We start from the raw sequence: 112,947 nt of genomic DNA on the forward strand, positions 1-112,947 counted from the left end.
GCGGCGTCCCCGGGAGGCCGCCCGCACAGGGTGAAGGAGACCTCGAACGAGCACGTTCGAGGAGACCCCTGTGCCCGGTTCCGTGGCATCCCCCGCGCTGTGGTTCGTCAGCATCGCCGTGCTGGTCGCACTGCTGGTGCTCGACTTCGTGATCACCCGCCGCCCGCACGAGGTGTCGCTGCGCGAGGCCGCCGGCTGGTCGGTGTTCTACCTGGCGCTGCCCCTGCTGTTCGGCCTGTGGCTGTGGTGGGAGTTCGGCGGCGGCCAGTCGCTGGAGTTCATCACCGGTTTCGTCGTCGAGAAGTCCCTCTCGGTCGACAACCTGTTCGTCTTCATGCTGCTGCTCGCCGCGTTCAGCGTGCCGCCCGCCGTGCAGCAGCGCGTGCTGCTCTACGGCATCGTCGGCGCCCTGGTGCTGCGCGGCGTCTTCATCGCGGCCGGGGCCGCCCTGCTGTCGGCCGGCACGTGGGCGTTCCTCGTCTTCGGCCTGGTCCTGTTCGCCTCGGCGGTCAAGATCCTGCACGAGGCGCTGAAGGGCGAACCCGCCGCGAAGGACACGTCGCAGATGCGGTCGGTCCGGCTGATGCGCAGGCTCATGCCCGTCACCGACGACTACCGCGGCACCCGGATGATCGTCCGCGAACAGGGCCGCCGCGCCCTGACCCCGCTCGCGATCGTCGTGGTGGCCATCTTCGCGACCGACGTCGTCTTCGCCATCGACTCGGTGCCCGCCGTCTACGGCATCACCGAGGACCCGTACCTGGTGTTCACCACCAACGCGTTCGCCCTGCTCGGCCTGCGCGCGCTGTACTTCGTGCTGCACTCGGCGCTCGCCAAGCTCGTGCACCTCAACCACGGCCTCGCCATCATCCTCGCGTTCATCGGCACGAAGCTGGTGCTGCACTGGGCGCACGGGATCTGGCCGGCGGTGCCGGAGATCCCCACCCCGCTGTCGCTGGCGGTCATCGTGGTCACGCTGGGCGTCGTGACGCTGACCAGCTTGCGGGCGAACCGGACGGCAGGGATTCGCTCCGAACGCTGAGCGGACAACTGTCCGTTATCGTGGGCGCATGTCTGCTCGCCCTGACACAGGACCCGACTTCATCGAGGCGCTCGCCCGCGGCCTCGACGTGATCCGCTCGTTCCGGCCGTTGCGCCCGGTGATGCCGTTGAGCGAGGTCGCGGCGGTGACGGGCCTTGCCAGGCCGACGGCGCGGCGCATCCTGCTCACGCTGGTGGAGCTGGGGTACGCGCGGCAGGACGAGGCCGGGTTCGCGCTGACGCCGAAGGTGCTGGAGCTGGGCGTCGCGTACGTGCGGTCGATGGGGCTGTGGGACGTGGCCCGGCCGCACATGGAGCGGCTGGGCGCGCGGACGAACGAGTCGTGCTCGATCGCGCAGCTCGACGGGTCGGACATCGTCTACGTGGCACGGGTGGCGGTGCCGAAGATCGTCACGCTGTCCGTGCAGATCGGGACGCGGTTCCCGGCGCTGCCCACCTCGCTGGGGAAGGTGCAGCTCGCGGCCTTGCCGCCGGCGGAGCTGGAGGCGGTGCTCGCGCAGCCGAGCCGGTCGGGGCTCACGCCGAGGTGGCAGCCGGACGCGGCCGAGCGCGACGCGGTGCTGCGGGAGGTACGGGCGCGCGGGTGGGCGTTGACCGACGAGCAGCTGGCGCCGGGGATCCGGTCGGTCGCGGCGCCGCTGCGGGACGGGGACGGGCGGGTCGTGGCCGCGTTGAACGTCAACTGCCACGCGGCGGAGACGTCTTTGGAGCGGATGGTCGACCACCACCTGCCGTTGTTGTTGCAGGCAGCGGGTGACATCAGTGCCGACTTCGCCCGGCTGGGCTCGGTGCCGCACGTGGACGTCCGGCCGGGAGTTGCTTGACGGGACGCCCCGGAAAGGTTGAGGATTCAACGGACAGTTGTCCGCATGCCGGTCGAGGAGGCCCGTCATGGTGGGTGAAAGACGTCCTGTTGTCCTTCGGAACGGCACGGTGCTGACGATGGACGGTCAGCACTCGGTGCTGACCGGCCACGACGTCCTGGTCGTCGGCGACAAGATCGCGGCGATCGGGGTGGGCCTCGAGGTGCCGGAGGGGACCGAGGAGGTCGACGCCGCGAACGGGATCGTCATGCCCGGCATGATCGACACCCACCGGCACATGTGGCAGACCGCGATGCGCGGCTACGGCGCCGACTGGACGCTCACGCAGTACTTCGTCTGGTACTACCTGGAGTGGGGCAAGGTCTTCCGCCCCGAGGACATCCACGCGGGCAACCTGCTCGCGGCGGCCGAGGCCATCGACGCGGGCGTCACGACGACCGTCGACTGGTCGCACGGGCTGCAGACGACCGACCACGCCGACGCCGCCGTGGACGCGTTGCGGGCGGTGCCCGGCCGGTTCGTCCTCGCCTACGGCAACATCCAGGACGCCCCCGCGTCGTGGACGGCCAAGCCCGAGCTGCGCGACTTCGTGAACCGGCGGTTCAGCGGCGACGACGACATGCTCGGCCTTCAGCTCGCCTTCGACGTCACCGGCGACCCGGAGTTCCCGGAGAAGCCCGCGTTCGAGGTCGCCCGTGAGCTCGGCGTCCCCGTCACCACCCACGCGGGCGTGTGGGGCGCGACGAACGACGACGGCATCCGGCTGATGCACGAGCACGGGTTCATGACGCCGCAGTCGATCTACGTGCACGCGGCGACGCTCTCCGCCGACTCGTACCACCGCATCGCGGCCACCGGCGGGTCGATCTCGGTGTCGACCGAGAGCGAGCAGAGCGCGGGCCAGGGTTACCCGCCCACCTGGGCGATCCGCGAGCACGGCATCCCGGTGTCGCTGTCCATGGACACGTCGGTGTGGTGGAGCGGCGACCTGTTCTCCGCGATGCGCACGACGCTCGGCGCTGACCGGGCGCGTGAGCACATGGCGGCGCACGCGAAGAACGACACCGTCACGCACTCGTCGTTGCGGGCGGAGCACGTCGTGGACTGGGCGACGATGGGCGGGGCGCGGGCGTTGGGCCGTGACTCGGACCTCGGCAGCATCGAGGTCGGCAAGAAGGCCGACATCGTGTTGCTGCGCAACGAGGACTCCCCCGTGTCGTTCCCGATCCTCAACCCGTACGGGCACGTGGCGTTCCAGGCGCAACGGTCCGATGTGGACACCGTGGTCGTGGACGGGCGGATCGTGAAGCGGGACCACAGGCTCGTGGGCGTGGACCTGAAGGCGATCCGGTCCGAGGTCGAGCGGACGATCGACCACCTGAAGGGCCAGCTCGGCGAGGAGGCGTGGCAGAAGGGCATGAACCCCGACATCCCGGAGTCCAAGGTGCTCGACAACCCCTACACGTACACGGACTATCGCGGCGACACGAGGACGTCCGTCTGATGGGCGCACTGGACGGACTGCTCGTCGCCGACTTCTCCCGCGTGCTCGCCGGCCCGTACGCCACGATGCTGCTCGCCGACATGGGCGCCACCGTGGTCAAGGTCGAGGGCCCGCAGGGAGACGAGACCCGCACGTGGATGCCGCCCGTGCGGGACGACGTCTCGACCTACTACCTGGGGATCAACCGCGGCAAGCGGTCGATCGCGCTGGACCTGCGCAACCCGGAGGACGCCGCGCTCGGCCGGGAGCTGGCGGCACGGGCGGACGTGCTGATCGAGAACTTCAAGCCCGGCGGCCTCGCCAAGTACGGGCTGGACCACGAGAGCGTCAGCGCGGTCAACCCCGAGGTGGTCTACGCGTCCATCACCGGCTTCGGCTCGGGCGCGGGCAGTCACGTGCCCGGCTACGACCTGATGGTGCAGGCGATCTCCGGCCTGATGAGCCTCACCGGCGACCCGGACGGACCCCCGTACCGCGCGGGCATCTCGGTGTTCGACGTGATGGCCGGAAACCACGCCGTGATCGGCATCCTCGCCGCGCTGCGGCACCGCGACGCCACCGGGCAGGGCCAGCTCGTCGAGGTCAACCTGCTGTCGTCGGCGCTCACGGGCCTGGTGAACCACAGCTCCGCGTACGTCGCCGGGGACACCGTGCCGTTCCGGATGGGCAACGCGCACCCCAGCGTGTTCCCGTACGAGCCGCTGCCGACCGCCGACAACGACCTGATCGTGGCGGCGGCCAACGACGGCCAGTTCCGCAAGCTGTGCGACGTGCTCGGGCTGCCCGAGATCCCCGACGACCCGCGGTTCGCGCGCAACGCCGACCGCACCCGCAACCGCGAGGAGCTGCGGCCGGTCCTGGAGGAACGGCTGCGCACGCGCGGCGCGAACGAGTGGTTCGACCTGCTCGTGGCGGCCGGGGTGCCGTGCGGGCCGATCAACACCATCGACGGCGGGTTCGCGATGGCGGAACGGTTCGGGCTCGACCCCGTCGTCGAGGTCGGGGGCGTGCCGACGACGCGGCACCCCATCCGGTTCTCGCAGACGCCCGCGAGCTACGAGCTGCCGCCGCCGGGGCTGGACGAACACGGCGCCGAGCTGCGCGCCTGGCTGAAGGAGGACCGTGACCAGCTATGAGACGGCGCTCGGCGCGTCGACCACGGACACGATCACGTTGCTGGGGCACGACCTCGCCGGCGACGTGATGGGCACCGTCGGGTTCGGCGAGCTGGCCTTCTGGCTCGCCACCCAGCGCAGGCCGAGCCCCGGCCAGACGCGGCTGTTCGAGGCGGTGCTCGCCGCGCTCGCCGACCACGGGTTCACCCCGACGGCGATCGTCAGCCGCCTGACGTTCCTGTCCGCGCCGGACTCCGTGCAGGGCGCGCTCGCCGCCGGGCTGCTCGGCGGCGGGTCGCGGTTCCTCGGCGTCACCGAGGACGCGGGCCGGTTCCTCAACGCCGTGGTGAAGGCGTCCGAGACGCCGTCCGACGACGTGGGCTGGGACGAGCTCGCGTTGGAAACCCTGCGGAAGCAAGGAAAAACGCGCATCCCCGGCCTCGGCCACCACGTGCACAAGAACGGTGACCCGCGCACACCGCGGCTCTACGAGATCGCCGAGGAGGAAAAACTCGTCGGCCCGCACCTCTCGCTGTTCGCCGCGATCGGGCGCGTGCACCCGCAGGTGCTCGGAAAGACGTTGCCGCTCAACGGCGCCGGGACGTGCGGAGCGGTGCTCGCCGACCTCGGCCTGCCGCTGGAGCTGTTGCGCGGCTTCGCGTTGCTGGCCCGCACGGCCGGCCTGATCGGGCAGCTCGCCGAGGAGCTGCGCAACCCGGTCGCCAACGACATCTTCCTGTCCGTGGACTCGAACACGCGGCCGGTCGCGCCCGCAGAGGAGTGAGCAATGCAGCTCGTCACCGAGGACAACATCACCGAGCTCGCGCAACGGCGCTGGGCCACGGCGAAGGACCCGCGGACCGCGGAGCTGATGACCGCGCTCGTGCGGCACCTGCACGACTTCGCCCGCGAGGTGCGGCTCACCGAGGCCGAGTGGATGACCGCGGTCCAGTGGCTCACCGCGACCGGGCAGATCAGCGACGAGAAGCGCGAGGAGTTCATCCTGGCCTCGGACGTGCTCGGGCTGAGCATGCTGGTCGTGCAGATGAACCACCGGTTCGACCCGGCCGCGACCCCCGCCACGGTGCTCGGCCCGTTCCACATCGACGGCTCCCCCGAGCTGGAGTTCGGCGGTGACATGTCCGACGACGTCGAGGGAACCCCGCTCTACATCACCGGGAACGTGCGTTCGCTCGACGGGACGCCGGTGGCCGGTGCGGTGCTGGACGTCTGGCAGGCCGACGCCGAGGGCGCCTACGAGGCGCAGCTCGACGTCGACGAGGCGCGGCTGCGGGCGAAGTACCGCGCGCGGGAGGACGGCGCGTACTGCGTGCGGACGATCACGCCGAAGGGCTACTCGATCCCGATGGACGGACCGGTCGGCACCTTGATCGAGCAGACCGAGATCAGCCACTTCCGGCCTGCGCACGTGCACTTCCTGCTCACCGCGGAGGGCTTCGAGCCGCTGATCACGCACCTGTTCGAGGAGGGCGCCGAGTACCTCGACAGCGATGTCGTGTTCGGCACCAAGCAGGAGCTGGTGGTGCGGTTCGAGCAGCGCGAGCCGGGCACCGCGCCGGACGGCACGACGTGCGACGTGCCGTGGGTGGAGGCCCGCTACGACTTCGTGTTGCAGCCGTGCGCGCCGCGGTGATCACTCGTCCCGGTCAGCCCGCGTCCCTCGCTGACCGGGACGAGCCCTCCCCCGCTCCGGACGAGGTGGTCGTGGACGTGACGGCGGCGCCGATCACGCCCCTCGACCTGTTGTGCGCCACGGGGACGTCGTACTTCGGCGTTCCCGCGACGCCGTACGTGCCCGGCGTGCAGGGCGTCGGCACGGTCGGCGGGAGCGCGGTCTGGTTCCCGACGACGGCGGGCATGGGCGCCGGTGACGGGAGCATGGCCGCGCGGGCGGCCGTCCGGCGGGAGGACCTCGTCTTCCTGCCGGACGGCGCCGACCCCGTGGCACTGGCCGCGCTCGGGCTCTCCGCCGTCGCGGCGCACCGGGCGCTGACGTGGCGCGGTGAGCTGGCGCCCGGCGAGACCGTGATCGTGCTCGGCTGCGGTGCGGTCGGGCAGGCCGCGATCCAGCTCGCCCGGCTCGCCGGTGCCGGCCGGGTCGTGGCCGCGGCGCGGTCGGCGGCGAGCAGGGAACGGGCGCGGCGCGCCGGTGCGGACGCGGTGGTCGGGCTCGACGCCGACTTCACCGAGGTCGCGGCGGACGCGGATCTCCTGCTCGACCCGTTGTTCGGCGAGCCCGCCGCCGCGGCGGCACTGGCGCTGCGGCCGGGCGGGCGCTGGGTCAACCTCGGCGCGTCGGCCGGTGAGCACTGCCCGATCACGTCGTCGGTCCTGCGCAGCCGGTCGTTGCGGCTGTCCGGTTACACGAACAACGAGCTGACCCGGCAGCAACGCGCCGACTCGATCGCCACGATCGCCCGGCACGCGGTGCGGGGCGAGCTCGTGGTGGACCACGAGACGGTGCCGCTCGCCGATGTCACGGACGCGTGGACCCGGCAGGCCGGGGGCACGGCGAACGGCAGGATCGTGCTGGTCCCGTAGCTTCCGGGCGCGCGGGTGATCAAGTCGTGCCAGGATCGGCCGGGTGGATCGACGTGGGTTCCTGAAAGCCGCCGGACTGACCGGTGCCGGTGCCGTGCTCGCCGCCTGCACCGCCACCCCGCCACCGGGTTCCGCGCCACCGAGCACTCCGCCACCGTTTAGTTCGTCCGTTCCGAGTGGACCGCCGGACTGGGCGGCGCTGAGGGCGCGGCTGACCGGCGGGCTCGCGCTGCCCGACGGCGACGACTTCGCCTACCAGGGCTTCAACCCGGTGTGGAACAGCCGAAAGCCCGCCGCCGTCGCCCGTGTCGCCTCGGCCGCCGACGTGCAGGCGTGCGTCGAGGCCGTCCGGCTGCGCGCACCGATCGCGGCACGCAGCGGCGGACACAGCTACGCCGGGTACTCCACGCCGGAGAACGGCCTGCAGGTCGACCTGCGCGACCTCGCCGACGTCGAGGTGCTGCCCGGTGACCGGGTGCGCATCGGCGCGGGCGCCGCGCTCGGCGACGTGTCGCGCGTGCTCGCCGCGTCGGGCCGCTGCCTGCCCACCGGCACGTGCCCGTCCGTCGGCGTCGCGGGCCTCACGCTCGGCGGCGGCATCGGCGTCCTCACCCGCAAGTACGGCCTGACGTGCGACCACCTGGTCTCGGCGACCGTCGTCACGGCGGACGGCCGCCTCGTGACGGCGTCCGGGGAGCAGGAGCCCGACCTGTTCTGGGCGTTGCGCGGCGGAGGTGGCGGGAACTTCGGGATCGTCACCGAGTTCGTGTTCACCACGGTCCCGGCGCCGGAGGTCGCGGTCTTCACGCTGGAGTACCCCGCCGGCGCCGCGGCGGACGTCCTCGGCGCGTGGCAGTCGTGGCTGGCGGATGTGCCGGACGAGCTGTGGTCCAACCTCAACGTGCGCGGCGGCACCCCGCCGGCCTGCCGCGTCGTCGGGTGCTTCACCGGTTCGGCGGCCGCGCTGAACGGCCTGCTGTCCGGCCTGCCCGCGCCCTCCGGCCGGTTCGTCGAGCCGCGCGGGTGGACCGGTGCCGTGCAGTACTTCGCGGGCACCGGGATCGAGCACGAGTCGTTCGTGGCGTCGTCCCGGGTCGTGCGCGACCCGATCGCCGACCCCGCACGCGCCGTGGAGCTGATGGAGGGTCAGGCGAGCGAGTCGTACCTGATCTTCGACGGGCTGCGCGGCGCGGTGGCGCGCGTGGCACCGGACGCCACCGCGTTCCCGCACCGCGCGGCGCTCGCGTCCGCGCAGATCTACTTCAAGACACCGCCCTCGGGCGCGACGGAGACCGCCCGCGCCGTGGGGCAGGTGCGGGACGGCCTCGGCGCGCTCGTCGGCGACACCGGGTACGTCAACTACATCGACCCGAAGATGCCGAAGTGGGCGGAGGCGTACTACGGCGGCAACCTCGCGCGGCTGCGGGAAGTCGCGGCGAAGTACGACCCGGACGGGGTGTTCGAGTTCGCCCAAGCCGTGCGGTAGGTGTCCACTTCGGACTGGCTACGGGATGCGCGCGCCCACGGCGGCCAGCGCCTTCGTCACGGGCTGGAAGAACGTCACACCGCCGGTGCGGCAGTTGCCGCTGCCTCCCGAGGTGAGGCCGATGGCGTCGCCGTTGCGGGTGAACAGCGGACCGCCGCTGTCGCCGCCCTCCGCGCACACCGTCGTCTGGATCAGGCCGGTCACCCTGCCCTCGGGGTAGTTGACCGTGGCGTTGAGGCCGGTGACGCGACCGGACCTCAGGCCGGTCGTGCTGCCCATCCGCTCCACCTGCCTGCCGACCCGCGCCTCGGCGGCACGCCGGATCTGGACGGTCTGGCCGCGGCCGATGTCGACGACGCTGGGCGCGTTGACGTTGCGGTTGTTGTAGGTCAGCAGCGCGAAGTCGCCGTTGCCCGGGAAGGTGGACCGCACGACGGTGGCGGCCGGCTGACCGCCCGCGGCCAGCGAGAACTGCCGTCCGGCGCCGGTGCAGTGACCGGCGGTCAGCATCGCGCGGCGGTTGTCGTTCGTGACGACGTTGAAGCCCAGCGAGCAGCGGCTGCCCCCGGCGAAGATCGCGTCTCCCCCCTCGGCGAACAGCCGGAACTCGCCCGCCGCGCGCTCCAGCCGCACGCCGCGCCCCATCTTGTCCACAGTGGACTTCAGGGTGTCCCACCTCGCCCCGGTGACGGTGCTGTCGGCGGTGACCAGGACCTCGTTGGTGTCCGGGTCGACGGCCCACGCCGTGCCGGTCACGGAAGCCTTCTCCCGCAACGTCTCCGTGGCCTGGGTGGCCTTCTCCGGCGTCATCCGGTCGGCCGTCGCGGCGTAGCTCGCGGTGAACGTCGCCGCGGTGATCGCGACGGCGACGGCGCCGACGCTCGCCGCGATCACCTTGATCCGGCGTTTGTCGTCGTGGTGCCTGCCCATGTGTGCCCTTTCGTGAGTCCCGAAGGTCCACTCACCAAAGAGGTACGTACCGGGGGCCGTCCCGGTTGAGGTGATCACGTCCTGGCTGGCAGGACCTGTCTCAACAGCGGCCGCGGTCGGTGGCGCAGCCCAGGAGCAACGCCGTGGTCGCGGCCGCGAGCACGAAGTCTCCGCTGAGCGCGCACAGGCACGCCAGCGTCAACCACAGCAGCAGCCTCATGCACCGAGGTTAGGGACCGTACGACCGGGCCGCACCCGATTTGGGCAAGACTTGAGCAACCGGATGGATCCAGGACCGAACCGATCGGGCCTCCGCTCCGAACACCTCGTGTACAGCGCTCGAGGAGAGGGAGCCAGATGGCGAAGCGCGAGCGGACGTTGCAGAGCATCCCGCCCGGCGCGGGTGCTCCGGCCGGGCCGGAGGCCGACGACCTGCTGGCCCTCGTGGCGCGGGGCGACGAGGCCGCGTTCGAACGGCTCTACGACGTCGTGTCGGCGCCGGTGTTCGGGCTGGTCAGACGAGTCGTGCGGGACCAGGCGCAGTCGGAGGAGGTGTTCCAGGAGGTGATGCTCGAGGTGTGGCGGACGGCGACCAGGTTCGACCCCGGCAGGGGCAGGGCGATGACCTGGATCCTCACGCTGACGCACCGCCGTGCCGTGGACAGGGTCCGGTCGGCCCAGGCGGCGAGCACCCGTGAGGAGCACGCGGCACGGCTCGACCCGCACCGCCCGTTCGACGAGGTGAGCGAGCAGGTCTCCGGCCGGCTGGAGCAACGTCAGGTGCGCCGCTGCCTGAGCTTCCTGACCGGGTTGCAGCGCGAGTCGGTCGTGCTGGCCTACTACCAGGGCTACTCGTACCCGGAGGTGGCGAGCCTGCTCGGCCTGCCGCTCGGCACGGTGAAGACGCGCATGCGCGACGGCCTGATCCGGCTCCGCGACTGCATGGGGGTGACCGGATGAGGAGCACGTCAGCCGACCTGCACACGCTCACCGGCGCCTACGCCCTGAACGCGCTGTCCGGTCCCGAGCGCACGGCGTTCGAGACGCACCTGGCCCGGTGCGAGAGCTGTGCCACCGAGGTCGCGGAGCTCACGGCCACGGCCGCTCGTCTGGGCGCGGCGGTCGAGTTCGCACCGCCCGCGCACCTGAAGGACCGGGTGCTGGCCGCCGCCGCGGAGACCCGCCAGCTGTCCCCGCACACCCCGCGGCTTCCCCGCCCCCGCGGTCTCGGCAGGGCGGGAGGGGCGCTGCTCGCGGCGGCCTGCCTGGTCGCCGTCGCGTTCGTGGCGGTCGAGGTGTCCGGGTCCGGCCGGGACGACCAGCTCGCGCAGCTGTCCAGCCAGTACGGGCGGTTCTCCGACCTGCTGACCACCCCGGACGCGCGGATCTTCACCGGCACCGGGACGAACGGCGCCACCGGCACGGCGGTCATGTCGCCGAGCCGCAACGAGATGCTGTTCCTCGGCAAGGACCTGCCGTCGCCCTCCGGCGACCGGGTCTACCAGCTGTGGATGGTCAACGGCGAAGGCCCGCACTCGGCCGGCGTGCTGTCGTCCCCCACGGCGCCGATCGTGGCGAACGGGATTCCGGGCGCGGAGCGGGTCGCGCTCACGCTGGAACCGCGCGGAGGCTCACCGGTCCCGACCGGCGATCCCGTCGTCGAGATCAAGCTCGCGTGAGGACGGTGGGCTCCCGGCCGTGCGCCGGGAGCCCACCGCGGCTCACGGCGTGAGGTTCACGCCCCACGTGTCGATCCTGCCGGTGTCGAACGCCGCGTGGTCGCGGACGCGGAGCTTCCACGTGCCGTTCGGCGCCTCACCGGACAGGTTGACCGAGTAGGTGCGGTCGATGTTGTCCGTGCTGCCGCCGCTGCGGTCGTGCAGCGGGTACACCGAGCCGTCCGGGGCGACCAGGGACACCGTCAGGTCACCGATGTAGGTGTGGACGATCCGCACGGTCACCACGGAGGCCGCCGACGGGGTCGCGGAGCACCCGGAGATCACGACGTCGCTGTCGACCGCGGAGCCCGCGTCCGGGATGGTGACGTCGTTCGGGTTGGTGCCGGAGCAGGTGCCGCCACCGCCGCCCGTGACGGTCAGGGTGTAGGTCGCGGTGCGCGTTCCGGTGCCCGTCGCGGTGACCGTGACCGGGTAGGTGCCCGCCGCGACCGACGCCGTCGTGCTGATCGTCAGCGTCGAGGAGCCGCCGGTCGTGACGGACGCCGGGCTGAACGAGGCCGTCGCGCCGGAGGGCAGTCCGGACGCCGCCAGCTGCACGGTCTGCGGGTCACCGCTCACGGTCTGGGTGCCGACGCTCGCCGACACCGCCGACCCCGCCGCCACCGAACCGGACGACGGCGTCACCGACACCGAGAACTCGGCACCGGGTGTGCCTTCGGCGACCGCCGACTTCCACAGCGTGTACGCGATGCCGTCGGCCGCGCGGTTGATGTGGGTGTCACTGATGTTCGCGGTCGTGTCGCACGACGAGTGGTAGCAGGGGTCGAACGCGCCGCCGGACGTGCCGCCCCACTTGGCCGCCTGCGCCGCGGTCTTGCGGGCGCTCGCGCCCATCGCGTAGCCGGACGCCGGGATGCCCGCGTTGGTGAAGGACGCGTCGTCGGACCGGTTGCGGCCCTCGGTGTTCTCCTCCGGCTGCAGGCCGAGCGAGTCCCAGTACGCCTTCATGTGCGCGGACTGCGCGCTGGAGATGTTGTTGATGAAGTAGCCGCCGTTGACCGAGCCGACCATGTCGAAGTTGAAGTAGGTCTTGATCTTCGCGCGTTCGGTGGACGGGAGCTGCGAGACGTAGAAGCGCGAGCCGTTGAGGCCCTGCTCCTCGTCGGTCCACCAGGCGAACCGGACCTTGTTGAGCATCGACGGGTTGAGCCGCGACAGCACGAGCGCGGTCTCCAGCAGCGCCGACGAGCCCGACGCGTTGTCGTTGATGCCGTTGCCCGCGGACACGCCGTCGAGGTGGGCGCCGAACATGTAGACGTTGTTCGCGTTGCCGCCGGGCCACTCCGCGATCACGTTCGGGCCCGCGCCGCTCGAACAGCCGGACGTGCAGGGCTGCTCGGTCACCGTGTACCCGGCCGCGGTGAGCTTGTCCTTCACGTAGGCGACCGACGCGCGGTAGCCCGCCGTCGTCGAGCGCCGGTTGCCGCCGTTCTGCGAGGCGATCGTGCCGAACTGGGCGAGGTGCTGCTTGACCGCCGCGATGTCGATGTCGGGGATCTGCGGACCGGTGCCGCCGGTGACGGTGAGCGTGTAGGTCGCGGTCCGCGTGGCGATGCCCGCGGCGCGCACGGTGATCGGGTACGTGCCCGACGAGATCGTGGTGGCGGTGCTGACCGAGAGCGTCGAGGAGCCGCCGGTCGTGACGGAGGCCGGGCTGAACGACGCGGTGGCACCGGCGGGCAGGCCGGTGGCGGTCAGCTGCACGGTCTGCGCCTGGCCGGACGTGACCTGCGTCTGGACCGTCGCGGTCGCGGCCGAGCCCGCCACCACGGAGCCGGTGGCCGGCGTGACGCCGACGGAGAAGTCGTCGGCGGGCGTGGCACCGCCGAGGTTGAGCGTCCAGGAGTCGATGCGGCCGGTGTCGCTGGCCGCGTTGTCGTTGACCCTCAGCTTCCAGGTGCCGTTCGCGGTCTCGCTCGACAGGTCGACGGTGTAGGTCTGGTCGATGTTGTCGGCGGACCCGCCCGTCCGGTTGTGCAGGACGTAGGCGGAGCCGTCCGGAGCGACCAGGCTGACCTGGAGGTCGCCGATGTAGGTGTGGATGATCCGCACGGGGACCGTGGCGGTGGCCGAGGGCGTGGCCGCGCAGTCGGAGATGGTGACCGGGGACTCGACGGTGGCGTTGTCGACGATCGCCACGGTGCCGGTGCTGGTGCCGGAGCAGCCCGCGAGGGAGGCGGGAGCGGCGGAGGCGGGGACGGCCAGCGCCGCGACGACGGTCGCGACCAGGGCTGTGGCGAGCAGGGATCTTCTTCTTCGCACGATCGGGCTCCTTCACGGGGATCGCGGAGAACGCAGGGTGAGGTGACCGTAGCCGCGGCGGGGACGGCCGACATCCGGTCGTTCGGATGGTTGCGGCCGTTGACGTTGACCGCGGCGGCCCGGGGCGACCACCGCGTGCGCGCGTGCTGGTCGTCGACCATCTCAAGACGCGTGACCGGGGAATTCTCTAGGGCCAGCGGGTGTGGTGGTCGTCGATGCGGAACTCGTGCGCGTGGGACCACCCGCCGCCGACCGGCACCGCGTCGCGCAGGTGCTCGTGGTGCGGGTCCAGGTCGCGGTGGTCGTGCTCGACGACCTCCGGGTCGTGCTCCGGCCAGACGCGCAGCGCCGTCACCACACCGGCGGCCGCGACCGAGGCCAGTGCCAGGAACGCCGCCGCCGTGCCCGCGACCGTCGCCACCCACCCGGCCAGCGGGTAGCAGAGCAGCCAGCAGGCGTGCGACAGGGCGAAGTCCGCGGCGAACAGCGCGGGCCGGTCCGCCGGACCCGCCGAGCGGCGCAGCAGGCGGGCGCCGGGCGTCAACGCGAGCGAGCAGCAGGCGCCGATCACCGCCCACAGCACCAGCAGCACCTGCCAGCTCCAGACGACCGAACCCACCAGCAGCACGGCGACCAGCGCCACGGCCGCCCGCGTCACGATCACGCGGTCCGGCCAGCGGTCCAGCAGGCTCGGCAGGACGAGTGCCGCCGCGAGGGAACCGGCGCCGTTCACCGCCAGGGCGACCGCGACGTCCGAGGCGTCACGGCCGAGGCCGTCCCGTACGGCCGAGACGGTGTTCACGAAGACCATCGACCCGGCGGCGGCCGCGGTCAGGTGCACGGCGAGCAGACCGCGCAGCCGTGGCGTGGCGAGGTAGGCGCGGATGCCGTGCGCGTCGTACCGCTTGCGAGGCAACGACTTCGGCACGACGGCGGAGATCACGAGCAGGGCCGACGCGGCGAAACCGAGCGCGGTGCCGAGGAACAGCTGGTGGAAGCTCACCAGCGTCAGCGCGGCGGCGGCCAGTGCGGGGCTGAGCAGCCCCTCCAGGTCGTAAGCCGTGCGGGACAGCGTGACGGCGCGGGTGTAGTCGCGTTCGTCGGGCAGCAGGTCGGGAATGGTCGCCTGGAACAACGGCGTGAACGCCGCCGAGGCCGACTGCAGCACGAAGATCAGGACGTAGACGTGCCAGATCTCCCCCGCCCACGGCAGTGCCGCCGCCACCGCGACCCGCACCAGGTCGAGCGCGACCAGCACCGCTCTGCGCGGCAACGAGCAGAGCAGGGCCGTCGCGACGGGCGCCACGCCGACGTAGGCGACCATCTTGATCGCGAGCGCCGTGCCGAGGACGGCTCCCGCTCCCGGCCCGGCGAGGTCGTGGGCCAGCAGACCCAGCGCGACGGTGGCGAGGCCGGTCCCGGTGAGTGCGACGACCTGAGCGCCGAACAAATGCCGGTAGGCCGAATTGCGCAGCACGGAAATCACCGCGGAACTATAAGTTCGGAAACAGGTTTGCGTCGACGCTGCAACAGCAATTCCGTGGCAACAGCACAATACGATTAATTGCACATTCCCCTCACCGCGAACCGCTGACCGGCGATGTGACACCATCAGCGCCGTACGACCGCTCTTCCCGGGAAACGAGCCTGATGATCGACGTGTTGCCGACGGTGCTGACCGTCCTCGCCCTGGCCGGCGCCGCCTGGTCGGTGGTGCTGATCGTGCGGAACCAGCCGCTGCTGCCGTTCACGACCGCCAAGCGCGGCCTGCTCGCACTGCTGGCGGTGCTCGAGGCCGGACTGTTCGTCCAGGCCGTCATCGGGCTCGGGCAGATCATGTCCAGGGAGATCGACCGGCTGTCGTTCGCCGGCTACCTGATCGGCGCCGCGGTGGTCGTCCCGGTCGCCGTCGTGTGGGCGGCGGGCGAACGCACCCGCTGGAGCGGCGGTGTCCTCGCGGTCGGGTGCCTCGCCATCCCGGTCATGGTCCTGCGCCTCGGCCAGATCTGGGCGGGACATGCCTGAGGCGACCACCCGCCAGGGACCGGGGCGGATGCTGATCACGGTCTACGGCATCTTCGCGCTCGCCGCGACGGCGCGCTCCGCCGTCCAGCTGATCTCGCGCTTCGACGAGGCGCCGGTCGCGTACCTGCTGTCCGCGTTCGCGGCGGTCGTGTACGTGGTGGCGACGATCACCCTGGCACGCGACTCGCGCCGGGTGGCGTTCGTCGCGTGCGCCATCGAGCTGACCGGCGTGATCACGGTCGGGCTGGTGAGCCTGGTCGTGCCGGAGGCGTTCCCGGACGCCACGGTGTGGTCGTTCTTCGGCATCGGGTACGGGTTCATCCCGCTGGTGCTGCCGGTGCTGGGGCTGTGGTGGCTGCGCAAGACGGCGTGACCTACGACGAGGCTTTCTGGGACGCGCAGGCGGCGGCGTTCGACGACGAGCCCGACCACGGGCTGCGTGACGCGCGGATCCGGGACGCCTGGGCGGCGTTGCTGCTCCCGCTGATGCCGGGGCCGGGCTCCTCGGTCGCCGACCTGGGCTGCGGAACGGGCAGCCTCTCGGTCCTGCTCGCCGCGGCCGGGCACCGGGTGAGCGGCCTGGACTTCTCGGCGCGGATGGTCGGCGCGGCACGGGCCAAGGCCGCCGCAGCCGGGGTCACCGCGGACTTCACCACGGGCGACGCCGCCGAGCCGCCGTACGAGGACGCGTCGTTCGACGTCGTGCTGGTGCGGCACGTGCTGTGGACGCTCCCCGACCCGGCGGCGGCCGTGCGCGAGTGGACGCGGCTGCTGCGGCCGGACGGCGTGCTGGTGCTCGTCGAGGGCCACTGGTCGACCGGTTCGGGCCTGCCGTCGGACCGCACGCGCGACCTGGTCCTCGCCGTGCGCGAGGAGGCCGTCCTCACCCGTCTCGACGACCCGGCGTTGTGGGGCGGGGAGATCGCGGACGAGCGCTACCTCGTCGTCAGCGCGCGCTGACCAGGCGCGGGACCAGCCGCACGTACACGACCATGCCGACGACCTCGACCAGCGTCTGCGTCACCACGACCACGGCCGCGAGGTCACCGGGCACGGCGAGCGCGAGCGGCAGCACGACCAGCGAGTTGCGGGTGGCGCCGGTGAACACGACCGCCCGGCTCTCGGGCACGCCGAGGCGGAACAGCCGCGCGACGCCGAGCCCGAGGAACGCCATCACCACCAGGAACACCACGTAGAACGGCACGACCCCGGCCACCACCGCCAGGTCGCCGAGCTTCGGCACCTGCGAGGCCACCACGGTGAACAGCGTCACGGCCATCAGCGGCACCATCGTCGTGCTCATCACGTCCACGACCCGGCTCGACCGCTGGGTGAGCCACGCGAGTGCCAGCGGAATCGCGATCAGCACCACGAACGCCTCGATGAACGGACCCGGTTCGACGACGTCCAAACCGGACCCGAGGAACAGCATCAGAAAAACGGGCAACAACAGCATTTGCGCGATCAGCAACAACGGCGTGGCGGCGAGCAGACGGCGGTTGTCGCCACCCGCCAGTCCGCTGAAGACGATGACGTAGTCGACGCACGGCGCCAGCAGCACCAGCAGGACGCCCAGCCGCACGGCCTGGTCGGCGGGCAGGAACGCGAGCATCGCGGCCACGACCAGCGGCACCACGGCGAAGTTCACCACCAGTGCGGCGGCGAGGAAACGGCCCGACCGCAGCGAACGGCCCAGTTCGGCCACCGGTACCTGGAGGAACGTGACGTAGAGCAGGACGGCGAGCACCGGGTTGATGGCGTGCTCCAGCCACGGACCGGCGTCCGGCATCGCCAAACCAGCCACTGCACCTGCCACCAAGGCGCCCAGGTACACAGCGACCTGATGGCGTTCCGCACTCGCGACGAACGACACGACACCTCCTGATCGACCGACCAGGACGATACGCACCGGCCACGCGGGTTCCGGCCTGCGGTTCGCCGACGCCGCCGAAGCACGCTCCCAGAAACGCTGTCCGTAACCCCTCTGCCCCGCTCGCAACTCTCTTTCGTGTTTCCCTTACCGCACGCGGGGCCCCTTCGTTCGCGTGGTTAGTACGCGGGGCCCCCGCGTACTAAAGCCACGTCACGCGGAGGAGGTGGGGATCGCTGACGGGTGACACTCGGGAGGGTGTGTGGCGGGCAGAGGTAGGAGAGAGTCTCTGGGGCGCAGCGTCAGAGGTACTCGGTGGCCGCGTCGCAGAGCCAGGCCGCCAGGTAGCCCGCGAACGACGACCGCACCAGCAGCGTGACGCGGTCACCGTCCCTCACCTGCAGGATGACTCCCGTCCTGGCGAGCAGCGTCTGCACGCAAGTGCCGGCGGGAGCCGCAGCCGGGTGCAGGTCCACGGCACATCCGTGAGCCAGCACGTCCCGGACGTGCGGCCCCTCCAGGTCCACCGCCGTGCGTTGAGCCGAAGTGTCCACAACGGACCCTCGCGAAGAGCCGAGCGCGCCACGCACCACCTCCTCGTTCACCCCCTCCGGGGCCACGACCAGGAACTCGTCCGGTCCGAGCCAGAGCACCTCGGCACCGGCGCCGGACGTGAACGTGCACGGGACGGCCGGGAAGCCGACGCCCAGCGTCTCCCCCAGTGCCGACGGGTCCGCGGTCCGCACGGTCAGCTGGGTGCGGAACGGCCGTTCGGCCGCGGTCAGCGCGGGGGCGAGCGCCGCCAGCCGGTCGGTCCAGGCGGCCAGCAGGCTGGTCAGGTCAGCCGTCACGGCGGGCCCCTTCCCGGTCGTACAGCACGGACTCGGTGACGGTGACCGGGACGAGGTCGTCGCCCACCGGCACGTAGAGGGTGTCGCCGACGCGGTCGCGGCCGGACCGCACGAGCGCCAGCGCGAAGGTGCGACCCAGGGCGGCGCTCGGGTAGCTGGACGTGACGTGGCCCAGCATCGGGACGGGCGGGGGCGGCAGCTCACGAGTCCCGACGATCTGCGAGCCCTCCGGCAGCAGCACCTCCGGGTCGACGGGCAGCAGGCCGACGAGTTGTTTGCGGTCCGGCCGGAGGTTTTCCGGACGTGCGAACGACCGCTTGCCGATGAAGTCCGGCTTCTTCTTGGACACGACCCACGACATGCCGAGGTCTTGCGGCGTCACGGTGGCGTCGGTCTCCTGGCCGATGATCGGGTAGCCCTTCTCGGCGCGGAGCACGTGCATGGTCTCCGTGCCGTACGGCGTGATCCCGTACGGCTCCCCCGCCGCGATCAGCGCTTCCCAGACGGCGAGGCCGTGCCAGGCGGTCACGTTGATCTCGTAGGCCAGCTCGCCGGAGAAGCTGATCCGGCACACCCGAGCGGGCACCCCGGCGATGGTCGTGTCACGCCACGTCATGAACTCGAACGCCGCGGCACTGACGTCCAGTTCCGGTGCGACCGCGGCCAGGACGTCCCGGGATCGCGGGCCCACCAGCGGGATCGTGGCCCAGTGGTCGGTGACGGACGTGCAGTGCACGTCGAGGTGCGGCCACTCCGTCTGCAGCCACTCCTCCATCCAGTCGAGGACCTTGGCGGCGTTGCCGGTGGTCGTGGTGACGAGCCAGCGCTCCTCGCCGATCCGGATCACCGTGCCGTCGTCGATCACCATGCCGTCCACGCCGCACATCACGCCGTAGCGGATGCGGCCGACCTTCAGGGTGCTCATCATGTTGGTGTAGAGCAGGTCCAGGAACTTCCCGGCGTCGCTGCCCTGCACGTCGATCTTGCCGAGCGTGGAGCCGTCCATCAGGGCGACACCCTCGCGCGCGGCCCGGCATTCGCGCAGCACGGCCGCGTGCCGGTCCTCACCGGGTTTCGGGTAGTACCAGGGGCGTTTCCACTGGCCGACGTCCTCGAACAACGCGCCGTGCGCGACGTGCCACGGGTGGATCGGCGTGACGCGGACCGGGTCGTGCAGCTCGCCGCGGTCGCGTCCGGCCAGTGCGGCGAACGACACCGGGGTGTACGGCGGGCGGAACGTCGTGGGCCGCTGGTCGGCGAGATCCACGCCCAGCGCCTCGGCCACGATGCCCGCGGCGATCATCCCGGACGTCTTGCCCTGGTCGTGGGCGGTGCCGATGGTGGTGTACCGCTTGATGTGCTCCAACGACCGCAGACCCGCACCGGTCGCGCGCAGCACGTCCGTGACGGTCGCATCCCGTTGCAGGTCGACGAAACTGGCGTTGTCGTCACCGGGAACGCGCCACAGCACCAACCCCGGTTCCTCGGTGCGCCATGCGTCGGATGCGGGAACCGCCACCTCGTTCGCGGAACCGACGGACTCCTGTCCCTGGCGCACGCAGGCCGCCAGGTCGAACTCGCCGGTGGCGGCCCCGGCGACCCGGACGGTCGGCAGCTCCTCCCCCGGTACGAACGCGCCCAGCCCGCCGTCGTAGCGCAGCGTCCCGCGGGCCTGGCTGAACAGGCTCACCACGGGGTTCCAGCCGCCGGAGACCAGCAGCGTGTCGCACGGCACCAGCTCGTCGCCGACGCGTGCCGCGGTGACGCGCCGATCGCCTTCGGTCCCGGTCACCTGCCCCACTCGCACCTCGATGCCCCTGGCCGCGCACTCGGCGGCGAGTCCGGCGGGAGGTTCCGGCCGTGCGTCGAGCAGCAGGGGAACGTCCACACCGGACTGTGCGAGGTCCAGCGCGGCGAGGTAGGCGCTGTCGTTCGTGGCGAACACGACGGCCCGCGATCCGGGTAGGACTCCGTAGCGGTGCAAGAAAGTTCTGGCCGCCGACGCCAGCATGACGCCGGGCCGGTCGTTGTCCGGGAAGACGACCGGGCGTTCGTGGGCACCGGTCGCCAGCACGGTCCGCTTGGTCCTGATCCGCCAGACTCGTTGGCGTGCACGGGAAGCGGGCGCGGCGAAGCCGAGGTGGTCGGTGCGCTTCTGCAACGCCAGCACGAACCCGTCCTGGTACAGGCCGAACGCGGTGGTCCGCTGCAACACCAGCACGTCCGACGTGTTCTCCAGCTCGGCGACGACCTCGGCGACCCACCGGGCCGTGCTCGGGTCGTCCACGCCCAGCACCGCGCCACCGGCCTGGTTCTGCTCGTCCACCAGCACGACACGGGCACCGCTGCGCGCGGCCGTCAGCGCGGCGGCGAGACCGGCCGGTCCGGCACCGACCACGAGCACGTCGCAGTGCACGTGCTTGGCGTCGTAGCGCGCCGGGTCCGGTTCGGCGGCCAGCTTCCCCTGTCCCGCGAGGCCACGCGCCACCAGACCGTCGAACAGCTCGACGGTCGTCGCGAGCAGCATCGGTTCCGGGAACGGCGTCTCGACCTGTACCAACGAGGTCGGGTCCTCCGAACCCGCCGCGACGATCCCGCGCGGGCGGCCGAGCTTCACGCTGCCGCCGATCTCGTGCACGCCGTGGGCGAGCAAGGCGGACGCGAGCGTGTCGCCGGGGTGCCCGGTCAGCTCCTGACCGTTGAAGGTGAAGCGCAGCACGGTGTCCCGGTCGACCGCGCCGCCGGTGGGCCTGCGGAACGTCATGCGGTGACCTCCGGCGCCGGTTCCCCCGCGCGGTAGACGGCGAGCAGCTCGTGGGTGCGGGTGTCGCGGACGGCGTTGAACCACCGGCGGCACCCGGCGCTGTGGCTCCAGCGCTCGGCGAACGGGCCGCTCGGGTTCTCGCGGAAGAACACGTACCGTGCCCACTCCTCGTCCGACAGCGCCGACGGGTCCTCCGGGTAGGCGACGTGGGCTTGGCCGCCGTAGCGGAACTCGGCTTCCTCGCGCGGCCCGCACCAGGGACACGGGATGAGCTGCATGCTGAACTCCTCAGTGCGCCACGGCGGCCGCGCCGTGCTCGTCGACGAGTGCGCCGGTCGTGAAGCGTTCCAGCGTGAACGGCGCGTTGTACGGGTGCGGCTCGTCGTGGGCGATCGTGTGCGCGAAGCAGTCGCCGACGCCTGGCGTGGCCTTGAACCCGCCGGTTCCCCAGCCGCAGTTGAGGTACAGCCCGCCGACCGGCGTGAGGCCGACGATCGGGGACGCGTCCGGGCTGACGTCGACGATGCCCGCCCACGTCCGCAGCAGGTGCGCGCGGGCGAAGACCGGGAACAGCTCCAGCGCGGCGGACATCTGCTGTTCGATGATGTGGAACGAACCCCGTTGCCCATAACCGTTGTAGCTGTCGATGCCCGCGCCCATCACCAGCTCTCCCTTGTGCGCCTGGGAGACGTAGACGTGCACGGCGTTGGACATCACCACCGTCGGGTGCACGGGTTCGAGCAGCTCGGAAACCAGTGCCTGCAAGGGATGCGAGGCGAGCGGGAGCCTGATCCCGGCCATCTTCGCGAGCACGGAGCTGTGCCCCGCGGCGCACAGGGCGACCTTGCCGGCGACGATGCGACCGCGTGACGTCCGCACGGCGGCGATCCGGCCGTGCTCCACCTCCAACCCGGTGACCTCGCAGTTCTGGATCAGGTGCACGCCCATCGCGTGCGCGGCCCGCGCATAGCCCCAGGCCACGTAGTCGTGCTTGGCGATGCCCGCGCGCGGCTGGTAGGTGGCCCCCAGCACCGGGTAGCGCACGTCCGGGGAGACGTTGACGATCGGGCAGATCTCCTTGACCCCGGCAGGATCCACCCACTCCGCGTCGATGCCGTTCAACCGGTTCGCGTTGACCCGGCGGACGCTGTCGCGGACGTCCTGGAGGCTGTGGGCGAGGTTCAGCACGCCGCGCTGGTCGAACAGGATCGGGTAGCCGAGGTCGTCCTCCAGGCCCTCCCACAGCTTGAGCGAGTGCTCGTAGATGCCCGAGCTCTCGTCCCAGAGGTAGTTGGACCGGATGATCGTGGTGTTGCGGGCCATGTTGCCGCCCGCGAGCCAGCCCTTCTCCAGCACGGCCACGTTCGTGATGCCGTGGACCTTCGCGAGGTAGTACGCCGTCGCGAGGCCGTGCCCGCCGCCGCCCACCACGACGACGTCGTAGGAGGACGCCGGTTCGCGGTCGTCCCACAGGAAGTCCGGGTGTTCGGGGAGGTGCGCTCCTGGCGGGCTGGTCATGTGCGGCGCCTCCCGCGTCCAGACTGGTCGACTACTGGTATATCAGTCTGTGCCGTACGGTAGGTCACATGAACGCACGGGTCAACGACGAGCCCGCCGCCGCCACCTCGCTCACCGAGCGGGCCTACTCGGTCCTGCGGGACCGCCTGGTGATGCTGGAGATCAAGCCCGGCGAGCCCATCAACGAGGAGCCGCTGCGCGCCGAGCTGGGCGTTGGCCGCACCCCGATCCGCGAGGCCCTCAAGCGCCTGGAGCAGGAACGGCTCGTCGTCGCCCACCCCCGGCGCGGCACGTTCGCGACCGACGTGCACATCTCCGACCTGTCGCACATCTCCGAGGTCCGCAGGACGCTCGAACCCCTCGCCGCGTCCGCCGCCGCCGAGCGGGCCACGGCCACCGACCGTGCCGCCCTCACCGGGCTGAGGTCACACCTGGAGACCTCGGCCCGGCCGGGCGACAACGTCGCGTTGCTGCGCGACGACGTGGGTGTGCACCGCGCCATCTACCGGTGCGTGCACAACCCGTTCCTGGAGGACACCCTCGTGTCCTACGACAACCTCGCGACCCGGATCTGGTGCGTGTTCCTGCCGCGGCTGTCCGGGATGGCGGGCCACGTCGACGAGCACGTCCCGCTGCTCACCGCGATCGTCGACGGCGACGCGGAGAAGGCCGCCGAACTGGCCGCCCAGCACGTCATCGGCTTCGAACGGGCCATCCGCGCGCTGATCTGAGACCGGCTCGGAGACCAGCCAGGAGACAGGCTCAGAGACAGGAGAGCAGGGCCGCCGCCCTCGCCTCCAGCTGCGGCCGGAGGTCGTACCCGCTGGTGTAGACGTACTGCTTGCCCGCCTCGATCGCCGCCAGCACCTCCTCGCCGACCTGGTCGACGCTCGGCCCGTTCCTGAGGAACTCCGCCACGGCGGGCGCGTGCTCGTCCGGGATCCCGACCGACGAGTCGAGCGACCGGGTGCGGTCGAGGATGCCGGTGTCGACGGGGCCGGGGCACAGCACGCTGACGTCGACGCCGTGGGCGGCGGCGGACAGGCGCAGCGAGTCCGAGAGGCCGACGACGGCGAACTTCGCGGTGACGTAGAGCGGGTTCGCGTCCGGGACGAGCCCGGCGCCCGACGACGTGTTGACGATGTGCCCCGACTTGCGGCCGATCATCCGCGGCAGGAACGTCTGCACGCCGTTGACCACGCCGTTGAGGTTGACGTCCAGCGCGAGGTCCCACTTGTCGTAGGTGAGGTCGGCGACGGACGAGACCGGGACGATCCCGGCGTTGTTGAACAGCAGGTCCACCGGTCCCAGCTCGCGCTCGGCCTCGTCGGCGGCCTCGGCGAACCCGGCGCGGTCCCGCACGTCCAACCGGTAGGTGCGCACCTTCGTGAGCCGGGTCAGCTCCCCGGCCGCGTCCTCCAGCGCCGCCGCGTCGAGGTCGGCCAGCGCGAGGAGCACACCCCGCCTAGCCAGCGCCCGTGCGATCCCCAGCCCGATCCCGTTGGCGCCGCCGGTGATGAAAGCGACAGCTCCAGCCCATTTCCGCATGTCAGAGCCTTTCTATGTTGGCTTGTCGACTCTATGTTTGTCAGCATAGTAGCCTCGTCGCCATGACAACGACCACGGGCAAAGCGCTCGCGACCGGAGGCGGCGCCACCATCGGCGTGCTGATGGGCCTCCAGGTGCTCGACAGCGTCGACGGCGTGATGCTGATCGTCTTCGCACCCGAGATCAGCAAGTCGCTCGGCATCGACACGGCGGCGATGGGCCTCCTCGGCGCGATCGGCGGGGTGATGGTCGCCCTGGCCGCGCTGCCGCTGGGCGTGCTCGGCGACAGGTACCGGCGCACCCGGATCGCCGGCGTCGCGACCCTCGCCTGGGCCGCCGCGGCGGGCGTCCTCGGCGTGGTGCAGGGCTACTGGCAGGCGATGGTGGCCCGCGTGGTCTCCGGCGCGGGCAAGGCCAACGAGGGCTCGATCCAGGCGTCGCTGCTGGTCGACGCCTACCACCCCGGTGTGCGCGGGCGCGTGCTCGGCCTGCACCGCGCGGGCCAGCCGCTGGGCATCGTGGTGGGGCCGCTCATAGCGGCGGCGTTCGCGGCGCTGATCCCCGAGGAGAACGAACCCTGGCGGTGGGCGTTCGCCTTCCTCGCGGTACCGGCGCTGGTCCTCGGCATCGCGGCGTTGCGCCTGCCGGAGCCGCCGCGCGAGACCCTGACAGCCGCGCCGCGCGGCGCGTTCGCGCAGCTGCGGCAGATCCGCTCGTTCATGCTGATCGCGCTCGCGCTCGGCGCGTTCGGCCTGGCCGTCACGACCGTGCCGATCTACCTGAACACCCTGCTGGAGGAGCAGCTCGGGCAGGACGCCGCGGCACGGGGCGTGATCACCTCGATCAGCGCGGTGGGCGGCCTCACGGGGGCGGCGCTCAGCGGCTGGCTCAGCGACCGGCTCTTCCGCCGCAGCCCCAAGGCGTGCCTGCACCTCGCGGCCGCGGCGTTCGCCGTGCTGGGGATCGGCTTCGCCCTGCAGGCGCACGCGCCGGACGTGACCAGCTACGTCGTCATCGGCGTGCTGACCCAGGGCATGACCTTCGCGGGCATCGTCCCGCTGAGCCTCGTCGTGGCCGGGGTGACGCCGCAGGCCATCCGCTCCAGGGCGTTCGCGTTGATGAACGTCTGCGCTGCCGTGATCGGGGGCATCGGCGGAGCGCTGGTGACCGGCGCCGCCGAGGTGGCGTGGGGTGAGCAGATGGCCGTCACCGTGGTGGCACCGGCCGGGACGGTCCTGGCGGGGCTCGTGCTGCTGGCGAGCACCCGGCACGTCCTCGGCGACATGGCCCGGCTCGTACGATGACCGCGTGAGCTCAACGGGACAGCGCCGCATCGACGAGATCGGCGACGAAAGCCGCCGCCGCATCCTGGACGCCGCGGAGGAGCTGTTCGCCGAACGAGGGTTCGAGCGCACGTCCTTTGTGGACATCGCGAAGCGGTCCGGCATCAGCCGCGGCTCGATCCCCTGGCACTTCAAGAACAAGGACGGCCTCGTCATGGCCGTCGTCGAACGCGCGGTGGAGCGGTTGTGGCCGAGTTCGCGCTACGACTACATCCCGTCGCTCACCGAGGTGTTCGCCGAGACGGCCCAGCTGATGCACGACGGCAACGCGTCGCTCGTGTTCATGATGCTCGTCGAGGCGCTGAACGACCGGGGCGTCGTCCACGAGCAGTACCAGGAGTTCCTGAGCCGCCGCCGGGAGGGCATCGAGACCCTCCTGCGCCTGCGCCGCCCGGCCGATGCCGACCCGGACACGGCGGTGGTCCGCGAACGCACGGCGGCCGTGGCGCTCAACGGCGCGCTGCTGGGCATCCACCTGCAAGCGCTCGTCGACCCCGACGACGTGGACATGGACGCGGCGCTGGTGTCGCTCGCCACGATGTTCGACCGGAACATCGCGGACGTCTGGCGCGACGACGAGGCCGCCCCGGAAGGCGAGTAGCCGTCAGCGGCGGAAGATCGTGATCGAGTGGCCGACGACGTCGATGGGCGCGCTGGTGTCGAGCAGCGCCTGAAGGCGTTCGTCGGCCTTCGCGATGGCGGTGTCGGACACGACGAGCACACCCCGCACCAGGTCTGCGGGCACCTTCCCGGGGTCCTCGGCGTGGATGCCGTAGTGCTCGGGCACCCCGGCGCCCTTGTAGACGAGCCACAGGCGCTCGCCGGAGTGGCGTTCCAGCCGTTCGGCGAGCCTGCCCAGGTCCTGTCCCCAGTCGACGTTCGAGTCGTGCAGGTGCAGGTGCGTCTTGGACGGGCCGCCGAACAGCTCGTTGGAGTACGGCAGGTAGTACGGGAACGCCCACAGCGAGCTCGCCGCGACGACCGCGACGGCGGGTGCGGCGAAGCGCCGGTCCGCCACGAACGCCGCCGCCACGGCGAGGAACATGGGCACGAAGATCGCGTACCGCACGCCGAGGTCGCGGTTGCCGGTCATCGCCGCGGCGAGCAGCACCGCCGCGGGCAGCAGCACGTACAGCGCCTGCGGGCGCCGGACGACCGCCGCGGTTCCGGCCGCCCACAGCAGCAGGGCGCCGAGCGGCGTCTTCACCAGCAACGCGGCCGGCAGGTAGTACCAGTGCGAGCCCTCGTAGTGCGTGCCGAACAGGTAGCCGCCCCACACCCGGTCCTCGAACCCGAACTGCAGGCCCAGCCCTTCCAGGTACGGCAGCGGGAACACCTGCGACGGGTCCACGACCGCGTACGACGCCCAGACCACGGCCACCGCCACGAGCGCCACGACGGCCACCGGCCTGACCTGGCCGCGGGACCGCCAGGCGAGGAACAGCACGACCGGCACGACCGCGAGGGTGTTCATCTTGGTCGCGAGCGCCGCGCCCAGCGCGAGTCCCGCGAGCGGCAGGTGCACCGCGTTCTCCCGTGCCCGCCAGAGCAGCCAGACCGCGGTGAGCACGAACCCGGCCGACGGCACGTCGAGCGTGGCCAGTGAGCCGTGCGCGATGAGGTCCGGCGAGAACGCGTACAGCCCCAACGCCACGAGACCGCCCGCGTTGCCGGTGAGGTCGCGGGCGAACAGCAGCACGACGACGCCGAACAGCAGCGTGAGCACGATGACCGGCAGCCGGGCCAGCAGGAGCAGGTGCTGCGGGTCGTTGCCCGACTCGTAGAGGACGTGCCTGCCGAACTCGGTCTGGTCACCGGTGAAGCCCCGCTCGAACGCGATGCCGGTGAACGCCAGGCCGGTCGCCATGACGAGCTTGCCGAGCGGCGGGTGCTCCTGGTTGTAGCGCAGGCTGCCCTCTTCGACGTAGGTCACCGCCGCGCCGATGTAGACCGGCTCGTCGATCGTCGGGGTCTGCTGGACGGCCGTGGTGACCATCGCGATCGCCATCTGGGCCAGCAGCAGGAACGCCACCAGCGCGAACAGCCGTCCGCGCCGCGGTGTGGCCGGCGCGGGGACGGCCTTCCGCGGCGGCGTGGTCGTGGCGAGCGCCAACGGATCGATCCTTTCCCCTGTGTGCACCTCCCCCGGTACTCCGGAAACGGGATGCCCGCTCGTTCGGTTGTCACGCCAGAGCGGAAAACTCGGTCGAGCCGCCGGGCGGGTGGCGCTAACCTGCGCCGATGGGGTGGGAGGACGTCGAACGGATCGCCGAGGAGACCGGCTTCTCCGGTGTGGTCAGGGTCGACCGCGGGGACGAGACCGTGTTCGAACGCGCGTACGGGTTCGCGGACCGGGCGCACGGCGTGCCGAACACCGCCGGCACCCGCTTCGGCATCGCCAGCGGGGGCAAGGGCTTCACCGCCCTCACTGTGCTCTCGCTCGTCCGGGACGGCACCTTGGGCCTGGGCACGACCGCGCGGGAGCTGCTCGGCGACGACCTCCCGCTCATCTCCGGCGACGTCACGGTCGAGCACCTGCTGGCCCACACGTCCGGCATCGGCGACTACCTCGACGAGGAGGCCGGCTGGGACGTCGAGGACTACCTGGTGGGCGCCGCGCACCTGCTCACGACCACCGAGGCGTTCCTGCCGCTGCTCGACGGGCACGCCGCGAAGTTCCGCGCGGGCGAGCGGTTCGGCTACTGCAACAGCGGCTACGTCGTCCTCGCGCTGCTCGCGGAACGGGCGAGCGGACGCGGTTTCCACGCGCTCGTCCACGAGCGGGTGCTGGAACCGTTCGGGCTGACGGGAACCGGGTTCCCGCGCTCGGACGAGCTGCCGGGCGACGCCGCCGTGGGCTACCTCGAAGGGCAGGACCGGACCAACGTCTTCCACCTGCCCGTGCTGGGCAACGGCGACGGCGGCATCTACACGACGGCGGCGGACATGACGCGGTTCTGGCGCGCGCTGTTCGACAGCGACCTCGCGGCGGAGGCGACCCGGCCGCGCAACCACGTCCCCGAGGAGTCGCTGCGGTACGGGCTCGGCTTCTGGCTGCACGAGACGACGGACACGGTGATCCTCGCGGGCTACGACCCCGGTGTGTCGTTCAAGTCCTGGTACGACCCGCACACCGGCACGGTGGCCACGGCCCTGGCGAACACCTCGTCGGGCGCGTGGCCGGTCGCGCGGGCACTTCCGTCCTGACCGATGACTTTCCCGCCCCGTGCCGGTCTGCACGCGGGAGACCGGACCAGGGGAGGCTGACCGCATGCGGAAACTGATCTACGGGATGAACGTGAGCCTGGACGGCTACACCGCCGCGCCGGGCGGCGACCTCGGCTGGAGCGTGCCGAGCGACGAGCTGTTCCAGTACTGGTCGGACCGGGTGGCGGCGACGGAGCTGGCGCTCTACGGCCGCAAGCTGTGGGACGCGATGAGCCCGCACTGGCCCTTCGTCGCGCAGCGGCCGGACACCACCCCGGCGGAGGCGGAGTTCGGCCGCCGCTGGGTGGACATGCCGAAGGTCGTGTTCTCGTCCACCCTCACCGAGGTCGGCTGGAACTCCCGCCTGGTCACCGGCGACCCGGTCGCGGAGATCACCCGGCTCAAGGCGGAGGACGGCGGCCCGATGGACATCGGTGGCGCCACCCTCGCCGCGACGGCGATGCGGGCGGGGCTCGTCGACGAGTACGTGCTGGCCACCGCGCCGGTCGTGCTGGGTGGCGGCACGCCGTTCTTCACCGCGCTCGACAGCTGGGTGGACCTCACCCTGGTCGAGACCAGGACGTTCCCCGAAGGGGTGGTCCTCACCCGGTACGAGAAGAGGCGTTAGTGCCGGACGGGTGACGGCGAGCCGGCCGTCGTGGTGCCGGCCGCGGCCCCGGGATCTCCGTGCCGCCGCCGCCCGACCGGCCCCGCCGTACACCTGATGGACCCTTGTAGACTGAAACGTGTTCTAGTTAGTCTACCCGCATGATCGCCACAGTGGTGTGGGGCACCGGGAACGTCGGCCGTTCGGCGATTCGTGCCGTCGAGGCCCATCCCGGACTGAAGCTGACGGCCGTGGTCGTGCACGACCCCGGGAAGGCCGGTCGCGACGCGGGCGACCTCGCCGGGCTGGACCACGAGCTCGGGATCGCGGCCACCACGGACGTCGACGCGGTGCTGGCGGCCAGTCCGCGCGCCGTCGTCTACGCGGCGTCCGGGGACGTCCGGCCCGGCGACGCGCTCACCGACATCACCAGGGCGATCAGGGCCGGCGCCGTCGTGGTCACGCCGTCGCTGTACGCGCTGTACGACCACCGCAGCGCTCCCCCGGAACTTCGAGAACCTGTTCTAGCGGCTGTCGCGGAGGGCGGCGGGTCGCTCTTCGTCTCCGGTGTCGACCCCGGCTGGGGCAACGACGTGCTGCCGCTGATGGTCAGCGGGCTGGGCCACACCATCGACTCCGTGCGCTGCCAGGAGATCTTCGACTACTCCACCTACGACCAGCCGGACGCGGTGCGGTGGCTGATCGGGTTCGGGCAGCCGCTCGACTACCAGGCACCGATGCTCCTGCCGTCCGTGCCGACGATGGTGTGGGGCGGGCAGATCCGGCTGATGGCACGGGCGCTGGGCGTCGAGCTCGACGAGATCCGCGAGACCGTCGACCGGCGCGCGCTCGACGAGACCGTCACGACCAGGACGATGGGCGAGTTCGAGGCGGGCACGCAGGGCGCGATCCGGTTCGAGGTGCAGGGCGTCGTCGGCGGCGAACCGCTCATCGTCATCGAGCACGTCACGCGCATCCACGCCTCCTGCGCCACCGACTGGCCGATGCCGCCGTCGGGCGACGGCGCGCACAGGGTGATCATCGAGGGCCGGCCGCGCATCGAGGTCTCGGTCGAGGCGGTGGACGAGGGCGAGAACCGGTCCGCGGGCGGCAACGCGACCGCGGTCGGCCGCATCGTCAACGCCATCGACTGGCTCGCCGACGCCGAACCCGGTCTGTACGACGCGCTCGACGTCCCGTTGCGCCCCGTCGCGGGCAAGCTCGGAAGGAGCAAGGGATGAACATCGACATCCCCGAGGGCAAGGACCCGATCGGGTACGTGTGGAGCGAGATGGTGCCGGGCATCGGTGTCGCCGCCGCGGGGTTCTCGCTCGCCGTGTACCAGCACTCCACGCTCGGGCTGCGCGAGTTCGAGGCGGCGCGGCTGCGGATCGCCCAGATCAACGGCTGCCTGTTCTGCCTCGACTGGCGGACCGAACGCGACGGCGAGAAGGTCGAGGAGGGCTTCGCCGACGCGGTGACCCAGTGGCGCACCACAGGCGCCTTCGACGACCGCACGCGGCTGGCCGCGGAGTACGCCGAGCGGTACGCACTGGACCACCACGGCCTGGACGAGGAGTTCTGGTCCCGGATGGCGGAGCACTACAGCCAGCGGGAGACCGTGGAGCTGACGATGAGCATCGGGTCGTGGCTCGCGTTCGGGCGGCTGAACCGGGTGTTCGGCCTCGACGCGATGTGCGTGCTGCCGAAGCTCTGACGCCGTCTCCTCAGAAGTCGGTGGCGATGATCCTCGCGATGTTCCGCTCGGCCAGCGCCGTGATCGTGACGAACGGGTTCACGACCGTGGTTCCGGGGATCAGCGCGCCGTCGACGACGTAGAGACCGGGGTGGCCGTGCAGGCGGCCGTGGTTGTCGGTGGCCCTGCCGAGGATCGCGCCGCCGAGCGGGTGGTACGTGAGGTGGTCGCCCCAGATCTTGTAGACGCCGAAGAGGTCGGTCCGGTAGATCGTCCCCTCCTTCGAGTTGATCTTGTCGAAGATGGTCTTGGCCGCCGCGATCGAGACCTGCTTCCACTCCGTCTGCCAGCTCAGGTCGACCTTGTTCGTGGCGGGGTTCCAGGTGAACCGCGCCCGGTTGGGCGTCCTGGTGATCGACAGGTAGAACGACGCGAAGGTCTCGAAGCCGGTCGGCAGCGGCGCCACCTCGGCGAACGCGCCGCCCGCCGCCCAGTTGTCGATGCCGAGCGTCGGGATCGCCGACTGGAGGCTCCCGGTCGGGTCCCACAGGTGGTTGGCCCGGCCGCACATCACGTTGCCGTTGTCGCCCCAGCCCGCGCCGACCTCGCCGTTCAGGTTCGGCAGCGCGCCCGTGGCCTTCAGCTTCACCAGGAGCTTGCTGGTGCCGACGCTGCCCGCCGCGAAGAACACCTTGGCGGCGGTCACCTGCTTGGTGGCGACGACACCTCCCGTGGTGTCGAGCTGCTCGATCGTGACGAGGTAGCCGCCGGACGCCGGCACGACCGAGACGACCCGGTGCAGCGCCGAGATCGTGACGCGGCCGGTCGCCCTGATCTTGGGCAGGTAGGTCTTCTGCAACGACTTCTTGCCGTGGTTGTTGCCGTAGAGGATCTCCCCTGCCAGTGCCGACTCCGGGACGGTGCCCGCCTCCTCCTGCTCCATGTAGTCCCAGTCGTACACGGTCGGGACGAACACGTACGGGAAGTTCGAGCGCTGCGCGTGCTTCCGGCCGACGCGCGCGTACTGGTAGGCGGCGGTGCTCTCGAACCACTCCGGCCGGACCAGGGCGGCACCGAGCTCGGCGTTGGCGCGCGGGTAGTAGGTGCCGTACATCTCGGCGGGGTCGACCGACGGCAGGATCTCGCCGAACGTCTCGCGCTTCGGCGTGACGGCCATGCCGCCGTTGACGAGCGACCCTCCCCCGACGCCGCGACCCTGGTAGACGGTGATGCCGGCGAACTCCTCGGCGTCGAGGACGCCGGTGTACCGCGGGATCGACTTGTCGATGGGGAAGCCCAGGAAGTTGCTCAGCGGCTGTTTGGTCTTGGTGCGCAGCCAGAACGACCGCTGGTCCGGCGTGGTGGTGTTGGCGAAGATCTTGCCGTCGGAGCCGGGGGTGTCCCAGGCCATGCCCATCTCGACCATGTGGACGTCCACGCCCGCCTCGGCCAGGCGCAGCGCCGTGACGCACCCGCCGTACCCCGTCCCGATGACCAGCGCGGGGACGACGGCCGCGTCGGCGATCGCCGCGGAGGCTCGCGCGGCCGGGACGACCGCGAGGGCCGCAGCCCCCAAAATGGAACCTGTTCCAGCCAGAAACGCGCGACGGGATGAACCAGGAAAAGGGTTGTCACACGACGTTGTGTGGTTCAAAGTGATCTTCCTCACTATTGACGTATGAGAACTTGTTATACCGGTGATTTCGAGATCAAGTCACTACCCGGCGCTTCCGGTTCCCTCGCGCAGCGCAACTCCGGACGGCGAGTGCGGGCGGCCAGGTGCACTCGATCCGGGAATGTCCCGGCAGACGCGGCGGCACCACAATCAAGTGATGCCAGTGGAATCCGAAGGTGTGGCCGGTGCTGCGAGCGTCCTGGTCGTGGGCGCGGGTATCGCGGGCCTGTCCGCCGCACGCGCGTTGCGCGACCGCGGCCATCCCGTCGTGGTCCTGGAAGCGCGGGACCGGGTCGGCGGGAGGATCTGGACCGACGAGCACGGCGTGGACCTGGGCGCGCACTGGATCCACGGCACGGACGGCAACCCGATCACCGAGCTGGTGGAGGAGCTGGGCATCCCGTTCAGCTACGTGGGCGGCGACAGCGCGTACACCGGCGGGTTCGACAGCCTCGACCTGTTCGGCGCCGACCTGCGCGCGATGAGCCACCGCCGCAAGACCAGGACCCTCGAACTGGCCGACGACGTCCTGCACGAGCTGGAACAACGCGCCGCCGCCACCCGCCACGACGACCTCCCGGACGTGTCGCTGGGCGACGCGGTGCGCCAGATCCTCGCGGCGCGCGAACTGTCCCGGGAGGACGAGCAGGCCGTGCGCTACCACCTCAACGTGCTCCTGCGCGAGGACGCGGCGGAAGACCTGGACAAGCTGTCGCTCAAGCACTGGGAGGACGGCTACCTCGTCTACGGCTACGGCGACAGCACCCTGCACGAGGGCTACCAGTCCGTTGTGGACGCTCTCGCCGAGGACCTCGACATCCGGCTGGGCCACGTCGTCACCCGGGTCGAACCGGGTCGTGTCGTGACGTCGCGAGGTGTGTTCGAGGCGGACAAGGTGCTCGTGACGCTGCCGCTCGGCGTCCTCAAGACGTCAGCGGTGGAGTTCGAGCCGCCGCTGCCCGCGGCGAAGCGGTCGGCGATCACCCGGCTCGGCTTCGGCACGCTGAACAAGATCGCCCTGCACTACGCGGAGCCGTTCTGGCCGCGCGAGCAGTACGTCTTCGGCTACCTGTGCCGCGACACCGACCAGTACCCGACCGTCGTGATCAGCATGTGGAGGTCGCACGGCAAGCCGGTCCTGGTGATGCTGCTCGGCGCGTCGCTCGGCCGGGAGATGGAGACGTGGCCGGAGGAGGAGGTCACCGCCTACGCCGAGTGCGTCGTGCGGGACATCTTCGGCGAGGAAGTCCCGCCGGCCGAGTCCGTCTCGCGGACGGGCTGGTCCGCCGACCCGTACGCGCTGGGCTCCTACACGTGCATCGGCGTCGGCTCGTCCTCGAAGGACATCGCCATCCTCGCCGAACCCGTCGGCGACACCCTGTTCTTCGCCGGCGAGGGCACGAACCCATACCACTGGGGCTGCGTGCACAGCGCCTACGAGTCCGGCCTGCGCGAGGCCGCCAGGATCAGCGGCGACCAGTCCCTCTACACCCCGCCGAGCGCGGGCAAGTCCCGCCGCCAGTCGCGCAACACCGACCGGATGCTGCGGTTCGTGCGCATGAGGATGAACCACCTGGTGGACCACGAGCTGGCCGAACGGGTGGCGTGCCTGCGCGAGAGCGTCGACCCGCACGGCGTGCGGCTCCTGCACTCGTTGCAGGACTCGGAGCTGGAGACGCTCGCGTCGATGTTCGACGAGATCCCCTACTCGGCGGGAGACGTGCTGTTCCGCGAGGACGACGCGGCGCACGGCGTGTTCCTGGTCGCCCGCGGCCGGGTCGAGATCGACTTCGGCGGCATCTACGAACGCGCGGTGCTGGGACGCGGCGCGCTGCTCGGCCACTACGACATGTTCTTCAACGCCCGCACCACGTCCGTCACGGCGCTGGACGACGACGTCCTGGTGTACTACCTCGACCACTACCGCTACCAGAGCTTCCTGTTCGCGTTCCCCGAGGTGATGATGCTGATGCTCGGTGATCTGGTGACGCGGTGGGAGCAGCTGGAGACGGTGCTCGGGGCGGCGACGCTGCCCGAGGTCCGGCGGGAGATGGCCTGAGCGGCCACCCGTCAGAGGTCGGGCAGTGGCGTTCCCGGCGTGCGGGCGACGATCGCGGCCGTCGCGACGAGGTCCCAGCCGGGGGCGTACTGGTTGCCGGTGGTCAGGTGGGGCGCGTGCTGCTCGTAGCGGTCGAGCAGCTCCCGCACCGACTCGAACACCGCCCGGTGCGGATGACCGGACCGCACGCGGCAGCAGTGCCGGGCGAGGTTGAGGAGCTGTCCCAGCGGCTCTCCGCGCTTCGTGGGTTCGACGGCGGCCGCGAGGTAGACGTAGAGCCGTTCCAGCAGCGGGTCGAGCGGCGGCACGGCTCCCGGTGCGGGGCCGAGGTCGAGCGGGTCGGCGCGGTCGACCAGGCGGCGTGACTGTCCTCCCAGGACACTCGCGAGCCGTTCGTCGTCGAGCCCGGCGTACATCGCGCACCGGGCCGTGGCGTGCGCGCCCCAGGTCGGTGTCGAGTAAGGGATGTCGCTGCCGAACAGCACCCGTCCGGGTGGCACGGCGCCGAGGAGCGTCACCAGATCGGTGGGGCTCCACCACGACGTGTCGAAGAAGAGGGTGGCGGGCAGCGGGTGGCCGGCCAGCCAGGCCAGGTCGGTCAGGCCGTCGTGCGCGAGCACGAACCGGGCGCCGGAGTACCGGTCCAGCAGCGCGAGCAGGGTGTCGCCGAGCGCGTCGTTCTCCGGTCCCGCGTGCACCACGATCGGCAGCCGCAGCTCGTGCGCCAGGCCGAAGACGCCGGTGAGCTCCTGGTCGTCCAGCTCGAACCCGTCGCTGGCCGGGTGCAGCTTGATCCCCGCGGCACCGGCCTCCACGCAGCGGCGCGCCTCGCCGGCCGGGTCGTCCCCCGGCGCGACCCGGCAGAACGGGACCAGCGGGGCCTCCTTCAGCACCGCGTCGTTCGCGTCGCGGTAACCGTCCGGTTCGGTCAGCGGGAACACCGCGGCCCCGGCGTCCAGCCGGGACAGTGCCGCGCGGACGTCGTCCGCCGTGGCGGAGAAACCGCTGGGATCGTTGACCCCCACGTGCGTGTGGATGTCGAACAGCGGGCAGTCGACGCGCAACGCCTCCCACCACGGCCACACGAGGTCGTCGGCGTACATCGGCTCTCCTCCGGCCGTCACGGCGGGAGTGCCCGCCGGACCGCCGTGCAAACGCACCGCCGTTCGTCCGCCGCTCCCCTGCTCCGACTGGTGTCTTGATCGCTCAACCGGGTCAGGCCAAGGTGAGGGACGTCCGGTCAGCCGGACACCTCGGAAGCCGACGGCGTCAGACGAGGAGAACGATGCGGAAACGCTCGACAGTCATCCCCCTGCTGGCCCTGGTGGCCCTGGGACTCCCCACCCCCGCGACCGCCCGGCCGGACGACACGGTGGTCTCCGGGCAGGCCCGGTTCCAGGTCCTGTCCCCCACACTCGTCCGGACGGAGTACGCGGGCGACGGGCGTTTTGAGAACGCCTCGACTTACAACGTTGTAAACCGCAGCTTCCCCACTCCGGCCTACACGTCGCGGGTCACGGACGGCTGGCTGGTCATCACCACCTCGGCGCTGACGCTGCGCTACCGGGTGGGGTCCGGCCCGTTCCGCGCCGACAACCTGGAGCTCAAGGCGGCCGGCACGACCGCGTCCCCGTGGCGGCGGGTGGTCTGTGCGACGGGACAGCTCTGCGAGGCCGAGGACCAGGCGCGCGAGGGGATGCTCGTCGCGGCGGACCACCCCGGGCACACCGGGCCCGGGTTCGTCGCCGGGTTCTCCTACACCAACAACGACGTCACGGCGACGGTGCGCGCGACCAGCGCGGGCAGGCACCGGGTCGTCGTGCGGTACGCGAACGGCAACGGCGGTGACGGGCGGCACGAGGACCGCACGCTCAGCCTGAGCGTCGACGGGAAGGCGCCGCGGCAGATCACGCTGCCGCGCACCGCGGACTGGCGCGACTGGCGCACGGCGGAGGCAGAGGTCGACCTCCCCGCGGGCGAGCACCGCGTCACGCTCCGCAAGACGGCGGCGGACTCGGGCAACGTCAACGTCGACAGCCTGGCCCTGCTCACCGCCGGCCAGCCCTACCCCGGCACGAGGGCGACGGACGACTGCCGGTTCGGCACCAGCTGCGAGGCGGAGACCGCGCAGGTCGGCGGCGCCGCCAAGATCGCGGACGAGCACGTGGGGTACGCGGGCACCGGGTTCGTCTCCGAGCTCGTCGGCGGCACGCGGGTCAGCCACCGGGTGACGAGCGTCCCGGCCGCGGGCACCTACCCGGTCGTGCTGCGCTACGCCAACGGCAGGGGCGGCGACGGCAAGCACGAACCACGCACCGTCCTGGTCAACGGGCAGCCGCACACGGTGCCGACGACCGCGGACTGGGCGACGTGGGCCACCACGACGGTCCAGGTGCCGCTGCCCGCCGGAACGTCCGACCTCACGATCACCTGCCCGGACGCCGGCTGCCACGTCAACCTCGACACCATCGGCGTCAACACGTCGACGCAGCACCTGGCGCTCGGCGGCTACCGCCGTTCGCTGGACGGCTACACCGGCAACAACGGCGCGCCGCGCACCTTCCCCGGCCTCCTCTACCGCGACGGCTGGTTCATGCTCGACGACACCCCGTCCGCACTGCGCACCGGCAACCCGCGCGCCGACCGGGGCGCACAGCCGTACCAGGACGGCTACGTGTTCGGCTACGGCCAGAACTACAAGACCGCCCTCGGTGACCTCGCGGCACTGACCGGCGGACCGAAGCTCCTGCCGAGCTGGGCCTACGGCGTCTGGTACTCCGAGTACATCGACAGGACCGCCGCGGACTTCCGCGACAAGATCGTCCCCGACTTCCGCAAGCACGGCGTCCCGCTCGACGTCCTCGTCGTCGACACCGACTTCAAGGGCCACAACCTGTGGAACGGCTGGCAGATGGACCAGGCCAAGTTCCCCGACCCGCAGGGCTTTTTGGAGTGGGCGCACGACCAGGGCCTGCACAGCACGCTCAACATCCACCCGAGCATCCGCGGCGACGACCCGGACTTCGCCCGAGCGCAGGCCACGGCCAAGGGCAAGCTCACGAAGAGCGGCGACAACTACCTGTTCGACTGGGGCGACCCCGACCAGCTGCGCGCGTACGTGGAGCTGCACCGCAAGATGCCGACCGACTTCTGGTGGCTCGACTGGTGCTGCGACGGCTCAGGCTCCTCACGCCGCGGCGTCACGCCCGACACGTGGATCAACGAGCAGTACTCGAAGATGGGCTCCTTCGCGTTCTCCCGCGGCTTCGGCTCGTTGCAGGCAGGCGGCTACAGCGGCGGCGGACCGCTTCAGACCGGCCCGTGGGCGGAAAAGCGCACGACCCTGCACTTCACCGGCGACACGTCGTCGACGTGGGGCACGCTCAAGGCCACCATCGGCTACACCTCGGCCGAAGGCGTCGCGACCGGCATGTCGAACATCAGCCACGACATCGGCGGGCACAACGACACCACCGGCCTGCCAGGATCAGAGCAGTACCTCGACAACGGCCAGCTCCGCTACACCACCAAGTTGCCCGACGACATGTACGCACGCTGGGTGCAGCTCGGCGCGTTCCAGCCGATCACCCGCCTGCACAGCAACCACGGCGACCGCCTGCCGTGGCAGTACGGCCCAGCCGCGCAGGCATCGGCGACGAAGTTCCTGAACCTGCGCGAACGCCTGGTCCCCTACCTGCACTCGCTGGCAGAGCAGGCGAACCGGACCGGCGTGCCGATGGTGCGCCCGCCCTACCTCGAACACCCCGGCAGCGCCGAGGCGTACGCGACCGCGGACAGCCAGTTCCTGCTCGGCCCCGACCTCCTGGTCGCACCGGTGACGACGCCGGGCGAGACCGCCGAGACGCGGGTGTGGTTCCCTCCGGGCCAGTGGACCGACTACTTCACCGGCCAGGTCCACCAGGGCAACTCCTGGGCGACCGTCACCTCGGGCCTCGACACCATGCCGGTGTTCCTGCGCTCGGGCGGCCTCCTCGTGGAACGCACGAACAACGTCACCAACGACGCGCAGAACCCGTCCGACGAACTGACCGTGCACGTCACGGCCGGCGCCAAGGGCGAGTTCACGCTCTACGAGGACGACGACCGCAAACTGTCCTCCCGCACCAGGATCGTGCAGAACGGCGACAAGGTCACCGTGCACCCGGCCAAGGGCTGGTTCCCCGGCAAGGTGTCCAAACGGGACTGGACCGTCGTGGTGCACGAGGCCGATGGAACCACCCGCACCGTGCGCGCGATGGCGAAGTCCGCGCACCAGAAGGTGGTGATTCACATCTGACCGCGCGGAAGGGGCTGCTGCGCATCGCGCGCAGCAGCCCCTCCGGAGACTCACACCGCCAAGATCACACGGCAGCCGCCTCCACCGCTTCAAGAAGACGAACGGAGTAGTTGGCCATGCCGTTCAATTCCTTCGTGTCGAACCACTGAGTGTGGGTGACCGTCAGAGTGGCCTTCTTCCCTTGTGCGCTGAGTGCCTGCAAGACGGTGCCCGGCGGGATAGGACTCGTAGTGGGCGAGTGATCCTCCGTCACGCCTTGGAGTTCCATGAGCACGCCGGCCGCGAGCTCCGCGGTCGTGAGCTCCGAGTTGGTGACGCTCACGTCGACCAGGAGCTGGTAGTCGGGAGTCTTGGTCATGTAGTGCGTGGCGTGCGTTTCCGCGCCCGTGCCGAACAGCAGGTACGTGGGCTTGGGCGGGTAGGCGTCGCTGTCCTGGAACGGCCGGTCGTAGAGCACCGACGTGATGTCGACCGGCGTGCCCCGGACGATCGCCACGGCGTTCTGGAGGTCGTTGTCCACCACCTTCAGGATGGTGCCCGCGAACTTCTTGTCGGCCAGCATCTTCGGGAGCAACAGCTTCTCGTCGTTGACGACGACGAACGTCGCCGACGGCGCGGCCTTCCTGGCTTCGGTGTAGGTCTTCTGAGCGTCGGCGGTGAACCCGAACGTCGCGACCACCTGGTAGCGGTGGGCGGCCATCGTGAACATCGCCAGGTGACCGCCGTGGACGACCTGCTCACCCATCAGCACGAAGCCGTGGATGTCCGGTTCCTCGTCGTGGTTCATGAGCCGCTCCTTCCTAGAACGCGTTGCCGGACAGGTGCACCAGGGCGAGGCGGGCGATGTCGCCGGTCTCGGCCGAGCCGTCGACGTAGGTCGTCAGGTCGACGCCACCGCGCTGCTTCGGCATGGTGTACGGGGTGGACTTGGCGAGATCGGCCGCCAGCTCGTCGATCATCTCCTTCGTGACGTGGGGCATCACGTACAGGTGCGCGTAGTGGACGACGTCGTCCCCCACCTTGAGCGGGACCGTGGCCAGCGAGTACTTGTGGACGAGGTCCGGGGACGGCTGCTTGAACCGCACCGTGAGCGCCAGCGGCGTCCGCGCGGCCTCCCAGGTGCTGCCCAGCGCCTTGAGCTTCTCCTCCGCGTGGTCGGTGACCTCCAGGGCGTTGCGGATCATCGCCATCTGGTCGTTCTGGGAGTGCTTGGCCAGGAAGTGCCACATGATCAGCGGCGAGAACGCGTTGCGCGACCCGCCGAACGTGGTGTCCGGCGACCCGATCACGGCGGGCTGCTCCGGCGGCTGCATCTGGAGGTTCGCCTTGGTCATGAACACGCCGCACGGCCAGGGCGCGCCGGGGTACTTGTGGCCGCTGGTGACGATGGAGGCGACCTCGGGGACGCGGAAGTCGAACGTCGGCGGCGGGGTGGACGCCTTGGTGCCGCCGGCCTTGACGAGCTTCTCGATGAACGGCGCGTAGGTCGCGGCGAGTGCTCCGTCGACGTGGATCCAGTGGCCGGTGCGCTCGTCGACCAGCTCGTTGCCGTTCTCGTCGCGGCCGTAGCGGACCTTGCGCTTGTCCAGCCCGTACTTGGCGAAGATCGGCCGCAAGCGCTCGCAGACGGCGGCCACGTCGTCGTAGGCGCCCTTGAACGTGCTGCCGTAGTTGAGGTTGACGATCACCGGGTGGCCCATTCTCGCGAAGAACTCCACCAGCGTCGCCAGCTTGTCGATGTCGATGCTGCCCGGTCCGCTGTCGCCGCCTTCGGACGGGACCTCGTGGTCCCACGGCCCGTCGTTCAACGGGTTGGCGTACGGGTAGAGCTTGGTGCCGACCTCGTAGAAGTTCGGGATGTTCAGCACCCGCAGCGCTTTGGCCACCGAGTAGTGCGTGTCGTGCGAGTAGAAGGCCACCGGCGAGTAGGCGTTCTGGTTGTGGGCGGGCGCGGTGTCCTGCACCCAGACGTACTGCGCGCCGCCCCCTTCCGCCGGTTCGCGCATGAGGGTCTTGCCGGACAGGTAGTCGCGGGCGTTCCAGAGGGCGTAGTTGTTGCCTTCGGAGGAACCCATCGTCAGCACGTAGCCCCAGTAGGCGTCCTTGGGCACCTCTCCGTTCACCTTGGTGCGGGGCTTGGCGTTCCACAGCTTGGCGTAGTAGTCCAGGACCGCGCGCTCGGCCCACCGCGTGTGCAGGGTGAAGTGCGAGTCCTCGAACGGGTCGCCGACGTTGTTGAAGTGGTAGTCGAGGAAGCGGGCCATCGGCTCGCGCAGCTTGAGGTCCTCGTTGGTCTGGTAGCCGAGGAACCTGCCCTGGAGGTCCGTGAAGTAGTTCTCCAGCTTGTCCAGCACCGCCTTGCGCTGCGGCTCCGGTACCCCCTCGTCGGGAATCTTGAAGTCTTCGTCGGTCGGACTCGGCACGGCGTCGGCGTTCTCGGTTCGCGCGAAGTCCTGTACCTGGTCAGCGATGGTCATGGTCACCCTCTCGTGTGGACCGTCCCGGTCGGGAGGTGGTCAGCGGGCGGGAGCGGCGAGCGCGTCCAGCAGCAGCGCCTCGGCGAGGGTCATGTGCTCCAGCTCGGAGCGGCTGACGCTCTCGTCGTTCCCGTGGATGTTGGCCAGTGGTTCCTCGCAGCCCCACAGCACGATGTCCGAGCTCGGGTTGGCGGCGTGGAGCGCGGAGACCAGCGGGATGGAACCGCCCTGACCGGACTGCGCCACGGCGTCGGTCTTGTAGGCGGTCTTGAGCGCGGTCTCGACGGCGGCGTGGTGCGGGCCCTGGTAGGCGGCGAAACCCTGGCCGAGGCTCACCGGAACCACCTGGCGGACCACGGCCTCCGGAGCGTGGGTCTCGATGTGCTCCCGCAGCGCCTTGAGCGCCGCGTCCGGGTCCTGGTTGGGCGCGAGCCGCACGCTGATCCGGGCCGTCACCTCCGGTGTCAGCACGTTGGCCGGCCGGTCCATGCTCGGCGCGCCCCGCAGGCCCACGACGTTGACGGACGGGCGGCCGAACAGGCGCTGCGCGATCGTGCCGGTGCCGACGAGGCCGACCCCCGGCTCCACCCCGGCGTCCTTGCGGTACTGCTCCTCCCGCACGGGCGCCCAGTCGTGCTCGAAGCGGGTCAGACCGGCGACGGCGACGTCCCCGTTGGCGTCGTGCAGGGTCGACAGGAGCCGCACGAGCGTCATGAACGCGTCGGGTGCCGGTCCGCCGTACATGCCGCTGTGGACCTCTGCGGCGAGCGTCTTCACGGTGACGTCCACCGCGACGATGCCGCGCAGGGTGGAGGTGAGCGCGGGCTGGCCGACCGCCAGGTTCCCGGTGTCGGCGACGATGATCAGGTCGGCCTGGAAGCGGGGGTCCTCCGGGTGGGCGTCGACGTAGGAGTCGAGCACGCTGCTGCTCTCCTCCTCGCCCTCGACGACGAGCTTGACGTTGATCGGGAGCTTCGACCACGTGTCCCGCAAGGCTTTCAGCGCGCCCAGGTGCAGGACGACCCCGGATTTGTCGTCTGCGGCACCACGTCCGTACAGGCGGGTGTCACCGTTCGCCGTGACTTCCTTCGGCACGAACGGTTTGGTGACCGTCCACTTCGTCTCGTCGGCGGGTTGCACGTCGTAGTGCGCATACAGCAGGACCGTCGGCGCGCCCTTGGTGTCCGAGCGCTGGTCCGCGTACACCAGGGGCGCGGAGGTCTTGCCCTCGTGGCTGATGGTGATGACGTCGGCGCTGCTCAGGCCGACCGAGCGGAACAGCCCGGCGATCACCTCCGCGGTGGCGTGCAGGGGCGGGTCCGGCTCGTCGGCCGTGGACCTGTACTTCACCAGGTCGATCAGCGTCTGCCAGAACTCGAGGGCCTGCACGTGGTCCCGCAGGCCCTTTCCGGCGGTGACAGCGGTCATGGGGGTCCTTCCCGTGAGTGTGCGGGCAGCGTCGGACGACGCGTCCACTCCGGATTCACGCCACGCGGGACCGGTCGCGGCCGTGACGGGGGCGGTCAGCGGCTCCGGTGCGCGTTCGCGGTGGGTAACAGGCGAGGAACGGACGCCCCTCGCACACGGAAGAGGGAGCTCTCGGCAGCGCGGCACGACGCCTGCGCGGGTGTTCCGCGGCCACCGCGCATCGCGCGTGACCGGTTCGGCGTCGACGCCGAACCGAACCCCGTTGCTGAACCTCCCATGCGACCCACCATCCCACCGTCACCGCCCCTCCGAAATGACGAGACCCGATCGGGGGCGAAGACACCTCCACGGGGCGGAGCAGCCCGGTCGGCAGGTGGCACACGGTGAACCCACGCGGCTCTCGGTTCCCGCGTCAGGGCTGCACTTCCGGCGAAGTTCCGAGTTCGTTTGCATTCGAGTGACCAACGCGGCGGCCCCGGCGCGGCAGACCGCTCCGCAGTGGAGCGAACGGTCTGCCGGCCGGGGCCGTTGTGCCGTCTACGTCGCGAGACGCATCACTAGTTCATGCAGTCGACCCAGTCCTCCGTGGTGACGACGATGTCGGCCGGGGTCGTCTGGGTCACGGTCCCGTCCGTCACCCAGATGTGCGCGGAGTAGGTTCCCAGCGGCACCGAGGCAGGGCCTTCCGCGGGCATGATCCCGAAGTACTTGGTCGAACCGTCGGGACGGACGAAGTGGTCGCTGGACCCGATCTCGTACTCCACGGAGGACCAGCCGGGTGGAAGATCACTCATCCCGGCCCTCAGGGACTTCCAGGTCCCGGTCACCTGGTATATGAAGTAGGAGCCGTGTTCCCGCTGGCCGGCCTGGACGCACATGCGGAGCGTCTTCTGCCACTGCGTCAGGTTCCACGCCGGGGTCTCCGAGGACGTCTGCGCCGAGGCGGTGACCGGCGAGCCGGCCAGTGTCAGCAGGAACACCGCGGCCAGGCTGAGCATCGATGTCGCGAGCCGGTACGTGATTCTCATGGAATCCTCCTGGTCTGGCTTGTCGAAGGCCCGGTCGAAGCTACTGACCCGAACTCAGAGCTCTATGAGAACCCGTCCCGATACGCGGAGCCGTAGCGGCCGGCGAGCGCGCGGCCCATCGCCGCCAGGTGGGCGCGCACGGACGGCGGACCGGTCACGTCGACCCAGTCGACCAGTCCCGCCAGCTCACCGGCGAGCGCGTACGCGTTGTAGCCCCTGACCACGACCTGCACGCGGCCGTCGGGTGCGGCCCCTCCCACCTCCAGGCGGTCGCCGATGATCATCCTGAGCCGGGACAGCTCGTGGGGCACGCACAGCGCCCTGGCCTCGAGGGGTGTCCGCCTGCGTTCGACCTCGCCGGCCAGCTCGCGCCAGCTCTCGGCGAGGTCGAAGCCGCTCGGGCGGCGCACCGGGTCGGTGGTCGGCTCGACGGACCTCACGCGGTCGATCCGGAAGGTCCGCCGGCCGGAGCCGGTGTCCGTGACGAGGTACCACCACGGTCCCTTGGCGACGATGCCCAGCGGGTGCACCGTTCGCTCCGTGCCCGCACCGGTGCCGTCGACGTAGCCGATCCGCGCCTGGACGCCGCGAATCACCGCGTCCTGCAGCTCGTCGAGCAACGGCGGCGTCCGCCGCTCCACCCTGCTGCCACCCCACGGTCGCGGGTCCACGACCAGTGCCGACGCCGCGGCTTCCGCCTGCACCCGGAAGGGTTCCGGCAGGGCCAGGACGAGCTTGCGCAGCGCGGCTTTCACGGCGGGGGTGGCGGCGGAGGCGGGACCGGCGACCAGGAACAGGGCGCGGGCCTCGCTCGCGGTCAGGCCGGACAGGTCGGTGCGGGCACCGCCGACCAGACGCCAGCCCCCTCCCCTGCCCTGCGTCGAGTACAGGGGCACACCGGCCCTGGCGAGGGCGTCGAGGTCGCGACGGGCGGTGCGCTCGGAGACCTCCAGCTCCCGCGCGACCTCCGCGGCCGTCACGTGCTCGCGCCGCTGCAACAGGAGGAGGACGGCCACCAGCCGGTCGGTTCCCACCCTGGGAACACTGGCACACAAACCGGTCACGGGTTGACCGGTTTAGCTCGCAGGATGGCCCCATGACGTTCCCCGAACCCACCACCGTCGCCGTCAACGGCGTGGAGCTCGAAGTCTTCGAGGCTGGACGGCACAATGCGGGCAACCCCGTCGTGCTCTGCCACGGCTGGCCCGAGCACGCCTTCGCCTGGCGGCACCAGATGCCCGCGCTCGCGGCGGCGGGCTACCACGTGATCGTCCCCAACCAGCGGGGTTTCGGGCGCTCGTCCCGTCCGGCCGGGGTCACGGAGTACGACATCGAGCACCTGACGGGTGATCTCGTCGCGCTCCTCGACCACTACGGCTACGACGACGCCACCTTCATCGGCCACGACTGGGGCGCGTTCGTCGTCTGGAGCCTCGCCGTGCTGCACCCGAAGCGCGTGTCCAGGCTGGTCAACCTGAGCCTGCCCTACCTCGAACGCGGGGAGAGGCCCTGGATCGAGGTCCTGGAGGACGTGGCCGGCACCGACTCGCACCTCGTCCACTTCAACCGCCACCCCGGTGTCGCCGACGCTGTGTTCGAGGAGAACACCTCCCGGTTCCTGCGCAACCTCTTCCGCAAGAACGAGCCACCACAGCCACCGCGGCCGGGTATGCCGCTGCTCGCACTCGCCCAAGCGGAAACGCCACTCGGCGACCCTTTGATGAGCGAGAGCGACCTGGGCGTCTTCGTCTCCGCCTTCGAGTCGTCGGGGTTCACGGCCGGCCTGAACTGGTACCGCAACCTCGACCGCGACTGGCACCTGCTGTCGGGCGCCGATCCCGTCGTCCACCAGCCGTCGCTGATGGTCTACGGCGACCGGGACACGATCCCGAGGTCCACGACCCTGCACCGGTTCGTGCCCGCCGTGGACGTGGTCAGCCTGGACTGCGGGCACTGGATCCAGCAGGAGAGGCCGGACGAGCTGAACCGGGTGGTCCTGACGTGGCTGGAACGCCAGGCCGTCCCCGCGGCGGTCAGTCTTCCGGCACCCAGCTGAGCAGCCGCACCTTCGCGACGGTGCGCACGTGCCTGCGCATCGCCGCGGCGGCCTTCTTGCCGTCGCCCGCGGCGATGGCCTCGTAGATCGCCGTGTGCTGCGCGAGCGACCGGGACGGACGGCCCGGCTGGCGCAGCGACTCGGTGCGGCTCTCGGTGATCTGGGCGGCGATGGTCTTCATGAAGTCCGCGAGCAGCGAACTGTGGGCGGCGGCGGTGACGGCGGCGTGGAAGCGGCGATCGCCTTCCACGCCGTTGTCGCCGTTCTCGACCTCCTCGCGCATGAAGGCGAGGGCCTGCCGGATGTCCTCCAGCTCGGCCTCGGTGCGGCGTTCGGCGGCGAGCTCGGCGAGCTTGGTCTCCAGGGCCTCGCGGGCCTCCAGCACCTCCGGGAGCCGCTCGCGGCGCTCCACCAGCCGTTCGACCGGCTCCACGTCGAGGGTGTCGCGGACGAGGTAGGTGCCGCCGCCGTGCCGGGCCTCGACCAGGCCCTGCACCTCCAGCACCACGATCGCCTGCTTGACCGACGCGCGGCTCACGCCGAGGCTCGCCGCCAGGTCGCGTTCGGCGGGCAGCCTGTCCCCCGCCTTCAGCCCCGTCTCGGTGACGTGGGCGCGCAGCCGTTCGAGCACCTGCTCGTACAGGCGGGACTTGACCACGGGCCGCAGTGCCTCGGACATCCGCCCAGGATATCGGGCCAAGTGGCTCAGCCACTAGGCCACCTCTTGACAGCGGGTCGAGCGAGGGCGGAAAGTGGCTGAGCCACTTGGCCACTGTGAGCCCGGCCACCCGCCCCCCCTGCGCGAGGCCCTGACGACGGGAGCCCTGCATGTCAGCCGAACTGGTCTCGATACTCGTGCTGGTCGTGGTGTTCGTGATCGCCACGACGCGGTCGATCAACATGGGGGCGCTGGCGTTCGCCGCGGCCTTCGGGGTCGGCACGCTGGTCGCGGACATGGAGACCGACGACATCTTCAAGGGCTTCCCCGGCTCGTTGTTCGTGGTGCTGGTCGGGGTGACGTTCCTGTTCGCCATCGCGCGGGCCAACGGGACCACGGACTGGCTGGTGCACCGGGCGATCCGGCTGGTCGGCGGCCGGATCGCGCTGATGCCGTGGGTGATGTTCGCGATCACCGGCGTGCTGACGGCGATCGGCGCGGTCAGCCCGGCGGCGGTCGCGATCGTCGCGCCGATCGCCATGGGGTTCGCGGCCAAGTACCGGATCAACCCGCTGCTGATGGGTGTGATGGTGGTGCACGGCGCGCAGGCCGGCGGTTTCTCCCCCATCAGCATCTACGGCACGATCGTCAACGAGATCGTGGCCAAGGAAGGGCTGCCGGGCGGCGAGGTCGTGCTGTTCCTGGCGAGTCTCGTGGTGAACCTGCTGATCGCCGCCGTGGTGTTCGTGGCGCTCGGCGGCATGAAGCTGGCGCGGCGCGCCGTCGACACGCCCGCACTCGTCCGCACCGGGAGCGGGGCCGGTGACGACGCCGACGATGTGGAGGAAGAACGCGTCACGCTGACCGCGCCGCGCATCGCCACCCTCGTCGGCCTGGTCGCGCTGGTCATCGCGGCGCTGGGCTTCGACCTCGACGTCGGCCTCGCCGCCATCACCGTCGCCGTGCTGCTCAGCGTGGTGTGGCCGGAGACGTCCAAGCAGGCCATCACCCAGATCACCTGGCCGACCGTGCTGCTGATCTGCGGCATCCTCACCTACGTCGCCGTGCTCCAGACGATGGGCACGATCAAGTGGGCGGGCGACTCCGTCGCCGGGGTCGGCGCTCCCCTGCTCGCGGCGCTGCTGATCTGCTACATCGGCGCGGTCGTGTCGGCGTTCGCCTCGTCGGTCGGCATCATGGGCGCGCTGATCCCGCTGGCCGTGCCGTTCCTGCTGCAGGGCGAGGTCAGCTCGGTCGGGCTGATCGCGGCCCTCGCCGTGTCCGCGACGGTCGTCGACGTCAGCCCGTTCTCCACCAACGGCGCCCTTGTCCTCGCGGGCGCTCAGGATGTCGATCGCGACACGTTCTTCAAGCAGCTCATGGTCTACGGCGGGATCATGGCGGCGGCGGCGCCCCCACTGGTCTGGCTCGCCCTCGTCGTCCCGGGAACCTGGTGAGGTCATGTTCGACTTGCAGTCCGGCCGCGTCGCCCTCCGCTTCGGCGACCGCTCCCTGACCCACGCCGAGCTGGCGTCCTGCGCCGGAGCGCTGGCCCGGCGGCTCGCCGGGTCGCCTCGGGTGGCCGTGTGGGCCACCCCGGCCATCGAGACGTGCGTGGCGGTCGTCGCGGCCCTGCTCGCCGGGGTGCCCGCCGTGCCGCTCAACCCGAAGGTCGGCGAGCGCGAGCTGGCGCACATCCTCGGCGACAGCGCGCCCGCGAGCGTGCTGGCGGCTCCCGGCGTGGAGCTCCCGGCGGGGCTCGCGGACCTGCCGCGCCTGGACGTCACGCTGGAGGGCGGGGACGGCGAGCTGCCCGCCGAACCCGGTGCCGAGGCACCTGCGCTGATCGTCTACACCTCGGGCACCACCGGCTCGCCGAAGGGCGTCGTGCTGCCGCGACGGGCGATCGTGTCGACGTTGGACGCCATCGCCGAGGCGTGGGAGTGGACCGAAGACGACGTGCTGGTGCACGCGTTGCCGTTGTTCCACGTGCACGGGCTGATCCTCGGTGTGCTGGGGCCGTTGCGCCGCGGCGGCACCCTGAACCACCTCGGGAAGTTCTCGACCGAGGCGGTCACGCGGGCGTTGCAGGACGACGGCACGATGATGTTCGGCGTCCCGACGATGTACCACCGCATCGCCGAGGAGGTCGGTGCCGACGGGGAGCTGGCGGCGGCGTTGAAACGGGCCCGGCTGCTGGTCTCGGGATCGGCCGCGCTGCCGGTGCGCGACCACGAGCGGATCGCGGCGGCGACCGGGCAGCGGGTGGTCGAGCGGTACGGCATGACCGAGACGCTGATGAACACCAGCGTGCGCGCGGACGGCGACCGCAGGCCCGGCGCGGTCGGCCTGCCGCTGCCCGGCGTCGAGGTGCGGCTGGCCGGTGACGACGGCGCGGTGCTGGACGAGCCCGGCGCGATCGGCGAGATCCAGGTGCGCGGGCAGAACCTGTTCACCGAGTACCTGAACCGGCCCGACGCGACCGCGGAGGCGTTCGCGGACGGCTGGTTCCGCACCGGCGACGTCGGCACGCGCGACCCCGACGGCTACTACCGGATCGTCGGCCGCAAGGCGACGGACATCATCAAGAGCGGCGGCTACAAGATCGGCGCGGGCGAGATCGAGAACGCGCTGCTGGAGCACCCCGCGGTGAAGGAGGTCGCGGTCACCGGCGAACCGGACGACGACCTCGGCGAACGGATCGTCGCCTGGGTCGTGCCCTCCGGCGACGCACCGGCGGCCGACGAGCTGTCCGACCACGTCGCCCGCCTGCTCACCCCGCACAAGCGGCCCCGCCGGGTGCGGTTCGTGGAGTCGTTGCCGCGCAACGACATGGGCAAGGTGATGAAACGTGCCCTCGGAACGTGAGCCTGCCCGCGCGCTGGCCGGGCGGCTGACGGAGGTCTTCACGGAGTTCGCCGGCGAAGAGTTCCCCGGCGAACCGGGTCACTGGTCCGCCGACGGCCCGCTGGGCTGGCCCGGCTACGGCGACGCGCTGGTCACGGCCTCGGCCCAGACCGGCGAACGCGAGTCCGTCGTGTGCGGGGTCGCCGAGATCGGCGGTGTGCGGGCCGTCCTGGTGGCGTTCGAGTTCGGCTTCCTCGGCGGCTCCCTCGGCACCCGCACCGGGGCCCGCATCGAGCACGCCTTCACGCGGGCCCGTGAGCTGCGCGTGCCGGTCGTGTCGCTGGTCGCGACCGGGGGCAGCCGGATGCAGGAGGGCACGCTCGCGCTGATGCAGCTGCCGCGGATCGCCCGGCAGCTCACGCTGCACCGCGAGGCGGGGCTCGCCCACGTCGCCGTGCTGCGCGACCCGACGACCGGCGGCGGCTGGGCCACGCTCGGGGCGGGCGCGGACGTCGTGCTCGGGCTGCGCGGCGCCCAGGTCGGGTTCGCCGGGTCGCGGGTGCGGCCACCGGGGTACTCGGTGTCGCAGCAGTTCTCGGCGGGACTGGTCGACCAGCTGATGCCGGTCGAGGAGCTGCCGGCCCGGCTGCGGCGATGGCTGCGGCTGCTCACCACGCCCGCCGCGGAGGCCGCGCCCGTTCCGGCGGCGCTGGGTGCCACGACGTTGCCGGAGACCGGCTGGGAGGCGGTGCACCGGGCGCGGGCGCCGCTCCGCCCGCACGCCGAGGACTACCTGGCCGCCTACTTCGCCTGGCACGAACCCGTCAGCGGCGACCGGGCCGGCGGCGTCGACCCCGGCGTGCTGTGCGGGTTCGGGCAGCGCGGCGGCGTGACGTACGCGTACGCGGCGCAGTGCGGCACGGCCACCCGTCCCGCCGGGTTCCGCACGGCCGCGCGTCTCGTCCGGCTCGCCGACCGGCTGGGCGTCCCGGTGCTGACGCTCGTCGACACCCCCGGCGCCGCGAACGACGCGGCGGCGGAGAAGGCGGGCGCGGGGGCGGCGATCGCGGACCTGTTCACGGCGGTCGCCGCGGCCCGCGTGCCCGTCACGACCTTGTTGATCGGGGAAGGCGGGTCCGGGGGCGCGCTGGCGTTCGCCTCGCCGGAGCGGATGTGGGTGACGCCGGACGCCTACCTCGCGGTGATCTCCCCCGAGCTGGCGGCGGCGATCCTGAAGCGCGACCCGTCACGGGTGCGCGAGACCGCGGACCAGCTGCGGCTGCGGCCGCAGGACCTGGTCGAGCTGGGCATCGCGCGTGGCCTCGCCCAGCTCGACCGGCCGGCGGGTCAGGCGAGCGTCAGGTAGAGCACCGCGAACAACGAGCTGGGCACGCACAGCGTGACCAGGCCGACGACGCCGTAGAACGGTTCCTTCTTGGCCACCATCCACGCGAGCGCGCCGATTCCGAACAGGACGGACGCGGCGAGCAGCACCGCGGCAACGATCGACATCTCGACAGTTTCCTCAGGTCAGAGGTACGGGGAGCAGAGGCACCACCACAGCTGTGGTGGTGCCCGGCTCGACCACGGACCCGAGGTCGTTCCCTCGGCACTCTCCGCGCTCGCCAGGACGGCGAGCGCGGGTGACGACGGCGGCTGTGAGCCACCGCAGGCGCAGGGCACCGCCCAGCAGGCGTCTCCTGATGACGTCGTGTGCACGTGCACGGCCGAGACCGGGGCGTTCAGCCCCGTTCCCGGCTGGTCCGCTTCCGCGTGACGCGTGCTCGTGCCGACGAACGCCAGCAGCAGGGCCAGCAGGAGTGCCGGCCACCTCACGTCGTCGCAGCCCGCTTCCGGCGTGCGAAGAACTCGCCGATCGGCTCGACGAAGCGCGCCGCGATGGGACCGATGATCGCCATCAGCAGCACGTACGCGGTGGCGAGCGCCGCGAGCTGGTCGTTCACGTGCCCGGACGCCACGGCGAGGCCCGCGATGACGATCGAGAACTCCCCTCTGGCGACGAGCGCGGCACCCGTGCGTGCCCGGCCCATCGGCCCGATGCCCTGCCTGCGCGCGGCCCACCAGCCCGTCGCGACCTTCGTCAGCGTCGTCACGATCGCGAGCAGCACGGCCATCAGCAGCACCGGCGGGATCGTGCTCGGGTCGGTGTTCAGGCCGAACACCACGAAGAACATCGCGGCGAACAGGTCGCGCAGCGGCTCCAGCAGGCGCGTCGCGTTCTCGGCGGTGGAGCCGGAGATCGCGATGCCGAGCAGGAACGCGCCAACTGCGGCGGACACCTGCAGCTCGGAGGCGATGCCCGCGACGAGCAGCGCGGAACCGAGGAGCTTGAGCAGGAACACCTCGTGGTCGGGGCTGTCGACGACGGCGGAGATGATCCGGCCGTACTTCAGCGCCACCACGAGCACGACGGTGATGGCGAGCAGCGAGATGCCGACCGAGGTGAGGCCGCCGAGGAAGCTGACGCCCGCCAGCACCGCGGTGAGCACCGGCAGGTAGACCGCCATCGCGAGGTCCTCGAAGACCAGCACCGACAGGATCACCGGGGTCTCGCGGTTGCCGAGCCGGCCGAGGTCGCCGAGGACCTTCGCGATGATGCCGGACGACGAGATGTAGGTGACGCCCGCCATCGCGAGCGCGCCGACAGGTCCCCAGCCGAGCATCAGCGCCACGATGGCGCCGGGAGCGGCGTTGAGGACGATGTCGAGAAGACCCGCCATCCAGGACTTCTTCAGACCGGTGGTGAGCTCGGACGCCGAGTACTCGAGTCCCAGCAGCAACAGCAGCAGCACCACGCCGATCTCACTGGCGAGGTGCGTGAACTCCTCGATGCCGTGCAGCGGGATGAGTCCGCCGGAGCCGAACGCCAGACCACCGACGAGGTACAGCGGGATGGGCGAGATCCCGAATCTCCACGCGACCCTGCCGAGCAGGCCCAGACCGAAGAAGACCGCACCCAGCTGGATCAGCGCGATCGTTGTGTCGTGCACGTGCCTCAGCCGCCCGTCAAGATGTCCGCGGCGGCATCGAGGCCCTCCGCGGTGCCGACGACGACCACGAGGTCGCCGCTCTGGAACTGGAACTCGGGACCCGGTGACGGGTGCGCGTTGCCCGACCGCACCACCGCGACGATGGACGCGCCCGTCCGGGTGCGCAGCGAGGTGTCGCCGAGGGTGCGGCCCGCGAACGCGGCGACCGGCAGCTGACGGGTCGTGATGCCCGCGATGTCGCGGTGCTCGCGGTCGAGCTGGGACACGAGCTTCGGCGCCCCGAGCAGCCCTGCCAGCGTCCCGGCCTCCTCCGGCGCGAGCGGGATCGACGCCGCGGTCGCGTCCGGGTCGTCCTGCTTGGACAGGATGAGCTCGAACTTGCCGTCGCGGTAGCTGATCACGCCGACCCGGCGGCCGGAACGGATGGAGAAGTCCTGCCTGACCCCTATGCCGGGCAGGGGCGTCACTTCGACGTTCACTCGTGTTTCCTAGGGTTCGATGAGCCCGGCGCGGATCGCGTACCGGGTGAGTTCGAGACGGTCCTTGAGCCCGAGTTTCTGCAGCAGGTTGGCCCGGTGCCGCTCGACGGTCTTGACGCTGATCACGAGCATGTCGGCGATCTCCCTGGAGGAGTGCCCCTCCGCGACCAGCTTGAGGATCTCCTCCTCCCGGTCGGTGATCGTCCGCGGTGGCAGCCCCTCCTTCGCCCGTTCCAGGTAGTTGCGGATCAACGAGTTGACCGCGCCGGGGTACAGGAACGGTTCACCGCGCATCGCCGACCGGCACGCCTCCACGAGGTCTCGGTCGGCGACGGACTTGAGCACGTACCCCGACGCGCCCGCCTTGAGCGCCTCGAAGAAGTACTGCTCGTTGTCGTACATCGTCAGGATGAGGATACGAAGATCGGGCAGCAGCCGTGACAGCTCCCGCGCGGCTTGCAGCCCCGTGAGCCGCGGCATGGCGATGTCGAGGATCGCGAGGTCCGGCAGCTCGTTCTTCGCGAGGCTGATCGCCTCCGCGCCGTCACCGGCCTCGCCGACCACCTCGAGGTCCGGCTCGTTGTCGAGGATCATCCGGACGCCGCGCCGGACGAGCGCGTGGTCGTCCGCCAGCAGGATGCGCACCGTCATTCACTCGCCGCCTTCACCACGAGCCGAACCTCGGTGCCCCGCGCCCCGGCGGGGCCGACCCCGAGCTCGGCGCCCACCAGGAGAGCCCGTTCCCGCATTCCCCGGATGCCGGCGCCCTCCGGACTGGAACCGATCCCCCTGCCGTTGTCGGTGAGCCTCAGCTCGACGTGCGACGGCCGCCGCTTGAGGCAGAGCTCGATCTCGGTGGCGGCGGCGTGGCGGACGGTGTTCGTGAGGCCCTCCTGGGCGACCCGGTAGACCACCAGCTCGGTCTCGGCGTCGAGCGGGGGCAGGTTCTTGTCGAAGGACCGCCGCACGGTGATGTCGGTCTGGGCGGAGATCTCGGTCGTCAGCGACTTGAGCGCGCTCACGAGGCCCAGCTCCTCCAGCACACCGGGACGCAGCCTGCGCGCGATGCGGCGGATCTCGTCGAGCGTGCTACGCGTCGTCTCCTGCGCCTGCACCAGCTCCTCGCGCACCTCCGGCGGCGACTGGTCGGACACCCGCTTGAGACTGAGCAGCACGGCCGTCAGCGACTGCCCGACCTCGTCGTGCAGCTCCTGGGCGATCCGCCGCCGCTCCGACTCCTGCGCCGACAACGCCATCGCCGCGCTGTGCCCGCGCTCGGCCTCCAGCCGGTCGATCATGCTGTTGAACGTGGTGATCAGCTCCGCGATCTCCCCGTGTCCCTTGGCGACCAGCCGCGGCCCCGGCTTCAGCAGGTCGATGGTCGTCATGGCGCGGGTGAGCCGCCCCAGCGGCGCGAGCCCGATCCTGATCAGGACCGCGTTGGCGATCAGCATCACCCCGAGGCCCGCCGTGAGCACGAGCACCTCGCGCAGCAGGGCCGGGGTGGAGACCGTGGCGGGCCCGAACACCAGCACGTTGGCGGCCGCGACCAGGACGAGGGCGTTCAGCAGGAAGATCCGCCCGAACAACGACACACGCGCCGCCTCTCCGTGATCACTTCCCGCCACGCCTGCGAGGCTGACGTGCGGGAAGCCACCTGTCCATCCGTGGTGACACCCATGTTCTCCTCTGGCGGGAAGGGGCGCTGGTCGATCGGGCCCGAGGTGGGGATGATCACGGTCTACCTGGGCGTTTGCGGTGGTGGAGGTCACGGGGCGGGAGGTGGCGCCCCGGCGGGCGGTGGGGGTGCGGCGCCCGGCGGCGTGGTGGGTGCTGCGGAGTGCGCCGGCGCCTGGGCTGTGAGATGGAGCGGCGGTGCGGCCCAACTCGTTGCAACGGCACGGCGTCGCGATGCGTCACAGGGACAGGACGACCCGGTGTGACGGACGCGGCACCGCCGCGCCGCACCGCGAGCGCCCCACCCGGCCCCCGCCGCGCCGCGCGTAGTCGCTGGCCAGCGGCCCGCCTCTGGTGGCCAACCCCCACGCGGGCGCGGTCGCGCCACCCATCCCCGCCTGCTCCTGGGTGTCCCGCTCCGCTCGCGTGGGTGCCGCGACGGATCGATAAAAAAGGACAAATTGCCCATGGTGGAGCCAAGACGCCCTCAACCAGCCCTGGGAGGCGCCATGACCCCCACCTCCACCCGCACCCCGACCCGCCGGCCGCTGCGCGCCTGGCCGTTCTACCTCGTCGCGCTCGCCCTGGTGATCGCCGGCGTGCTGCTCCCGCACGCGCTGATGATCGCGGCGGGACTGATCATCGCGGGGTCGGCAGGTCTCGCTCACAAGCCTGCGGATAGGTGAAGACGCGCAGGAACGTGTCGAACAGCTCGCGGGGGCCGTCGAGATCGACGCGCCCCTCGCGGGCCGCTTTCACGAAGGACCGGTAGGCGGGCGGCTCGCCCTCCTCGAAGCGCGCGGTGATCACCAGGTCGGCCCCGTCCTCGACGGGCCCGAGACCGGACGTCAGCGCGCCGTCGGCCAGCCGGGCGTGGATCACGGTGTCACCCAGGCGCAGTTCCCACGACGCGGTGAGCCCGGCCGCCTCGGACGGCTGGAAGGCTCCGCGCAGGTTCAGCACGGCGCCGTCGGGTGAGGCCACGTAGCCCGGCTGCGGTTCCCCCAGCTGCGACGAGCCCCAGCGGCCCAGTGCGATCAGGGCCGGTTCCAGCGCCCTGCCCACCTCGGTCAGCGTGTAGACGACGCCCCGCCGCGGGGCGGGGGCCACCCGGCGTTCGACGATGCCCGCCTGTTCCAGCTCCTTGAGCCGGGTCGAGAGCACGTTCGTCGGGATGCCGCGCAGGCCCTCCTGGAGGTCGGTGTAGCGGCGCGGGCGGACTGTGAGGTCGCGCACGACCAGCAGCGCCCACCGCTCGCCCACCAGCTCCAGCGCGCGGGCGATTCCGCAGTACTGGGCGTAGTCACGGCGTTTCACGCCTCTCACCATAGCTCGCTTGTCCAGCGATACAAGACTTTTTAAAGAAAAGTTTACTTGCAATAACGAAGTGGCGTCCCTAGCGTCGGTGGCCTCAGCCCTCCCACCGAAGGAAGCCGCCATGACCGCCGTCCTCGACCGACCCGTCACCGCCGCACCACGGACGCTGCCGCGCGGCGTCGCCTTCGCGGGCATCTCGGCGGCGATGGTCGCGATCCTCGTCGCGGCCGGGGCGCCCACGCCGTTGCTGCCGATCTACCAGGCCCAGTGGGGTTTCCCGCCGTGGGTGCTGACGCTCGCGTTCGGCGCCTACGCGTTCGCCCTGCTCGTGACGATCCCCGTCGTCGGGTCGCTGTCGGACCACGTGGGGCGGCGGCCGTTGATGATCGGCGCGCTGGCGCTCGACCTCGTGGCGATGGTCGTGTTCCTGCTGTCTCCGTCGGTCGGCTGGCTGATCACGGCCAGGGTCGTGCAGGGCGTCGCGACCGCGGCGGCGTCGACGGCGGTCAGCGCGGCCGTCGTCGAACTGGCGCCGGAGCGGTACAAGAAGCTCGGTGCCCAGATGACGAGCCTGGCGCCGCTCGCGGGCCTGGGCATCGGCGCGCTCTACTCCGGACTGCTCGCGCAGTTCGCGTCGGACGCGGCGTTCGCGGTGTGGATGGTGCTGGTCGTGGTGATGTCGCTCGTGACACTGGTCGCCGTGTTCACGCCGGAGACCGCCACGCGCAAGCCCGGTGCGCTGGCGTCGCTGGTCCCGAGGATCTCCCTGCCCGCACAGGTGCGGCGGCTGTACGCGACGACGGTGCCGGGGATCGTCAGCGCGTTCATGATGATGACCCTCTACATGGGACTGGTCCCGGTCGTGCTGGTGGCGTTCTTCCACGTGCACAACCCCGTCGTCGGGGCGCTCGTCGCGTTCGTCGTGTTCGCGGTGGGCGCGGCCGTCTCCGCCTTCAGCGGCACGGTCCGCCCGCACCTCCTGCGGGTCGCCGGGGCAGGCGGGATCACGGCGGGCGCCGTCGTGTTCGTCGGGAGCATCGGCGCGCACTCGCTGGCGCTGGTCTGGGTGGCGGCGGTGCTGACGGGCGCGGGCATCGGCGCGGCGTTCGCCGGCACCACCCGCGGGCTCGTGCCTGAGGTGGCGCCGCACGAGCGGGCGGGGCTGTTCACCGCGGTCTACGTCGTCGGCTACGCCGGGATGGGCGTCTCCGCGATCGCCGCGGGCCTGGTGGCCGGGCTCGTCGGGCCCGCGGTCATGGCGTCCTGGTTCGGCGTCGTCACGGCCGTGGTGGCGCTGACCGGCGTCATCGCCACCACCCGCCTCAGCCGGGCGTGACGGGGCGGTGCGGCTCCTGCACGTGCGCCCGCACGCCCTGAGGGTCGAACAGCACGACCAGCTCCACCGCGCCGCCGTCCGCGCTGCCCAGCCAGTGTGGTGACGAGGTGTCGAACTCGGCGGCCTCCCCCGGCGGCAACGTCAGGTCGAGGTCGTCGAGCACGAGCCGCAACCGTCCGTTGAGGACGTAGAGCCACTCGAACCCGTCGTGCGTCTTCGGTTCCGGTTCGAGCGGCTCCGGCGTCGCCGGGATGAGCATCTTGAACGCCTGCACCCCGCCTGGCCGCCGGGACAACGGCACGAACGTCATCCCGAACTTGCGGATCGGCCGCAGGTGGATGCGCGGGTCACCGGTGCGCGGTGCGCCGACGAGCTCGTCGAGCGGCACGTCGTAGATGCGGGCCAGCGGCAGCAGCAGCTCCAGCGTGGCGCGGCGCTGCCCGCTCTCCAGCCGCGACAGCGTGCTCTCCGAGATGCCGGTGGTCGTGGCGACGTCGGCGAGGGTGATGCCGCGGTGGCGCCGCAACGCGCGAAGCCTCGGTCCAACGGCGTCGAGCACCTCTTCGGTTTCACGATCCACGCCGATCATCTTGCCGGAACGGCAAGATCGCGTGCCAAGCGGCGGTCGCGACGGCGAACCTGGGCCCCATGAAACGCCTCGTCCTCGCCTTGCTGCTCGCGATCACGGCCTGCGCCCCGTCCGAACCCGAAGCACCCGCCCACACCACCGTCACGCGCGACGACCCCGCGTTCCAGAACGGCTTCCGGCACGAGTTCGCGGACGTCGACGGCGTCCGGATGCACTACGTGACCGGCGGCAGCGGCACGCCGGTCGTGCTGCTGCACGGCTGGCCGCAGACCTGGTACGGCTGGTGGCCGATCATGCCCGAACTGGCGGAGCACCACACCGTCTACGCCCTCGACCTGCCCGGCCTCGGCGACAGCACCGGCGCCGCGACGAGCTACGACAAGGCCACGCTCGCGCGGTACGTCCACGGGCTCACCGAGAAGCTCGGGCTCCGGCAGCCGTCCGTCGTCGGTCACGACCTCGGCGCGGCCGTCGCGTTCCAGTACGCGAGCCAGTTCCCCGCCGACACCGCCCGCCTCGGCTACCTCGACCTGCCGTTGCCGGGGCCCGCGATCGACGCCCGCACGTACCGGAGGCTCAGCTGGCACATCGCCTTCCACTCGCAGCCCGAGGTCCCGGAGACGCTCGTGGACGACGACGTGCGCGACTACCTGCGGCTGTTCTACCCGCAGGTCTCCTACGGCGGCACGGCGTTCGGAGGCACGTCGGCCGCGTCCCCGTTCACCGACGCCGAGATCGACGAGTACGCCCGGACCTACCGCACCTCGCTGAAGAACGGGTTCGAGCTGTACCGGGCACTCGACCAGGACGTGCGCGACACCGAGGCCGCCGCACCCGTGCAGGCTCCCACCCTGGTCATGGCGGCGGAGGGCCAGGCGGAGGCGATCCGCGGCACGGTCGCCCCGCGGGTGACGAACGTCGTGCGGGCGGTCGGCGTGCCGCGTGCCGGGCACTGGCTCGTCGAGGAGAACCCGGAGTTCGTCACCGCGGAGCTGCTGCGCTTCCTCAGCTCATGACCGGGAAGCGGTCCACCCACGGCAGCGCCTCCTCCAGCTGCGCCGCCAGCTTGATCAGCAGCGACTCGCCCGCGAGCGGCGCGACGAACTGGACGCCGAGCGGCAGGCCGGCCGCGGTCCAGTGCAGCGGCAGCGAGATCGCGGGACGGCCGGTGAGGTTCGCGAGCTGCGTGTACGGCACCCAGCCCAGGTTGTCCCTGATCATGTCGTCGACGATCTTCGTGTGCCGCAGGAACCGCGCGGTGCGGGTCCGCAGCAGCACGTCGGTCGCCCGCCGCAACGACTCCGGCAGCTCGAACTGGCCGACCCGAGGCGGCGGGGTCGCGAGCGTCGGCGTCAGCAGCAGGTCGTAGGACTCGAAGAAGACGCTCAACCGGCGGGTGTGCTCGTGCCTGCGCTGCACGGCGTCCACGTAGTCGACGCTGCTCGTGGCGCGTCCCAGTGCCGCCATGAGCAGCGTGTCGCGTTCGAACGCGACGTCCGGCGCCCCGGTCAGACGCTTGGCGTCGGCGACCTTCCAGGCGAGGTTCACGAACCACGTCAGCAGGAAGTCCTTGGCGAGCGCGGCGTCGTCGAACGGCGCCCGCGGCAGCTCCTCGACATGGTGGCCGAGGTCGGTGAGCACGCGGACCGCCGTCTCGACGGCCTTGACCGCCTCGGGGTCGGGGTGCGGGTTGATCGCCGACGGCACCCGCACGCCGATCCGCAGCCGGCCGGGGTCCTGGCCGACGCACGACAGGAACGACCGCTCGGGCACGGCCACCGAGTACGGCCCTGACGGTTCGCCGCCGGAGATCACGTCAAACATCGCGGCCGTGTCGCGCACGGTCCGCGAGACGACGCCCTGCACCGCCGCGCCGTGCATCGGCTCGGCGGCCTCCGGCCCGGACGGGGTGAGCCCGCGTCCCGGCTTCAGCCCGACGAGCCCGCAGCACGCGGCCGGGATGCGGGTCGAGCCACCACCGTCGTTCGCCCCGGCGCACGGCACGATCCCGGCGGCCACCGCGGCCGCCGACCCGCCGGAGGACCCGCCGGGCGTGCGGTCGAGGTCCCACGGGTTGCGCGCGGGACCCCACGCGACGGACTCGCTGATGGCCTTGGCGCCGAACTCGGGCAGGTTGGTCTTGCCGAAGATCACCAGCCCGGCGTCCAGCCACCGCCTGACCACGGTCGAGTGCTCGGCGACCGGGTGCCGGGCGAGCGAGCGCGAGCCGTTGGAGGTGGGCAGGCCCGCGTAGTCCTGGCCGAGGTCCTTGATCAGGAACGGCACCCCGGCGAAGGGGCCGGTGAGGTCGTCCGACGGCGCGGCCGGCACGTCGCGGACGATCGCGTTCAGCTTCGGGTTCACCTCGGCGGCGCGGTCGCGCGCCGTCTGGAGGAGTTCGGCCGCGGACACCTGCTTGTCCGCGACGAGCCGGGCCAGGCCGGTCGCGTCGTACTTCCGGTACTCGTCGAAATCCACCCGATCAAGGTAACTGCCGGGCGACCTCGAAAACGGTGTCGCTCACGACGGCGGGTCCTGATCGCCACGTCGGCAGCCGGGCGTCATCGGGTCTCGTGTGCGCGGTCGAGCACGGACGCCAGCGCTTCGCGTGCGGCGGCCACACCGGTGTCGAACGCCGCCCGCAGCACGGCCGGGCCCCGTTCAGTGCGGCCGATCTGCGCGCTTCCCAGCGGTGGCCGGATCTGCAGGCACGCCGGGTGCGACTGGAGCGCGGCCTCCTCCTCCACCCACGACTCCACGCGGCGCAGCCACGGCTCGGCCGCTCCCGGCGCGTACCGGGCGAACCAGCGCGTCAGCAGCAGCCGTTCGGCGCGGGCCGGGGGCATCGCCACCTCGTCGCTGCGCCGGGTGCGCAGGGCGACGACGTGCGTGGCGCCCTGGGCGAGCGCGGTCCGCACCGGGACCATCTCCGTCAGTCCCGCGTCGACGTACGGGCGGCCGTCGATCACGACCGGTTCGCCCGCGAGCAGCGGCATCGCGGTCGAGGCGCGCAGCGCGGTCTGCACGCTCAGCGTGTCGTGGACGGTCTTGTGCAGGTCGGTGGACTCGCCGCTGAGGCCGTCCGTCGCCATCGGGTGGAACTCGACCGGGTTGTCCAGGATCTCCTGGAAGCCCATCGGCACGAGCTGCGTGTAGATGGTGTGGACGAGGTGCCGGGTGTCGACGACCGGGCGGCGGGTGAAGGCGCGGCGCGGGTTGATCGTCGTGCGCATGACCGCCGGGTCCCACCAGGCGTGCTTGCTCTGCTCGACACGCCCGCACAGCAGCCAGGCCGCGTTCAGGGTGCCCGCCGAGCTGCCGTAGACGGCGTCGAACAGCGGCAGCAGGCCGCCCTGTTCGATCGGGACGGTCATGCCGCTCGAGTAGGCGCCGCGCGAGCTGCCGCCCTCGACGAGCAGCACGAGGCGGGCGCCGTCGTCGCGCCTGCCCGGCACGCTGCGCCGCCGCTGCCGTTCGCGCAGCAGGCCGAGTACCGCTCCAGGTCCGTCACCGGTCACGACATCGAGTGAATCATGGTCCGGAAAACCGGTGGCGGCGGCTGCTACGGTGGTGGGGAGATCACCATTTCCGCCGAGGAGCTCGACGTGCTGACGGGTGAAGACGACAACGCAGGGTGAGCCCGCGTTGTGACAGGCCATCGACCGCGATGGCCGGTTTCGTCGTCCCCTCTTCCACTCGCGCGGAAGGCTGTGCCCCGCGCGCGGCACCTTGTCGAGGTCTCACCCCATGTCAGACGCTTTCGTCGTCGTCTCCGGCCTGTCCTTCTCCTGGCCTGACGACACCCCTGTCTTCGACGGCCTGTCCGTCTCCTTCCCCGGCGGCCGCACGGGTCTCGTCGCACCGAACGGCGCCGGCAAGTCGACGCTGCTCAAGCTCGTCGCGGGCGCGTTGACGCCGTCGGACGGCAGCGTGACCGTCGACGGCGTGCTCGGCTACCTGCCGCAGGACCTGCCGCTCACGGCCGGGCTGACCGTGGCCGAGGTGCTCGGCGTCGCGGACGTCCTGCGCGCCATCGAGGCCGTCGAGTCCGGTGACGCCGCCGAGGAGCACTTCACCACCATCGGCAGCGACTGGGACCTGGAGGAACGCACCCGCGCCCAGCTCGACCGCCTCGGGCTCGGCGACCTCGCGTTCGACCGGGCGCTCGGCACGCTGAGCGGTGGCCAGGTGATCTCGCTCGGCCTCGCGGCGCAGCTGCTGAAGCAGCCGGACGTGCTGCTGCTCGACGAACCGACGAACAACCTCGACCTGGAGGCCCGGCACCGGCTGCACGACGTGCTGGACGACTGGCGCGGCTGCCTGGTCGTCGTGAGCCACGACCGCGTGCTGCTCGACCGGATGGACCGGATCGCGGAGCTCGACGGCGGCGAGGTCCGCTTCTTCGGCGGGAACTTCACCGAGTACGAGGAGGCGGTGGCGGCCGAGCGCGAGGTGGCGGAGAAGAACGTCCGCAGCGCCGAGCAGGAGGTCAAGCGCGAGAAGCGGGAGATGCAGCAGGCACGCGAGCGCGCCGCCCGCCGTGCGTCCAACGCGCAGCGGAACCTGGCCAGTGCGGGACTGCCGAAGATCTTCGCGGGCACCATGAAGCGCAACGCCGAGGTGTCCGCCGCGAAGGCCGACGGCACGCACGCGGCCCGGCTCGGCGCCGCCAAGTCACGGCTGGACCAGGCCGAACGCGCGCTGAAGGACGAGCAGCGGATCAACCTGGAGCTGCCGCGCACGGCTGTCCCGTCCGGCCGGACCCTGTTCCACGGCACCGGAATCCGGGTGCGCGACCTGTTCGACGGCGTCGACCTCTCCATCCGCGGCCCGGAACGCATCGCGCTCGCCGCCCCGAACGGCGCGGGCAAGTCGACGCTGCTGCGGGTGGTCCACGGGTCCCTCACGCCGGACAGCGGCGAGGTGAAGCACGCCGACGGACGTGTCGCGTACCTGTCGCAGCGCCTCGACCTGCTCGACGACGCGCGGACGGTGGCGGAGAACCTGGCCGCGGCCGCCCCGCAGCGGCCCCCGGCCGAGCGGATGAACCTGTTGGCGCGCTTCCTCTTCCGCGGCCAGCGGGCGCATCTGCCGGTGGGCGTGCTGTCCGGCGGCGAGCGGCTGCGCGCGACGCTCGCGTGCGTGCTGTTCGCCGAACCCGCGCCGCAGCTGTTGCTGCTCGACGAGCCGACGAACAACCTCGACCTGGTGAGCGTCGGCCAGCTGGAGAGCGCGCTGAACGCCTATCAGGGAGCGTTCGTCGTCGTGAGCCACGACGAGCGGTTCCTGAACGAGGTGAGGATCGACCGCCGGCTGCGCCTCGACGGCGGCAAGCTGCTGGAGCTGGGCCGTGGCTGAGGCGGCGCTCGTCGCGCACGAGCTGGTGCGCGGTTTCGGCGGCAGGCGGGTGCTGGACGGGGTGTCGCTCACCGCGGCACCCGGCCGCCGCCTCGGCCTGATCGGCGAGAACGGCGCGGGCAAGTCGACGCTGCTGCGCCTCCTCGCGGGCACCGACCAGCCCGACGGCGGCACCGTCACGCGCCCGCCGGACCTCGGTTTCCTGCACCAGGAGATGACGTTCCCGGACGCGGCAACGGTCGGCGACGTCGTGGACGACGCGCTGGCGGAGGCACGCGCCGTCCTCGCCGACCTCGACCGCCTCGCGGGCGACCTGACCGACGAGGCCAGGCTGGCGGAGTACGCGGAACGGCTGGAGCTGGCCCAGCGGCTGGACGCCTGGGACGCCGGCCGCCGCGCCGGTCTGGTCCTCGACGGGCTCGGACTCGGTGGCGTCACGCGGGACCGTGCGCTCGGCACGCTCTCCGGGGGCCAGCGCCGCCGCCTGGCGCTGGCCGCGCTCGTGGTGCGCAGGCCGTCGGCGCTGCTGCTCGACGAACCGACCAACCACCTCGACGACGACGCGGCGACGTTCCTGGAGGAGCAGCTGCGCGGCCAGCCCGGCGCCGTGGTGGTGGCGAGCCACGACCGGGCGTTCCTCGACGCGGTGTGCACGGACCTGCTCGACCTCGACCCGGCCGTGGACGGCCCGGTGCGGTTCGGCGGCACGTACAGCGAGTACCTGCGGCAGAAACGCGCCGACCGGGCCAGGTGGGAGCGCCGGTACGCCGAGGAGCAGGAAGAGCTGGCCGGGCTGCGCGACTCGCTCGGCCTGCTCGAGGACCGCGTCACCCCGAAACGGGAGATGCGCGACAACAACAAGATGGCCTACGGAATGCGCGGCGACCGTGTCGAGGGCCAGATCTCCCGGCGCATCCGCAACGCCACCCGCCGCCTGGAGGAGCTGGACCGCCGCAGCGTGCCCGCTCCCCCGCGCCCGTTGAGCTTCACCCCGCCGGCGCTGACGTCACCGGCGGACGAGCTCGTGTCGCTGCGGCAGGTCCACGTGCCCGACCGGCTCACGCTCGACTCGTTCGACGTGCGCGACGGCGACCGGGTGCTCGTGACCGGCCTGAACGGTTCGGGCAAGTCGACGTTGCTGCTGGTGCTGGCCGGGCGGCTGGAGGTGCCCGGTGTGCGGCGGCAGCCCGGCCTGCGCGTCGGCCTGCTGGACCAGGACACGTCGTTCGCGAACCCGCGCCGGACCGCACGTGCCACCTACGGCCGCGCCCTCGGCGCCGACCGCGTCGCGGAGGTTCCGCTGGAGTCGCTGGGCCTGCTGCACCGCTGGGACCTCGGCAAGCCGGTCGGCGCGCTGTCCGTCGGGCAACGCCGCCGCCTCGCGCTCGCGCTGCTGGTCGCGGACCCGCCGCAGTTGCTGCTGCTCGACGAGCCGACGAACCACCTGTCGCCGGCGTTGTGCGACGAGCTGGAGGACGCGCTGGGACCGGGCCCCGGCGCCGTCGTGCTGGCGAGCCACGACCGGTGGCTGCGCGGGCGGTGGACAGCCGCGGAGGTCGCGCTGTCGAAATCAGGAGGACAGGTTCGACGCACGGGTGACACCTGATCTCACGGAGGACTGACATGACCGGACAGCCGCCCATCGTCGACCTGGACACCTGGCAGAAGGCCCGCGACGAGCTCCTGGTCCGCGAGAAGGCCCACACCCGCGAGGGCGACGCGCTCGCCGCGGCCCGCCGCCGGTTGCCGATGGTGGAGTTCGACGGGACGGTCGAGGTCGTCGGGGCGGACGGCCCGGTGCCGTTCCTCGACCTGTTCCAGGGCCGCGACGAGCTCGTCGTCTACAAGCACATGTGGTGGGACGGCGCCCCGCACCAGGGCCAGTGCGAGGGCTGCACCCAGGTGCCGTGGCACTTCGACAACCCCGCCTACCTCAACGCGCGCGGCGTGTCCTGGGCCGTGCTGACCACCGGGCCGTGGGACGAGGTCGCGCCGTTCGTCGAGTTCATGGGCTACTCGTCGCCCTGGTACTCGGTGCGCGGCATCGACGGCCCCGCGGGCGGCGAGATGGGCTACGTGACGAGCTACCTGCGCGACGGTGACCGCACGTTCCTGACCTACTCGACCACCGGCCGCGGCTGCGAACGTCTCAACGGGTCGCTCGCGTTGCTCGACAACACCGTGCGCGGCCGCGGCGAGCAGTGGGAGGACCACCCGGAGGGATGGCCGCAGCGGCGGCCGCCGGGCTGGTTCTGGCGCACCGACGCCGACGGCAACCCCAGCTGGGGCGAGGACAGCCGTCCGGCGGCGCAGTGGACCCGGCCGGGGGCGACGCCCGTGACGACGCTGGGCCGGCACGGTCACTGCCACTGACGCCTTGGGCACGCACGCGGGGCCTGTCGTGGACCTGCGTGCACTGTCAGGTGGTGGGTGCCGTGGCGGTCGCGAGGACGCGGCGTCGTTTGCCGAAGCGAGGCAGGACGAGCCGCGCCTCGCGCCGCAGCGACTCCAGTGCGGGATCACCGGAGGCGTCGGCGGCGAGCACCTCCTCCCACACCCGCTTCTCCAGGTCCAGCCACTGAGGCCGGTCCCGCACCACCGCGTCGGCGAAGCCCGCCTCCGGCAGCTGCCGGGCGAGGTCGAGGTCCCACATCAGCCGCGACGCGCTCTTGTCGCCGGGCACGCGCGGCTGCCAGCACGTGACGACCAGCCGCCCGCCCGGCACGAGAACCCGCAGGCACTCCCGCAGCGCGGCGACCTTCGGGTCGGCGAACTGCAGCGAGTCGGCGACGAGCACCGCGTCCACCGAGGCGCCGGGCAGGCCCGTCGCGGTCAGCGTGCCCACCTCGAACCTCGCCTCCGGTGCCCGTTCACGGGCCTGCGCGATGGCGACGGCCGAGAAGTCGACACCGATGAGGCCGCACCCGGTGCGGCGCGCGATCTCCAGGCCGTAGCCGCCGCGGCCGCACGCGAGGTCCAGCAGCACCTGCCCCGGCCGCAGGGCGAGCAGGCCGACGACCTCGTCCAGACCGTCTCCGCCGAGCATGCCGGTGGAGTCGACACCCTCGGGAAGCCGCAGGACGCGGCGCATCATCCGGTCGGCCGACGACGACGCTTCCCGGTCCGCGTACCAGCGGTCGAAGTGCTCCGCGCTCAACACAGGGCCGACCATGCCAGGAACCGGCGCCGTTGTCCGGAAGTCCTGACTCTCCGCTGCGGACCGAACGCCCTCCGCAGCCCTGAGATCCCCTGATCGACAACTGGACCAAAGTATGACGGCGAGTTAGGCCCGGGTATGACGACGCGCTCTGTGCAACGCCGTTATTGTCCGGTCCTGCGGTGGTCGACGTGGGCCACCGCACCACTCCTTTCCGCCGAAGGGACACGGAGTCATGAGGGACGTTCTGCAGCAGAAGACAGACGTCCGGTCCCGAGTGACCGGGTGGATGGGCCGGAGGTTCCTCGCGCACCTCACGAAGACCGGGTTCGACCTCGGGTCGTCCTGGCTCGTGCCCTCCCGCGTGCTGGCGCCGCTGCGCCGCAACGGGTTGAACCCGGTGCCGGAGCTGGCGCGCATGCAGGCGCAGGGACCGGTCACGCGGCTGCCACTGCCGGTCACGGTGTGGCTGGTGACCGGCTACGACGCGGCGAAGCAGGTGCTGGTGGACGCCGAGGCGTTCAGCAACGACTTCGGCCACCTGCGGAACCTGGGGCTCTTCGCGGACGAGGCACCGGGCGGTCTCGGGTTCAGCGACCCGCCGGAGCACACGCGGCTGCGCAAGGTGCTGACGCCGGAGTTCACCATGCGGCGGCTGGCCAGGCTCGTCCCGCGGATCGAGGCCATCGTGGCCGACCAGCTCGACCTGATGTCCATGGAGGACGGTCCGGTCGACCTCGTCGAGAAGTTCGCGATGACCGTGCCCGCGCTCACCATCTGCGAGCTGCTCGGCGTGCCCGCGAGCCAGCGGGAGGAGTTCCAGCGGCGCAGCGTCTCGCGGTTCGACCTGGACGGCGCCGCCACGGCGTCGCTGTCGGCCGTGTCCGAGTCGATCGTCTACTTCCGCGAGCTGGTCCGCGCCCAGCGCGAGGCCCCCGGCGACGGGCTGCTCGGCGAGCTGATCCGCAAGCACGGCGACGACCTGGACGACGACGAGCTGGCCGGCCTCGCCGACGGGCTGCTCACCGGCGGGTTCGAGACGACGGCCAGCATGATCTCGCTCGGCACGCTCGCGATGCTGCGCTCCCCGGAGCTGGCCCAGCGCGTCCTCGAAGGCGAGGAGGCCGTCAACGGCGTCGTCGACGAGCTGCTGCGGCACCAGAGCGTCGTGCAGGTGGCGTTCCTGCGCATCGCCCGCCACGACACCACCATCGCCGGGACGAAGATCAAGGCGGGCGACATCGTCGCCTGCTCCCTGTCGCAGGCCAACCGCGACCCGAGCGTCTACCCCGACCCCGACGCCATCCTGCCGGACCGCCCGGCCGGCCAGCACCTCGCGTTCGGTCACGGCGCGCACCGCTGCATCGGCGCCGAGCTGGCCAAGATGGAGCTGCGGGCCGCCTACCCCGCGCTGATGCGCCGGTTCCCGGAGATGCGCCTCGCGGTCGACCCCGGCGAGCTGTCGTTCCGCAAGCTGTCGATCGTGTACGGGCTGCACTCGCTGCCGATCCACCTGGGCAGCCACACCAGCCCGATCCAGCCGGCCCCGTAACCGGGTCCGGCGGCCGGGTTCGGCAGCCAGGACCGATGCCCAGGAGCGCTGGCCAGGTCCGGCAGTCAGGTTCAGCGGGCGCGTCCAGCACCCGTGTGCGGAACCGGTCGGTGGCCGGGTTCGGCGGCCAAGTTCGCCGTTGCGTCCGGCCGCTCGGGGACGCCCGCGTACGGCCGAACGGCTTCCTGTGGCGAGAGGTGGAGCGCGAGTAGCGTCGCTGGGCATGAGACGACTGCTCGGTGTCGCGTTGTCGTTGCTCCTCGTCCTCACTGCCGCCCCGGCTGCCACCGCCGGTGAGCGGGGCGGCGACCGGCCGTTGCCCGGTTACACGATCGTCAACCCGCCGCTCGCCCCGGCTACTGTCGGCGGCAAGCCGACGAAGGTGTTGCAGGGCGTCCACAGTCACTCGGCTTACATCATCGAGGTGCCGCCGCGCTGGAACGGGCGGCTTACGTTGTGGGCGCACGGCTACCGCGGTGACGGCGATGTCCTCACCGTTGACACGCCGCCGTACGGGTTGCGGCAGCGGTGGCTCGACGAGGGCTATGCGTGGGCCGCGTCTTCCTACTACCGCAACGACTACGACGTGCGCGCCGGCGTTACGACGACTCGTGAGCTCGCGTCGTTGTTCGCGAGGAAGGTTCAGCGGCCGGAGAAGGTCTTTCTCGCGGGGGTGTCGATGGGCGGGCACGTCATCGCGCGGTCGTTGGAGCAGTACCCCGGTTTCTACGCGGGCGCGCTGCCCATGTGCGGGGTGCTGGGCGACCACGAGTTGTTCGACTACTTCCTGAGCTACCACCTCGTCGCGCAAGCGTTGACGGGCATCCGCGCCTACCCGTTGCCGCCGGACTACTCCACGGACGTGGTGCCGCGCATCCGGCAGGCGCTCGCGGGGCATGAGGACCAGTTCCGTGCCATCGCCATCAACTTGTCCGGCGGTGACCGGCCCGGCTCCGAGGCGGCCTACGCCTACTGGGAGGACTTCCTGTTCGGGCTTGTCACGAGCTCGGACGCGCCGAGCCTCGCCGAGAACCCGTTGCAGATCGCCACGAACCTCAAGACGCACTACCGGCCGAACGGGCCCGTGAACGTCGACAGGACCGTGCACCGGGCCCGGCCCGCGAACCCCGTCGCGCGGGCGACCCCGGGGCTCACGCAGATTCCCGCCGTGCGGGGCCTGCCGAGCGCTCCCGTCGTGTCGTTGCACGGGATCGGCGACATGTTCGTGCCGTTCTCGATGGAGCAGGACTACCGCGACGACGTGGCCCGCTCCGGCCGGACTCACCTGGTGGTGCAGCGGGCGATCCGCACGGTCGACCACTGCGAGTTCTCCCCCGCCGAGGTCGGCGCCGCCTGGAGCGACCTGACCGCGTGGGTGGACCGCGGCACGCGGCCGTCCGGTGACGACGTCCGCCGGACCGGGGACCCGCGGTTCGGCTGCCGGTTCTCCGACCGGCTGGCGACCGGCGGCACGAGGGCCCTCTTCCCCGCCTGCTGACCGGCGGGCTCGCGGTTGACGCGCGTGGAAGTGGTGTGGCGCACCGGGTTGCGGCCCGGTGCCGCCGTCGGTCCCGCGCAACCGGAGCGGCCGAACGGGCGAACCGCCGGACCCGGCGAACGGTTAGGTTGATCTTCGTCCGTCCGCCCGCCGTGCCAGGAGCTCCTCGTTGGTCCCCAGTCCTCGGCTGCGCGTCCTGGTGGACGCCCCGTGGTTCACCAAAATGATCACCGCCGTGATCCTCGTCAACGCGGTCACCCTGGGCGCCGAGACGTCCCCGGAGCTGCTCGCCTCCTACGGCGACGTGCTGCACCTCGTCGACCGCACCGCGCTCGTGATCTTCGTGGTCGAGCTGACGCTCCGCTTCTGCGCGTATGGGAGGGACTTCTTCCGCGACCCGTGGAACTGGTTCGACACCCTGGTGGTGGCGGTGACGCTGCTGCCGGCGTCCGGGATGTTCTCGGTCCTGCGCGCTCTTCGGGTGTTGCGCGTGCTGCGGCTGGTGTCGGTCGTGCCGAGCATGCGCCGGGTGGTGGCCGCACTGCTGACCGCGCTGCCGGGAATGGCGTCGATCACCGCGTTGCTCGCGCTGGTGCTGTACGTGTCGGCGGTGATCGCGACGAAGCTGTTCAGCCCCGTCGCGCCGGAGTACTTCGGCGGGCTGGGCGAGTCGCTGTTCACGCTGTTCCACGTCATGACGGGCGAGGCGTGGTCGGAGGTCGCCCGCGAGGTGATGGCCGAGAAGCCGCTGGCGTGGGTGTTCTTCGTCGGCTACCTCGTCGTCACGTCGTTCACCGTGCTCAACCTGTTCATCGCCGTCGCCGTCAGCGCCATGCAGACCCCGATGGTCGAGGAGCACGCCGAGCACGACCGAGAGGAGATGGCGGCGACGCTGGAGATCCTCGCCGAAGTCCGCAAGCTGCGTGCGGACCTGGACGCGTTGCGGAGCGCGGCTCCTGCGGCACTGGCGACAGCGTCCACATCGATCCCGCACGTCAACGTCGACCCTCGACGTCGACATCGATCCACCCGTCGACGTCGACAGTGATGTTGACATCGCCAGTGACGTTGACAGTGACGTCGACGTTGATGCCGACGTTGACGTAGGTGTCGATGTTGATTCGGGTGTCGACGCCGATGTTGATCAGTCCATCTTGAGGTTGATCAGTCCATGTTGACTGTCCATGTCGACTGAGCGTCGTCAATGTTGATCGTGTCCAGTCGACGTTGATTCGAGCGGGACGATCAACGTTGACAGGCCCGATCAACCTGGTGGTTGACCGGGCCTGTCCTGTCACTCCCTGATGCCGATGGTGTCGATCGGCTTGCCGCGCAACGACAGCCGGGTCGAGATGGCGATCGACGCGAGGCCGAGGACGGCCGCGGCGGTGAGTGCGCCAGGGTAGACCCAGATCGGGCCGGTCGGCAGGAGGCTGCCGGTCGTGCTGAGCGACAGCGTGACGAGCGGGACCGCGGCCACCGCTGTGCCCAGCACTGCCGCGAGCGCGACGGTCAGCAGGGCCTCGGCCCGCATCATGCCGGTCACCTGGCGGCGTCCGGTGCCGACGAGGCGGAGCAGGGCGAACTCGCGGCGGCGGGCGGCCGTGGACATGACGAGCGTGTTGGACACCGAGATCGCGACGTAGCCGAGGATCACGCCGATGGCGATGAGGTTGAGCAGGAACTGCGTCCGCCCTTCGCCGCCGTCCTGTGCGGTCACGCCGTCCGTCACGGCCAGGCCGGGATAGCGGCTGGTGAGGTCGCGCAGCGCTGCCTCGTCGCCCGACTTCACCAGCACCGCGGTGTCGAGGCCGGACGTGAGGTGGGCGCGGGCGTCGGCGGCGGGGAGCACGTAGTCGCCGAACGCCAGGTCGTGCCGGTAGATCGCGACGACCTCGGCCTGTGCCTGCCTGCCGTCGGCGTGCCAGAGGTCGACGGTGTCGCCGACCTGCTTGTCCTCCCACTTCGCGTGGTCGACGCCGAGCGCGACGGTGCCGGGGACGAGGTCGGCGAGGTCGCCCGCGACGATGCCGAGGTCCACGGCGTCACCGGCCGCGGCGTCGAGGCCGGTGGCCCCGTGGCTCTGCACCTCGACGCTGTCGGCCAGCACGCCGGCGGTGATCACCTGCGTGCGGACCAGGGACGTCGCGGTGGCTCCCTGCAGGCGCGCCTCCTCGGCGACCTCCGGTGACACGCCCGTCACGCCGGTGATGACGTGGTCGGCGGTGATCGACCGGGTGATCTGCTGCTGCACGGCGGCGCCGAACGTCGTCTGGCTGTAGAAGTGCACGACGAAGAACCCGATGGCGAGCATCAGCGGTGTCACCGCCGCGGCGAGCCTGCGGGAGTTCTTGACGGCGTTCGCCGCCGCCAGGTAGCCGCTGAGCCCCGCCCGGCCGAGCACCGGCGCGATGAGGCGGACGGCGCCGCCGATCACCCGCGGGCCGACCAGGGCGAGCCCGACGACCAGCACCAGCGCCGCGAGCACCGGCATCGCCGCGCCGAGCTCGCCGCGCAGGAAGAACGGCACCGCCGTCGTGCCGAGGCCCAGCGCCACCAGCGCCCAGCCGGTCACCAGGCGGCCGGTGCCGGCGTCGCGCTTCTGCACGGCCGCCTCCCCCAGCGCCTCGACCGGGTTGATCGACGAGGGCCGCCGTGCCGCGCTCCACGCCGCCAGCCTGGCCGCGCCGACCCCGATGCCCAGGGCTGCCACCAGCGGGATCGGGCCGGTCGACAGCGCGAAGTCCGCGGGCAGCACGCCGATGGCGGCGAACGCGTCGCGCAGACCCCTGCTCACCGCGATGCCCAGGAGGCTGCCGAGCACGCCCGCGACCAGCGACACCACTGTCGTCTCGACGCCGATCAGCCTGCGGACCTGCTTCGGCGTGGCGCCGACGGCCCGCAGCAGCGCGAACTCGCGGCGGCGTTGCTCGACGGCCAGCGCGAGGGTGCTCGCCACGACGAAGATCGAGATCATGACGGCGTAGCCGCCGAACGACCCGGCCAGGATCGCGAGCATCGACTTGGTCCTGCCGACGTCCTCGAACTCGGCCGCGCTGCGGTCGGCGCCCTGTGCCACGGTGACGTGGTCGTCCCGCAACGCCTCCGCGACCCGTGCGGCGAGGTCCTGCGCGCCGGGTTCGGCCAGCACGCCGACCGCGCTCAGCTGGTCCGTGCGGCCTGCCAGGTTCGCGGCTTCGGCGGAGGTGAAGAACAGCGCCGCCTGCCGGTCACCGCCGGCTTCGGCGATCCCGGCGACGCGGTACGTGGCGGGCACCGTCCGGGTCATGACCCGGACCTCGTCGCCCACCCGCGCCCCTGCGCGTGCCGCGAGTCCCGCGTCGAGCACCACCTCGTCGTCGGCTCGGGGTTCCGCGCCCTCCTTCACCGCGTAAGGCGCGAGGACGGCCGACTCCCAGTTGTGGCCGAAGGTGGGCTTGTCCGCGAGCGGCTGCCCGTCCGGCCCGACCACCAGTGCCGGGAACGTCTGCTCGGGCACGGCCTCGCGCACCCCTGGCACGGCGGCGATCTTCCCGGCCAGCGACGCCGGCACGGGCACCTGTTCGGAGGCGTTCTCGAAGGTCAGCTCGTCGGCGCCGGGCGGGCGCACCAGCCGGTCACCGGTGACGACCAGGTCGGTGGCCGCGTAGCGCTGGGTCGGCACGCCGCCGCGGAAGCCGGACTCCATGAGGATGCCGCACGCGGCGACGAGCGCGGTCCCGCACAGGATCGCGACGAACGCGCCCACGAACCCGCTGGTGCGGGCCTTGACGGTCTGCCAGGCGAGGGTCAGCACGGCTCACCACTCCCCGAGGCGGGTCATGCGGTCGGCCACCTTCTCCGGGGTCGGCGAGATCAGCTCGCCCGCCAGCCTGCCGTCCGCCAGGAACAGCACGCTGTGCGCGGCGGAGGCGGCGACCGGGTCGTGCGTCACCATCAGCACGGTCTGGCCCATCTCGTCCACGATGGACCGCAGCAGCTCCAGCACCTGCTGGGCGGTCCGGGAGTCCAGGGCGCCGGTCGGTTCGTCGGCCAGCACGACCTCGGGCCTGGCCACCAGGGCGCGGGCGATCGCCACCCGCTGCTGCTGACCGCCCGACAGCTCGGAGGGGTGCCGCGACAGCCGTCCGTCGAGGCCCACCCGTGCGACGACCTGGCTCAGCCAGGCGGCGTCGGCGCGGCGGCCCGCGAGGCGCAGCGGCAGCGTGATGTTCTGCTCGACGGTCAGCGACGGCAGCAGGTTGTACGCCTGGAAGACGAAGCCGATCCGGTCGCGGCGCACCTCGGTGAGCGCCGCCTCCTTCAGGGACCCGAGATCGGTGTCCCCGAGCAGGACCTGGCCGGACGTCGGCCTGTCCATGCCGGAGGCGCAGTGCAGGAAGGTGCTCTTGCCCGAGCCGGACGGGCCCATCACGGCGGTGAAGGTCCCCCGCCGGACGGTGAGCGTGACGTCGTCCAGCGCCGTCACCGCGCCCGATCCCGAGCCGTACACCTTCCGCACCGCCCGCAGCGACAGCGCGACTGTCCTCATCACGTTTCTCCTTGCGTAGCAACGGCTTGCGAGGAAGAACGTAGTTTCGGGGGCCCACCGGGGGCGATCACGCAGGCTGCCGGGACCGTGGTGGAGCCTGCTCCACCCGTGTGACGGGTTCGTCGGCGCGCACAGATCCGGACGGTCAGATTCGTTGAGACGCACGAGGTGTGAGCGGGGCCACGCCCCTACGTTGGCGGGTGACCTGGGAGTGACGCTACGTGGATGAGGCGCACGGATGACCAAGCTCAACGAGATCAGCGACTGGCTGCGGGAGAACCTGCCGAGACTGGTGGCCGAGCACGACGTGCCCGGCGCGAGCGCGGCCGTCACAGCGGGCGACGAGGTCGTCGAGGTGGCGGCGGGTGTGCTGAACAAGAACACCGGGGTCGAGGCGACCACCGACTCGGTGTTCCAGATCGGGTCGATCACCAAGGTGTGGACTGCGACGCTGGTGCTGCAGCTCGCCGACGACGGCCTGCTCGACATCGACGCGACCGTGCGCACGTACCTGCCCGAGTTCCGCATCGCCGACGAGGACGCGGCAGCGCGGATCACGGTGCGCCAGCTGCTCAACCACACGGCGGGCTTCGAGGGTGACCTCTTCACCGACACCGGCCGCGGCGACGACTGCGTGGAGAAGTACGTCGCCACACTGCACGACACTCCGCAGCTCTTCCCGCCCGGCGAGATGTTCAGCTACAACAACGCCGGCTACTGCGTGCTCGGCCGGATCGTGGAAGTGTTGCGCGGCAAGCAGTACGACCAGTGCCTGCGCGACCACCTCTTCGCGCCGCTCGGCCTCACCCACGCCGCGACCTGCGCCGACGAGGCGATCCTGTTCCGCGCCGCCGTCGGGCACGTCACCCAGGACGAGGACGCGGGCCCGCAGGTGGCCCCGCTGTGGTCGCTGGTGCGGTCCAACGCTCCCGCCGGGTCGATGCTCGCCATGACGGCGGGCGACCTGCTGAAGTTCGCGCGGATGCACATGAGCGGCGGCGCGGGCGTGCTGGCGGAGGAGACCGTCCGCGCCATGCAGCGGGTCGAGACGCGGGTGCCCGAGCTCGCGATCATGGGCGACTCCTGGGGCCTGGGCTGGGAGATGTTCAGCAGTCCACAGGGGACGATCGTCGGTCACGACGGCGGCACGATCGGGCAGAACGCCTTCCTGCGCATGGTTCCCGAGCAGGGTGTCGCGGTCGCGCTGCTGACCAACGGCGGCCGTCCGCACGACCTGTACCAGGCGGTCTTCCGGCACGTGCTGCGCGAGCTGGCCGGTGTGGAGCTGCCGGGGATGCCCGAACCCGCCGCGCGGCCGGAGAAGATCGACGCGGAGCGGTTCACCGGCGTCTACACCTCGTCGGTCGCCGAACGCGTGATCACCCAGGACGCGGACGGCCGGATCTGGATGGAGCTCGTGCCCAGGGGGATCATGGCCGAGCTCAGCCCGGAGTCCGCGATGAAGACCGAGCTGGTCCCGTGGCGCGCCGACACCCTCGTCGCCGCCGAGCCCGTGCAGGGCATCCACCTGCCGCTCGCGTTCGTGGGCGACGACGGGCACGGGCACGCGCTGTACCTGCACACGGGCCGCGCCGACCGCCGGGTGGCCCGGTGATCACCGACGCCCTCCGCGCGGCCTTCGCGGACGTGGACGCGCAGGGGTTCGTCCACGTCCGTGAGGTCGGCGTCGAGAACGGCCCGGAAGTGGGCCTCGGCGCGGACGACCCGGTGGTGCTGGCGTCGGTGTTCAAGATCCCCGTCGCCGTGGCGTACGCCGAGGAGGTGGCGGCCGGGCGGCTCGACGAGACCGGACGGACGCGCGTCACGTCCCGCTACCGGATCGGCGGGATCGGCACCGCGGGGTGTGCCGATGACGTCGAGATGAGCTGGCGCGACCTCGCGCTGTTCATGATGACGATGAGCGACAACGCCGCGACGGACGCCGTCTTCCACCGCGTCGGGCAGGCCGCGGTGGACGCCGTGCTGGCGCGCACCGGGCTCGTCCGCACCCGGATCATGGGCTGCTGCGAGGACCTGTTCGCCGCGCTGACCGCCGACGTCGGCATCGACGACGTCGAGGCCGCCTTCGCCAGCCTGACGCCCGGCCAGCTGGACAAGCTGTCCATTTTGGACCCCGAGCGCACGACCTCCTCCACTCCCAGGGAGATCACCACTCTGCTGGACGCCGTCTGGACCGGCCGCGCCGCCTCACCGCGGGCGTGCGAGACGGTCCGGTCGATCATGTCCCGGCAGGTCTGGCCGCACCGCCTGGCCTCCGGCTTCGGCTCGGACGTCCAGGTCGCCGGCAAGACCGGCACGTTGCCGACCCTGCGCAACGAGGCCGGGGTGCTCACCTACCCCGACGGACGCGGCTACGCCGTGGCCGTGTTCACCAGGGCCTCCTCGCCCGACCTCCGGCAACCCGCCGTCGACGCGGTGATCGGCCGCGCCGCCCGACTCGCCGTCGACCACCTTCGGAGCACATCATGAAGCGTGCGGTAGCACTGTTGAGCGCCGTCGTCCTCACCACGTCCTGCGGAACCCAGGGAAGCTCCGGGTCCGGGAACCAGGCGCTGGCCGACGGCAGGACGTTCACCCTGTCCATCGGCCAGGACCCCGGCAGCCTGGACCCCGCCCTCACCGTCCTGTCGGCGGCGCGGTCGGTCGGCCGGTTCCTCTACGCGTCGCTGATCGAGCGCACCACCAGCGGCGAGATCGTCTCCGGTCTCGCCGAGAAGTGGGAGTCCACGACCACCACGGCGACGTTCACGCTGCGCGAGGGCGTCACGTGCTCGGACGGGGCGCCGCTGACGGCCACCGACGTCGCCGCGAACATCTCGTTCATCGGCGACCCGGCCAACAAGTCGCCGATGGCGGGCATCCAGGTCGCGCCGGGCACGACGGCGACAGCGGACGACACCGCCCGCACGGTGACGGTCACGAGCGGGGCGCCGGACGCGTTCCTGCTGATCAACCTCGGCACGCTGCCGATCGTGTGCGCGAAGGGCATGGCCGACCGCTCGCTGCTCGCGAAGGGTGAGCAGGGCACCGGCATGTTCAAGATCACCGAGGTCGTGGCGAACGACCGGTACACGATGGAACGGCGCGAGGACTTCGCCTGGGGGCCCGGCGACTGGCAGAAGGACCAGCCCGGCCTGCCGGACAAGGTCGTGTTCAGGGTGATCCAGAACGAGACCACCGCCGTGAACCTGCTGCTGCAGGGCCAGCTCACCGCCGCCCAGATCGTCGGGCCCGACCAGGACCGCCTGCTGTCGCAGCGGTTCGAGCACGTCGACGGCGCCACGCCGCTCGGCACGCTCGCGTTCAACCAGGCGGAGGGCCGTCCCGGCCAGGACCCGGCGGTGCGGCGCGCGCTCGTGCAGGCGCTCGACCTCGACCAGCTCGGCAAGGTCATCACGAACGGCAAGGGCAGGCCGTCGCAGAGCTTCGTGACCGTCCAGCCCCGGCCGTGCACCGGGGACAACATCGGCCCGAACCTGCCGAAGCTCGACAAGGCCGCGGCGGAGTCGGCGCTCGACGGGGCGGGCTGGCGCGCCGGTGCCGGTGGCACGCGGGCCAAGGACGGCAAGCCGCTGACGGTGAAGCTGCTCCAGCCGACCACCGCCGGGCCGTCGGTCACCGCGGCGGCCGAACTGATCCAGCAGGCGTGGCAGGGCATCGGCGTCCAGGTCGAGATCGCTCCCGTCGACTCGGCGGGCATCAACCAGACGTTGCTGCAGACCGGCGCGTGGGACGCGTCGATGGCGCCGCTGACGCTGTCGCTGCCGAGCGAGCTGGTGCCGTTCGCGTCCGGGCCGGTGCCGCCGGACGGCGTGAACTTCGGCCACATCCGCAACGCCGAGTACGAGGCGGAGACGGCGAAGGCCGCCGCACTGGCCGGTGCCGAGGGCTGCGAGCACTGGAACAAGGCGGAGGCGGCCCTGGTCAAGGACCTGAGCTTCGTGCCCTACTACGACTCGGTGGTGCCGACGTTCGTCAAGGGCGCCAGGTTCACCGTCAGCGGCAGCCCCGACCCGGCGTCGATCCGGATGCTCGCGTCATGATCAAGGCGCAGCGGGCGGAGGGCGGCACGTGGCTGCCCTTCGCCCGGCGGCGGGCGGTGCGGTTCCTCACCTCGCTGTGGGTGCTCGTGACGGCATCCTTCCTGATGATCCACCTGATTCCCGGCGACCCGGTCCGCGAGTCGCTCGGCCTCGGCGCGCCGCCGGACGTGGTCGAGGCCCGGCGGGCGGCGCTCGGTCTCGACGAACCGCTGCCCGTGCAGTACTGGAACTACCTCACCGGGCTCTTCCGCGGCGACCTCGGCACGTCGCTCGTCAGCGGCACCCCGATCGGTGACCTGATCGGCGACCGGCTGCCCGCGACCGTGCGGCTCGCGTTCCTCGCGTTCCTGTTCGTGGTCGTCGTGGCGGTGCCGGTGGGGGTCGGGATGGCGATCCTGACCAAGGGCGGCCGAAGGCGCGGCGGTGAGCTCGCGTTCACCTCCACCAGCGTGGTGCTCGCGGCGATCCCGGAGTTCCTGCTCGCGGTGGGGCTCGTGAGCGTCCTCGCGGTGCAGCTGAACCTGTTCCCGGTGGCGGGCGACGACGCGCCCGGCTCGTGGGTGCTCCCGGTGCTGGCGCTGGCGACCGGACCGGGAGCGGTGCTCGCCAGGATCGTGCGGGTGGAGCTGCTCTCCGTGCTGGGCAACGACTTCGTGCGGACGGCACGGGCGAAGCGGCTGCCCGCCAGGCTCGTGTACCTGCGGCACGCGCTGCCCAACGCCGTCACCGCCACGCTCACCCTCGGCGGCATGATGCTGGCGACGCTGGTCGCCGGGACCGTGCTGGTGGAGAACGTGTTCGCGTGGCCGGGACTCGGCTCGACGATCGTCGGCTCCATCCAGCAGAAGGACTACCCGGCCGTGCAGGGCATCGTGCTCGTCTACGGCGCGGGTGTGCTGCTGGTCAACCTCGTCGTGGACGTCGCCCTGGCATTGCTCGACCCCCGTTCGACGATCAGGGAGGCATGATGCGCGCCGCACTCCGCTCCCCGGTGGGCCTCGCGTCGGCCGTGCTGCTCGCCCTGCTCGTCCTGCTGGCGGTGTTCGCCCCGATGCTGTGGGGCGACCGGGCCGCCGCGATCGACACCGACGCCCTGCAACAGGGAGCGTCCGCGGAGCACCCGCTCGGCACCGACCAGCTCGGCCGCGACATCCTGTTCCGCGTCCTCGTCGCGACCAGGCTGACGATCGGTCTCGCGCTGCTCGCCACGGTGATCGGCGTGGGCACCGGCCTGCTGCTGGGGTCCCTCCCCGCGGTGCTGCCGCGGTGGGCCGCCAGGATCGTCACCTCGGCGGTGAACATCGCGGTCGCGTTCCCCGGCCTGCTGCTCGCGCTGTTCTTCGCCGTCATCTTCGGCACCGGCACGGTCGGCGCGGTGCTGGCCATCGCGTTCGCCATCGCGCCGTCGTTCGCCCGGCTCACCCAGACGCTGACCGCGGGGATCAGCGGACGTGACTTCATCAAGGCGGCACGGGTGTGCGGCGTCGGCCGGTTCCGCCTGCTGGTGCGGCACGTGCTGCCGAACATCGCCGAGCCGCTCGTGATCAACGCGACGCTGGCGGCGGGGGCCGCGCTGACCTCGTTCGCGGGCCTGTCGTTCCTCGGCATCGGCGTGCAGGCCCCGTCCTACGACTGGGGGCGGCTGCTCGGCGAGGGCCTGCTGCGGATCTACCTCTCCCCCGCGTCCGCCCTGGGTCCCGCTCTTGCCGTCGTGCTCGCCGGGCTGGCGTTCAACCTGTTCGGCGAGGCGGCCGCCGCGGCGGCGGGCGGGCGGCGGCGGTGGCGCGGCAAGCCCGTCCCGCACCACGAGTCCACTGTGGACGATCCGGGCGACGGCCTGCTGACCGTGCGGAACCTGCACGTGACGTTCCCCGGCGGCATCACGCCGGTGCGCGGCGTGTCGTTCACCGTCCACGACGGGGAGATGATCGGCGTGGTCGGCGAGTCGGGCTCCGGCAAGAGCCTCACCGCGCTGGCCGTGTCCCGCCTGGTCGAGCACCCCGGCTCGGTGACGGCCGACCGGCTCGACTTCGACGGCAGGCCGTTGCGCTCTATCCCGGACCGCGACCTCGGCACCAGGCTCGCCATGGTGTTCCAGGACCCGATGACGTCGTTCAACCCGGCGCTGCGCATCGGCCGCCAGATCGCCGAGGTGTCCGAGGTGCACCAAGGGCTTTCGCGCGGGGACGCGCTCCGCAAGGCCACCGACCGGCTGCGGGCCGTCCGCATCCCCGACCCCGGGCGCCGCGCGGGCCAGTACCCGCACGAGTTCTCCGGCGGCATGCGGCAGCGCGCGATGATCGCGATGGGTCTGATGGGCGAACCGAAGCTGGTGATCGCCGACGAGCCCACCACCGCGCTCGACGTCACCGTGCAGCGCGAGGTGCTCAAGCTGCTCGCCCGGATCAGGACCGAACGCTCCGCGGCCGTGCTGCTGATCAGCCACGACATCACCGTGGTCGCGCAGACCTGCGACCGCGTGCTGGTGATGTACGCGGGCAGGATCGTCGAGGAGCTGCCGACCGACGAGCTGTTCACGGCCGCCCGCCACCCGTACACGACGGCGCTGCTGGCCGCCGTGCCCGATCTCGACACGGACCGGGACGCGCCGCTCGCGGTGATCCCCGGCCGTCCGCCGGAGCCGGGCGAGATCACCGCCGGGTGCCCGTTCGCCCCGCGCTGCCCGCTCGCCGAGGAGCGGTGCCGGACGGAGGAACCGGAGCTGTCCGCGTTGTCGGACGGGCACCGGGTGGCGTGCTGGAAGTCCGAGAAGGAGCTGGCACTGGCCGCGACGGGAGGAACCCGGTGAGTGAGCTCTTCTTCGACCGCGTCAGCGTCCGCTACGGCCACCACCTGGCCGTCGACGACGTCTCGCTGGTCGTCCCGCACGGCCAGGTCGTCGGCCTCGTCGGCGAGTCGGGTTCCGGCAAGTCCACGCTCGCCGCCACCGCCGTGGGTCTCGTGCCCGTCACCAGCGGCCAGGTCTTGGTGGACGGCGAGCGCGACCGCCGCCGCAGGGTTCAGATGGTGTTCCAGGACCCGTACTCGTCGCTGGACCCGCGGATGAGCATCGGCGGGTCGATCGCCGAGGGGATGCCCCGGGGCGTGGACAAGAAGGCCGAGGTCGCCCGGCTGCTGGAGCTGGTGAACCTCGACCCCGGCCGGGCCTCGTCGCTGCCGGCCAGGCTGTCCGGCGGGCAGCGGCAACGGGTCGCGCTCGCCAGGGCGCTGGCCGGCCGGCCGGAGGTCGTGATCGCCGACGAGATCACGTCCGCGCTCGACGTGTCCGTGCAGGGCGCCGTGCTGAACCTGGTGCGGGACCTGCAACGGCGGCTGGGGTTGTCGATGCTGTTCATCTCGCACAACCTCGCGGTCGTGCGGTACGTGAGCGACCGGATCGCGGTCATGAAGGACGGCCGGATCGTCGAGGAGGGGCCCGCGGCGCGGGTGCTCGCCGAGCCCGGTCACGAGTACACGCGCGAGCTGCTGGCGGCGGCGCCGCGGCGGCATGCCAGGCTGGAGGTCTCATGACCGGCGACCTGCACGCGCGCAGCGTCGTCGCGGACACCCACAACGACCTGCTCACCGCGATCGCGCACCGGCCGGTGGACCAGTGGGTGCCGCACTTCCGCGACCGCTGGCTGCCGCAGCTGCGGGCGGGCGGGGTGAACCTCCAGGTGCTGCCGGTGTTCGTGGACGACGTGTTCCGGCCGGAAGGCGCGCTGCGGCAGACGTTGCGCGAGATCGAGGCGGCCCACCGCATCGCGGAGGCCCACCCCGGCGACGTGCGGCTCTGCGTGAACGGCGCGGAGATCGACGCGGCACTGGACAGCGGCCGGATCGCGCTGGTGCTCGCGCTCGAAAGCGCTCCCGGTGTCGGCGAGGACGTCGAGCTGCTCGAAACGCTGAGCCGGCTGGGTGTGCGGATCGCGTCGCTCGCCCACTTCGGCCGCACGGCGCTCGCCGACGGCAGCGGCGAGGACGCCACCGGCAGCAGGCTCACCAGGGCGGGCGTCGCGGCGCTGGGCCTGATGGAACGGCTCGGCATGATCTTCGACGTCAGCCACCTCGGCGCGGCGGGCGTGGACCACGTGCTGGAGCTCGCCACCCGTCCGGTCATGGCCACGCACTCGTCGGCACGGGCACTGCGGGACCACCACCGCAACCTCACCGACGACCAGCTCAGGGGCATCGCGGCCACCGGCGGCGTGGTGTGCGTGAACTTCTTCGCACCGTTCCTGCACGAAAGCGACTTCACCATCGACCGCCTGGTCGACCACTTCGAGCACATCGCGGACGTCGCGGGCCTCCCGCACGTCGGTCTCGGCCCGGACTTCGTGAAGGAGGTCCTGGAGGACACCACGCCGCCGTGCTGCGAGACGCCGTTCATCGAGGGCGTCCCGACCACGCGGTTCATCCCCGGCCTCGAAGGACCGCAGGGGCTGCCGCTCGTCACCGAGGCGCTGCTGAAGCGCGGCTGGGCCGACGACGACATCGCCCTGGTGCTGGGCCGCAACGTGCTCGACCTGTTCCGCGCCGAGCTCGGCGCCACCCGTTGACGAGGGGGACCCCATGACCACCATCGAGGACCTGTACGGCTTCGCGCTGCCCGAGCAACCCGCGCTCGCGCCGGACGGCACGGACGTCGTCTACGTGCTGCGGACCACCGACCGGGAGGCCGACCAGGACGAACGGTCGCTGTGGCGGCTGTCCGGCGGCACGGCCAAGCGGCTCACCAGGGGCAAGGCCGACGTGGCTCCCGCCTGGTCGCCGCAGGGCGGCGTCATCGCGTTCCTGCGCGCCCAGGACGGACCGGCGCAGCTGTGGCTGCTGCCCGCCGACGGCGGTGAACCGGAGCAGTTGACGACGCTGCCACTCGGCGCGGGGGCGCCGGTGTGGAACGCGGACGGCACCAAGCTCGCGTTCGCCGCGCCCGTCGACATCGCGGACGCGCAGGCGCCGATCGTCACCGAACGGCTCGACCACAAGGCCGACGGGTCGGGCTACCTGCGCAGCCTCCGTTCCCACCTGCACGTGCTGGACCTGGCGAGCCGCGAGGTGCGCCAGCTGACCAGCGGCGACTACCACGCTGCCTCCCCCGCCTGGTCGCCGGACGGGACGCGACTCGCGTTCACGGCAGGCCGTGACGCCGACGCCGACCTGACGTTCCGCACCGCCGTGCACGTCGTCCCGGTCGAGGGCCGGGCGGAACCGCGGCTCGTCGGGCTCGCCGAGGGTCAGGCCGCGACCGTCACGTGGACCGCGAGCGGTCTGGTCGTCACCGGGCGGACCACCTCCGACACCGGGCACCTCGACCTGCTGCACCTGTCGCTCGACGGCAAGGCCCGTTCGCTGACCGGAGCGCTGGACCGCAACGTGATGCCCGGTATGGCCGGCTACCCCGGCGGGCTTCCGGCGGTGGACGGGAACACGGTGCTGTTCTGCGCCCGCGACCGCGGCTGCACGCAGCTCTACGTCGTGGACCTGGACGGCGGTGAGCCGCGGCTCGTCCTCGGCGGCGATTCCCGTGCCGTGTCAGGGCTTTCCGTCTCCGGCGGCACCGCGGCCGTCGTGCTGGGCACGGCCACGTCGTACGGGGAGATCGCCACGGTCGACCTCGCCACCGGCGCCGTCACCGTCCACACCGGACACAACAGCGACGACGTGCCGGTGCGCGAGGAGCGCGAGTTCACGATCTCCGACGGCACGGTCGTGCACGGCTGGCTGCTGCGCGACCCCGAGCGCACCGGCCCGGCGCCGTTGCTGCTCGACGTCCACGGCGGCCCGCACAACGCGTGGAACGGCACCGCCGACCCGGTCCACCTGTACCACCAGGTGCTCGCCGAGCAGGGCTGGGCGGTGCTCACGCTCAACCCGCGCGGCAGTGACGGCTACGGCGAGGACTTCTTCCGCGCCGCGCTGGGCGCGTGGGGCAAGGCCGACGCGAAGGACCTCCTGGAACCGCTGGACCAGCTCGTCGCCGAGGGAGTCGCGGACCCGGCGAGGCTCGCCGTCACCGGCTACAGCTACGGCGGCTACATGACCTGCTACCTCACCAGCCGCGACTCCCGGTTCGCCGCGGCCGTCGCCGGGGGCGTGGTCGCCGACCTGCGCAGCATGGCGGGCACGTCCGACGCCGGTCACTACCTCACCGAGATCGAGCTGGGCGGGCAGGGCGAGCACCTCGCGGAGCTGTCGCCGTTGACGCGGGTGGCCGATGTCCGCACGCCGACGCTGGTCTACCAGGGCGCCGCCGACGACCGCTGCCCGGCGGGCCAGGCCGAGCAGTGGTTCACCGCGCTGCGCGAGAACTCGGTGCCGGCCAGGCTCGTGCTGTACCCGGAGGCGTCGCACCTGTTCATCCTCAACGGCAAGCCGTCGCACCGCGCGGACTTCAACCGCCGCGTGGTCGACTGGGTGCGCGAGCACGCCGAGAACCACAAGCCGCTCGACGCGGAGCACTGGCAGCGCAGGCTGTCCGCCATCGCGGCGAAGCACGGCCTTCCCGGCGCGGTGCTCGGCATCCTGTACAAGGGCGAGGTCGCGCAGGCGCACCACGGCGTGCTCAACACGAGGACCGGGGTCGAGGCCACCGACGACTCGGTCTTCCAGATCGGCTCGATCGGCAAGGTCTGGACGGCCACCGTCGTCCTGCGGCTCGTCGACGAGGGCCTGCTCGACCTCGACGCGCCGATCGCCGACGTGCTGCCGGAGCTGAAGCTGAAGGACCCGGTGGTCACGCAGAAGGTGACCATGCGCCACCTGCTGACCCACACCAGCGGCATCGACGGCGACCTGTTCACCGACACCGGCCGCGGAGACGACTGCCTGGAGCGCTACACCGGGCTGCTCGCCGACTCCCCGCAGAACCACCCGCTCGGCGCGACGTTCTCCTACTGCAACGCGGGGTTCGTCCTGGCGGGCCGGGTGATCGAGAAGCTCACCGGCACCACGTGGGACGCCGCGATGCGGGAGAAGCTCTTCGAACCGCTCGGCCTCACCCGGACCGGCACGCTGCCGGAGGAGGCGCTGATGCACCGCGCCGCCGTCGGGCACGTCGACCAGGACGGCGAGCAGGTGCCCGCACCCGTGTGGCAGCTGCCGCGCTCGCTCGGCCCGGCCGGGACGATCTTCTCCACCACCGAGGACGTGCTGAAGTTCGCACGCCTGCACCTCGACGGCGGCCTCGCGCAGGACGGCACGCGGGTGCTGTCGGAGGAGTCGGCGGCGGCGATGACCGAGAAGCAGGCCGACGTGCCCGACCCGAACGCGCTGGGCGACTCGTGGGGCCTCGGCTGGATCCGGTTCGACTGGGACGGGCACCGGCTGATCGGCCATGACGGCAACACGATCGGACAGTCCGCGTTCCTGCGGCTGCTGCCGGAGCAGGACCTCGCCGTCACGCTGCTGACCAACGGCGACCACGCCCGCGAGGTCTACCTGGAGCTGTACCGGGAGATCTTCGCCGAGCTGGCCGGGGTGGCCGTGCCGCACCCGATGGAGCCGCCGGCCGAACCACCCGCCGTCGACCTCGCGCGGTACGCGGGCCGGTACGAGAGGGAGTCCACCCGGATGGACATCACCTTGGGCGAGAACGGGTTGCGGCTCAAGACGACGGTCACCGGGCCGCTCGCGGGCCTCGTCCCCGACCCGCCGGAGATCGGCCTCGTGCCGGTCGACGACTCCACGTTCGTGTGCCGGGAGTCGGAGAGCGACAGCTGGACGTCCGTGGTGTTCTACTCGTTGCCCACGGGCGAGGAGTACGTCCACCTGGGTGTCCGCGCCACGCCGAAGGTGTCCTGACATGACTTTGCTCGACGACATCGAGCGGCTCGTGACCTGCGAGTCGCCGTCCACCGACCTGGCGGCGGTCGCCCGCAGCGCGGACGTCACCGCCGAGGTGGGCACGGCGCTGCTGGGCGTGGAGCCGGAGCGGATCGTGGTCGACGGCCGCACGCACCTGCGGTGGCGGCTGGGGTCCGGGCGGCGCAAGGTGCTGCTGCTCGGCCACCACGACACGGTGTGGCCCATCGGCACGCTCGCGCGCATCCCGTTCGAGGTGCGCGACGGCGTGCTGCGCGGCCCCGGCTGCTTCGACATGAAGACCGGCGTGGCGATGATGTTCCACGCCGTCGCGTCGCTCGGTTCCGCCGACGGCGTCACGATCCTGGTCACCGGCGACGAGGAGATCGGCTCGCCGTCGTCGCGTGAGCTGATCGAGACGGAGGCCGTGCAGCACGAAGCCGTCTTCGTCACCGAGGGGTCGGCGGACGGTGGCGCGCTCAAGACCGAGCGCAAGGGCACGTCCATGTACGAGGTGACGTTGCACGGCCGGGCGTCCCACGCCGGTCTCGAACCCGAACGCGGCGTCAACGCCACGGTCGAGGCCGCGCACCAGATCCTCGCCGTGGCACGGCTCGCGGACCCCGCCGCCGGCACGACCGTCGTGCCGACCGTGCTCTCCGCGGGCACGACCACGAACACCGTTCCCGCGCTGGGCAGGTTCACGGTCGACGTCCGCGTGCGCGACCTCGACGAGCAGCTGCGCGTGGACGAGGCGATGCGGCGGCTCGAACCGGTGCTCGACGGGTCGAGGATCGAGGTGACGGGCGGCCCGAACCGGCCGCCGCTGGAGCTGTCGTCGTCCGCGCGGCTGTTCGGGCTCGCGTCCGGGCTGGCCGGGTTCGAGCTGACGCAGGCGGCGGTGGGCGGGGCGTCCGACGGCAACTTCACCGCGGGTCTTGGTGTTCCGACGCTCGACGGCCTCGGCGCGGTCGGCGGTGGCGCGCACGCCGAGAACGAGCACGTCCTGGTGTCGGAGCTGGCTCCGCGCACCGCCCTCCTCGCGGCTCTCGTGAAGGAGCTGTCATGACGCTGGTCGTGCGGAACGTGGTGGTGCGTCAGCTCACCGAGCACTCGGAGCTGCTTGCCACGCAACGGTTGTACGAGTCGATCTGGCGTCCGTCCGCGGACGGCGGCGCTCCCCCGGTCACGGCGGAGCTGTTGCGGGCGCTGAGCAAGGCGGGCAGCTACGTCGCGGGCGCGTTCGACGGCGACGAGCTGGTCGGCGCGTGCGTCGGCTTCTGCTCGCCTCCCGCCGCCGGTGCGCTGCACAGCCACATCGCCGGGGTCGCGGCGGGCGTGAGGGGCCGCAACGTCGGCTACGCGATGAAGCTCGACCAGCGGACGTGGGCGCTCGAACGCGGGCTCACCGAGGTCAGCTGGACGTTCGACCCGCTGGTGCGCCGCAACGCCCACTTCAACCTGGCCAAGCTCGCCGCGGACGCCACCGAGTACCTGCCGGACTTCTACGGCCACATGGACGACCTCATCAACGGCGGCGGTGAGACGGACCGGCTGCTGGTCCGGTGGCGCATCGCCGACCCCGCGGTGGCCGCCGCCTGCGAGGGCCGTCCGCGGATCGTGCGCGCCACGGGCGTGATCGGTCTCGGCATCTCCGACGACGGGCTTCCGATGCGCGGAACCGCGTCGGCGAGCACCGTGCTCGTCGCCGTGCCACCGGACATCGAGGCGCTGCGGGTCACGGACCCGGCCGCGGCGCGGGAGTGGCGGCACGCCGTGCGGGACGTCCTGGGCGGGCTGCTCGCCGAAGGTGCCCGCATCACCGGGTTCGACAAGGCCGGTTGGTACGTCGTCGAGAGGAGTGACGCGTCGTGAGGTTGTCCGGGGTGGAGATCCGCTGGGTCGAGATGCCGTTGAAGTCCCCGTTCCGCACGTCGTTCGGCACGCAGACCACGCGCCAGCTGCTGCTGCTCCGCGCCGTGTCCGACGAGGCCGAGGGCTGGGGCGAGTGCGTCGCGATGGCCGACCCGGTGTACTCGTCGGAGTACCTGGAGGGCTGCGCGGACGTGCTGCGGCGGTTCCTCGTGCCGTCGCTGGGCGGCGAGGTCGACGGCGTCGCGGTCGCCGGGCGGCTCGCGAAGTGGCGCGGGCACCGCATGGCCAAGGGCGCGCTGGAGATGGCAGTGCTCGACGCCGAGCTGCGGGCGCGGGGCGTGTCGTTCGGCCGGGAGCTGGGCGCGACGCGTGACCGCGTGCCGTGCGGGGTGTCGGTCGGGATCATGGACTCGGTGCCGGAGCTGCTCGACGCCGTCGGCGGGTACCTCGACGAGGGCTACGTGCGGATCAAGCTCAAGATCGAGCCCGGCTGGGACGTGGAACCCGTGCGGGCCGTGCGCGAGCGGTTCGGCGACGACGTGCTGTTGCAGGTCGACGCGAACACCGCCTACACCCTCGGCGACGCCCGGCACCTCGCCCGGCTCGACCCGTTCGACCTGCTGCTGATCGAGCAGCCGCTGGACGAGGAGGAGGTACTCGCCCACGCCGAGCTGGCCAAGGTGGTGCGCACCCCGATCTGCCTGGACGAGTCGATCACCTCGGCCAAGTCCGCGGCGGACGCGATCCGGCTCGGCGCCTGCCAGATCGTGAACATCAAGCCCGGACGGGTCGGCGGGTACCTGGAGGCGCGGCGCATCCACGACGTGTGCGCGGCCGGCGGGATCGCGGTGTGGTGCGGCGGGATGCTGGAGACCGGCATCGGGCGGGCGGCGAACGTGGCGCTGGCGGCATTGCCCGGCTGCACGCTGCCCGGCGACACCTCCGCGTCCGACCGCTACTACGCGATGGACGTGACCGAGCCGTTCGTGCTGGACGACGGCCACCTGCCCGTGCCGGCGGGTCCGGGCCTGGGCGTGACGCCGCTGCCCGACGCGCTCGACGCGGTGACGGTGAAGACGGAGTGGATCGCGCTCTGACCGCCCCGGCGTGCCGCACGCGGGGCCCTTTCGTACCACGTGACAGTACGAAAGGGCCCCGCGTGCGGCACGGGAGGGGCGGGCGGGGCGGGCGGGAGGGGCGGAGGGGCGGGAGGGGCGGGTCGGGCCGGTGGGGAGACTGGGGGGACTGGGCGGGGAACTCGCCCGGCCGGTGGATTCCACTTCAGACGGTTGGCAGGGTGGTGTCATGAGTCCGCGAACAGGTCTCGCCCGTGTCCTGGAGGACCTCGGCACCACCCTGATCGACCTCGTGCGGGGCGATCCGGGCCGGGCCGCCGACATCGGCGGCGTGGTGATCCACGACCCGGACGACGACCAGCCGCTGCCGCCGTCGGCGCTGGTGCTGGGCGTCGGCGTGCGGGAACCGGCGAAGCTGCTGGAACGGCTGGGTGAGCAGGGGGCCGCCGCGCTCGTCCTGCGGGGGCCGGTCACCGTGTCGCGCGGTGTCGCGGCGGCCGTCGACAGGTCCGGTGTGGCGCTGCTCGGCCTCGCGCCGGGCGCGTCCTGGACGCAGCTCGCCGCGATGCTGCGGTCGCTGCTCGCCGAGGGCGAGGTCGACCCGTCCGAGACGCTCGGCGGGGTGCCGGCCGGTGACCTGTTCGCGCTGGCCAACGCCGTCGCGTCGCTGATCGACGCCCCGGTGACGATCGAGGACCGCAGCTCGCGGGTGCTCGCGTTCTCCGGGCGGCAGGACGAGGCCGACCCGTCGCGGGTCGAGACGATCCTCGGCAGGCAGGTGCCCGCGCGGTACTCGCAGATGCTGGAGGAGCGCGGGGTGTTCCAGCACCTCTACCGCAGCGACCAACCGGTCATGATCGAGCGCACGCTCCCCTACGACGGGTTCGTGCTGCCCAGGGTCGCGGTGGCGGTCAAGGCCGGTGACGAGTTCCTCGGCTCGATCTGGGCGGCGGTGCGCGAGCCGCTGTCCCCGGACGCCTCCCGCGCGTTCAGCGACGCGGCGAAGCTGGTGGCGTTGCACCTGATGCGCCAGCGGGCGGGTGCCGACGTCGAACGCAGGCTGCGCGCCGACCTGGTGTCCACGGCCGTCGAGGGCGGTGCGGGGGCGGCCGAGGCGGTGCGCAGGCTCGGGCTGGTGGGCCAGTCGTGCGTCGTGCTGGCACTCGCGCTCGCCCACTCCCACGGCGGCGACCCGGCCACGCACGCACGTCTGCTCGCCGAACGGCAGCAGGTCGCCGACGCGTTCGCCATGCACCTGACGGCCGTGCACCCGCGCGCCGCGGCGGCGTTGATCAGCGATGTCGCCTACGCGATCCTCCCGGCCGAGTCGGAGGACAGGGCGATGCGGATCGCCGAGGACTTCCGCAACCGCATCGGCGACCCCGTGGTGGTGGGCGTCGGCCAGGTCGCGGACGGGCTCTCGCTGTCCCGCTCCAGGGCCGGGGCGGACCTGGTGCTGCGGGTGCTGCGCGCCGGGCACTCGCCGCGGCCGGTGGCGCGGGTGGCCGACGTGCACAGCGAGGGCCTGCTGCTGGAGCTGTCCGACCTGATCGCCGAACGCGGCGACACGCTGACCGGCCCCGTCGCGCGGCTGATCGACTACGACCGCAAGCACAACGCCTGCCTGGTCGAGACGCTGAGCGCGTGGCTCGACGCGTTCGGGGACGTGGCGGCCGCGGCGTCCGCCGTCTACGTGCACCCCAACACGTTCCGGTACCGGCTGCGCAGGCTGTCCGAGGTCGGGCAGGTCGACCTCACGGACCCGAACGCGCGGTTCTCGGCGATGTTGCAGCTGCGGCTGTGGCGGCCAGGTGCCGCCGAGCCAGCGCGACGAAGGCCGCCGTCGACGGATGCGGCGCCGGTGACGGCCAGGCCAGGTGCACGGTGATCGGCTCGGCGTCGGTCAGCGGCAGGTAGGTCACGCCGGGGTGCGGGTGGTGGTGGCTCGTCCCGGCGGCCGTGACGCCGACGGCGGTCCCGGTGGCGATGGCGGTCAGCCACTCGACGACGCCGGGCACGTCGACCGTGCGCGGCCGGGCGCCCGTCGGCCACAGGTCGGCCGAGGTCGTCGCCGCCGTCTCGCACACGGCGACGGTCTCGCCCACCAGGTCGTCGAGCACCAGGGCGGCGCGGGACGCCAGCGGGTGGTCGTCGGCGAGGGCGGCGATGCGGGGTTCGTCGATCAACGCGACGTGCTCCAGCCCCGCACCGGTCGCCCCGGTCCGCAGCACCGCGACGTCCGCCTCGCCGCGCCGCAGCGCCGCCTCCGGGTCGTCGGAGCGGCGGATGCGGACCAGCACGTCCGGGTGCTCGGCCCGCCACTCCCGCAGGAACGGGATGGTGACCCTGCCGAGCGCCGCCCAGGCGAAGGTGAGCCGCAGCGGCTGCGGCCGGACGACCTCGGCGAGCGCGGAGTCGAGCGAGGTGAGGATGCGGTGGCTGTGCTCCCAGAGCCGCCTGCCCTGCTCGGTCAGCGCCACGTGCCGGGTCGTGCGGTCGGCCAGCCGGACGCCGAGACGTCGTTCGAGCTGGTCGAGGGTGCGGGAGAGCGCGGGTTGCGTGAGGTGCAGCGCCTGCGCGGCGGCCGTGATCGAGCCGTGGTCACCGATCGCGGCGAGCGCTCGCAGGTGACGCAGCTCGACATTCATGACCACGGATCATAAGTGCTGCGTGAACGGCATTTCTCAGGCCGCGGAACCGCGCCTAGCGTCGAGTGCATGAGGATTTTGCTCGTAGGAGCCACCGGCACGCTGGGCACCGCCGTCCACCAGGAGCTCGTCGCACGCAAGCACGACGTCGTCACCGTCGCCCGCACCGGGGGCGACCTGCAGTGCGACGTGACCGACCCGGAGCAGGTGGCCGGCCTGTACCGGACGGTCGGCCAGGTCGACGCGGTCGCGTCCGCCGCGGGCAGCGCGCCGTACCGGCCGATCAGCGAACTGACCGTCGCCGACTACCAGGCCGCCGTGACCGGCAAGGTGCTGTCGCAGGTCGCGCTCGTCAAGGAAGGACTGACGCACGTCACGGAGTCGTTCACGCTGATCACGGGCGTGCTGGCGCGCGAACCGATCGTCACCGGTGCCGCCGCGTCACTGGCCAACGGCGCCGTGGAGGCGTTCGTGCGCGCGGCGGCCATCGAGATCGCACCGCAGCGCATCAACGCCGTCAGCCCGACGGTGTTCACCGAGTCGCTGGACGTCTACGGCGACTTCTTCCCCGGCATGAAGCCCGTGCCGGTGGCCGAGGTCGTGCGCGCGTACGTCCGGTCGATCGAGGGCCGCCAGACCGGCCAGGTCTACGTGCCCTGACCACTTTCCGCTGTCCCGACGGTCACGCGGCTGAGCAGCCCGTCCACCAGGGCGGGCAACGGCCGCGTGCCCGCGCTCTCCAGCCACAGCGCGATGCCGGTGCGCACGCAGGCGAGGAAGGTCGACGCCATCAGCCGCGCCGCGTCCGCCCCCAGCTCCGGGTTCCGCGCCGCCAGTACCGCGGTCAGCTCGCGTTCGAGCGAGAACTGGTCCCCTGCCTGACGTGCGAGAAGTGACGGGTGCCTGCGCAGCAGCCGCAGCTGGGCCATCCACTCGACGTCCGGGACCGGCCACTCGCGGTAGAGCTGCGCGATGGCCGCGCGCAGGGCCTCCCACGGCTCCTCCTGCGCCGGCCGCGCCTCGACCAGGGCGACCAGCACACCGGTCCGATCGCGTTCGGCGGCGAGGACGGCGTCCTCCTTGCAGGTGAAGTAGTTGGAGAACGTGCGGCGCGACACACCGGCCTCGTCCGCGATGTCCTCGACCGTCACGCCGTCGAGGCCCCGTTCCATCGCGAGCCGCAAAGCGGCGCCTGCCAGCGACTTCCTGGTCACCGCCTTCTTCTGCGCACGCCCGGTGGTGAGGGTCTCCATGCGGACAGCCTAACCGGGGAGTATCGTTTCTCATTGCGCAAATTTGCATGACGCGCAAGAATTTAGGGGACGAAGGGGCTGGACGTGAAGGTAGAGACAGGGGCGATGGGGCACCGGCAGGTGCTCGAGTCGCTCTCGGGCTTGTTGCTCGCGCTGTTCGTGGCGATGGTCAGCTCGACGGTGGTGGGCACAGCGCTCCCCCGGATCATCGGCTCGTTGAACGGCACGCAGACGCAGTACACGTGGGTGGTCACCGCCACCCTGCTGACGGCGACGGCGTCGACCCCGATCTGGGGCCGCCTCGCCGACCTGTTCAACAAGAAGACGCTGGTCCAGGTCGCGATCGTGATCTTCGTGGCCGGCTCGCTGATCAGCGGGTTCGCCCAGAACACCGAGCAGCTGATCGCCGCCCGCGCGTTCCAGGGACTCGGCGTCGGCGGCCTGCAGGCGCTGGTCCAGGTCGTGATCGCCGCGATCATCCCGCCGCGCGAACGCGGCCGCTACAACGGCTACCTCGGCGCGGTCATGGCCGTCGCCACCGTCGGCGGCCCGCTGCTCGGCGGTCTGATCGTGGACGTGTCGTGGCTCGGCTGGCGCTGGTGCTTCTGGGTCGCCGTGCCGATCGCCGCGCTCGCGTTCGGCGTGCTGCAGGCGACGCTCAAGCTGGAGACCGTGCGCCGGGAGAACGTGAAGATCGACTACCTGGGCGCCGCCCTGATCGCCGCGGGCGTGAGCGTGCTGCTGATCTGGGTGTCGTTCGTCGGCAACTCGTTCGACTGGCTGTCGTGGCAGACCGGCGCGATGGTCGGTGCGGGCGTCGTCCTGCTGGCCGCCGCCGTCGCGGTCGAGCTGCGGGTGGAACAACCCGTCGTGCCGATCCACATCGTCGTCCAGCGCACCCCCGCCCTGGCGATCATCGCGAGCCTCGCGGTCGGCATGGCCATGTTCGGCGGCGCGGTGTTCCTCGGCCAGTACTTCCAGGTCGGCCGCGGCTACTCCCCCACGGAGGCGGGCCTGCTGACCATCCCGATGATGGCGGGCGTGCTCGTGTCGTCGACGATCTCGGGCCGCCTGATCAGCAAGTCCGGCAAGATCAAGCCCTACATCGTGGCGGGCACGATCATCCTCGTCCTCGGCTTCCTCGGCCTCGGCATGGTGGACCACGCCACGGCGCTGTGGATCGTCGGCGTCGCGATGGCCGTCGTCGGCATCGGTGTCGGCATGACCATGCAGAACCTCGTGCTGGCCGTGCAGAACAGCGTGCCGCTGAAGGAACTGGGCGCGGCCAGCGCGTCCGTCACGTTCTTCCGGTCGCTGGGCGGCACGATCGGCATCTCGGTGCTCGGCGCCGTGCTCGCCAACCGCGTCACCGCCGACCTGTCCGCGGCACTGCACGTGCCCGAGGGCCAGTCGACGGGCAGCACCAGCGCCCTGAACCTCGACGCACTGCCGCCCGAGGTGCAGACGATCGTGCACACCGTCTACGGCGACGCGACCGCGCACATCTTCCTGATCTCGGCCGCGGTGGGCGTCATCGGCGTGGTGGCGGCCCTGCTGCTCAAGCCGATCACGTTGCGCACCACGCTCGACCTCGAGAAGAAGGACGCAGACTCAGCTGTCGCTCGCTGACCGGGGAGGAACCATGAGCGCCGGCACGAACGCCTTCGAGTCCAGCGTGGACCGCTACGGCCCCGCCCCCTGGCCGTCGGCGAGGACGATCGTGGTGGGCATGGACGGTTCCGACACCTCGATGCGAGCAGCGGCAGCGGCCTTCGGCATGGCACGCCGCGAACGGGCAAGACTGGTGGTCACGTTCGCGGCGTCCCACTCCTGCCTGGCAGCGCTGACCCCGGCGGTGGCGTCGGTCCACGAACACGAGGCCACCGCCCGCCTGCACGCCGAACTGAGCGCCCACGCCCGCTCGACGGCGGAGGAGCTGGACGTGCCGGTGACGTTCGTGAAGACGTTCGGCGACCCGGTGACGGTCCTGCGCGAAGCCGCCGACCGCTGCCAGGCGGACCTGGTGGTGGTCGGCGCCTCCCAGCAGGCGGGCCACCGCTTCGCGGGCTCGGTGGCGACCCGCCTGATCAAGGCGGGCCACTGGCCGGTCCTGGTGGTCCCCTGAGCCCGAGGCTTCAGGCGACGCCGGGGCGCCGCCCCGGAAACCCACGACGAAACAGAAGCCTCACCACCGGAACCGCCCCGAAAACGCGGGGGAAAAACGGGGTGGGCGGGTTCGAAGCGGATTCGCCGGGTACGCCCCCGGTGCAGACCGATCCCCGAGGAGGCGACGATGGCAACCGGTGAGACCGGCTTCGACGACGTCAGCTACGACCTGATCTCCGTGCAGTACCACGCCCTCAAGGCGGGTCACGACTACGGCCAGTACGTCCGGGACGCGGACAACGCGGGACGTCAGGACATCGCGGACTTCTTCCGCCAGGTGATGGAGCAGGACTCGGCCAGGGCGCGGCAGTGCCACGAGTTCCTCAAGGAGCTGTCCGGGTCGAGCCAGTCGGGGCCCGCGGTCAGCTGACCCCCGCGGCAGGGAGCCGGGTGACGCGCCCCTCGCGTCACCCGGCTCCGCCGTTGACGACCAGCAGCACGACGTCCACGACCGCGACCGCCAGCAACGCGTTGAAGTTGGCCCGCGACCCGGGCTTGCGCCCCCGCACCCTGCCGATCACCAGCAGCAGCACGGACAACGGCACCGCCACCAGCCCCGCGATCGTGACGGGGCCGGGCGGCCCGAACGCGAGGACCACCGCCGTCAGCACCGCCAGCACGGCCGCCGCGCCCGCACTGGCCGTGCGCCCCAAGCGGTGCGGCAGCCCGCGCACGCCGGTGGCCGCGTCGTCTTCCAAGTCCGGCAGGACGTTGGCGAAGTGCGCCGCGCTGCCCAGCAGCGCCGCCGCCACGATCAGCCACGCCGCCGGCCAGTGCGCCCCTGGCCCGCCGAGCGTGACGAACGCGGGCAGCAGCCCGAACGAGACCGCGTACGGCACGACGGACCACGCCGTCGCCTTGACCCCCAGGTCGTATCCCCACGCCGAGCACAGCATGACGACGTGCAGCAATGTCGCGTCCACACCGGACAGCAACGAGAACCCCACTGCCGCCACCGCGGCCACCAGCGTCGCCACGGCCACCACGCGCTGGGAGATGGCGCCGACGGCGACGGGCTTGTCCGTGCGGCCGACGCTCGCGTCCTTGTCCGCGTCGAGCAGGTCGTTGAGCCAGCCCACGGACAGCTGACCGGCGAACACCGCGGCCGCCACGGCCGCCAGTCCGCCCGGTGACCTGCCGGTGGTGACCGCGAGCGCGGTGGAGACGGCGGTGACCGCGACAGCGGGCAGGGGGTGGCTGGAACGCGCTAAGGCTTCGACGCGACGCATGGGATTCCAGTCTGCCAGCGTCGCGGACGCGGCGGGACACCGCCTGCGGTTCCGGGGCGCACGCTCCCCGCTCGGCGGCCTGAACAGCACCGCGGCTCGAGTCGCCGACCACCCCGCCACCCACCAGAATCGCCCCCACCCGCGCCCCGGTGTGCGCCTGGCTCCACAGGGGTATCCGGCCGGAGTTGCCCGCCAGAAGGGATGAGCCTTGGACCTCCACGCGTTGGCCGACCGCCTGTCCGGACGAGCGTCCCGGTACGACGCCTCCGGCGACTTCCCGGAGGAGGACTTCGCCGACCTGCGCGACCAGGGCCTGCTCGGCCTGATGGTCCCGCCGCGGCTCGGCGGCTCGGGTGCCACGTTCGCCGAGTACACCGACGTGGCGATGCGGCTGGGCAGTGGTTCGGGGGCCACCGCGCTGATCTTCAACATGCACGCGTCGGTCACGGGCGCGCTGGCGCACATGCCGGACGAGCTGGTGCGGCAGTTCGGGGCGCCGGAGAGCTTCTTCGAGTCACGGGACCGGGTGCTCGCCCGTGCCGCCGAGGGCGCGCTGTACGCCGTGGCGATGAGCGAGCACGGGGTGGGGTCGCGGTTGTCGCGGGTGCGGACGTCGTACGAGCGCACGGGATCGGGGTTCCGGATCACGGGCGGCAAGACGTTCGTCTCCGGAGCCGGGCACGCCGACGCCTACCTCGTGGCCGCGCGGGACAGCGGTTCCGCGGAACCGAAGATCTCCTACTTCCTGGTGCCCGCCGGGCCGGGGGTCGAGGTGCGGCCGACGTGGGACTCGCTGGGCATGCGCGCGACCGGGAGTCACGACGTGGACCTGGACGTCGAGGTCGACGGTGACGCGCTGGTGGGCGGTATCGAGGGTGCGGCGCTGCTGCTGGCGCAGGTGATGCCGCAGTGGCTGGTCGCCTCGTACGCCGCGGTCTACGTGGGGGTGGCCCAGGCCGTGCTCCGGCACGGCGCGGAACACCTGCGGGAACGCGGGTTGCAAGAGCTCCCGCTGGTCCGGGCCCGGATGGGCCGGGCGGACGTGCAGGTGGCCGCCGCCGAGCTGGTCGTCAGGGAGGCGGCCCGGCGCGTGACCGACGATCCCGGCAACCCGGAGACGAACCGCTGGGTGTGGCGGGCGAAGCTGGCCGCCGGGGACACGGCCGCCGCCGTGGCGTTCTCCGTGCTGGAGGCGGCGGGTACGTCCGCCACGAGGCGCGGGCATCCGCTGGAACGGCTCTACCGCGACGCGCGCTGTGGTGCGCTGCAACCGGCGACCTCGGACGTGTGCGCAGACTGGCTCGGCGCCGCCGCGCTGGGCGACAACCCCGACGGCGTGGCGCGCTGGTGACCGCGCACATCGCCGCCGTGAGCACGGCATTGCCGCCTGCTGTCGAGCAGACGACGTTGTGGGAACAGCACTTCCGGCACGTTCCGCACAACAGCAGGCTCGCCGGACGGATCTTCAACGGAGCCGGGGTGCGTCAGCGTCACACCGTCGCGAACCCGTTGGAAGTCGACGTCTCCTCCTACTCCACCGGCGAACGGATGCGGCTCTACAACGAGCACGCGCGCCCGTTGGGCCACGAGGCCGTGACGAACGCGCTGGCCGCCGCGAACCTCACCGCCGCCGATGTCGGCCAGCTGACCGTCGTGTCCTGCACCGGCTACACGGCACCGGGACTGGACGTGCAGCTGGCCGCGTCACTCGACCTCGCGCCGGACGCGCAACGGCTGATGATCGGCCACATGGGTTGCTACGCGGCACTTCCGGGGCTGGCGACGGTCACCGACTTCGTCGCGCTGCACCGCAGGCCCGCCGTGCTGCTGTGCCTGGAGCTGACCTCGCTGCACGTGCAACCGTCCACATCGGACATCCAGGACGTCGTATCGCACGCGCTGTTCGGTGACGCCGCGACCGCGTTGGTCGTGCGGCCCGGTGCCGGACCGTTGGAGTTCCTCGGCACGCGAGCCGTGACCGACGCTTCCGCGGCGGACCACCTCACGTGGACCGTCACCGACCGCGGGTTCCGGATGACGCTGTCGCCGCGGGTGCCGGACGTCCTCGGCAAGCACGTGCGGCACGCCGTGGAGACCCTGCTGGCCGACCACGGCCTGACGGTGCCGGACGTGCGCGGCTGGGCCGTGCACCCCGGCGGTCCGCGCATCCTCGACACGGTCGGTCAGGAGCTCGGGCTGCCGTCCGACGCCATGGAACCGTCCCGGCACGTGTTGCGCGAGAACGGCAACTGCTCCTCACCGACCGTGCTGATGGTGCTGGACGAACTGCTGCGCGGCAGTGCGTTGCGGCAGGGTGACCCGGTGGTCGCGATGGCGTTCGGACCCGGCCTGACCCTCTACGTCACGCTGCTGCGCGCGACCGGTCAGGCCGCCGACGCTCCCAGCGAGCTCGACGCGTCGGGGTGAGCGTTCTCGTCCACGCTGACACCGAGCCGTTCGACCAGCTCGCCGCCGAGCCAGCCGCCGAGGCCGCTGACGAGGACGCCCAGCCAGGCCGCCGCGAGGGCGGGCCACTGCGGGATCCAGTTCTCCTCGGCCAGCCGCATCGCCCAGCTCATCCCGAACAGCACCAGCACCACGGCGTTGACCAGCCCGTGCAGCAGCCCGACCCGGTGCGCCCGCGTGCCGGGCGGGACGACGAGCCACCAGTCGAGCCACCCGGTGGCGGCGGTGACCACCCCGAGCAGCAGACCGGCCGCGATCAGGTGACCCGCCGTGAACGCGAACGTCACCCGGTCGGTCAGCAGGTGCAGCACGTCGAAACCGGCCGCTGTCGTCAGCAGGCCGAGCGGGAAGACGATGAGGATCGGGTGGACGGCGTGGCCCGCGGCGCGGACGCGACTGCGCATGAGGCGCTCCTCTCCCAGAAGCTGTCGTCGGCAGGCGTACCCGGCGGCGCGGGCGGATACCCCTTGGACATGAACACCGATGAACTGCGGCGCTTCGTGCTCGACCGGCTGGACGAGGACGAGGCGCGGCTGGCCCGTGACGAACTGCCGCTGCTCGACGAGGCGGAGGCCGGCGGCAAGCTCCGCATCGCGCGGTCGGACGACGGAGCGGGCCTGCTCCTGCTGCCCGGCCCCACCCAGGCGCCCACCGACCCCGTCCCGTTCCCCGAGAAGGTGGCCGTCCTGCGCGCCGAGGTGGCGCAGACCGACGACGACGCGGCGCTGCGGCTGCTCGCCAACGCCTTCGACACCCACCACGACTGGCAGGAGGAGTGGCGATGACCCGTCCCGAGCCCGACGCCGTGACCGCGGAGAGCGAGCTGGAGGACGCCGACATCGGCGGTGAGCACACCAGGCCGACGTACGCGGACGAGAACCCCGGTGGGCCGCACCGGGGTCACGACGAGTCCGAGCCCCGCGACGCGGGCGGGATGGACCACTAGCCGGAAGGTGCGCCGCTCGGTCACGCCCTGGCGGCCACCGCGGTCCGGCGGTTCGGCAGATGTCCGCGTGCGGCCGTGAGCAACGTGCGCGCCTCCATCAGCTCCCCGTACTCGAGGTGCTCGTCCGCGGCGGCGATGAGCGCCAGTGCGCGTGAAGGCGTGCCGGGGAAGTCGTGCACCGCTCGGGCCAGGCACTTGCGCGCCTGTTCCGCCTTGAGGACGGGATCGCCGCCGGAGGTCACGCGGACGAGCGCGAGGGCGTCGCGGAGGGCGTGGTCGAGGGAGCGGTGGTTCATGTGCGATGCCGCCTTCAGGACAGTGGGGAGGCCCGGAGGCGTCGCTGCTCGACGCCGGTCCGGACTACCCCCGCATCCTGGGGTCCAAACGCCGGCGGCGCATCTTGGGACGTGTCGCGGCGGAGCACTTCCGGCACAAGGCCATCACGGGCGTGTCGGCCGTGCCCTCGCCCCACCGGGCGTCGGCCCACAGCACACCGGGGAACTTGGCAAGCCGGGCGCGGCTGAGCTGCACGCCGCACAGCGTCTGGTTCTGGCCCGGCCACCAGGCGTGCACGTCCCCCGACGGCATCCGCGTGCCCTCGTCGTCGCGCCAGCTGCTCGACGCGGCGACGGCGGGGGTGCCCGCTGCCACGGTCAGCCTCCCCTGTTGTCCACGGCGGCGCTGAGGGTCGCCGCGGCCTCCTCCAGCTCGCGGTCGGTCACCGGCCGGCCGCCGAGGCGCTCCAGCAGGTCCTCCCTGTTCACGACGGTCAGCGCGCCGCGCAGCTCGTCGGACTCGAGCTCGTCGCGGCTCGCGACCACGTACTTACCGGCGATGTGCACCAGGGAGGCGTCCTCTCCCGACTGGAGCAGCTTCCTGAGGTCCTCGGCCGGGATGGCCACGCCGGTCAGCCGTCCTCGCCGTAGCGGCCGCCACCGTCGAGGCCGGAGCCCTTCTCCTGGTCGGGATCGCTCGGCGGCCGCCGCGACGCCGCTCCCTCGGTCGGCGTCACCGGCACACCGCTGTTCTCCTCGGCCGCACCGCGTTCCACGTTCTCGGGTCCAGTCACCACGATCTCCTTCCTCTCGTGTGTCCACACGGCATACCCCGGCTCTGGCCACCAAACCGTCGCGAGCCAGAAGTGTGCGAGCGCCAGAAGTTCTGCTCCGCCGTTACCCGCCCGAGTGTCACCCACCCAACGGTCCCAACTCCTCTACGTGACGCCGCTTTCGCACGCGGGGGCCCCGCGTGTACGTGGAAAGGACGCGGGGCCCCCGCGTCCTCAGCGGGAAACACGAAAGAGAGTCGCGAGCGGGTGGGGTGTCACGACAGCACTTGTTGGAGCGTGCTCAGAGGGGGAGGACGTCGCCGCGTGCCACCACCCGGACGTCCAGCCCGAGTGCGCGCCGGGAGATCTCGGCGGTGAAGTCGGACAGCGGCGACTTCATCACCCCGTACTCCTCGTAGTGCACCGGCACGGTGGTGCGCGGTGTCAGCAGCTCCATCAGGTCGGTGCCCTGCTTGCCGTCCATCGTCAGCAGCACGCCGAGCACCTTGGTCCCGCCCAGGTGCAGCACGGCGAGGTCGATGCCGTCGAAGCGCTCGCGAATCCGGGCGAGCTGGGGGTGCACGAGCGTGTCGCCGCTGAGGTAGACGCGGAACGGGAGCACGCCCGCCGCCTCCCGGTACTCGAGCATGGTGCCCATGACGGGAGGCAGCAGGCGGCCCAGCGGTCCGAGCGCGTGCCTGCCCGGAAGCGAGGTGACCGTCAGCTTCGCCGCACCGCGGCTCAGTGTGACGGTCTCCCACGTCCGCAGCGGCGCCGCCTCCGTGAACCCCCTGCGCGACAACCGCTTCGCCGCGTGCGGTGTGGTGAGCACCGGAAGGTCGCGGGCGAGCTCCCTGCTCGCCACCCGGTCGAAGTGGTCGCCGTGCAGGTGGGACAGCACCACGGCGTCCAGCTCGGGCAGGTCGGCGATCTCCAGCGCGGGATCGGTGAGCCTGCGGGAGACCACGCCCTGGCCGATGTGCGTCCACTGTCCTCTGTGGAGGAAGTTGGGATCGGTCAGCAGCGTGAACGGCCCGAGCCGGAGCACCGTGGTCGCGTTGCCCACGAAGTGCAGCGAACCGGTCATGTCAGTGCTGGCCCGCCACGCGCTGACCGGACTCGCGGGCGTGCCCGCCGACGTCCTGCGCCGCCTCCTTGGTCTGCTCGACCGCGGTCTGCGCGGCGTCGGTGGCCACCTGCCTGACCTCGCCCGCCGCGTCGCTCACGGAGGACCGCACGTCCTCCTTGAGGTGCTGCGCCGTCTCGGTCAGCGACTCCTTGGCCGGCTCGACGACGTCGCTCAGGCTGTCGGAGAGCTGCTGCACGGCCTGCTGCTCGGCGTCGGTGCGGGGCAGCAGCGCCGCCAGCAGCAGGCCGCCGCCGAACGCGATCAGGCCCGCGGCGAGCGGACTGCCCTGCGTCTGCCTGGCCACCTGCCGCGGCGCCTCCTGCACGGCCTGGGCGGCCTGTCCCGCGCGGTCCGCGATCGCGGACCCGGCGTCCTCGCCCTGCTCGCGCACGGCCGTGGTGGCCTGGTTGGCGGTTCCCATCACTCGCTCCTTCATCGACTCGAGCCCTTCGCGGACGCCGTCGACGCGCCGCCGGGCGATGGCACGCGGGCTCGTGTGGTCGACCAGCCGGTTGGCGTCGGCCCGCAGCTCGGCGCGGGTCCTCTCGATGTCACGCCTTATTTGGTCGGGTGTTTCGCCCATTCCGCGTCCTCCTTCAGGGTTTCGACCGTGCGTTCCGGCTTCGGGTTGACGGTGCGCAGCTTCGCCCGGCCGCTCGTGTAGAGGACCGCTCCGGCGATGCCCCACAGCACGGCGACGACCAGCGCGGCCCAGCCCAGCGGCATGACGGCGCCGAGGGCGAAGACCAGCGCGAGGCTCAGCAGCACCGTCGTGAGGTAGCCGGCGAACCCGGCGGCGGCGAGCATGCCGGTCGCCTTGCCCGCCTTCGCGGCCTCCTGGCGCAGCTCGGCCTTGGCGAGCTCCAGCTCCTGCCGCATCAGCTTGGACAGGTCACCGGTGAGGTCGCTGACCAGGTCGCCGAGCGACTCGCCGGTGGTGGTGCCGGTGCGCACGGGTGGCACCTCAGGGCTCGACATGCGGCACCCCCGCCGCGGGCAGAGGAGGCGTCGCGGCCGGCGCGGGGGCCGGCGGCGGCGTGCTCGGCGGCACCGGCGCACCGAAGTCCGGTGCGAGCTCAGGGGTCTCGGCCGCCACCGGCGCCACCTGACCGCCCTGGTTGCCGCCCACGCCGACCTGGCCCTGGTTCCCGCCGGTCGCGCTCTTCGCGACCCTGCCGACCAGGAACCCGGCCACGGCGGCGCCCAGCAGGAACGTGCCGGGCTTGCGCCGGGCGTAGTCCCGTGCGGACTCCAGCAGGCCCTGCGCGCCCCGTTCGTCGAGGAAGCGCGCCGCCTGCCTGCTCGTGTCGGCCGCGCCGCGGATCGCTCCGGCGGACAGGGAGTCCGGCGAGGCGCTGCTCGCCATCTCCCCCAGCTCGTCGGCGATGCGGCCGAGCTGCTTCGACACCCTCGTCGCCTGCTGCTCCGCCTCGGCCGCGACGCGCTCCCGCACGTCCTGGACGACGTGCCTGGCCTGGTCCGCGGTCTCCCTGCTCACGTGCGCCGCCTGGTCGGCGATGGTGCCGCCGACCTCGCCCGCGGCTTCCTTGGCGTGCCGCGCGACCTCGGTGCTCTCGTCCCGGGCAGCCGTGCGCATGCCACCCGTCTGGTTCTCGGTCACGGCTGACTCCTCAGCTCGTTGTCGGGTACTGGCCAACGAGCTACCCGGCGAAGACCCCCGCAAACGGGACGGCCGAAAACTTCCCGGAGTGACCATGGTTCATTCGAACGGACGAACCGAAGCAGGTGTCGACGCGACGTCCCCGGGTAGTCCGGGCGCTGCGCGGCGCCTGGCCGCGTGGTCGCCGAAGGGGAGACATGACGACGCTCAAGCCGGTACCGGTCGTCGCACACCCGGTCTCGCGGGGCCGCAAGGGCTCGGCGTTCCTCAAGGTCCTGCACACGACCGACCACAAGCTGATCGGGATCATGTACATGATCACGTCGTTCGGCTTCTTCATGGTCGGCGGCCTGATGGCGCTGCTGATGCGGGGCGAGCTGGCGCGGCCGGGCCTGCAGTTCCTGTCGAACGAGCAGTACAACCAGCTGTTCACCATGCACGGCACGATCATGTTGTTGCTGTACGCGACCCCGATCGTGTTCGGGTTCGCGAACTTCGTCGTGCCGTTGCAGATCGGGTCGCCCGACGTGGCGTTCCCGCGGCTGAACGCGTTCTCGTACTGGCTGTTCCTGTTCGGCGGCCTGATCGTGGTGGGGTCGTTCCTCACCCCCCGCGGGCGCCGCCGACTTCGGCTGGACCGCCTACACGCCCCTGTCGAGCGCGACGCACTCCCCCGGCATCGGCGGTGACCTGTGGATCGCCGGGCTCGTGGTCGGTGGTCTCGGCACGATCCTCGGCGCGGTCAACATGATCACCACGATCGTGTGCCTGCGCGCGCCCGGCGTGACGGCGTTCCGGATGCCGATCTTCACCTGGAACATCCTGATCACCAGCATCCTGGTGCTGCTCGCGTTCCCGATCCTCACGGCCGCGCTGCTGGGTCTCGCCGCGGACCGGCACCTCGGGGCGCACGTGTTCGACCCCGCCAACGGCGGCGTGATCCTGTGGCAGCACCTGTTCTGGTTCTTCGGCCACCCTGAGGTCTACATCGTCGCGCTGCCGTTCTTCGGCATCGTGACCGAGATCCTGCCGGTGTTCAGCCGCAAGCCGATCTTCGGCTACAAGGGCCTGGTGTACGCGACGATCGCGATCGCGCTCTACTCCGTGGTGGTGTGGGCGCACCACATGTACGCGACCGGCGCCGTGCTGCTGTTGTTCTTCTCCGCCACCACGTTCATCATCGCGATCCCGACCGGCATCAAGTTCTTCAACTGGATCGGCACGATGTGGAAGGGACAGCTGACGTTCGAGACGCCGATGCTGTTCAGCATCGGGTTCATCGTCACGTTCCTGTTCGGCGGCCTGTCCGGCATCCTGCTGGCCTCGCCGCCGCTCGACTTCCACGTCACCGACACGTACTTCGTGGTCGCGCACTTCCACTACGTGCTGTTCGGGACGATCGTGTTCGCCACCTACGCCGGCATCTACTTCTGGTTCCCCAAGATGACCGGCCGGATGATGAGCGAACCGCTGGGCAAGCTGCACTTCTGGACGACGTTCCTCGGCTTCCACGGCACGTTCCTGGTGCACCACTGGCTCGGCAACCAGGGCATGCCGCGCCGCTACGCCGACTACCTGCCGTCGGACAACTTCACGTTCCTGAACACGTTCTCCACCATCGCGTCGTTCCTGCTGGGCCTGTCCGTGCTGCCGTTCCTCTACAACATCGCGCGCAGCTACCGGTACGGCGAACCGGCGGGCGGGGACGACCCGTGGGGCTTCGGCAACTCGCTGGAGTGGGCGACCACCTCTCCCCCGCCGCGGCACAACTTCCACGAGCTGCCGCGCGTCCGGTCGGAACGGCCCGCGTTCGAGCTGCACTACCCGCACATGATCGAGCGGATGCGCGACGAGTCGCACGTGTCCATCACGAAGCCGGGTGCGGCGGGCGTCGACAAGACGACAGAGGAAGTCCTCGCGCCGACCGACCGCGAGACGAAGCACTGAGCCCGTGGACGCCGCCCGCGAACTCCGGGAGCTCCGGCGGATCGAACGCTGGCTGGCCGTCAACGACCCGGACCTGGCCGCGGCGCTGAGCACCGCCCCGCCGCGCAGCAGGAACCGCAAGCCGGTCCGGGTCGCCGTCGACGTCTTGGGCGTGCTCTGCGTCGTCCTGGGCGTCCTCACCGGCGCGCTGCTGCTCGTCTTCACCGGCTGCCTGGTGCTGATGACCGGGCTCTGCCTGCACACGACCTGCCGGGGCCGCCGCCAAACGTGACGGCCGTTGTGGTTAGTTCTCCTCGTTCCGGGCTACCTCCCCGGCATGACTACAGGTGCTGCTGGAGGACTGCGGGCTCTTGCCAAGGAGCACGTCGCGGTCGCGGCGCTCACGATTCCCCGCCTGCTGCGCCACCGGGTGTGGCGGGACGCCGACCCGCAGGAGGGCGCCGGGCAGGGCGTCGTGCTGGTCCCCGGTTTCGGGGCCAGCGAGCTCAGCCTCACGTTCGCCACGACGTGGCTGCGCGACCGGGGGTACCTGCCGGTCGGCGCGGGCGTCGGCTTCAACGTGGGCTGCACGTCCGAACTGGTCGACCGGATCGAGCGGCGCGCGGAGGAGCACGCAGAGGCCACCGGCGGACCGGTGGTGCTGCTGGGCCAGAGCCGCGGTGGCGGCCTCGCCCGCCTCGCCGCCGCCCGCCGCCCCGACCTCGTGTCCGGCCTGGTGATGCTCGGCAGCCCCCTGCTCGACCCGGTGGGCGCGCACCCGCACGTGATGCTCGCGGCCAAGGCGCTGGCCCGGCTCGCCTCGGCCGGCCTGCCCGGCCTGATGAACCCCGACTGCCTCGAGGGCGACTGCTACGAGGAGAACATGCGGGCGATCACCGCGCCGCTGCCCTCCGGCCTGCCCGCCTTGTCGGTGTACTCGAAGTCCGACGGCATCGTGCCGTGGGAGCTGTGCCTGGACCCGTCGGCCGAGTGCGTCGAGGTGCACAGCACCCACACCGGCATGGGCCTCGACCCGGACGTGTACGTGGCCCTGAGGCCGCGCCTCGCCGAGTGGGCGGCGCGCCGGTACGACCTGCGGCCCACGGGATGAACGACCCCGCGCACGGCGACCTGGCCGCAACCGCCGAGGAGGTGTTCGGCTGGACCGAGCTGCGCGACGAGCAGCTCGTGGCCATGCGGCACCTGCTCGACGGCCGCGACGTGCTCGTCGTGATGCCGACCGGCGCGGGCAAGTCTGCGATCTACCAGGTGCCCGCGATCCTGCTCGACGGACCGACCGTCGTCGTGTCGCCGCTCATCGCCCTGCAGCACGACCAGGTGGCCGGGCTGCGGGCCAGTGAGGCTCCTCCGGCCGCCGCCGTGAACTCCGCGCAGTCCGCGGAGACGAACGAGCAAGCCTGGGAGGCGTTCGCCCGCGACGAGACGGAGTACCTCTTCCTCGCGCCGGAGCAGCTCGCGAACCCCGAGACCGTCGAACGGCTGCGGGAGCGCAAGCCGTCGTTGTTCGTGGTGGACGAGGCGCACTGCGTGTCCTCGTGGGGCCACGACTTCCGGCCCGACTACCTGCGGCTGCGGCACGTCGTCACCAGCCTGGATCACCCTCCGGTGCTCGCGCTGACCGCCACCGCGAGCGGCCCCGTGCGCGACGACATCGCCGAGCACCTCGGCCTGCGCGACCCGGCGGTGCTGGTCGCCGGCTTCGACCGCCCGAACCTGCACCTCACCGTGCGGCAGGGCACCGACGAGGACGACCGCAGGCGGTCAGTGCTCGACTGGGTGACGAGCCACCCCGGTCCCGGCCTGCTCTACGCCGCCACCCGCAAGGACACCGAGCGCTACGCCGCCGACCTGGTCGAACGGGGTGTGCGCGCCGGAGCGTTCCACGCGGGCATGAAGGCCGCGGACCGCCGCCGCGTGCAGGACGGGTTCATGAACGGCGACCTCGACGTCGTGGCGGCCACGTCCGCGTTCGGCATGGGCATCGACAAGCCGGACGTGCGGTTCGTGGTGCACGCGGCCACCCCCGGCTCGCTCGACGCGTACTACCAGGAGATCGGCAGGGCTGGCCGCGACGGCGACCCGGCCGAGATCGTGCTGTTCCACCGGCCGGAGGACCAGGGCCTGCACCGGTTCCTGACCGGCCGCAGGCTCGACGAGGACTGCGTCCGCGAGGTGGCGGCCGCGGTGCGCGAGGCGCCCACGACCGTCGCCGACCTCGCTCGGCGCGTCGACTGCTCGCGCAGGAAGGTCACCGGGCTGGTGAACCTGCTGGAGAGCGCCGGAGTCCTGCGCACCTCGCTGAACGGCGTGCGGTACGTGCACGACGCTCCCCCGCCGGACGAGGCGCTCGCGGCCGCCCAGGCCCAGGCTGAGCGCCAGACGAAGCGGGAGCGGTCGCGCGTCGAGGTCATGCACGGCTACACGGGCACGCGCGGCTGCCGCAGGCGGTTCCTGCTCGGGTACTTCGGCGAGCGGCTCGACGAGCCGTGCGGCCACTGCGACACGTGCGACGACGGCCTGCCGCCCGAGGAGGGGCGCGACTCGGAGTTCCCGCCGAACTCCCCCGTGCGGCACGAGCAGTGGGGCCGCGGCACCGTCGTGCAGCACGAGGACGACAAGCTGATGGTGTTGTTCGACGAGGTCGGCTACAAGACGCTGTCGCTGGAGGCGATCCGCGGCACCTCGTTGCTGACCGCCGTCTCGTCCTGAGCCGGCTCGCTCAGCCCTGGTCGGGGTCGTCGGAGACCGAGTAGTCGGACAGGCCGACGTTGCCGGTCGGGTTCGGTTCGGGGTGGGTGGAGCCGGAGGCGCTGCGGCCCGGCGTCGTGCCGTCGTCCTCGGTGGCCTCGTCGAGCGAGGTCCTGGCGGCGTCGTCGTAGCGCTGTTCCTGCCCGCGTTCGGTGCTCATGCCGTCCGGCTACCCCTGGCGGAGCGTCGTGAACGCGTTTGGCGCCGGTCTCTGCGGCAACCCGGCTGCCATGCCGGAGGAACTGCCGTTCGAGCCGCCGCAAGACCGCCTGCGCCCGGAAGACCTCGCCAAGATCGCCGAGGCGGTCGCCGCCCGGCCGTCGCTGTGGGAGGAGGGGCTGCGCCAGACGACCGCCGAACGCACTTATGCCGAGGTGTTCACCAACGAACACCTCGGCGTGTGGGCGATCTCCTGGATGGCGGACGGGCACGACACGGGCTTCCACGACCACGACCGGTCGTGCGGTGCGGTCCACGTGGTGTGCGGCTGCATCCGCCACGAACACCTGCGGCTGGGTGCGCGCCCGGTCGGCGCGGCGGTGGGTGAAGGCGGGACGTTCTGCTTCGACGACACGTTCATCCACCGGATGCGCCGCGAACCGGGCTCGGCGGCGACGGTGACGATCCACGCCTACTCGCCGCCGTTGCGGCAGACAGGCCAGTACGGCGAACACCCGGACGGGCTGCTGCACCGCACGCCCACCGACTCCGAGGAGCAGCTCAAGCCGCACGGGGGCCAAGGCACCCCGAGCCGGTGATGGTTCAGGAGAGGACGACGCCTCGCGGCGAAGGCACGAAAGCGGTGAAGTCCCGGTTGTCCACGGTCACCTCCGTACGCAGGAGACCCTTCACCCAGCTGACGACGGCAGCCGGTGCGGGCCTCGGGTCACCACCCCGCCGTTCGAGCTCCACCAGCTCGCCGCGGCGGTCCTCCACCGCGACCGACCAGCCGGTCAGCTCGTTCCACAGCAGGGCGACGTAGTGGTCGGGGAAGTCCGGCAGCCGCCCGTCGAGGGCCACGTACGCCGCCGGGCGGGGGTGCGTCTCGACGAACGAGCTGTCGCCGCGCAGGCCCAAGCCCGTCACGACCTCGCGGACGTACTGGCGCGCGTGCCGATACGCCGAGTCGTCGAAGTCGAGGTCCAGGTCGAGGTGGTTGTCGAGGTCGAAGTCGAGATCACCTGGCATTTCGCGTTCCATGCCTGTCGTGCCTCCATCGCCGAACACACTGTTTGTGCGTCGGCCGGATACCCCGCCGGGGTCTGCGCAAACCTCGTCAGGACGACTTCACGCGTAGATTTCGGACGAACAAGACAGTCGACTCGGGTGCTTCGGCGAGCACGAAGCCGATCTCGTCGTCCGCGGCCACCAGGTCGCCGGCGGACTCCGCCGTCCACCGCACGTCCGCGATCAGCTTGACCTCGCCGTCGGGCTGGGCGACCGTCGCGCCGATCGGCACGGCCACCTCCTCGCCGGTCTGGCGGGAGTCGCCGGTCTGCTCCAGCACCACGGTGCCGCCGTCCTCGCGGCCACCGGGGTCGGGCAGCTCCGCCACCAGGCGCAGCCCGCTCAGCCGCACGGAGTCCCCGGTGCGCTCGACCCGGCATTCGCCCTCGAAGTCGAGCACCATCGTCTTCGACCGCAGCGTCACCTCGGTCTGTTCGGCTCGGGCCTTGCCCGCGATGTCGGCCATGCGGTGTGCCTACCCGTGTTCCGGCTCGTGAAAACACCGGTGCCGCTCACGCACCTCGGGGCACGGTGTGGTGAGGTGCGGGAGCGGACACGCCCCGACGATGCTCCCCCGCACGGCGGCCCGGTAGTGGGTGATCACCGATGAGGTCATAGGCTGCGCCTATGCCACTGCCGTCCAGGGTCACCGACCTGACCAGCTTCGACCTGCTGCTGAGCGTCGCGGAGCTGGGCAGCATCGGGCGGGCGGCACGCGCCTGCGGGATGTCGCAGCCCAGCGCCAGCGAACGGCTCCGGGCGCTGGAGGCGCGGGTCGGCGTGGCGCTGCTCGAGCGGACCCCGCGCGGTGCGCGGCTCACCACCGCGGGCCAGCTCGTGGCCGGGTGGGCGGCGCCGGTGCTCGCGAAGGCCACCGACCTCGACGCCGGGCTCACCAGCCTGCGCGCCGACCGGCAGGGCCAGCTCCGGATCGCCGCGAGCCTCACGGTGGCCGAGTACCTGCTGCCCGCGTGGCTGATCGCGCTGCGGGTGGTCAGCCCGGACACCGCGACGGTGCTCACGGCGGGCAACTCGGTGCACGTCGCCGAGCAGGTCCTGGGCGGCAGGGCCGACCTCGGGTTCATCGAGAACACCGGCGTGCCCGCGGACCTGACCGGCCGGGTCGTCGCCCACGACGAGCTGGTGCTGGTCGTCGCGCCCGGCCACCCGTGGGCCCGGCGGCGCCGCGTCACCGCCGCCCAGGCCGCCGCCACCCCGCTGGTCAGCCGCGAGCCCGGTTCGGGCACCCGCCAGGCGTGGGAGCACGCGCTGCGCGCGGCGGGCGTCACGGAGTCGGCCGGTGCGTTGCTGGAGATGTCGTCGACCACCGCGATCAAGGCCGCCGCGACCGGGGGCATCGGCCCCGCCGTGCTGAGCCGGTACGCGGTGGCAGCCGACCTGGCGACCCGCGCCCTGGTCGAGGTCGAGGTGACCGGCCTGGACCTGCACCGCGCGCTGCGGGCGGTGTGGCCCGCCGGGAGGACACCCCGGGGCCCCGCCTCCGACCTGCTGGCCATCGCGACGCGTAGGCTCACCACCCGTGCCGACCGGGGGTAGCAAACAGGTTCGCGCCGCGCGCAAGCGCAAGAAGCGCATGGCCCGCGTCCTGCACGACCTCACCGACGCGCAGTGGGACGCGCTCAGGGCGGCGTGGGGCGGCTGCGCGTACTGCGGCACGTCCTCGGGGGCGTTGCAGAAGGACTGCGTGCAGGCGATCTCGCGCGGTGGCCGGTACACGCTCGGCAACGTCGTGCCCGCGTGCGGCTCGTGCAACGCCAGCAAGTGCAACTCCGAGGTGACGGGCTGGCTGCGACGCAAGAAGCTCGACGAGCGCGCGTTCCTGGTGCGGCACTACGAGATCGGCAAGGACCTCACCGCGCGGTTCGCCTGAGGCGGACGGCCAGGAGGAACGCCGTGCCCTGTCCCACGCCGATGGCCACGTCCGCGACGACCAGCGCGACCCAGAGCCCGGTCAGGTCCCGCGTTCCCAGCGCGACGGCGGCCAGCACGCCGAAGCAGACGGCGAACACCACCAGGCTCGGCGTGGTCCGCTTCAACCCGACCAGCCCGAAGCCCAGCACCGCCTGCACGCCGTCCGCGAAGACCACGAGCACAACCAGCGGGAGCAGCCCGCGGACCACCGCCACGACCGCGGGATCGGTGCTGAACAGCGGCACCACGTCCCCCAGCACGACGATCCCGCACCCCACCGGCAGCGCCACGAGCGCGACCACCAGACCGGCGGCGACCGCGCGCCGCACCCCGTCACCTCCCGCACGGGCGCTGACCACCGGCACCACGGCCTGACCGATCGCGATGGCCGCGGTGAAGGCCAGCCCCACCAGCGAGGTGGCGATGTTGTGGGCCGCTGCCGCCGTCGCGCTGATCCGGGCGGCGGCGATGGCCAGCACCCCGAGCACCGCGAACTTCACGAGCGCCGTGCCGGCCAGCGGCAGCCCGACCCGAGCCAGCTCGACCACGTGTCCCAAGTGGACTTTCCAACCCGGCCCGTGCCGGAGTTCGCCGCGCAGCAACGACATTGTGACGGCACAGCCGACGGACTGGGCGGCGCAGTACGCCACTCCCGCTCCGTTGAGCCCGAAAAAGCCTACCAGCAAAGGCGAGAGCACGGCCGTGCACGCCGCCACGAGCAGACAGGCGCGCAGGACGGCCTTCCCACGCCCGAGACCGACGAGGACGGACGTGCCCATCGCGCCGAACCCGGTGATCACCACACCCGCGGCCATGAACGCGGGGAACGCGCCCAGTGCCGCGACGACCTCCGGCTCGACGCCACTGCCCCGCGCGACGAGCGGAACGCACGCGACCGCGACGGCACCCAGCAGACCGGCGAACACCGCGAGCCACGCACCGTCGCGCACAACCTGTTCGACGTCGCCCGGCCGGACGAACGGCAGAACACCTCGCACAGCACCGGTCACCGCCGCCAGCGCGGGGAAGTACACGGCACCCGTCACGGAGAACGCCGCCAGCTCGACGGTTCCCGACCGGCCGAGCGCCGCGGTCGTGACGAGCGCGCTCACCGACACCGCGACCATCGACACGTACAACGGCAGCGCGGCCCCGGCGACCCGCCTGACGTCGTGCGACAGCACCGATCTGCTCAAGCGGAGTTGCGGATCACGTGGTAGCTCTGGAAGAGCGCGTCCCAAGCCTGGCCGCATCGGTTGTCCAGACTCGCGTCGGCGCTGGCGCCGCCCGCCGCGAACCACGGTTCGCACGGTGCGAGCTCGGAGACCTGGCGCCGGACGTCGGCGATGGCGGCCTGCCCGGCGGGCGCGAGCTTCGCGGACTGCCGCTCCACCTCGTCGACCACCGCCGTGACGTCCGGCAGCAGGCGGGCGCAGTTGTCGGCGGGGTCGACGGGTTCGCCGCGCAGGCGGGCCACGCACGCGGTCAGCAGGGCGCCGACGGCGTCGAGCCGGGGTTGCAGCTCCGGCAGGGCACTGCCGTGGGACGAAGGGGATGCGGGGCTGATCGTGGGCAGCGAGGTGGTCGTGGAACCGCACCCGACCAGCAGCAGAGCCAGCGCGATGACGGAGTGGCGCATGCCAGGCAGCCTAGCGACGTGCCGCGACCGCCAGAGCCGGGGTGCTCTGGCGGACAGGGCTTTCACCCGATCAGGGCAGCGGTATACGAACAGGTAGGACCGCCGATTCGTGACCTCCGACTGACCGCACTGGGCCAAGCCGTGGCACAGTCACCGTCGCAGGTGGACACACCGCCGTTGACCACAG

Annotated in this window: 107 protein-coding genes and 3 pseudogenes; 62 read left to right on the forward strand and 48 right to left on the reverse strand. The window is 71.7% G+C overall.

Going from position 1 to position 112,947, the window contains the following annotated elements:
* The first annotated feature begins 70 nt into the window (after nt 1–70).
* The 8 genes from BLT23_RS21855 to BLT23_RS21890 all read left to right on the forward strand — a co-directional run bounded on the left by BLT23_RS21855 (nt 71) and on the right by BLT23_RS21890 (nt 8,553).
* Nucleotides 71–1,042 (forward strand): TerC/Alx family metal homeostasis membrane protein, encoded by a 972-nt coding sequence (locus BLT23_RS21855; protein ID WP_090051699.1) that lies wholly within the window; start codon nt 71–73, stop codon nt 1,040–1,042.
* A gap of 28 nt (nt 1,043–1,070) precedes the next feature.
* A complete protein-coding gene (locus BLT23_RS21860; RefSeq protein ID WP_090051700.1) occupies nt 1,071–1,886 on the forward strand; it encodes an IclR family transcriptional regulator domain-containing protein in 816 nt (271 codons plus the stop codon).
* 67 nt (nt 1,887–1,953) lie between these two features.
* Nucleotides 1,954–3,390 (forward strand): amidohydrolase family protein, encoded by a 1,437-nt coding sequence (locus tag BLT23_RS21865; RefSeq protein ID WP_090051701.1) that lies wholly within the window; start codon nt 1,954–1,956, stop codon nt 3,388–3,390.
* The gene (locus tag BLT23_RS21870) at nt 3,390–4,526 is read left to right on the forward strand and encodes a CaiB/BaiF CoA transferase family protein (RefSeq protein WP_090051702.1); all 1,137 of its coding nucleotides are present in this window, start codon (nt 3,390–3,392) and stop codon (nt 4,524–4,526) included. Before BLT23_RS21865 ends, BLT23_RS21870 begins: the two co-directional genes overlap by 1 nt.
* The gene (locus BLT23_RS21875) at nt 4,513–5,289 is read left to right on the forward strand and encodes a citryl-CoA lyase (protein WP_090051703.1); all 777 of its coding nucleotides are present in this window, start codon (nt 4,513–4,515) and stop codon (nt 5,287–5,289) included. The genes BLT23_RS21870 and BLT23_RS21875 overlap by 14 nt, the downstream gene beginning before the upstream one ends.
* A gap of 3 nt (nt 5,290–5,292) precedes the next feature.
* Nucleotides 5,293–6,159 (forward strand): dioxygenase family protein, encoded by an 867-nt coding sequence (locus tag BLT23_RS21880; protein ID WP_090051704.1) that lies wholly within the window; start codon nt 5,293–5,295, stop codon nt 6,157–6,159.
* On the forward strand, nt 6,144–7,067 hold the full coding sequence (locus BLT23_RS21885; protein ID WP_090051705.1) for a quinone oxidoreductase family protein: 924 nt from the start codon (nt 6,144–6,146) through the stop codon (nt 7,065–7,067). Before BLT23_RS21880 ends, BLT23_RS21885 begins: the two co-directional genes overlap by 16 nt.
* Before the next feature lie 43 nt (nt 7,068–7,110).
* Nucleotides 7,111–8,553 (forward strand): FAD-binding oxidoreductase, encoded by a 1,443-nt coding sequence (locus BLT23_RS21890; RefSeq protein ID WP_176946868.1) that lies wholly within the window; start codon nt 7,111–7,113, stop codon nt 8,551–8,553.
* 18 nt (nt 8,554–8,571) lie between these two features.
* Here the strand turns inward: BLT23_RS21890 and BLT23_RS21895 are convergent, their stop codons facing one another.
* Nucleotides 8,572–9,483, reverse strand: a complete 912-nt coding sequence (locus tag BLT23_RS21895; RefSeq protein ID WP_090051707.1) for a S1 family peptidase — start codon at nt 9,481–9,483, stop codon at nt 8,572–8,574.
* 357 nt (nt 9,484–9,840) lie between these two features.
* Here BLT23_RS21895 and sigK point away from each other — a divergent pair, with 357 nt between their 5' ends.
* Together sigK and BLT23_RS21905 are read left to right on the forward strand one after the other, a co-directional pair.
* Nucleotides 9,841–10,443, forward strand: coding sequence for an ECF RNA polymerase sigma factor SigK (gene sigK, locus BLT23_RS21900; RefSeq protein ID WP_090051708.1), 603 nt, complete (start codon nt 9,841–9,843; stop codon nt 10,441–10,443).
* Nucleotides 10,440–11,162, forward strand: coding sequence for an anti-sigma factor (locus BLT23_RS21905; RefSeq protein ID WP_090051709.1), 723 nt, complete (start codon nt 10,440–10,442; stop codon nt 11,160–11,162). Before sigK ends, BLT23_RS21905 begins: the two co-directional genes overlap by 4 nt.
* A gap of 42 nt (nt 11,163–11,204) precedes the next feature.
* Here BLT23_RS21905 and BLT23_RS21910 read toward each other — a convergent pair whose 3' ends face one another.
* Together BLT23_RS21910 and BLT23_RS21915 are read right to left on the reverse strand one after the other, a co-directional pair.
* The gene (locus BLT23_RS21910) at nt 11,205–13,484 is read right to left on the reverse strand and encodes a M28 family peptidase (RefSeq protein ID WP_090051710.1); all 2,280 of its coding nucleotides are present in this window, start codon (nt 13,482–13,484) and stop codon (nt 11,205–11,207) included.
* A 187-nt stretch (nt 13,485–13,671) separates the two neighbouring features.
* Nucleotides 13,672–14,970: an MFS transporter gene (locus BLT23_RS21915; RefSeq protein ID WP_090051711.1), complete on the reverse strand. Its 1,299-nt coding sequence runs from the start codon at nt 14,968–14,970 to the stop codon at nt 13,672–13,674.
* Nucleotides 14,971–15,134: 164 nt separating this feature from the next.
* Between BLT23_RS21915 and BLT23_RS21920 the strand changes: the two genes are divergently transcribed.
* The 3 genes from BLT23_RS21920 to BLT23_RS21930 are packed head-to-tail and all read left to right on the forward strand — an operon-like array spanning nt 15,135 to nt 16,469.
* Nucleotides 15,135–15,509, forward strand: a complete 375-nt coding sequence (locus tag BLT23_RS21920) for a hypothetical protein (RefSeq protein WP_090051712.1) — start codon at nt 15,135–15,137, stop codon at nt 15,507–15,509.
* On the forward strand, nt 15,502–15,882 hold the full coding sequence (locus BLT23_RS21925) for a hypothetical protein (RefSeq protein WP_090051713.1): 381 nt from the start codon (nt 15,502–15,504) through the stop codon (nt 15,880–15,882). Before BLT23_RS21920 ends, BLT23_RS21925 begins: the two co-directional genes overlap by 8 nt.
* Nucleotides 15,861–16,469, forward strand: coding sequence for a class I SAM-dependent methyltransferase (locus tag BLT23_RS21930; protein WP_245744088.1), 609 nt, complete (start codon nt 15,861–15,863; stop codon nt 16,467–16,469). Before BLT23_RS21925 ends, BLT23_RS21930 begins: the two co-directional genes overlap by 22 nt.
* Here BLT23_RS21930 and BLT23_RS21935 read toward each other — a convergent pair.
* From BLT23_RS21935 to BLT23_RS21955, 5 genes are all read right to left on the reverse strand, one after another.
* Complete coding sequence (locus BLT23_RS21935; RefSeq protein WP_342713685.1) at nt 16,456–17,313, reverse strand: arsenic resistance protein; 858 nt, start codon at nt 17,311–17,313, stop codon at nt 16,456–16,458. The genes BLT23_RS21930 and BLT23_RS21935 overlap by 14 nt on opposite strands.
* A 368-nt stretch (nt 17,314–17,681) precedes the next feature.
* On the reverse strand, nt 17,682–18,230 hold the full coding sequence (locus BLT23_RS21940; RefSeq protein ID WP_090051716.1) for a sarcosine oxidase subunit gamma: 549 nt from the start codon (nt 18,228–18,230) through the stop codon (nt 17,682–17,684).
* Nucleotides 18,220–20,994 (reverse strand): 2Fe-2S iron-sulfur cluster-binding protein, encoded by a 2,775-nt coding sequence (locus BLT23_RS21945; RefSeq protein WP_090051717.1) that lies wholly within the window; start codon nt 20,992–20,994, stop codon nt 18,220–18,222. Before BLT23_RS21945 ends, BLT23_RS21940 begins: the two co-directional genes overlap by 11 nt.
* Nucleotides 20,991–21,272 carry a sarcosine oxidase subunit delta gene (locus BLT23_RS21950; protein WP_090051718.1) on the reverse strand — a complete coding sequence of 94 codons (282 nt, stop codon included), beginning with the start codon at nt 21,270–21,272 and terminating at the stop codon, nt 20,991–20,993. The genes BLT23_RS21945 and BLT23_RS21950 overlap by 4 nt, the downstream gene beginning before the upstream one ends.
* A 10-nt stretch (nt 21,273–21,282) precedes the next feature.
* Nucleotides 21,283–22,512: a sarcosine oxidase subunit beta family protein gene (locus BLT23_RS21955; protein WP_090051719.1), complete on the reverse strand. Its 1,230-nt coding sequence runs from the start codon at nt 22,510–22,512 to the stop codon at nt 21,283–21,285.
* 68 nt (nt 22,513–22,580) lie between these two features.
* Between BLT23_RS21955 and BLT23_RS21960 the strand changes: the two genes are divergently transcribed.
* Nucleotides 22,581–23,243, forward strand: a complete 663-nt coding sequence (locus BLT23_RS21960; RefSeq protein ID WP_090051720.1) for a GntR family transcriptional regulator — start codon at nt 22,581–22,583, stop codon at nt 23,241–23,243.
* A 31-nt stretch (nt 23,244–23,274) separates the two neighbouring features.
* On the opposite strand, the gene BLT23_RS21965 is transcribed toward BLT23_RS21960, so the two are convergent.
* Entirely contained in the window at nt 23,275–24,060 is a 786-nt protein-coding gene (locus BLT23_RS21965; protein WP_090051721.1) for an SDR family oxidoreductase, read from the reverse strand.
* Between the two features lie 62 nt (nt 24,061–24,122).
* Here BLT23_RS21965 and BLT23_RS21970 point away from each other — a divergent pair, with 62 nt between their 5' ends.
* Nucleotides 24,123–25,364 carry an MFS transporter gene (locus BLT23_RS21970; RefSeq protein ID WP_176946869.1) on the forward strand — a complete coding sequence of 414 codons (1,242 nt, stop codon included), beginning with the start codon at nt 24,123–24,125 and terminating at the stop codon, nt 25,362–25,364.
* A 4-nt stretch (nt 25,365–25,368) separates the two neighbouring features.
* Nucleotides 25,369–26,004: a TetR/AcrR family transcriptional regulator gene (locus BLT23_RS21975; protein ID WP_176946870.1), complete on the forward strand. Its 636-nt coding sequence runs from the start codon at nt 25,369–25,371 to the stop codon at nt 26,002–26,004.
* 3 nt (nt 26,005–26,007) lie between these two features.
* Here BLT23_RS21975 and BLT23_RS21980 read toward each other — a convergent pair whose 3' ends face one another.
* Nucleotides 26,008–27,516, reverse strand: a complete 1,509-nt coding sequence (locus BLT23_RS21980; protein ID WP_245744090.1) for an ArnT family glycosyltransferase — start codon at nt 27,514–27,516, stop codon at nt 26,008–26,010.
* A gap of 128 nt (nt 27,517–27,644) precedes the next feature.
* Between BLT23_RS21980 and BLT23_RS21985 the strand changes: the two genes are divergently transcribed.
* The 4 genes from BLT23_RS21985 (at nt 27,645) to BLT23_RS22000 (ending at nt 30,934) form a co-directional block, all read left to right on the forward strand.
* Entirely contained in the window at nt 27,645–28,610 is a 966-nt protein-coding gene (locus BLT23_RS21985; protein ID WP_090051724.1) for a serine hydrolase domain-containing protein, read from the forward strand.
* A gap of 64 nt (nt 28,611–28,674) precedes the next feature.
* On the forward strand, nt 28,675–29,238 hold the full coding sequence (locus tag BLT23_RS21990) for a dihydrofolate reductase family protein (protein WP_090051725.1): 564 nt from the start codon (nt 28,675–28,677) through the stop codon (nt 29,236–29,238).
* A gap of 140 nt (nt 29,239–29,378) precedes the next feature.
* Complete coding sequence (locus BLT23_RS21995; protein ID WP_090051726.1) at nt 29,379–30,458, forward strand: NAD(P)H-dependent amine dehydrogenase family protein; 1,080 nt, start codon at nt 29,379–29,381, stop codon at nt 30,456–30,458.
* Entirely contained in the window at nt 30,455–30,934 is a 480-nt protein-coding gene (locus BLT23_RS22000) for a carboxymuconolactone decarboxylase family protein (protein ID WP_090051727.1), read from the forward strand. Before BLT23_RS21995 ends, BLT23_RS22000 begins: the two co-directional genes overlap by 4 nt.
* Before the next feature lie 10 nt (nt 30,935–30,944).
* Here BLT23_RS22000 and BLT23_RS22005 read toward each other — a convergent pair whose 3' ends face one another.
* Nucleotides 30,945–32,489, reverse strand: a complete 1,545-nt coding sequence (locus BLT23_RS22005) for a GMC oxidoreductase (protein WP_090051728.1) — start codon at nt 32,487–32,489, stop codon at nt 30,945–30,947.
* Nucleotides 32,490–32,745: 256 nt separating this feature from the next.
* Here BLT23_RS22005 and BLT23_RS22010 point away from each other — a divergent pair, with 256 nt between their 5' ends.
* Nucleotides 32,746–34,647, forward strand: coding sequence for an FAD-dependent oxidoreductase (locus tag BLT23_RS22010; RefSeq protein ID WP_090052051.1), 1,902 nt, complete (start codon nt 32,746–32,748; stop codon nt 34,645–34,647).
* 11 nt (nt 34,648–34,658) lie between these two features.
* Here BLT23_RS22010 and BLT23_RS22015 read toward each other — a convergent pair whose 3' ends face one another.
* On the reverse strand, nt 34,659–35,750 hold the full coding sequence (locus tag BLT23_RS22015; RefSeq protein WP_090051729.1) for an amidohydrolase family protein: 1,092 nt from the start codon (nt 35,748–35,750) through the stop codon (nt 34,659–34,661).
* A gap of 182 nt (nt 35,751–35,932) precedes the next feature.
* Between BLT23_RS22015 and BLT23_RS22020 the strand changes: the two genes are divergently transcribed.
* The gene (locus BLT23_RS22020) at nt 35,933–38,944 is read left to right on the forward strand and encodes a TIM-barrel domain-containing protein (RefSeq protein WP_090051730.1); all 3,012 of its coding nucleotides are present in this window, start codon (nt 35,933–35,935) and stop codon (nt 38,942–38,944) included.
* A gap of 64 nt (nt 38,945–39,008) precedes the next feature.
* Here the strand turns inward: BLT23_RS22020 and BLT23_RS22025 are convergent, their stop codons facing one another.
* From BLT23_RS22025 to BLT23_RS22045, 5 genes are all read right to left on the reverse strand, one after another.
* On the reverse strand, nt 39,009–39,731 hold the full coding sequence (locus BLT23_RS22025) for a hypothetical protein (protein ID WP_090051731.1): 723 nt from the start codon (nt 39,729–39,731) through the stop codon (nt 39,009–39,011).
* 13 nt (nt 39,732–39,744) lie between these two features.
* Nucleotides 39,745–41,421 (reverse strand): pyridoxal-dependent decarboxylase, encoded by a 1,677-nt coding sequence (locus tag BLT23_RS22030; RefSeq protein ID WP_090051732.1) that lies wholly within the window; start codon nt 41,419–41,421, stop codon nt 39,745–39,747.
* Nucleotides 41,422–41,460: 39 nt separating this feature from the next.
* Nucleotides 41,461–42,849, reverse strand: coding sequence for a M20/M25/M40 family metallo-hydrolase (locus tag BLT23_RS22035; protein WP_090051733.1), 1,389 nt, complete (start codon nt 42,847–42,849; stop codon nt 41,461–41,463).
* 557 nt (nt 42,850–43,406) lie between these two features.
* Nucleotides 43,407–43,877, reverse strand: a complete 471-nt coding sequence (locus BLT23_RS22040; protein WP_090051734.1) for a DUF5980 family protein — start codon at nt 43,875–43,877, stop codon at nt 43,407–43,409.
* Between the two features lie 62 nt (nt 43,878–43,939).
* Nucleotides 43,940–44,911, reverse strand: a complete 972-nt coding sequence (locus BLT23_RS22045) for a helix-turn-helix transcriptional regulator (protein ID WP_090051735.1) — start codon at nt 44,909–44,911, stop codon at nt 43,940–43,942.
* Between the two features lie 62 nt (nt 44,912–44,973).
* Between BLT23_RS22045 and BLT23_RS22050 the strand changes: the two genes are divergently transcribed.
* Complete coding sequence (locus BLT23_RS22050; protein ID WP_090051736.1) at nt 44,974–45,933, forward strand: alpha/beta fold hydrolase; 960 nt, start codon at nt 44,974–44,976, stop codon at nt 45,931–45,933.
* On the opposite strand, the gene BLT23_RS22055 is transcribed toward BLT23_RS22050, so the two are convergent.
* Nucleotides 45,911–46,612: a FadR/GntR family transcriptional regulator gene (locus BLT23_RS22055; protein WP_090051737.1), complete on the reverse strand. Its 702-nt coding sequence runs from the start codon at nt 46,610–46,612 to the stop codon at nt 45,911–45,913. The two genes, BLT23_RS22050 and BLT23_RS22055, sit on opposite strands and share 23 nt — an antisense overlap.
* A gap of 149 nt (nt 46,613–46,761) precedes the next feature.
* Between BLT23_RS22055 and BLT23_RS22060 the strand changes: the two genes are divergently transcribed.
* The 3 genes from BLT23_RS22060 to BLT23_RS22070 are packed head-to-tail and all read left to right on the forward strand — an operon-like array spanning nt 46,762 to nt 50,804.
* Nucleotides 46,762–48,048 (forward strand): SLC13 family permease, encoded by a 1,287-nt coding sequence (locus BLT23_RS22060; RefSeq protein ID WP_090051738.1) that lies wholly within the window; start codon nt 46,762–46,764, stop codon nt 48,046–48,048.
* Between the two features lie 4 nt (nt 48,049–48,052).
* Nucleotides 48,053–49,459 carry an acyl-CoA synthetase gene (locus tag BLT23_RS22065; protein ID WP_090051739.1) on the forward strand — a complete coding sequence of 469 codons (1,407 nt, stop codon included), beginning with the start codon at nt 48,053–48,055 and terminating at the stop codon, nt 49,457–49,459.
* Nucleotides 49,443–50,804 (forward strand): carboxyl transferase domain-containing protein, encoded by a 1,362-nt coding sequence (locus BLT23_RS22070; protein WP_245744091.1) that lies wholly within the window; start codon nt 49,443–49,445, stop codon nt 50,802–50,804. The genes BLT23_RS22065 and BLT23_RS22070 overlap by 17 nt, the downstream gene beginning before the upstream one ends.
* Here BLT23_RS22070 and BLT23_RS40860 read toward each other — a convergent pair.
* Genes BLT23_RS40860 through BLT23_RS22095 form a run of 6 tightly spaced genes read right to left on the reverse strand, consistent with a single transcriptional unit; the run spans nt 50,786 to nt 54,556 of the window.
* A complete protein-coding gene (locus tag BLT23_RS40860; protein ID WP_176946871.1) occupies nt 50,786–50,950 on the reverse strand; it encodes a hypothetical protein in 165 nt (54 codons plus the stop codon). The genes BLT23_RS22070 and BLT23_RS40860 overlap by 19 nt on opposite strands.
* 18 nt (nt 50,951–50,968) lie before the next feature.
* Nucleotides 50,969–51,274: a hypothetical protein gene (locus tag BLT23_RS22075; RefSeq protein ID WP_090051740.1), complete on the reverse strand. Its 306-nt coding sequence runs from the start codon at nt 51,272–51,274 to the stop codon at nt 50,969–50,971.
* Nucleotides 51,271–52,449: a cation:proton antiporter gene (locus tag BLT23_RS22080; protein ID WP_090051741.1), complete on the reverse strand. Its 1,179-nt coding sequence runs from the start codon at nt 52,447–52,449 to the stop codon at nt 51,271–51,273. Before BLT23_RS22080 ends, BLT23_RS22075 begins: the two co-directional genes overlap by 4 nt.
* A 5-nt stretch (nt 52,450–52,454) precedes the next feature.
* Nucleotides 52,455–52,928, reverse strand: coding sequence for a cation:proton antiporter regulatory subunit (locus BLT23_RS22085; RefSeq protein WP_090051742.1), 474 nt, complete (start codon nt 52,926–52,928; stop codon nt 52,455–52,457).
* A 9-nt stretch (nt 52,929–52,937) separates the two neighbouring features.
* Nucleotides 52,938–53,579, reverse strand: a complete 642-nt coding sequence (locus BLT23_RS22090) for a response regulator (RefSeq protein WP_090051743.1) — start codon at nt 53,577–53,579, stop codon at nt 52,938–52,940.
* Entirely contained in the window at nt 53,576–54,556 is a 981-nt protein-coding gene (locus BLT23_RS22095) for a sensor histidine kinase (protein WP_245744092.1), read from the reverse strand. The genes BLT23_RS22090 and BLT23_RS22095 overlap by 4 nt, the downstream gene beginning before the upstream one ends.
* 558 nt (nt 54,557–55,114) lie before the next feature.
* On the opposite strand from BLT23_RS22095, the gene BLT23_RS40865 reads away from it, so the two are divergent.
* Entirely contained in the window at nt 55,115–55,291 is a 177-nt protein-coding gene (locus BLT23_RS40865; RefSeq protein ID WP_176946872.1) for a hypothetical protein, read from the forward strand.
* On the opposite strand, the gene BLT23_RS22100 is transcribed toward BLT23_RS40865, so the two are convergent.
* Complete coding sequence (locus BLT23_RS22100) at nt 55,245–55,922, reverse strand: winged helix-turn-helix transcriptional regulator (RefSeq protein WP_245744093.1); 678 nt, start codon at nt 55,920–55,922, stop codon at nt 55,245–55,247. The two genes, BLT23_RS40865 and BLT23_RS22100, sit on opposite strands and share 47 nt — an antisense overlap.
* A gap of 121 nt (nt 55,923–56,043) precedes the next feature.
* Here BLT23_RS22100 and BLT23_RS22105 point away from each other — a divergent pair, with 121 nt between their 5' ends.
* The gene (locus BLT23_RS22105; RefSeq protein ID WP_090051746.1) at nt 56,044–57,258 is read left to right on the forward strand and encodes an MFS transporter; all 1,215 of its coding nucleotides are present in this window, start codon (nt 56,044–56,046) and stop codon (nt 57,256–57,258) included.
* Here the strand turns inward: BLT23_RS22105 and BLT23_RS22110 are convergent.
* Nucleotides 57,245–57,838 (reverse strand): helix-turn-helix domain-containing protein, encoded by a 594-nt coding sequence (locus BLT23_RS22110; RefSeq protein ID WP_090052056.1) that lies wholly within the window; start codon nt 57,836–57,838, stop codon nt 57,245–57,247. The two genes, BLT23_RS22105 and BLT23_RS22110, sit on opposite strands and share 14 nt — an antisense overlap.
* 68 nt (nt 57,839–57,906) lie before the next feature.
* Here BLT23_RS22110 and BLT23_RS22115 point away from each other — a divergent pair, with 68 nt between their 5' ends.
* On the forward strand, nt 57,907–58,863 hold the full coding sequence (locus BLT23_RS22115) for an alpha/beta fold hydrolase (protein ID WP_090051747.1): 957 nt from the start codon (nt 57,907–57,909) through the stop codon (nt 58,861–58,863).
* On the opposite strand, the gene BLT23_RS22120 is transcribed toward BLT23_RS22115, so the two are convergent.
* Both BLT23_RS22120 and BLT23_RS22125 read right to left on the reverse strand, forming a co-directional pair.
* The gene (locus BLT23_RS22120; protein WP_090051748.1) at nt 58,853–60,325 is read right to left on the reverse strand and encodes an amidase; all 1,473 of its coding nucleotides are present in this window, start codon (nt 60,323–60,325) and stop codon (nt 58,853–58,855) included. The two genes, BLT23_RS22115 and BLT23_RS22120, sit on opposite strands and share 11 nt — an antisense overlap.
* An 83-nt stretch (nt 60,326–60,408) precedes the next feature.
* Entirely contained in the window at nt 60,409–61,365 is a 957-nt protein-coding gene (locus BLT23_RS22125; RefSeq protein ID WP_245744094.1) for a patatin-like phospholipase family protein, read from the reverse strand.
* Between the two features lie 229 nt (nt 61,366–61,594).
* Here BLT23_RS22125 and BLT23_RS22130 point away from each other — a divergent pair, with 229 nt between their 5' ends.
* The 3 genes from BLT23_RS22130 to BLT23_RS22140 are packed head-to-tail and all read left to right on the forward strand — an operon-like array spanning nt 61,595 to nt 65,578.
* On the forward strand, nt 61,595–63,205 hold the full coding sequence (locus tag BLT23_RS22130; protein ID WP_090051750.1) for an ABC-F family ATP-binding cassette domain-containing protein: 1,611 nt from the start codon (nt 61,595–61,597) through the stop codon (nt 63,203–63,205).
* A complete protein-coding gene (locus BLT23_RS22135; RefSeq protein WP_090051751.1) occupies nt 63,198–64,811 on the forward strand; it encodes an ABC-F family ATP-binding cassette domain-containing protein in 1,614 nt (537 codons plus the stop codon). The genes BLT23_RS22130 and BLT23_RS22135 overlap by 8 nt, the downstream gene beginning before the upstream one ends.
* 17 nt (nt 64,812–64,828) lie before the next feature.
* Complete coding sequence (locus tag BLT23_RS22140; RefSeq protein WP_090051752.1) at nt 64,829–65,578, forward strand: DUF899 family protein; 750 nt, start codon at nt 64,829–64,831, stop codon at nt 65,576–65,578.
* A gap of 46 nt (nt 65,579–65,624) precedes the next feature.
* On the opposite strand, the gene BLT23_RS22145 is transcribed toward BLT23_RS22140, so the two are convergent.
* Nucleotides 65,625–66,377 (reverse strand): class I SAM-dependent methyltransferase, encoded by a 753-nt coding sequence (locus BLT23_RS22145; protein ID WP_090051753.1) that lies wholly within the window; start codon nt 66,375–66,377, stop codon nt 65,625–65,627.
* A 220-nt stretch (nt 66,378–66,597) separates the two neighbouring features.
* Here BLT23_RS22145 and BLT23_RS22150 point away from each other — a divergent pair, with 220 nt between their 5' ends.
* The 3 genes from BLT23_RS22150 to BLT23_RS22160 all read left to right on the forward strand — a co-directional run bounded on the left by BLT23_RS22150 (nt 66,598) and on the right by BLT23_RS22160 (nt 70,460).
* A complete protein-coding gene (locus BLT23_RS22150) occupies nt 66,598–67,914 on the forward strand; it encodes a cytochrome P450 (protein WP_245744095.1) in 1,317 nt (438 codons plus the stop codon).
* A 223-nt stretch (nt 67,915–68,137) separates the two neighbouring features.
* Nucleotides 68,138–69,412, forward strand: coding sequence for a hypothetical protein (locus BLT23_RS22155; RefSeq protein WP_090051754.1), 1,275 nt, complete (start codon nt 68,138–68,140; stop codon nt 69,410–69,412).
* 169 nt (nt 69,413–69,581) lie between these two features.
* A complete protein-coding gene (locus BLT23_RS22160; protein ID WP_281248877.1) occupies nt 69,582–70,460 on the forward strand; it encodes an ion transporter in 879 nt (292 codons plus the stop codon).
* A gap of 246 nt (nt 70,461–70,706) precedes the next feature.
* On the opposite strand, the gene BLT23_RS22165 is transcribed toward BLT23_RS22160, so the two are convergent.
* Entirely contained in the window at nt 70,707–73,208 is a 2,502-nt protein-coding gene (locus BLT23_RS22165) for an FtsX-like permease family protein (RefSeq protein ID WP_090051755.1), read from the reverse strand.
* Nucleotides 73,209–73,211: 3 nt separating this feature from the next.
* On the reverse strand, nt 73,212–73,943 hold the full coding sequence (locus BLT23_RS22170; RefSeq protein WP_090051756.1) for an ABC transporter ATP-binding protein: 732 nt from the start codon (nt 73,941–73,943) through the stop codon (nt 73,212–73,214).
* 238 nt (nt 73,944–74,181) lie between these two features.
* Here BLT23_RS22170 and BLT23_RS22175 point away from each other — a divergent pair, with 238 nt between their 5' ends.
* The 12 genes and pseudogenes from BLT23_RS22175 to BLT23_RS22230 all read left to right on the forward strand — a co-directional run bounded on the left by BLT23_RS22175 (nt 74,182) and on the right by BLT23_RS22230 (nt 90,649).
* Complete coding sequence (locus BLT23_RS22175; protein WP_090051757.1) at nt 74,182–75,558, forward strand: serine hydrolase domain-containing protein; 1,377 nt, start codon at nt 74,182–74,184, stop codon at nt 75,556–75,558.
* Entirely contained in the window at nt 75,555–76,433 is an 879-nt protein-coding gene (locus BLT23_RS22180) for a serine hydrolase (RefSeq protein WP_218133831.1), read from the forward strand. The genes BLT23_RS22175 and BLT23_RS22180 overlap by 4 nt, the downstream gene beginning before the upstream one ends.
* Entirely contained in the window at nt 76,430–78,007 is a 1,578-nt protein-coding gene (locus BLT23_RS22185) for an ABC transporter substrate-binding protein (RefSeq protein WP_090051758.1), read from the forward strand. The genes BLT23_RS22180 and BLT23_RS22185 overlap by 4 nt, the downstream gene beginning before the upstream one ends.
* Entirely contained in the window at nt 78,004–78,975 is a 972-nt protein-coding gene (locus BLT23_RS22190) for an ABC transporter permease (protein ID WP_090051759.1), read from the forward strand. The genes BLT23_RS22185 and BLT23_RS22190 overlap by 4 nt, the downstream gene beginning before the upstream one ends.
* Entirely contained in the window at nt 78,972–80,816 is a 1,845-nt protein-coding gene (locus tag BLT23_RS22195) for a dipeptide/oligopeptide/nickel ABC transporter permease/ATP-binding protein (protein WP_090051760.1), read from the forward strand. Before BLT23_RS22190 ends, BLT23_RS22195 begins: the two co-directional genes overlap by 4 nt.
* A pseudogene (locus tag BLT23_RS22200) lies at nt 80,813–81,526 on the forward strand (ABC transporter ATP-binding protein); the annotation flags it as partial. The gene BLT23_RS22195 and the pseudogene BLT23_RS22200, both read left to right, overlap by 4 nt.
* Nucleotides 81,527–81,534: 8 nt before the next feature.
* Nucleotides 81,535–82,566, forward strand: a complete 1,032-nt coding sequence (locus BLT23_RS22205) for a dipeptidase (protein ID WP_090051762.1) — start codon at nt 81,535–81,537, stop codon at nt 82,564–82,566.
* Nucleotides 82,567–82,579: 13 nt separating this feature from the next.
* Nucleotides 82,580–85,810, forward strand: coding sequence for a serine hydrolase (locus BLT23_RS22210; RefSeq protein ID WP_090051763.1), 3,231 nt, complete (start codon nt 82,580–82,582; stop codon nt 85,808–85,810).
* A 1-nt stretch (nt 85,811) separates the two neighbouring features.
* Nucleotides 85,812–86,879: a M20 family metallopeptidase gene (locus BLT23_RS22215; RefSeq protein ID WP_090051764.1), complete on the forward strand. Its 1,068-nt coding sequence runs from the start codon at nt 85,812–85,814 to the stop codon at nt 86,877–86,879.
* A complete protein-coding gene (locus BLT23_RS22220) occupies nt 86,876–87,685 on the forward strand; it encodes a GNAT family N-acetyltransferase (RefSeq protein ID WP_090051765.1) in 810 nt (269 codons plus the stop codon). Before BLT23_RS22215 ends, BLT23_RS22220 begins: the two co-directional genes overlap by 4 nt.
* Complete coding sequence (gene menC / locus BLT23_RS22225) at nt 87,682–88,782, forward strand: o-succinylbenzoate synthase (RefSeq protein ID WP_090051766.1); 1,101 nt, start codon at nt 87,682–87,684, stop codon at nt 88,780–88,782. The genes BLT23_RS22220 and menC overlap by 4 nt, the downstream gene beginning before the upstream one ends.
* A gap of 208 nt (nt 88,783–88,990) precedes the next feature.
* Nucleotides 88,991–90,649, forward strand: a complete 1,659-nt coding sequence (locus tag BLT23_RS22230) for a PucR family transcriptional regulator (protein WP_176946873.1) — start codon at nt 88,991–88,993, stop codon at nt 90,647–90,649.
* On the opposite strand, the pseudogene BLT23_RS22235 reads toward BLT23_RS22230, so the two are convergent.
* Nucleotides 90,630–91,409: pseudogene (locus tag BLT23_RS22235) on the reverse strand (LysR family transcriptional regulator); the annotation flags it as partial. The gene BLT23_RS22230 and the pseudogene BLT23_RS22235 overlap by 20 nt on opposite strands.
* A 69-nt stretch (nt 91,410–91,478) precedes the next feature.
* Between BLT23_RS22235 and BLT23_RS22240 the strand changes: the two are divergent.
* Nucleotides 91,479–92,069 carry a short chain dehydrogenase gene (locus BLT23_RS22240; protein ID WP_090051768.1) on the forward strand — a complete coding sequence of 197 codons (591 nt, stop codon included), beginning with the start codon at nt 91,479–91,481 and terminating at the stop codon, nt 92,067–92,069.
* Here the strand turns inward: BLT23_RS22240 and BLT23_RS22245 are convergent.
* Nucleotides 92,057–92,662, reverse strand: a complete 606-nt coding sequence (locus BLT23_RS22245; RefSeq protein ID WP_090051769.1) for a TetR/AcrR family transcriptional regulator — start codon at nt 92,660–92,662, stop codon at nt 92,057–92,059. The two genes, BLT23_RS22240 and BLT23_RS22245, sit on opposite strands and share 13 nt — an antisense overlap.
* Nucleotides 92,663–92,767: 105 nt before the next feature.
* On the opposite strand from BLT23_RS22245, the gene BLT23_RS22250 reads away from it, so the two are divergent.
* The 3 genes from BLT23_RS22250 to BLT23_RS22260 all read left to right on the forward strand — a co-directional run bounded on the left by BLT23_RS22250 (nt 92,768) and on the right by BLT23_RS22260 (nt 95,198).
* The gene (locus BLT23_RS22250; protein WP_090051770.1) at nt 92,768–94,291 is read left to right on the forward strand and encodes an MDR family MFS transporter; all 1,524 of its coding nucleotides are present in this window, start codon (nt 92,768–92,770) and stop codon (nt 94,289–94,291) included.
* A 13-nt stretch (nt 94,292–94,304) separates the two neighbouring features.
* A complete protein-coding gene (locus BLT23_RS22255; RefSeq protein WP_090051771.1) occupies nt 94,305–94,787 on the forward strand; it encodes a universal stress protein in 483 nt (160 codons plus the stop codon).
* Between the two features lie 168 nt (nt 94,788–94,955).
* A complete protein-coding gene (locus tag BLT23_RS22260) occupies nt 94,956–95,198 on the forward strand; it encodes an acyl carrier protein (protein ID WP_090051772.1) in 243 nt (80 codons plus the stop codon).
* A gap of 37 nt (nt 95,199–95,235) precedes the next feature.
* Here BLT23_RS22260 and BLT23_RS22265 read toward each other — a convergent pair whose 3' ends face one another.
* A complete protein-coding gene (locus tag BLT23_RS22265; protein WP_090051773.1) occupies nt 95,236–96,057 on the reverse strand; it encodes a UbiA family prenyltransferase in 822 nt (273 codons plus the stop codon).
* Nucleotides 96,058–96,265: 208 nt separating this feature from the next.
* On the opposite strand from BLT23_RS22265, the gene BLT23_RS22270 reads away from it, so the two are divergent.
* A complete protein-coding gene (locus BLT23_RS22270; protein WP_218133832.1) occupies nt 96,266–97,408 on the forward strand; it encodes an acyl-CoA dehydrogenase family protein in 1,143 nt (380 codons plus the stop codon).
* Nucleotides 97,405–98,484, forward strand: a complete 1,080-nt coding sequence (locus BLT23_RS22275; protein WP_342713686.1) for a type III polyketide synthase — start codon at nt 97,405–97,407, stop codon at nt 98,482–98,484. Before BLT23_RS22270 ends, BLT23_RS22275 begins: the two co-directional genes overlap by 4 nt.
* On the opposite strand, the gene BLT23_RS22280 is transcribed toward BLT23_RS22275, so the two are convergent.
* Entirely contained in the window at nt 98,442–98,927 is a 486-nt protein-coding gene (locus tag BLT23_RS22280) for a DUF2231 domain-containing protein (RefSeq protein ID WP_090051774.1), read from the reverse strand. The genes BLT23_RS22275 and BLT23_RS22280 overlap by 43 nt on opposite strands.
* 69 nt (nt 98,928–98,996) lie before the next feature.
* Here BLT23_RS22280 and BLT23_RS22285 point away from each other — a divergent pair, with 69 nt between their 5' ends.
* Both BLT23_RS22285 and BLT23_RS40870 read left to right on the forward strand, forming a co-directional pair.
* Nucleotides 98,997–99,308 (forward strand): hypothetical protein, encoded by a 312-nt coding sequence (locus BLT23_RS22285; protein ID WP_090051775.1) that lies wholly within the window; start codon nt 98,997–98,999, stop codon nt 99,306–99,308.
* Entirely contained in the window at nt 99,305–99,469 is a 165-nt protein-coding gene (locus BLT23_RS40870) for a hypothetical protein (RefSeq protein ID WP_176946874.1), read from the forward strand. The genes BLT23_RS22285 and BLT23_RS40870 overlap by 4 nt, the downstream gene beginning before the upstream one ends.
* Nucleotides 99,470–99,489: 20 nt before the next feature.
* On the opposite strand, the gene BLT23_RS22290 is transcribed toward BLT23_RS40870, so the two are convergent.
* The 8 genes from BLT23_RS22290 to BLT23_RS22320 all read right to left on the reverse strand — a co-directional run bounded on the left by BLT23_RS22290 (nt 99,490) and on the right by BLT23_RS22320 (nt 103,267).
* Nucleotides 99,490–99,765 (reverse strand): hypothetical protein, encoded by a 276-nt coding sequence (locus BLT23_RS22290; protein ID WP_090051776.1) that lies wholly within the window; start codon nt 99,763–99,765, stop codon nt 99,490–99,492.
* Nucleotides 99,766–99,829: 64 nt separating this feature from the next.
* The gene (locus BLT23_RS22295) at nt 99,830–100,120 is read right to left on the reverse strand and encodes a hypothetical protein (protein ID WP_090051777.1); all 291 of its coding nucleotides are present in this window, start codon (nt 100,118–100,120) and stop codon (nt 99,830–99,832) included.
* Nucleotides 100,121–100,122: 2 nt separating this feature from the next.
* On the reverse strand, nt 100,123–100,371 hold the full coding sequence (locus BLT23_RS22300) for a hypothetical protein (RefSeq protein WP_143036000.1): 249 nt from the start codon (nt 100,369–100,371) through the stop codon (nt 100,123–100,125).
* 5 nt (nt 100,372–100,376) lie between these two features.
* Nucleotides 100,377–100,538: a hypothetical protein gene (locus BLT23_RS40875; RefSeq protein ID WP_176946864.1), complete on the reverse strand. Its 162-nt coding sequence runs from the start codon at nt 100,536–100,538 to the stop codon at nt 100,377–100,379.
* Between the two features lie 280 nt (nt 100,539–100,818).
* Complete coding sequence (locus BLT23_RS22305; RefSeq protein ID WP_090051778.1) at nt 100,819–101,604, reverse strand: MBL fold metallo-hydrolase; 786 nt, start codon at nt 101,602–101,604, stop codon at nt 100,819–100,821.
* Nucleotide 101,605: 1 nt separating this feature from the next.
* Nucleotides 101,606–102,229, reverse strand: a complete 624-nt coding sequence (locus tag BLT23_RS22310; RefSeq protein ID WP_090051779.1) for a DUF3618 domain-containing protein — start codon at nt 102,227–102,229, stop codon at nt 101,606–101,608.
* Nucleotides 102,205–102,624, reverse strand: coding sequence for a phage holin family protein (locus BLT23_RS22315; protein ID WP_090051780.1), 420 nt, complete (start codon nt 102,622–102,624; stop codon nt 102,205–102,207). The genes BLT23_RS22310 and BLT23_RS22315 overlap by 25 nt, the downstream gene beginning before the upstream one ends.
* On the reverse strand, nt 102,611–103,267 hold the full coding sequence (locus tag BLT23_RS22320; protein WP_090051781.1) for a hypothetical protein: 657 nt from the start codon (nt 103,265–103,267) through the stop codon (nt 102,611–102,613). The genes BLT23_RS22315 and BLT23_RS22320 overlap by 14 nt, the downstream gene beginning before the upstream one ends.
* 197 nt (nt 103,268–103,464) lie before the next feature.
* Between BLT23_RS22320 and ctaD the strand changes: the two are divergent.
* The 4 genes and pseudogenes from ctaD to BLT23_RS22340 all read left to right on the forward strand — a co-directional run bounded on the left by ctaD (nt 103,465) and on the right by BLT23_RS22340 (nt 107,923).
* Nucleotides 103,465–105,214 (forward strand): annotated as a pseudogene (ctaD, locus tag BLT23_RS22325) (aa3-type cytochrome oxidase subunit I).
* A 4-nt stretch (nt 105,215–105,218) separates the two neighbouring features.
* Nucleotides 105,219–105,485 (forward strand): DUF3040 domain-containing protein, encoded by a 267-nt coding sequence (locus BLT23_RS22330; RefSeq protein WP_176946875.1) that lies wholly within the window; start codon nt 105,219–105,221, stop codon nt 105,483–105,485.
* Between the two features lie 45 nt (nt 105,486–105,530).
* Nucleotides 105,531–106,304, forward strand: a complete 774-nt coding sequence (locus tag BLT23_RS22335; RefSeq protein WP_090051783.1) for an alpha/beta fold hydrolase — start codon at nt 105,531–105,533, stop codon at nt 106,302–106,304.
* The gene (locus BLT23_RS22340; RefSeq protein ID WP_090051784.1) at nt 106,301–107,923 is read left to right on the forward strand and encodes a RecQ family ATP-dependent DNA helicase; all 1,623 of its coding nucleotides are present in this window, start codon (nt 106,301–106,303) and stop codon (nt 107,921–107,923) included. Before BLT23_RS22335 ends, BLT23_RS22340 begins: the two co-directional genes overlap by 4 nt.
* A 10-nt stretch (nt 107,924–107,933) precedes the next feature.
* On the opposite strand, the gene BLT23_RS22345 is transcribed toward BLT23_RS22340, so the two are convergent.
* On the reverse strand, nt 107,934–108,122 hold the full coding sequence (locus tag BLT23_RS22345) for a hypothetical protein (RefSeq protein ID WP_090051785.1): 189 nt from the start codon (nt 108,120–108,122) through the stop codon (nt 107,934–107,936).
* 28 nt (nt 108,123–108,150) lie between these two features.
* Between BLT23_RS22345 and BLT23_RS22350 the strand changes: the two genes are divergently transcribed.
* On the forward strand, nt 108,151–108,720 hold the full coding sequence (locus BLT23_RS22350) for a cupin domain-containing protein (RefSeq protein WP_176946876.1): 570 nt from the start codon (nt 108,151–108,153) through the stop codon (nt 108,718–108,720).
* 4 nt (nt 108,721–108,724) lie between these two features.
* Here BLT23_RS22350 and BLT23_RS22355 read toward each other — a convergent pair whose 3' ends face one another.
* Together BLT23_RS22355 and BLT23_RS22360 are read right to left on the reverse strand one after the other, a co-directional pair.
* Complete coding sequence (locus tag BLT23_RS22355) at nt 108,725–109,150, reverse strand: DUF6292 family protein (protein WP_090051787.1); 426 nt, start codon at nt 109,148–109,150, stop codon at nt 108,725–108,727.
* An 88-nt stretch (nt 109,151–109,238) separates the two neighbouring features.
* Nucleotides 109,239–109,655 (reverse strand): hypothetical protein, encoded by a 417-nt coding sequence (locus BLT23_RS22360; protein ID WP_090051788.1) that lies wholly within the window; start codon nt 109,653–109,655, stop codon nt 109,239–109,241.
* Between the two features lie 161 nt (nt 109,656–109,816).
* Between BLT23_RS22360 and BLT23_RS22365 the strand changes: the two genes are divergently transcribed.
* A complete protein-coding gene (locus BLT23_RS22365) occupies nt 109,817–110,746 on the forward strand; it encodes a LysR family transcriptional regulator (RefSeq protein ID WP_176946877.1) in 930 nt (309 codons plus the stop codon).
* Entirely contained in the window at nt 110,730–111,080 is a 351-nt protein-coding gene (locus tag BLT23_RS22370) for an HNH endonuclease (RefSeq protein WP_218133833.1), read from the forward strand. The genes BLT23_RS22365 and BLT23_RS22370 overlap by 17 nt, the downstream gene beginning before the upstream one ends.
* On the opposite strand, the gene BLT23_RS22375 is transcribed toward BLT23_RS22370, so the two are convergent.
* Together BLT23_RS22375 and BLT23_RS22380 are read right to left on the reverse strand one after the other, a co-directional pair.
* A complete protein-coding gene (locus BLT23_RS22375; protein WP_218133834.1) occupies nt 111,061–112,317 on the reverse strand; it encodes an MATE family efflux transporter in 1,257 nt (418 codons plus the stop codon). The two genes, BLT23_RS22370 and BLT23_RS22375, sit on opposite strands and share 20 nt — an antisense overlap.
* A complete protein-coding gene (locus BLT23_RS22380) occupies nt 112,314–112,760 on the reverse strand; it encodes a hypothetical protein (protein WP_090051790.1) in 447 nt (148 codons plus the stop codon). Before BLT23_RS22380 ends, BLT23_RS22375 begins: the two co-directional genes overlap by 4 nt.
* Between the last annotated feature and the right edge of the window lie 187 nt (nt 112,761–112,947).

It is taken from the genome of Lentzea fradiae (assembly GCF_900100955.1).
Taxonomy (GTDB): domain Bacteria; phylum Actinomycetota; class Actinomycetes; order Mycobacteriales; family Pseudonocardiaceae; genus Lentzea; species Lentzea fradiae.

Coding starts and splice junctions, on each gene's coding strand:
- BLT23_RS22170 (WP_090051756.1), bottom strand. CDS start 73,943: ATGAGGACAGTCGCGCTGTCGCTGCGGGCGGTGCGGAAGGTGTACGGC.
- BLT23_RS22150 (WP_245744095.1), top strand. CDS start 66,598: ATGAGGGACGTTCTGCAGCAGAAGACAGACGTCCGGTCCCGAGTGACC.
- BLT23_RS22345 (WP_090051785.1), bottom strand. CDS start 108,122: ATGAGCACCGAACGCGGGCAGGAACAGCGCTACGACGACGCCGCCAGG.
- BLT23_RS22260 (WP_090051772.1), top strand. CDS start 94,956: ATGGCAACCGGTGAGACCGGCTTCGACGACGTCAGCTACGACCTGATC.
- BLT23_RS22020 (WP_090051730.1), top strand. CDS start 35,933: ATGCGGAAACGCTCGACAGTCATCCCCCTGCTGGCCCTGGTGGCCCTG.
- BLT23_RS22185 (WP_090051758.1), top strand. CDS start 76,430: ATGAAGCGTGCGGTAGCACTGTTGAGCGCCGTCGTCCTCACCACGTCC.
- BLT23_RS40870 (WP_176946874.1), top strand. CDS start 99,305: ATGACCCGTCCCGAGCCCGACGCCGTGACCGCGGAGAGCGAGCTGGAG.
- BLT23_RS21995 (WP_090051726.1), top strand. CDS start 29,379: ATGATCGCCACAGTGGTGTGGGGCACCGGGAACGTCGGCCGTTCGGCG.
- BLT23_RS22140 (WP_090051752.1), top strand. CDS start 64,829: ATGACCGGACAGCCGCCCATCGTCGACCTGGACACCTGGCAGAAGGCC.
- BLT23_RS22155 (WP_090051754.1), top strand. CDS start 68,138: ATGAGACGACTGCTCGGTGTCGCGTTGTCGTTGCTCCTCGTCCTCACT.
- BLT23_RS22360 (WP_090051788.1), bottom strand. CDS start 109,655: ATGGCCGACATCGCGGGCAAGGCCCGAGCCGAACAGACCGAGGTGACG.
- BLT23_RS21925 (WP_090051713.1), top strand. CDS start 15,502: ATGCCTGAGGCGACCACCCGCCAGGGACCGGGGCGGATGCTGATCACG.
- BLT23_RS22340 (WP_090051784.1), top strand. CDS start 106,301: ATGAACGACCCCGCGCACGGCGACCTGGCCGCAACCGCCGAGGAGGTG.
- BLT23_RS22190 (WP_090051759.1), top strand. CDS start 78,004: ATGATCAAGGCGCAGCGGGCGGAGGGCGGCACGTGGCTGCCCTTCGCC.
- BLT23_RS22245 (WP_090051769.1), bottom strand. CDS start 92,662: ATGGAGACCCTCACCACCGGGCGTGCGCAGAAGAAGGCGGTGACCAGG.
- BLT23_RS22365 (WP_176946877.1), top strand. CDS start 109,817: ATGCCACTGCCGTCCAGGGTCACCGACCTGACCAGCTTCGACCTGCTG.
- BLT23_RS22060 (WP_090051738.1), top strand. CDS start 46,762: ATGTCAGCCGAACTGGTCTCGATACTCGTGCTGGTCGTGGTGTTCGTG.
- BLT23_RS22310 (WP_090051779.1), bottom strand. CDS start 102,229: ATGGGCGAAACACCCGACCAAATAAGGCGTGACATCGAGAGGACCCGC.
- sigK (WP_090051708.1), top strand. CDS start 9,841: ATGGCGAAGCGCGAGCGGACGTTGCAGAGCATCCCGCCCGGCGCGGGT.
- BLT23_RS21880 (WP_090051704.1), top strand. CDS start 5,293: ATGCAGCTCGTCACCGAGGACAACATCACCGAGCTCGCGCAACGGCGC.
- BLT23_RS22205 (WP_090051762.1), top strand. CDS start 81,535: ATGACCGGCGACCTGCACGCGCGCAGCGTCGTCGCGGACACCCACAAC.
- BLT23_RS21865 (WP_090051701.1), top strand. CDS start 1,954: ATGGTGGGTGAAAGACGTCCTGTTGTCCTTCGGAACGGCACGGTGCTG.
- BLT23_RS22220 (WP_090051765.1), top strand. CDS start 86,876: ATGACGCTGGTCGTGCGGAACGTGGTGGTGCGTCAGCTCACCGAGCAC.
- BLT23_RS22285 (WP_090051775.1), top strand. CDS start 98,997: ATGAACACCGATGAACTGCGGCGCTTCGTGCTCGACCGGCTGGACGAG.
- BLT23_RS22230 (WP_176946873.1), top strand. CDS start 88,991: ATGAGTCCGCGAACAGGTCTCGCCCGTGTCCTGGAGGACCTCGGCACC.
- BLT23_RS21895 (WP_090051707.1), bottom strand. CDS start 9,483: ATGGGCAGGCACCACGACGACAAACGCCGGATCAAGGTGATCGCGGCG.
- BLT23_RS22130 (WP_090051750.1), top strand. CDS start 61,595: ATGTCAGACGCTTTCGTCGTCGTCTCCGGCCTGTCCTTCTCCTGGCCT.
- BLT23_RS21970 (WP_176946869.1), top strand. CDS start 24,123: ATGACAACGACCACGGGCAAAGCGCTCGCGACCGGAGGCGGCGCCACC.
- BLT23_RS21870 (WP_090051702.1), top strand. CDS start 3,390: ATGGGCGCACTGGACGGACTGCTCGTCGCCGACTTCTCCCGCGTGCTC.
- BLT23_RS22115 (WP_090051747.1), top strand. CDS start 57,907: ATGAAACGCCTCGTCCTCGCCTTGCTGCTCGCGATCACGGCCTGCGCC.
- BLT23_RS21990 (WP_090051725.1), top strand. CDS start 28,675: ATGCGGAAACTGATCTACGGGATGAACGTGAGCCTGGACGGCTACACC.
- BLT23_RS21960 (WP_090051720.1), top strand. CDS start 22,581: ATGAACGCACGGGTCAACGACGAGCCCGCCGCCGCCACCTCGCTCACC.
- BLT23_RS22040 (WP_090051734.1), bottom strand. CDS start 43,877: ATGAGAATCACGTACCGGCTCGCGACATCGATGCTCAGCCTGGCCGCG.
- BLT23_RS21905 (WP_090051709.1), top strand. CDS start 10,440: ATGAGGAGCACGTCAGCCGACCTGCACACGCTCACCGGCGCCTACGCC.
- BLT23_RS22055 (WP_090051737.1), bottom strand. CDS start 46,612: ATGTCCGAGGCACTGCGGCCCGTGGTCAAGTCCCGCCTGTACGAGCAG.
- BLT23_RS21985 (WP_090051724.1), top strand. CDS start 27,645: ATGGGGTGGGAGGACGTCGAACGGATCGCCGAGGAGACCGGCTTCTCC.
- BLT23_RS22105 (WP_090051746.1), top strand. CDS start 56,044: ATGACCGCCGTCCTCGACCGACCCGTCACCGCCGCACCACGGACGCTG.
- BLT23_RS22015 (WP_090051729.1), bottom strand. CDS start 35,750: ATGTACGCCGACGACCTCGTGTGGCCGTGGTGGGAGGCGTTGCGCGTC.
- BLT23_RS22035 (WP_090051733.1), bottom strand. CDS start 42,849: ATGACCGCTGTCACCGCCGGAAAGGGCCTGCGGGACCACGTGCAGGCC.
- BLT23_RS22305 (WP_090051778.1), bottom strand. CDS start 101,604: ATGACCGGTTCGCTGCACTTCGTGGGCAACGCGACCACGGTGCTCCGG.
- BLT23_RS22215 (WP_090051764.1), top strand. CDS start 85,812: ATGACTTTGCTCGACGACATCGAGCGGCTCGTGACCTGCGAGTCGCCG.
- BLT23_RS22380 (WP_090051790.1), bottom strand. CDS start 112,760: ATGCGCCACTCCGTCATCGCGCTGGCTCTGCTGCTGGTCGGGTGCGGT.
- BLT23_RS21965 (WP_090051721.1), bottom strand. CDS start 24,060: ATGCGGAAATGGGCTGGAGCTGTCGCTTTCATCACCGGCGGCGCCAAC.
- BLT23_RS22280 (WP_090051774.1), bottom strand. CDS start 98,927: ATGCGCAGTCGCGTCCGCGCCGCGGGCCACGCCGTCCACCCGATCCTC.
- BLT23_RS22255 (WP_090051771.1), top strand. CDS start 94,305: ATGAGCGCCGGCACGAACGCCTTCGAGTCCAGCGTGGACCGCTACGGC.
- BLT23_RS22145 (WP_090051753.1), bottom strand. CDS start 66,377: ATGGTCGGCCCTGTGTTGAGCGCGGAGCACTTCGACCGCTGGTACGCG.
- BLT23_RS40865 (WP_176946872.1), top strand. CDS start 55,115: ATGACCCCCACCTCCACCCGCACCCCGACCCGCCGGCCGCTGCGCGCC.
- BLT23_RS22175 (WP_090051757.1), top strand. CDS start 74,182: ATGACCAAGCTCAACGAGATCAGCGACTGGCTGCGGGAGAACCTGCCG.
- BLT23_RS22210 (WP_090051763.1), top strand. CDS start 82,580: ATGACCACCATCGAGGACCTGTACGGCTTCGCGCTGCCCGAGCAACCC.
- BLT23_RS22030 (WP_090051732.1), bottom strand. CDS start 41,421: ATGACCATCGCTGACCAGGTACAGGACTTCGCGCGAACCGAGAACGCC.
- BLT23_RS21950 (WP_090051718.1), bottom strand. CDS start 21,272: ATGCAGCTCATCCCGTGTCCCTGGTGCGGGCCGCGCGAGGAAGCCGAG.
- BLT23_RS21945 (WP_090051717.1), bottom strand. CDS start 20,994: ATGACGTTCCGCAGGCCCACCGGCGGCGCGGTCGACCGGGACACCGTG.
- BLT23_RS21920 (WP_090051712.1), top strand. CDS start 15,135: ATGATCGACGTGTTGCCGACGGTGCTGACCGTCCTCGCCCTGGCCGGC.
- BLT23_RS21860 (WP_090051700.1), top strand. CDS start 1,071: ATGTCTGCTCGCCCTGACACAGGACCCGACTTCATCGAGGCGCTCGCC.
- BLT23_RS22195 (WP_090051760.1), top strand. CDS start 78,972: ATGATGCGCGCCGCACTCCGCTCCCCGGTGGGCCTCGCGTCGGCCGTG.
- BLT23_RS22240 (WP_090051768.1), top strand. CDS start 91,479: ATGAGGATTTTGCTCGTAGGAGCCACCGGCACGCTGGGCACCGCCGTC.
- BLT23_RS22355 (WP_090051787.1), bottom strand. CDS start 109,150: ATGCCAGGTGATCTCGACTTCGACCTCGACAACCACCTCGACCTGGAC.
- BLT23_RS22250 (WP_090051770.1), top strand. CDS start 92,768: ATGGGGCACCGGCAGGTGCTCGAGTCGCTCTCGGGCTTGTTGCTCGCG.
- BLT23_RS21955 (WP_090051719.1), bottom strand. CDS start 22,512: ATGACCAGCCCGCCAGGAGCGCACCTCCCCGAACACCCGGACTTCCTG.
- BLT23_RS22290 (WP_090051776.1), bottom strand. CDS start 99,765: ATGAACCACCGCTCCCTCGACCACGCCCTCCGCGACGCCCTCGCGCTC.
- BLT23_RS22025 (WP_090051731.1), bottom strand. CDS start 39,731: ATGAACCACGACGAGGAACCGGACATCCACGGCTTCGTGCTGATGGGT.
- BLT23_RS22050 (WP_090051736.1), top strand. CDS start 44,974: ATGACGTTCCCCGAACCCACCACCGTCGCCGTCAACGGCGTGGAGCTC.
- BLT23_RS22335 (WP_090051783.1), top strand. CDS start 105,531: ATGACTACAGGTGCTGCTGGAGGACTGCGGGCTCTTGCCAAGGAGCAC.
- BLT23_RS22065 (WP_090051739.1), top strand. CDS start 48,053: ATGTTCGACTTGCAGTCCGGCCGCGTCGCCCTCCGCTTCGGCGACCGC.
- BLT23_RS22315 (WP_090051780.1), bottom strand. CDS start 102,624: ATGTCGAGCCCTGAGGTGCCACCCGTGCGCACCGGCACCACCACCGGC.
- BLT23_RS22010 (WP_090052051.1), top strand. CDS start 32,746: ATGCCAGTGGAATCCGAAGGTGTGGCCGGTGCTGCGAGCGTCCTGGTC.
- BLT23_RS22265 (WP_090051773.1), bottom strand. CDS start 96,057: ATGCGTCGCGTCGAAGCCTTAGCGCGTTCCAGCCACCCCCTGCCCGCT.
- BLT23_RS22090 (WP_090051743.1), bottom strand. CDS start 53,579: ATGACGGTGCGCATCCTGCTGGCGGACGACCACGCGCTCGTCCGGCGC.
- BLT23_RS22000 (WP_090051727.1), top strand. CDS start 30,455: ATGAACATCGACATCCCCGAGGGCAAGGACCCGATCGGGTACGTGTGG.
- BLT23_RS40860 (WP_176946871.1), bottom strand. CDS start 50,950: ATGTCGATCGTTGCCGCGGTGCTGCTCGCCGCGTCCGTCCTGTTCGGA.